Raw genomic sequence first — 115,343 nt, 5'->3', positions numbered from 1 at the left:
GCAAGTTCTTGATATGACGACCGCTATCGTCTTCAGCGAGGACTACGCCGACCCTGACGCAGAGGTTGTTGCACACGAAGCCACGACAGCCTGGCGAGGTGAAAGCGCGCCCATGGCCCAAGAAGGGGTCTACGCGTTTGCCACTACTATAGCAAAGGACGCCTCGCGACCGCACGGACAGCAGTTTCACTATGCATCGATCAACACAGATGTTCTCGGTTGGCTAATTGAAAGAGCCTCCGGGCAGCGCTTTGCGGACTACATGAGTGCCGCGATCTGGTCTCAACTTGGAGCTGACCATGATGGGCAAATCACGGTCGACTACAAGGGTGCTGCTGCCGCGAACGGCGGCTTTGTTCTCACTCTGCGTGACCTTGCGAGGTTCTCGCAAATGGTATTGGACGACGGTTTCTACAATGGTCGCCAGATCGTACCGTCTGGGTGGATTGACGATATCCGCTTCAATGGCAACAACGCAGCTTGGCAACCGACAAGCTACTCGAGTATTTGGCCCGACGGCTTCTACAGAAATCAGTGGTATGTAACCAAGGACGACCACGGTTCGTTCTTCGCTGTGGGGGTTAACGGCCAGCACATATGGATTAATCCCACGACACGGTCAGCAATTGTTAAGTTCTCATCGCTTCCGGTTAGCGCGGACAAAGAAAACATCGCTCTCGGCTGGGCCGCTATGGACGCTATTGCACGCTCGTTCGAGAAGTAGCCGTGTAAACTGCTTTTGCCTTCTTCTCGACATAAGCAAGATGACATTTCGAAAGCCCGCTTCGGGCTCTAAGCGGTCATACAAGTGTTTTGAGAGGAACGTCTGCTTTCAGAAAGAATACGCTTTAATCACGCATTTTAACTGCGTTCGACAACAGCGGTTGCGTCCTCCCGCAACCAAAAATACTACATGATTGCAACGTAATAGCGCCCCAAGGGGCGCTATTACGTTTGGGTCATGAATGCATGGTGCTACGGCGGTGCTACGCCATACAGCAAACAACAGTATCGTCAGTGACGCCGAATCTTTCCCCAGTAAAGAAACCAAAAAGCGCGGCAAAGGTCATTTCATCCCGAATGGCCCTCTTTTCCTTTTGGGGGTTCGCCCCAACTGCGATGCCGCCTTTGGCATTTGCTGCCGCCTTCCGGACTTGTTCCACGGTCATGTCGGGAAATTTGCCCAGCGACAGCCGTTCGGGTCTCGCTTCGATCCGTTTGCAGAGATAAAAGCTTTTCGATCCTGCGCCCGTTACAGCCAGTATGTGACCTGCTTCGCGTTTGTCGTAATATGAGTCCCGCGATCCCTTATTGGCAGATCGAGCTTTCAGAAGGGCGGCTTTGATGAAGTTCAAGCGGTGTCTGGTCACGGAGTATCCCCGAGTTATCTTGGTGCTACCGAAAGTCGGCGGTGCTACATTGTAGAGCAATTTTGGAAAATGTAGCGAGTTTACTAGGTAAGAAAATTATGAGGTAACATATTGAAAGACAGCAAAGAAATACCTTCAGCAACTACATCTATAAAGAGTCCACGAGGCTCACAACCTGAAGGTCGTAGGTTCAAGTCCCACGCCGGAAGCGAATTTTAATATTATTAATCAAATGCTTACGCACTGCATTACGGCGGTGTTTCTATTTGTGCTCTCATCATTGGAAACACTGTGGAAGCAAACCCACCGGCGTACTGCATTCGGTCTGCCTAGATGCCGGTCACCCTACATTCATCAGTGTCCACCCTTAGCGTCCTTTGCCCCCAAATAGGGTCCAAAATGGCGAAATTTTTTATGGCGCAGTTTCGAACACTCACCCACGCTCGCGGCACAGGACATCCTTTTTTTCGGCCAAACCAAGCCAAGCCTTGTCAGGTCATGACGGTTTCAATAGGAAAATTAGGAACCGCGTCAAATTATTGAGCATTTTATGTTGATCTGTCCTGTCCTTCTTTGCGGGGGCTCCGGTACGCGCCTCTGGCCCTTGTCTCGAAAGAGCTACCCGAAGCAATTCGTTCCATTGGTCGGAGAAGAGACCCTGTTTCAGGCATCTGCCCGCCGGTTGTCAGGGGCAAACGCGGAATTGGATTTTGAACCGCCGGTGGTTCTGACCAACTCGGACTTTCGGTTCATCGTCGCGGAACAACTGCAGGCTATCGGAATTGACCCCGGCACGATCATGATTGAGCCTGAGGGCCGCAACACAGCGCCAGCGGTTCTTGCGGCGGCGGTGCATGCTTATGCCAAGAACGAGGCTGCTGTATTGCTGGTTGCCCCTTCCGATCACGTGGTTCCGGATGCAGCTGAATTTCAGGCCGCCGTTGCACGGGGTTTGGAGGCGGTTGCGCAGGGCAAACTGGTGACGTTTGGCATAACCCCGACACATGCGGAAACAGCGTACGGATACCTTGAACTGGCCGCTGGTTCGGGCGGTGACGATGCGCCTGTTCCGTTGAAGAAATTTGTCGAAAAGCCAGACCTCGCCCGTGCGACCGAAATGCTGGAGGCCGGGAATTACAAATGGAACGCAGGGATTTTCCTGTTCCGGGCGTCGGACATCATTGCGGCCTTCCAGGCGCACGCCCCCGATATGATCGAGCCGGTCAAGGCAGCGGTAGAAAAAGCCAAGCAGGATCTGGGGTTCCTGCGTCTCGACCCTGAAAGCTGGGCGCAGGCCGAAGACATTTCGATCGATTATGCCGTGATGGAAAAGGCAACGAACTTGTCGGTTGTGCCCTTCGGCGCCGCATGGTCGGACTTGGGCGGCTGGGACGCCGTATGGCGCGAAAGCGGCCCGGACGCGCAAGGTGTGGTGACCAGTGGGGGGGCAACGGCGATTGATTGCCAGAACACCCTTTTGCGGTCGGACAGCGAACAGCTGGAAATCGTGGGTATCGGGCTGGATAACATCATCGCTGTGGCGATGAACGATGCGGTTCTGGTTGCCGATGCATCGCGGGCGCAAGATGTCAAAAAAGCGGTTAGCGCGCTAAAGGAAAAAGGCGCGCCACAGGCGACGGCGTTCCCTAAGGATCACCGCCCGTGGGGATGGTTCGAAAGCCTGGTGGTCGGAGAGCGATTTCAGGTCAAGCGTATCTATGTGCACCCTGGTGCATCGTTGAGCCTGCAAAGCCATTTCCATCGTTCCGAACATTGGATTGTTGTCGAGGGGACGGCCCGCGTGACAATCGATGATCGTGAGCAATTGGTGACCGAGAACCAATCTGTCTATATCCCTCTTGGGGCAATGCACCGGATGGAAAACCCGGGAACGGTCCCGATGGTCCTGATCGAGGTGCAAACCGGCACGTATTTGGGCGAGGATGATATCGTGCGTTACGAAGATAAATACGCGCGCGGGCAGGGGGCCAAGGGCTGAACTGTGCACCGGGTTCTGTGTGACATTGGTTTGAAAACGCGGCAGGGATTGCAGCCTTGCAAACCTAACTTACCAAGCAAAGCTGATCGTCGGTTTTTGATCCTGTCAAACCGATCAATAAGGTCATTGCCCAGAAGTGCAGAACAAGTGAAAACCGTTTAGTCCGCGCCAAACAAGTCTCGGGTGAACACCTTGTCCGCGACATCTTCAAGTTCCGGGCTATGCCGGTTGGCAACGATCAAGTCGGCTTCGGATTTAAAGGTTTCGAGATCCTGCACGACACGAGAGCGGAAAAACTCATCTTCCTCCAACGTTGGTTCATAAACAATGACCTCGACGCCTTTGGCTTTCAGCCGCTTCATGATGCCTTGAATGGAAGACTGACGAAAATTGTCGCTGCCGACTTTCATGACCAGCCGGTGGATCCCAACGACGCGTGGGCCTTTCATCAGGATTCGATCGGACAAAAAGTCCTTGCGCGTCCGGTTCGCGTCCACGATGGCACGAATAAGGTTTTGCGGAACATGGCTGTAATTGGCCAAAAGCTGTTTGGTATCTTTTGGCAGGCAATACCCCCCATACCCGAAGGACGGATTGTTGTAGTGATCGCCAATTCGGGGATCCAGCGAGACCCCCTCGATGATCTGGCGTGTGTTCATACCGCCAGCCATGGCATAGCTGTCCAGTTCGTTGAAAAAGGCCACTCGCATGGCGAGGTAGGTGTTGGAAAACAGCTTGATCGCTTCGGCTTCATCCGGATCGGTGAACAGGACGTTCACGTCTTTGGTCAGGGCACCCTCAAGCAAAAGCTCGGCAAATACCCTCGCCCGGTCCGAACGTTCGCCAACGATTACGCGGGACGGGTGCAGGTTGTCATAAAGCGCGCGCCCTTCACGCAGGAACTCCGGCGAGAAGATGAAGTTGTCGCTGCCCAGATCGGAGCGCAGCGATTGAATAAACCCCACTGGAATCGTCGATTTGATGATGACGGTGGCCTTGGGGTTAATCGCATTCACCTGCCGGGCGACAGATTCGACACTGGATGTATCGAAGTAGTTGGATTTGGCATCATAATTTGTCGGGGTTGCAACAACGACGAATTCGGCATCTTCGAAGGCCGGTTCCGTAGTTGCCCTGAGCGACAGCGTTCGGTTGGCAAGAAAGTCTTCAAGCTCAGCATCGACGATGGGGCATTGGCCGGAATTGACCATTTGGACCCGCTCTTCAGAAATGTCGATTGCCGTGACATCGTGGTTTTGTGCCATTAGCACCGCGTTGGACAATCCCACATATCCAAGACCTACAACTGCAATCTTCATACCTTTGCCCTCATATTCGCAAGCCGGTGACTACTTCACCTGCTGTATTGCTTGCCGATTGTAAATGCGCATGTGTGCTTCGCACAAAGCATTGCGGTCGAGAAAAACAAAACACCCGCAAGAACTCTGGGCATCGGGCATAGGACATATCAGCCAACGATTCTTACCGGCGGCAATTGCCGGAGTTCCAGGTTTTCTTGTCACCCCCGCGGGCGGCTTGTTAGTCTGTTCCTATTCTGAATAGGAGGGGTTTTATGCTTTTTATTACCAACAGATTTCCGACCCAGAGTATTCGCACCCGCAAAGGACGCCGTTTTACCTTTGATCTGGACAATAACGCACCTTCAAATTCGGTGTTTTACTGTGAAAAAGGCGAGGATGAACACCACACCGAAATTACCAGCAAAGAGCTCTTGCGGCGGGTGCGCGACAGCGATTGCCGTCAGATCCTGTTATACTTGCACGGGTTCAACAACCTGCCCGACGATGTGTTTCAAACAACGGCCGAGCTTCAGCGTCTGTGCGATCAGGCCAAACCCGGTGAAGTGATGGTGTTGCCTCTGATCTGGCCCAGCGACGCCAAGCAGGGGATCGTTCAGAAATACTGGGATGACCAGAAATCCGCGGACCAAAGCGGCTTTTCCTTTGCGCGGGTGCTGGAGCGTTTCCTGGAATGGCGCAACAGTGAGGATAACGAGCCCGAATCTGCCCCCTGCCTGAAACGGATCAACCTGCTGGCGCATTCGATGGGCAATCGGGTTTTGCGCCAGACGTTGATGGAATGGGATCGGTATGATCTGGCGTCGGGCGTGCCGCTGTTGTTTCGCAACACGTTCATGGTTGCCGCAGATGTCGTCAATGAAACCGTGCATGAACATGAGCCCGGTGTGCTGGTCAGCCATGCGTCGCGGAATGTGGTTGTTTATTTCGCATCCGACGATCTCGCGCTGCGGGCCAGCAAGGCAGCAAACCTCAAGAACAAAGTGGCGTCTCGCCGTTTGGGTCATACGGGGCCAGAGAATATCGATCGAACGCCGCATAACATATTTCAGGTCGACTGTGACGATATCAATACGGCCTATGACACCCCCACCGGCCACAAGTATTTTGGTCCGGTTTCGCCGGGCGGCGAGGCAGGCCTGGTGTTCCGGCATATTTTTCAATGCGTCCAATCCGGGCGCGTTTTCCCGGATGATCCGCATCAGCGCTCGGTCATTCTGCGCTGAATCGGGTGTTCGCGATATGTCGGCTTTTCAAATTTGATCGGAAATCCAAATAGTTCACAATCTGGTGTTGCAACCTTCAGAATGATCTGGATGATCAGCACTACCAAGACCGACAAAACCGGTCTGCCGTTCCACGGAACGGTACTAACGAAAAAACGGGGAGATTATAATGATCCTGAAGAACTTGATGATCGCTGCCAGTGCGACCGCATTGATGGCGGGTGCCGCATCGGCGGAAACGCTGCGATGGGCACGTGCTGGTGACGCGCTGACGCTGGATCCGCACTCGCAAAACGAAGGCCCGTCACACACAATACGGCACCAGATGTACGAGCCGCTGATCATTCGCGACGTAACAGGCGCGTTTGAACCTGCGCTGGCGACCGAGTGGGGGCCCAAGGCGGATGACCCGAATGTTTGGGTCTTCAAACTGCGCGAAGGCGTGAAATTCCATGATGGCGCGGATTTCAACGCCGAAGACGTGGTGTTCAGCTTTGAGCGGGCCAAGCAGCCTAATTCGGACATGAAAGAGCTGATCGGCTCGATCACCGAAGTGCGCGCGGTTGACGACTACACCGTCGAGATCGTCACAGACGGTCCGAACCCGATCCTGCCGTCGAACCTGACCAACCTGTTCCTTCTGGACAAGGGCTGGGCCGAGGCGAATAACACGGTCAATGTGCAGGACTTCGAAGGCGGCGAGATCACCTATGCCACCACCAATGCCAACGGTACGGGACCTTATGTTCTTCAAAGCCGCGAGCCCGACGTCAAGACAGTTATGGTGCGCAACGACAACTATTGGGGCATCGACCAGTTCCCCATGGAAGTGACCGAGATTGTCTATACCCCCATCCAGAACGCTGCGACCCGCGTTGCGGCGATGCTGTCGGGTGAGGTGAACTTCCTGCAGGATATGCCGGTGCAAGACATTGACCGCGTCAATGGCGCCGATGGCCTGATGGTCAAGCAAGCCCCGCAGAACCGTGTGATCTTCTTTGGTATGAACCAGGGTGCGGACGATCTCGAAGCAGACAACGTAGACGGCAAGAACCCTCTGGCCGATGTGCGGGTGCGTCAGGCGATGTCGATGGCGATCAACCGTGATGCGATCAAGCAGGTCGTGATGCGCGGCCAATCGCAGCCTGCGGGCATGATCGCACCGCCTTTCGTGAACGGCTGGACCGAAGCGATGGACGGCGAATCCGCCACTAATCTGGAAAAAGCCAAGGAACTGATGGCAGAGGCAGGTTATGCCGATGGCTTCTCGCTCCGGTTGGACTGCCCGAATGATCGATACATCAACGATGAAGGGATCTGTCAGGCGGCCGTTGGGATGCTGGGCCAGATCGGCGTGACCGTGAATCTGGACGCAAAGCCCAAGGCGCAGCACTTCCCGCTGATCACCGATGGCAAGACAGATTTCTACATGCTGGGTTGGGGTGTTCCGACATATGACTCGGAATACATCTTCAACTTCCTTGTCCACGGTCGCGAAGACGACATCGGCACATGGAACGGAACCGGCTATCAGGACGACGCGCTGGACACAAAGATCAAGTCGCTCGCCTCGAACACCGACCTTGATGCCCGGAACGCCGATATCGCCGATATCTGGCGTGTGGTGCAGGATGAGGCGCTTTACATCCCCATTCATCACCAGGTTCTGAACTGGGGTATGGCTGACGGTGTCGGCATCGAAGTGGATGCCGAAGACCAGCCCAAGGTCAAATACTTCACTATCAAATAAGTCAAAACCTTTGACGATCAGACAGGGCGCGATTTTCGCGCCCTGTTTTTTGTTGCGATCTGGGATTTCCTTGCGCATGCGGCAAAAACCAAGAAAACTCGACCACAGAAACAGGGAGACATAACAATGACCCTCAGGAACAGCGCCATTGGCATTGCGATGCTGGCTGCCACCAGTGTTCAGGCTGCAGATTTCAAATGGGCCTCGACCACCGACCCGCAAACCATGGACCCGCACGCGGTCAACTCGGCCCCGGTTCTGGGATTTCTCAATAACGTCTACGAAGGGCTGGTTCGGCGCGACAAGGACATGAGCGTTCAGCCTGCCCTGGCCGTCAGCTGGGAACCGATTGGCGAAGGCGACGGCTGGCGCTTCAAGCTGCGCGAGGGCGTGACCTTTCACGACGGCAGTACCTTTGACGCGCAGGACGTTTTGTTCAGCTATCAACGCGCCTCGGGCGAGGCCGCGGATACGCGCAGCTGGTTTGCGCCCATCAGTGAAGTCATCGTCGTTGACGACTATACCGTAGACTTCATGACGACCGCGCCGAACCCGTTGTTTCCATCCTCGATTGCCAACTGGATGATAATGGATCAGGGCTGGACCGAAGCCAATGATGCCGCCGTTCCGGACAAAGAGGCCGGAAATTATGCGACGATCAACGCCAATGGCACAGGGGCCTTCAAGGTCACCGAGCGTGAACCTGGCCTGAAAACCGTACTGGAACCCCACGAAGGTTGGTGGGGGGACGTTGAACACAACATCACCCGCGCCGAATTTAACCCGATCCAGAACCCCGCAACCGCCGTTGCCGCGCTGTTGTCGGGTGATGTGGATATGATCAACCCGGTGCCAATCCAGGACGTCGCGCGCCTGCAAGAAGACAGTGATGTCGAAGTCATCAAGGGGATCGAGGCCCGCGTAATCATGCTGGGCTTTGATCATGAAGCCGAGACGCTGAAATACACAGACGATGAAGGCAAGCCCAACCCGTTCCGCGATCCACGCGTGCGCAAGGCGGTGGCACAGGCCGTGAATGTCGATGCCATTCTGGCCACCATCATGCGCGGCAATGCCGAAGCGGCCTCGCAATTGGTGAGCCCAGCCATGAGCGGCTATTCTGCGGCCCATGCCGAACGTCCCGCATTTGACGTTGAGGGTGCCAAGGCTCTGCTGGCCGAGGCAGGATACGCGGATGGATTCTCATTTGGACTGAAATGCCCCAATGACCGCTATCTGAACGACGAAGCGGTGTGTCAAGCCGTAGTCAGCATGCTGGCCAAGATCGGGATCACGGCCGAGCTGGAAGCGATGCCCGTGCGCAACTACTGGCCCGAGCTGCGCGAGGATAACTATGACATGTATCTGCTGGGTTGGAGCCCCGGAACGTTTGACGCGGAACACCCAGTCCGGTTCCTAGTCGCGACGCCAAACGAAGAGAAAAAGCTGGGCAGCTGGAATTTCGGCGGCTTCTCGAACGCGCGCGTGGATGAACTGCTGCCTGCCATCCAATCTGAGCTGGATGAGACTAAGCGTCAGGCCATGCTGGACGAAGTGGCTAAGATCATTCAGGACGAACAGGTCTATGTGCCCATGTATGTGCAGCCACTGGTCTGGGGCACGCGCAGCAATGTCGAGCTGACACAGCGCCCCGACAACTTCTTTTTGCTGCGCTGGGTGACCGTAAACTGAAGACGTTTTAGCATTGGATTGGCGAGAGCCGGTTCGGCACCGCCAATCCGCATCGTACCCTGCTCAAAGCCGATGACGCAGGAAATAAGGATCGCTCTGATACCATCCCGTTAGCGATACCTTGACCATTTAGCCGACCCGTGCATAGAGAAGCGGATCAATGGGGAAAGTGAATGTTCGCATATATCGTCCGAAGGATGCTCCAATCCGTGATCGTACTGCTGGTCGTGGGTCTGGTCGCATTTTCTATGTTCCGGTTTGTCGGCGATCCGATCGACAACATGCTGGGTCAGGAACGTACACAAGCCGATATCGACCGGCTGCGGGCTGAACTGGGGCTGGATCAGCCGTTTCCGGTTCAGTACTACAAGTTTCTGAAAAATGCCGTTCAAGGCAATTTCGGTGTGTCTTATCGTCAGGGACGTCCTGTCTCGACCATCATAGCCGAGCGCGCGCCGGCCACACTGGAACTGGCTTTTGTTTCCGGCTTTCTGGCAATCACCATGGGGATTGCGCTGGGCGTGTTCACAGCCATTCGACGACAAGGGATTGCTGCGAATGTCATCATGACCGTTTCCCTGATCGGGGTGTCCCTACCGACTTTCCTGATCGGGATCTTATTGATCTACATTTTCTCGGTTGAATTAGACCTCTTACCCAGCTTCGGGAGGGGCGAGACCGTTATGATTGGCAACTGGTCCACCGGCTTCTTGACGACTTCTGGCCTCAAGGCGCTGATCCTGCCCGCGATTACGCTGGGTCTGTATCAGATGACGCTGATCATGCGCCTGGTCCGGTCGGAAATGCTTGAGGTGTTGCGCGCCGATTATGTCCGGTTTGCACGCGCTCGCGGTTTGTCGGACCGGGTGATCAACTTCCGCCACGCGCTAAAGAACACTATGGTTCCCGTGATCACGATCACCGGTCTGCAGCTGGGCTCGATCATCGCGTTCGCCATCATCACCGAGACGGTGTTCCAGTGGCCTGGCGTTGGCCTGCTGTTCATCAACGCGATCCAGTTTGTCGATATCCCTGTCATGGCCGCTTATCTGATGTTGATTTCGGTCATGTTCGTTTCGATCAACCTGATCGTCGATCTTCTTTATTATGCCATTGACCCGCGCCTGCGTGTCGACGCGAGGGCCACATGACCGATACCATCGAAACCCCGACCGCCCCCACCAAATCGCGATTTGCCAAGTTCTGGGACAGCGATTTTGCGTGGTCCTTCCGGCATTCTCCGGTTGCCTTGATCGCCTCACTGGTGGTGCTGATCCTTTTGCTGGCCGCCGTTTTTGCCCCGGTCATCGCACCTTATAATCCGTTTGATCCGGCATCGCTGAACCTGATGAACGGCTTTACGCCGCCGGGCACGCCCAATGCCTTTACGCAGGAAACCTTCTTTTTGGGGACCGACGATCAGGGACGCGACGTATTCTCGACCATTCTATATGGCATGCGCATCTCATTGTTTGTCGGCGTGTCAGCTGTGATGCTGGCGCTGATCATAGGTGTCATCCTTGGGCTGGTTGCAGCGTATTTTGGCGGTTGGGTCGAGACGCTCATCATGCGGATTGCCGATGTGCAGCTGACCTTCCCGGCCATTCTGGTTGCGATGCTCATCTTTGGTATCGCCAAGGGCGTCACGCCTCCCGAATACCGCAACGAAATGGCGATTTATGTTCTGATCATCGCAATTGCCCTGTCTGATTGGGTGCAATTTGCGCGGGTCGTACGCGGCGCTGCGCTGGTGGAAAAGAACAAGGAATACGTACAGGCCGCCCGTCTGATCGGGCGCGGGCCAATTCCGATCATGTTCCGCCATATACTGCCCAATGTCCTCAGCCCGGTTCTGGTGATCGCCACGATCTCGCTGGCGCTTGCGATTATCGCCGAGGCAACGCTCAGCTTTCTGGGTGTCGGTGCGCCACCGACCCAACCGTCGCTGGGAACACTGATCCGTATCGGACAGGGCTTCCTGTTCTCGGGTGAGTGGTGGATCCTGTTCTTCCCGGCCTGCACCCTTCTGGCGCTGGCCTTGTCTGTCAACCTGCTGGGCGACTGGCTGCGCGACGCGCTGAACCCCAAGCTGCGGTGATTACATGAGCCTTCTGACGATCAACGACCTGACGGTCGAATTCCCGACGCGCCGCCAACTGTTCACCGCCGTGGACCACGTGGACCTGTCCGTTGAACCGGGCGAAATCCACGGTCTGGTGGGCGAATCCGGTGCGGGCAAATCCACAATCGGAGCGGCCATCATGGGTCTGCTGGACCGGCCCGGCCGGATTGCCAGTGGCACCATCAAGCTGAGCGGTGACCAGATCAGCGGTCTGGATGCTGTCGCAATGCGCGGCCTGCGTGGCAAGAAAATCTCGATGATCTTCCAGGATCCTCTGACCTCGCTGAACCCGTTGTTTACCGTGCGCGAACAGCTGACCGAGACGATCCAGGCCCATCTGGGCGGAACGGATGCCGAGGCGAACCAGCGTGCCCGTGATCTGATCGACCGGGTGGGCATTCCTGACCCGGACACGCGGTTGGACCAATATCCGCACCAGTTCTCGGGCGGGATGCGGCAGCGCGTGGTCATCGCATTAGCGCTTTGTACAGAGCCGGACGTGATTATCGCGGATGAACCGACGACGGCGTTGGACGTGTCCGTTCAGGCGCAGATCCTAGACCTGATCAAAGAGCTGGCGCTGGAACGGCAGGTTGGCGTTATCCTGATCACTCACGACATGGGCGTGATCGCGGATACCACGGACAAGGTGACGGTCATGTATGCGGGCAAGGTGGTGGAAACCGGCCCGACGTCTCAGGTCATGGGTCAGCCCGCGCACGAATACACCAAGTCGCTGATCGCCGCTGTGCCGCGCCCGACTCTGAAACTGCACCGTTTCCCGCAGATCAGCTATGGCGGGCGTGAGACCCGTTTTGCCATCGACGATATGGCGCGGCATTGGCCCAAGGTGGACAATGACACCAGCAAACCGATGTTCGAGATTCGCAATCTGACCAAGAAGTTCCTGCAGCGCAAAGGCTTGCTGCCGTGGGACCGCACTTATTTCACCGCCGTTGACGACGTAAGCTTCGACATTCGTGCGGGTGAGGTATTCGGGGTCGTGGGTGAATCCGGTTCGGGCAAGTCCACCATCGCGCGGATGATCGCGGGACTGTACCCGGTTGATGGCGGTACGATCACCTTTGACGGTCAGGTGGTCAGTGATCTGACCAACAGGGCCGCTTTGGATGCGTATCGCAAGAACATCCAAATGATTTTCCAGGACCCGTATTCGTCGCTGAACCCCCGGATGCGGGTAGACGATATCGTGGCCGAACCGATCCGCCATCACAAGCTGATGGAAGGGTCCGACATCAAGCGCCGCGTAGACGAACTGTTGGATCAGGTCGGGCTGGGCCATGAGGCCGGGCTGAAATTCCCGCACGAATTCTCAGGCGGTCAACGGCAGCGTATCTCGATTGCCCGCGCGCTGGCGACGCAGCCGCGGTTCCTGATCTGTGACGAACCGACCAGCGCCTTGGATGTGTCCATTCAGGCGCAAATCCTGAACATCCTGAAGGATTTGCAGGAGCATCTGGGTCTGACGCTGCTGTTTATCAGCCACGACCTGCCGGTGGTGCGGCAAATGTGCGACCGAGTGGCCGTGATGAAGCAAGGCAAGGTGGTTGAACTTCAAGAAACCAGCGAACTCTTCGCCAACCCGCAGACCGAATATGCAAGCGAGTTGCTGCGGTTGATGCCGAAACTGGACGATCTGTCGACGGACGGGCTAGAGGCCGAGACCTAACTCCAAAGACCCAATTGCCCGTCACGCGGGCAATTGGGTGTGCATATACATTAAAATATTCAAACTTTGCAGACTCATCCGGGTTTGTTGTGCTACGTCTGTCTTTGGAGTTGGGGGCTTCAGAGGGGCGACATGTCTCAGGACCTTAGGGACTGGCTAAGCGCACTTGGACTATCTGACTACGCGCAAGCCTTTTTGGATAACAAAATTGATTTTGGAATTTTACCCGATTTAACGGGTGAAGACCTGATCGAAATCGGAGTCACTGCTGTCGGCGACCGTCGGCGGCTTTTGCGCGCGATTGCCGAGCTTGACACGTTCGAAACCGCACCGCCATTCCAGCCTGAGGAATCGCTGGAGCCTGCGAAGCGACAGGTGACGGTCATGTTCGCCGATCTGACCGGATTTACCCGGTTGACCAGCGAACTGGATGCCGAAGACATGCACGCGCTGCTCAACGCGTTTTTCACCAGAGTGGACAAAGTCGTCGAAAAATACGGTGGCCGGATCGACAAGCATATTGGCGATGCGGTCATGGCCGTGTTCGGCGCGCCGATCTCGCACACGAATGATACCGAACGGGCCGCACGGGCAGCGCTGGAAATTCACACGGTTCTGCCCGGCCTGAATCCTCCGCTGACCTGCCATATCGGGATTGCATCAGGGCAGGTCATTGCCAGTACGACAGGCAGTCAGGCGCATACGGAATACACCGTGACCGGTGATGGTGTGAACCTGGCCTCGCGCATCACCGACATGGCAGCGCCGGGGGAAACTCTGGTTTCGCATGACATTCAGCGTGCGTTAGGGCCGCTTTTTGTTGGTGAGACGATGGGCGAAAAGGCGATCAAAGGCCTTGGTGATCCGGTTGAGCTGTGGCGGCTGGACCGGATGGCGCGCAACATCCGGTCGCGCCGGCATCGCTTTGTGGGCCGCGAACGAGAGCTGTCCCTGTTTTCGGCAACGTTCGATCGATGCCAGCGGCACGGTAAGGGTGAAGTCCATATCGTACTGGGCGAGCCCGGTATCGGCAAAACCCACCTGTCCGAACAGGTGGCTGAGCTGGCCGACAGCCTGTCCTATTCCATCCACAATGGCGTGGTTATGGATTTCGGTGCGCGCGAGGGGCATTCAGCCATCCAATCCGTGACACGCAGTATTCTGGGGCTGGAGCCGACGGATGATACGGAAACCTGTGCATCTGTCGCGAAGGACGCAATTAGCAAGGGTTGGGTGACAGCGGCGAATGCCGCGCATCTGAATGCGCTGCTGGAGCTGGAACAAGACCCCGGTCTGGCCGAGGTCTATGCGGTGATGGACAATGCAACCCGTCTGCGGGGGCGGCGTCAGGTCATCGACGACCTGATTTCGGCCCGCAGCCAGGAAACGCCTTTGTTGATCCATATCGAGGATATCCACTGGGCTTCACCGGAGATCCTGACCGCTTGTGCCCATATCGCGGCGATGACGCGCAATCTGCCCTGCGTGTTGCTGATGACCAGCCGCGTGGAAGGCGATCCGATTGACCGCGAATGGCAACTTGCGACGGATGGTGCCCTGATATCCAAGCTGGAACTGGCACCCATGGGGGACGAACAGGCCCGGCAACTGGTCGAAGAGTTCACCGGGATCGATCCGGAATTGTTAGACGCCTGCGTGAAACGCGCCGGGGGAAATCCGCTGTTTCTTGAGCAGTTATTGCGCAATATCGATGTGCTGAAACAGGAATCTGTTCCCGGCAGCATTCAGGGCATTGTTCAGTCCCGTCTGGATTCGCTGGACCGGACCAGCCGGACGTCGATTCAGGCGGCATCCGTACTGGGGCAGAGATTTTCGCCCGAGGTTTTGAATTTCCTACTGAGCGAAGGGCATCTGGATACCTCGACCCTGATCCGCTCGGCCCTGATCCGCGAGGCTGAGGCCGATCTGATGTTTGCCCACGCGCTGATCCGCGACGGGTCCTATGCAACTTTGGTGAAATCCGAACGCGCGCGCCTGCATCGTCAGGCCGCGAGTTGGTTTGAGGACCGTGACGCCACCCTGCGGGCACAGCATCTGGATCGCGCGGGTGCAACCCATGCGGCCCAGGCTTATCTGGAAGCCGCGGACAAGCTGATACAGGTCTTTCAGTTCGACGATGCCAGCCCGTTGATCGAACGGGCGCTGGAACTGCCAGCACCCGCAGGGGTTCGCTTTGATCTGTTCTGCGCCCGGGGTGAGACGCACCGGTTGCAGGGCCTGTCCAATGATGCCCTGCGTGAATTCAAAGAGGCCGCAGAACTGGCCGAGACGGATGAACAAATCTGCCGCGCGCAAATCGGCTTGGCGCAGGCAGCGCGGCAGGCCAGCCTGTATCAGGAAGCACTGGAAAGTCTGGACATTGCCGAGGCGGCTGCGGAACGCTGCGGGTCTGACCGCGACATTGCTCAGATCAACTATGTGCGCGGCAATGTATACTTCCCGCTGGGGCAGGTGACAAAGGCGCTTGAGAGTAACGAAAAGGCTCTAACACTGGCCAGAAAGCTTGAATCCGCGCGACTTGAGGTTGGTGCGCTCAGTGGATTTGGCGATGCCAATTTCATGAATGCCACGATGCAGACCGCAACGGGGTTCTACACGCAGGCAGTCGAACGGGCGCGGGAAAAGGGTTTGGTCCGTGATTTGGCCGCAAACCTGCACAATCTGAGCGTCGCGCGCAGCTATACCGGCGATGTGGCACAAGGAAAGCTGGATGCGCAGGAAGCCATCGAGGTGTCACAGAAGTATTTCGCCTTTGTTCCGGAATGCGTGGCGCAGACCTGTTTGGGTGTCGCGCACACCTTTTTGGGGGAAATAGATCAGGCGCTGGACGTCTTTACCCTGTCTGCCGAGATCGCGAACCGCGTTGGCGCGAAACGCCTTGAGGCGCAGGCGCTGGAACACCTTGCCCGCACGCAGGTCTATGCCGGGCAACTGGAGCAGGCGCGCGAAACCGGTCGCCGCGCGGTCGACATTGCCCTGGAACACGGTCGGAATTTTGTCGGACCAAAAGCGCTGTCAGCTTTGGCCATGGCTGAAGAGGACCCAACAGCGCAGGATGAAAACCTCAAGCTTGGCGAGAAGATCATTGCCGAAGGCTGTGTTGGCCATAGCCACCTGCATTTCTATACGGACGCCGCTGCCGTCATGCTGGCGCGCAAGCAGTGGGACGAAGCCACGCGGTACGCAGATGCCTTGGCCGATTTCACTGCGGATGAGCCCTTGCCGATGGTCGATCTGTCGATCTTGCAGGCTCGAACACTGGCTGAATGCGGGGGTTGGGGCATTCCTTTGACGGCACATGAAGGGTTCGATGAGTTGAAGGCGCGGTTTCAGAACCTGGGCATCAAACAATCGCTGGTCGGGCCGCTGGACTAATCAGGTGAGGGGCTGAATGAGCATAGAAAAGAAAGTCTGGCTGATCTCGGGTTTTGTTACGCTAGGTCTGGCCCTTGTACTGTTCAAACTCTGGATTGAACTGAACCATTTCGACGAGGACCCGACGCAACTGCCAGATCAGGCATCGGTCGACGCTTATCTGCAAGACCTTCCCAATTTGCCAGGCTACCAGGTCAAAACTGGCATATTTATCAAATCCTTCAGTTTTACCGGTGCCAGTGATGTGCATGTCAGCGGCTATATCTGGCAGCATTATGAGGACGGTGTGCATGACGCCATCAAGCCAGCCGAAGGCGAAGTGGGGTTCATCCTGCCGGAGGCTGCCGAGGCAGCGAGCGGCCTTATTGAAGAGGCCTACAGGATAGATCAGGGTGGGTCCGAGTTGATCGGCTGGTACTTTGAACAAACCTTGCGCCAGGCCTTTGACTATACCAGTTATCCGTTTGACCACAAAACCGTCTGGGTCCGTTTCTGGCCGAGTGAGTTTGACGTCAATGTGGCTCTAATCCCGGACTTTTCGGCCTATCCGGCCACGGGGCCGAACGATATCTTTGGCATCGACAACCGGATCGTCATGGGAACGTGGGAGCGTGAAAACACCTATTTCGACTATCGCCTGTCCGATCTGGATACGACCCTGGGCATCGGCAAGAACGAATATCAGACCAACCTGCCTGAGCTGCATTATAACTTCGTCATCAAACGGAACTTTGCGAATGCCTTTATCGTTCACATGATCCCCCTGATTGTTGTGACGATGCTGCTGTTCGGGGCTGTCATGACAGTCACGCGACGCCCCAATCTGGTGGAGCGGCACGATTTCAGTACGTCCAGCGTTATCGGCACCTGCTCAGTCCTGTTTTTCGTGATCCTGCTGGCGCATGTACAATTGCGTGAAGGGTTCGCCGGATCGCCCGTGATCTACATGGAATCGTTCTTTTTCCTGATGTATTTCCTGCTGCTGGCAGTGTCGGTAAACACCTACTTCTTTGCAGCCGAGGCCGTGCCGTCCCTGTGGTTCATCCACTATAAAGACAACCTGATTCCCAAGGCCTGTTTCTGGCCCTTTGTCCTGTCGTGCATGGTGATCATCACGGCCTATAACCTCAGCCTCAAGGACAGCCCTAAGGATGAGGTCGGGATACAGGTTCAAAACTAGGCGGGCGGCTGCCACCCGGGTTTTAATGTGCCTGTGGCCATGTCCAGCGTGTATTCCCCGACAACCCCGGCTGCGCCTTTCTCCAACTGATCCAGATACTTGGTGGGCTGCGCGATCACATAGGCATATGCTGGTTTCATTACGCCCTCGATCAGCACATTGATCCTCTTACGAACGTAGACGTTCTCGGGTGATCCGGGTCCGTGAAAACCTTCAAGCTTGTCGAGCTCTTTCATACCGGACGAAGTCACCCGATACACCTCTCCACGTATTGGCTTGCCACAGCCTTTCTGGTCGACCAGCGTGGCCATCCGATGCAGGTAACCACAGTTCGGATTATCGCAATGCGGCTCATGCGGCACGATCAGGGGCATTCGCTGTCGGGTTATGGCCTCGCCGACGAAATCATCCAGCACATCTGCGTGAGCTTCGTGGTTTGGGAAGCCTTTCTTCAACGAGCCATAGGTGAAGTAGAGATAGGTACGTTCACGGTCATCTACGACATCGTCTTCGCTCTCTTCCTCGATCTCCGCAAGCGTGTGGCTGTTGGCCCAGTCATCCAGCATGGCAAGCACTTTATTCGAGATTTTGGCTTCATTGACGTCCTCGGCGTTTTTGGGGCTTTGTAGGAAGTGGATGCAGGAACTTGCGTCAATGCCATCTGCGGCCAACAGAGTTTTGACCATATCAACCGAGTTGTTCATCACCGCCACGTGCAAGCTGGTAAACCCATGGTCGTTGGTCGCATTCACGTTGATGCCGCGCCGTATCAGCTCTTGCGCGGCCTCAATGTCAGGTTTGCCCAAGCCTTTTCCGTTTTCATGCAACTCACCTTCGCCGCCAGCTGCGTAATGCAACAGCGTATCGCCATTGTGCTCATCCACGATGTCGATCCCGGCCATCCCGTTTTCAATCGCGTCGAAAACACGGTGCCATTGCGCGAACTCATCCGAAGCTGCGGCCTCTTGCGCCCATTTGCAGATGTTGTGTTCCTGATCGGCCAGTTCCTCGAACGCTTCGTCCAGAACTTCCATGATCTGGTCCGGGGTGGCCATCATACCGATCCCCATCATGCCGTTCGACAGCCGCCCTTTGCGGGGACCGACCAGATCAACACCCAGATCGCGCAGCTTTTCGACATTCCTTTGGGTAGTGACATTGTTCCACATGTTGGTGTTACACGCCGGGCAAAGGATCGCCGGTTTGTTCCGGTACTGCCAGGCAACAAAGACCGAGGTCAGAAGGTTGTCGGCAATCCCATTAGCGATCTTGCCCATTGTATTGCAGGTCACGGGCGCCACGATCACGCAATCGGCCCAATCACACAACGCAAGATGCGAGGCGCGCAGCGGCATGCCAAACTTGGTGTAGCGGAAGTTCCATTCGTCGTCGTCGCGGTAATAGTCGTTGTGAGAGATATAGTCCTCGACCTTCTCGGGCTCATACCCCCTTTCAATCTCGACATCCGCTTCAATCTCAATATCGCGAAAGAACCTTTCAGCGGACACTGAAGGGATCAGTTTCACGTTGTGGCCAGCGGCGGTAATTTTCTTCACCAGTTGCGGCACCTTGTCTGCGGCAGAAGATCCGCAGGCACACAGCAATACGTTGCGTTTCTCGCTGGGGGCATCGGTCAGCCCACCCTTGGGATAGCCAAAGATGTTCTTGTCCAGGCTGGGAGATTCATTGCGCAGCAGAACCGGCAATCCGGCCTTCTTGATGTCCTTTTGAAATTGACCATTAAGGATTCTGTCTACGATGTCCTTGCGCGTGCCCTGAAACACATTCTGGAAAAACAGATATGGAACCGTTTCCTTGCCGGTTCTTGCGATCAGTTGCCGGCGCATTTTCATGACATTTGCCCCGTGCCCCTCGACATCAACCAGCTTAATGTCGGTGATGCCGATATTGGCCAGAATACTGCGCAGCATGTAGGACCAGGGGTCTTCATCCGCATAAAACAGAACAAGCGGGTTTTTTTCGGTGATATGGTCCACATCGGACGGATCTTTGGGGGCTTCACGTTCTTCGATTACCAGCAACGCAGGTTTCGTTATGTCCCGAAGGCCGCGGAACAAATGCCCGCGTGGCGCTTGCCACACTTGAGAGGTCGCGGGGCTCATGTCCACAACCGTCACCATATCGGTGGCCTCTTTATATGCTATACACAGGCACCAGAACTCCTCCAACAGGGCCGTTTCGCGGAACGCATTCTTCGGGGGGCGAATGACCTCAGACCCCAGTACCTTGTTGAAATCGATATTGATCATCAGGTGACGACCTTTGTCATCGTTCAGGCTTAGCAATTGGTGGCGGAACCAGTCTTCCGGAGATTTGATGCTTTTGTCCGAACGATTAACATAGCTGCGGAAAGTGCTGCCCAGATGCACGTCCGGTTCCTGGCTGAGGTACCGTTGTGCCATCGCGTGCATTTGCCGGGCTGTCGACACGCGGCTAAGTGCTTCGGCCAGATCGGTCTGCGTTGCCCTCAGCAGTTTATCCTCGTCAACCTGTTCATCCCCTAGGATAGACAGGCTTTCGGCAAGAACGCCCATCGAGTTCATGTTCGGGCTGGCCCGTCGGAACAGGTTGCGTCGCTTCTTGGGGTCCTTGGCCAGGTATTCCGTACTGTCAACATAGTTGCAGTCCTGCTTCAGGGTTTGCAGGTATGTTTTGACAGCGTCACGCGCCGAAAATCGCAGCATCCCCCGTGATCGCATAGAAGTTCCGTCGCGGTCTGTCATCCCGGCCCACAGCCGATCGATGGTCGTCACCCAAAGCTTGCCGTACTTTTCCGGGTGAACGTCCATCATATGAACGAGGCCGGTGCTGGGGTTGCACTTTGCGATAATGGCAAAATGGCCGCCCGGCATGTTTTCCTTGCCATGTGCGACACCGACTTGAAAGTTCGCCACAAGGATATCGTTTTTTCCACCCAGCCGATTGGATTCGTCTATTGCCTCAAGCAACAGATCCACGGATGTCGTGGCCTCATCCATGAAATAGGCCTGCACCTGAATGACATCGCGCAGGTCCTGGGTATGGATGAATGTGCAGGCGACATCGAAAAGCTCGCCCAGCGATATTCCGTCGTTTACGACAAACGAGGTCGGCAAGCCGCATTCGCGAAAGATGTCGTTGACTTCGTAACTGAATCCAAGTGCCGACATGCTAAGGGCTGCCGCAGTCACGCTGCAGCAATTGATCGGCTGTTGATAGTTCTTCAGATGCACACTGACCAGATCACCAAACAGCGTATCTTCACAGGCATCTTTGATCTTTTTCGGGATTGCCTTCCATTGGTGTTTGGGCAGATAGGCCAACCGGGTGCCCGGAGTGGCCAGCGCCTGAAGACTGACGGGAATGTCCTCGATTTCGAGATGTTCTTCGTAAAAATAGTCCCCGGTGTCTGCGGTCGCCAGAACCGCTTTGTCCTGCCGGAGCTGAACCATGCCGCCAAGGACCACAAACATACCCTCAGAGGGCAGGACCGTTTCTTCGGATACTTCGTAGAATTCGAATTTCGAATGAATGACCGATGAATCCTTGGATGGCAGGACCTCATCTATCAATTTCAAATGGTCTTGGGATGGGTTGAATGATTGAGAGCTTTCAATTGGATCTTTAGGCACGTCTTGTCCCCCCTGAACTTCGCCGTGAAAATTGTCAAAGACCCAACGCAGAAGCTTGTTTTTGGGTCAGGCACCCATCGGTCATACAGAATAAAAACCGGCCTGACGTAATTTCCCGCGCTGGGCGGACCGATTGAACACATTGATATGCGCGAACAAAAGGGTCCAATTGAGCGCACTGTATAATATCTGAATATAAAAATCACTGGCGTTGTTGATTGGGCCAATTGCGTTGCAGCCATAGGGTGATCATGTCGTTCATCGCGCCGCCGAGTGCGGAAGCTCGCACAGGTGGTGCGACGAATTGACAAAATTATTGTCAATATGACAAGCATGACCGCGATTTCGTCAAGATTGCCCCTGCGTTTCGGACAGAAGCGGCCTCATACTTTTAAAAACGAAAAAGGAGGCGCGTTTTGAGCTGGAACATTTGTGTCATCGGAGCAGGCAAGATCGGTCAGATGATCGCGACCTTGCTGAAATCATCGGCCAACTACTCGGTCACAGTGGCCGACCGGGATTTGGCTGCGTTATCAGCGTTGAACAAGCAGGGCATTTCGACTCGGCAAATTGATGTGAGCGACGAAGTGCAACTGACCGAAGGTCTGGGTGGGTTCGATGCCGTAGTCTCGGCGGCCCCATTCTTTCTGACGCCGAAAATTGCCAAGGCGGCCAAGGCCGCTGGTGCACACTATTTTGACCTGACCGAAGACGTCGCCGCGACCAATGCGGTGCGTGACTTTGCACAAGGCAGTGATACGGCGTTCATGCCGCAATGTGGTTTGGCACCGGGTTTTGTCGGTATCGCGGGGGCATCGCTGGCGGCGGAATTCGATGAAATCGACAGCCTGCATATGCGGGTGGGGGCGCTGCCGCTCTATCCAACCAACGCGTTGAAATACAATCTGACCTGGTCCACCGACGGGTTGATCAACGAATACTGCAACCCTTGCGATGCCATCGTGAATGGTGAACGGGTCAAGACCGCTCCGCTGGAGGATTATGAGCTGATTGGCCATGACGGGGTGGAGTACGAATGCTTCAACACCTCTGGCGGATTGGGCACCTTGCCCGAAACACTGGACGGCAAGGCGCGTGCGGTGTCCTACCGATCAATCCGGTACCCGGGCCATTGCGATATCCTGAAATTGCTTCTGAAGGACCTTGGCCTGGAACATCGCCGCGACCTGTTGAAGGATATTTTTGAGACCGCGCTGCCGCGCACCGATCAGGATGTGGTTTTGGTCTATTGCACCGCAAAGGGCATGATCGACGGCGCGCTGCGCGAGAAATCCCTGATCAACAAAAGCTTTGCCCGCACGATCAACGGGCAGGTCTGGAGTGCCATTCAGGTCACCACCGCCGCAGGCGTTCTGGGCGTGGTTGATCTGATGCGGACCGGCGTGTTGCCTGCGAATGGCTTTGTCCGGCAGGAACAGGTGAACCTGTCCGACTTCCTGAACACCGAATTTGGCCGGATCTATCGCGCCGGTGATGTAACCGAACAGAACAAGGCGGCCTGAGATATGAAAGACATCGTAATGACAGCCCAAACAACCCTCGCCAATCTGGATCTGACCGAGGCCGAACTGACCGGCGGCACGCTCAAAGTGACGTCTCCGATTGATGGCAGCGTGTTGGCCGACGTGCATGAAACACCCGTTGCCGACATGGATGCCATATTTGCCCGTTCTAAAACGGCGTTCAAAGAATGGCGGACAGTACCGGCCCCGCGCCGGGGTGAGCTGATCCGCCTGTTGGGAGAGGAACTGCGCGCCGCCAAGGACGATTTGGGTGCTCTGGTCAGTTGGGAGGCTGGCAAGATCACGTCTGAAGGTCTGGGCGAAGTGCAGGAGATGATCGACATCTGCGACTTTGCGGTTGGTCTTTCGCGTCAATTGTATGGTCTGACCATTGCGTCGGAACGCCCGGGTCACCGGATGATGGAGACTTGGCATCCGGCAGGTCCGGTCGGAGTGATCTCGGCCTTCAACTTCCCGGTTGCGGTGTGGTCGTGGAATGCGGCGCTGGCGCTGGTTTGTGGTGACCCGGTGATCTGGAAACCGTCCGAGAAATCTCCGCTGACCGCGATGGCGTGCCAGAAAATCTTTGAACGCGCGCTGGTCCGGTTTGGCGATGCGCCGGACAACCTGCTGCAAACCCTGATCGGTGGTGCGGCGCTGGGCGAGGCCTTAGTCGCAAGCGAAGATGTGCCGGTTATCTCAGCCACGGGCTCCACGCGCATGGGCCGTGCGGTTGCGCCCATCGTGGCGCAACGCTTTGGCAAGTGCATTCTGGAACTGGGCGGCAACAACGCGATGATCGTTGGTCCTTCGGCCGATCTGGAAATGGCTGTCCGTGCGGTTGTGTTCTCGGCTGTAGGTACGGCCGGTCAGCGCTGCACCACGCTGCGTCGTCTGATCGTACACAACTCGATCCGCGAAGAGTTGGTGGGCCGTTTGAAAAAAGCCTATGCGGGATTGCCCATCGGCAACCCACTGGTCGAAGGCACGCTGATAGGCCCGTTGGTAGACGAAGCCTCGGGCACGGCCATGACCGCTGCGCTTGGGGCCGCCAAGGCCGAAGGTGGCACCGTGCACGGTGGTCGTCGCGTGACCGAGGGTGTACCTGCTGGTGTCTATATGGAGCCTGCCATTGTCGAAATGCCAGGCCAAACGGCGGTTGTGAAAACCGAAACCTTTGCGCCGATCCTGTATGTCATGGGTTATGACGATTTTGATGATGCGATTGAGCTGCAGAATGACGTTCCGCAAGGCCTGTCCTCTTGCGTGTTCACCCTGAATATGCGCGAGGCCGAGCAGTTCCTGACTGCGGCCGGGTCGGATTGCGGGATCGCCAACGTCAATATCGGCCCATCCGGTGCCGAGATCGGCGGAGCCTTCGGCGGTGAGAAGGAAACCGGCGGTGGGCGCGAAAGCGGCTCGGACGCGTGGAAAGCCTATATGCGTCGTCAGACGAATACGGTGAACTACTCGGCTGAGCTGCCCTTGGCGCAGGGCGTCAAATTCGACATCTGAACCAATTATCCAGCGGCGCCTTAAAGCACCGCTGGACGTTCCAGATTAATCGGCAAAAAGATAATCAAGGCTCATGATAGCTTGAGCCTTGTCCCGCGACACGCCCAGAAACTCTGCAATCGCGGTCTCATTCTCAATATTTGAGTTGGTCTCGCGGATACGCAGGTATCCGTCAAACTCTGCCTCGCGGATCAATTCGGATTCGTGCACCAGTGAACTGCGCAGCGCCGGGATCAGACGGGCCACGGATTCCCGAGGACTGCTTTCTCCGGCCAACCCCACCCGGCGGGCGTGGCCAATCAGATAATCGTCGGAATACTCGCACTCGATTTCCAGAACATGGCTGCGAGCCTGAACCGAGCAGAAATCCTGAATGATATCCAAATCTGCGGGATCCACGCACAAGACCAGCTTGTTGGAATCAAAGCTCTCAAACAGCATGCGGGCCACCGCGCGCCTGTGCCGCGTGCGCTTGGCCAGAGACGATTCAATGCCACCCAGATCAGGCAAAGAAGTGTCTTCTTCGTTGAACAGGTATTCCACGCACGGAATGTCGGTTTCCGAGACGATCTGGTCCACCAACCGCTTGGCGACATGCCATTTCTTGCTCACGATCAGAAACACTTCGCGCTCGGGACCCAAGGAATTGCCTGCCTCCCAGAACCGCTGCGCATAGCGCCGTCCCACCCGGCCGCGCCCGGTCAGAAAGCTGTACAGGTTGCGCCCCTCGTCCGAGATGTGAAACGTCATCCCTTCGGTTGCGTACATCTGACCCAGCCTGTCCTTCAGCTCATGGGCTTCGGGGCTGATCTTGCGGGCGAACAGGTAATCTTGCGACAGCAGCAAGTCATAGTGATCGTTGTAGAACGTCACCGGCATGCCATAATCCGAGAACATCAGAAATGTGGGCGTGCGGTTGTCGATCTCAGTCTTGGGAATCAGATGGCGCACCAGAGTCTGAAAAAAGGTCTCGTCCGGAATCCAGGTGGTCGAGAAAAACCGTTTTACATCCGGGCGCTTTTGCAGAAAATCCAGGATCATTTCGATGGTCCTGCGGCGCAGGCACCACCATTGGCTGCCGATCATTATCTGAACGTCTGACGGAATCTCGCGCGTCAGACCAAACCGTTTTTGCAGATTGTACGACCCGTAAAACAGCTTGGCCTGTGTGCGTTCGTTGAAATAGTGCCGATAGATCAGCCGGTCCTCAACCATGCCGGTCTTGATCCAGTTGCTTTCCAGGAAATCATGGCTTTCGACGAAATCAACGTCGTTCTGGTTCAGAAAGTCGTGGATGTACTCAGCCGATTTGATCGGCATGCAGTCACCCGACACCATGTAGAAATGAGTGGCGCGGGGAAACGCATCCACAGCGGCCTGCAGGGCATTCAGCGTGGCCTGAACCAGTGACCACGCCCCCCAGCCGCATTTGATGCGCTTGCTGGCAAAGGTGACATTGGGGTTGTCTTTCAAAGCCTCGCGAATGCGTTCGTAAGCGGCCGCACTGGCCCGCGCGTCAAAGTGGATCGCCATGCAATCCCCGGCTGCGGTCAGTTGCTCGGCCTGCGCGATGATTGCGTCAGGGTCTTTGTGACAAAGCAATATGTAGGCAATTCTTGCCATATTGGCCTATTGTTTTCCGTTTCTGCCCGTTTCCAACCGTGATACTGAGGATGAGCGATTGAATAAATAGAATATTTTTGGTTTTTGGTTTCAAATGCTGGCGCGTCAATTTTGAGACCAGATCAGCAAAGGAGGCACAGCAGATGGGTTTTCCCGGTACATGGATGACCGAAAGCGAAAGCATGGTTTACCGTGTGGTGCCGAAATGCGCCTGTTCGACCATTGGTCAGATCATGTTTTATTCGGATCACGGGCAGTTTTTTGACGGTGATATCCATGACGCGAAGGACGGGATGCACAAATGGGCCTTCGGTCCAAGTCAGGATCAGATCTCGGGAAATGTGCGGGATCACAAATCCCTGGCCTTTACGTGCGTGCGCAACCCCTACACCCGAATTCTAAGCTCGTTCTTTGACAAGATCTGCGGCATTCAACGCAACGGTAAGCGGTATCGGGGCAATCTGGTGCCGACCTTGATCTACAACTACGGGATCGAGGTTGGCGGTGATGACGGTAAGGGTGAGTTCGATCAGATCGCCAGTTTCCGCCGATTTTTGCTGTTTGCACGTGATACGATCCGCTGGCGGCGTCCGATGGACCCTGACATTCACTGGTCGGCCATGTCCGGCCATGTCTCGACCTTCATCGTGAATGGTGGGCAGTACGATCAGATTTTCTGGACTGAGCAGTTCAATGAAGGAATGCAAAGTGTCCTTGATCGGGTAGAGACACCGCACGCCGTGAATTTGTCCGAAATCCCGCGGTTCAATGAATCCGAAGGCCACGGGCCGAAACGCGCGCATCCGGTCGAGGACTACTTTGACGACCTGTCGATGCACCTGGTTTACGAAATCTACAAACACGATTTCGAGCTGTTCAAATACGATTTTGAGAACCCGGGCAACAAGATGCCAATCGGTGAGATTGATCTGGACGAAGTTCACGCCAAACTGGGCGACTAGGCGAACGAGTCAGCGATCGATCAGGCACCCTTTCAGGCCGGTCGGGTATAGCGCTGGGCCGCCGGTATCCAGAGCATCCAGACTAAACCATCCTGTTGTCCAGCTCAGGCCGTTGTCTTCGGTGAATGAAATCGGCGCGTCAGGCCAGTTCAAAAGCTCGGGGCACTGAATCTCGGCCACAAAGATGATCTCATGCCCCTGATGCCCTTCATGCTGGTACAGGTTCTCGATCACTAGCGGTTGCCCTCTGACTTCAACCGTCACATCGAGTTCTTCCCGGAACTCACGTTTCAGCGCGTCATGCCATGTTTCGCCGAATTCGACCGATCCGCCCAACGGGCGAACACCCTTGATGTGGCCGTCGTCATTTGGGACTTCGGCAGCAAGAAGGCGGTCCCCCCGCCAATGTAAGCCGATGGCTTTGACACGGATACCGTTGTGCGGGCGCCAGATTGTCATGCTTCTCACCGATTGTGCTATGGATATCGTTGAATACAAAAGAAAAAGGTCTCGCTAGTTCGTTTAGCGAGACCTTTGAATTTATTGAAGTATCAGCTGTTTGGAAACCGCTAAGTTAGACTTGGCGCACGGCGCCTTTTGCGGCACTTGTCGCCAGCTTGGCATAGGCTTTGAGCGCGGTGGATACCTTGCGCTTGCGCGGTGCGGCGGGCACCCATCCCTTTTCGTCCTGCTCTTCACGGCGGGCAGCCAGTTCTTCGTCGGACACGGCCAGATGAATGGTCCGGTTGGGGATGTCGATCTCGATCTTGTCGCCCTGCTTGACCAGCCCGATTTCGCCACCCTCGGCGGCCTCAGGTGAAACGTGGCCGATCGACAGGCCCGACGTGCCGCCCGAAAAACGCCCATCGGTCAGCAAGGCGCAGGCTTTGCCCAGACCTTTGGATTTCAGATAGGATGTTGGATACAGCATTTCCTGCATCCCCGGACCGCCGCGCGGGCCTTCATAGCGGATCACCACTACGTCGCCCTCTTTGACCTTGCCGGTCAGGATGTCGTTCACGGCCTGATCCTGGCTTTCGCAGACATAGGCAGAGCCGGTGAACGTCAGGCTGTTGGGATCAACGCCCGCCGTTTTCACGATACAGCCTTCGCGCGCGATGTTGCCGAACAGGACCGCCAGACCGCCATCCTGACTGAACGCGTGTTCCTTGGATCGGATTACACCGCCTTCGCGGTCGGTATCCAGTTCCTTGTACCGGTTCGACTGGCTGAATGCCTGCGTCGTGCGCACACCGCCGGGCGCGGCCTTGAACAGGTCCTGCGCTGCGGGGTTGTTGGCGACCTTGATGTCCCAATTGGCAATCGCTTCGCCCATGGTCGCCGAATGCACGGTGCTGCAATCTTCGTGCAGCAGCCCGGCGCGGCTTAGCTCGCCAAGGATCGAGAAGATGCCACCGGCGCGGTGCACGTCCTCCATATGAACATTCTCAGTGTTGGGCGCGACCTTGCACAGACACGGCACCTGACGGCTCAGGCGGTCCATGTCGGTCATGGTGAAATGCACTTCACCCTCATGGGCGATGGCTAGCAGGTGCAACACTGTGTTGGTCGAACCGCCCATGGCGATATCCAGGCTCATCGCGTTTTCAAAGGCGTCGAACGTGGCGATTTCACGGGGCAGGAAACCTTTTTCGTCCAGATCATAGTGCCGTTTGGTGATCTCAACGATCCGACGCCCGGCCTCGAGAAACAGCTCTTTGCGGTCCGCATGCGTGGCCAGAGTCGAGCCGTTGCCTGGCAGCGCCAGTCCCAGAGCCTCTGCCAGACAGTTCATCGAGTTTGCGGTGAACATACCGGAACATGACCCACAAGTTGGGCAGGCGTTCTCTTCGATGTGCTGGACCTGTTCGTCGGTGAACCTGTCGTCGGCGGCGGCGACCATTGCGTCAACCAGGTCGATCTTCTTGGCGTCCAGATCGGCGATGTCGATCTTGCCGGCCTCCATCGGTCCGCCCGAGACAAAGATCGCCGGGATGTTCAGGCGCATCGCGGCCATCAGCATGCCGGGGGTGATCTTGTCGCAGTTCGAAATACAGACCATCGCATCAGCGCAGTGGGCGTTGACCATGTATTCGACCGAATCCGCGATCACTTCGCGCGAAGGCAGGGAATACAGCATGCCGTCATGACCCATGGCGATACCGTCATCCACAGCGATTGTGTTGAACTCTTTCGCAACACCTCCAGCGGCTTCAACCTCGCGCGCGACCATCTGGCCCAGATCTTTCAGGTGCACGTGGCCCGGCACGAACTGGGTGAAAGAGTTGACGATAGCGATGATCGGTTTGCCGAAATCGTCGTCACCCATTCCTGTGGCGCGCCACAGGCCGCGGGCACCGGCCATATTACGGCCGTGGGTAGAGGTTCTGGATCGGTACATTGGCATGATGCTGTTTCCCTTTTGCCCCGGTTGCGATATTCGGGTTTCGTACGTTATAGCGCACGTACCACATGTGCGCTATAACGCACAAGAGGATTCGAGAGACGATCAAGATGGCACCGGACGAAATTACGCTAAAACTACGCGATGTGCGGGCGGCCTCGGGGCTGAGCCTGTCCAAAGTGGCCGAGATGACGGGTGTCAGCAAAGCCATGCTGGGCCAGATCGAACGTGGCGAATCCAGCCCGACCATCGCAACGCTGTGGAAAATCGCAAAAGGGTTTCAGTTGCCGCTGAGTGCATTGATTGGAACGGCGGCCCTGCGGGACACCGCCATGCCGGACGTGTTCCACACCGTGACCTTTCCCGGCAGCATCGAGGTTAAGATCGTCTTTCCCTTCGATCCCGCGCTGGGCGCCGAAACGTTTCACGTCGACCTTGCCCCAAACCAAAGCCACGAATCCGCAGCCCATGCGGCAGGGGTGACCGAAGAAGTGTTTGTGCTGAACGGATCACTTGAGATTCTGCGCGACGGGGATTGGGTGCCGCTGCAGGCCGGGCAGGGCCTGCGCTTTGCAGCCGATCTGCCGCATGGCTACCGGGCCGGGACGAATGGCGCTGCGTTTTTGAACATGCATCACTATGCGCAACCAGCCGAGGTCACCTGAGGAAGCTCGCTCGCTGAAAAGGTTGGGCGAAATAAATCAAATATGTGACCCAAGGTACAAAGCTATGACTTTATGTCGAGGTGGCACACAGCGCGGGTCGCGCTGTGTGCAGGTTCTTTTGCACGAACCGATCAGTTCGACGCGGATTGCAGCTTAGAGCTGTACTCGGACAGCGAGCTGGAAACGATATCGTACCACTCGCCCGACTGCCGCATTTCGTTCAGGCCATTGTTCAGCATCGAGATATACTGCAGCCCGTATGGGTTGGATTTATGGGCCAGCAGGCGAATGGTGGACAGATGGGTGAAGTTCTCATTCTGAACCACCTCGTTCTCCATACCCAAGGCCGCAATTGCACCATTGGCTTGCTGGATGGCCATCCCGGTGGCGTCCGCCGTTCCGTTCATGACCGCCTCGATGCACTCTTCCGGGGTGCGGGGGCGAACAAGCGTGATTTTGGGTTCGACCAGGCCGGCCTCTTCCAGGTCATTGGTAAAGAACCCGTCCATACGACAGAATACGGCCCCTTCCAGCTCTTCGATGGAGGCTGCGCCGGCATATTTGCTGTCGGGCAGTGTGAAGTACCCAACGACCGATTCATACAATGGCTGTGATGCGTAGAACCCGTTACAGCGATAAAGGCTGTCTTCGCCCATGGCATCGGGGTTTTTTGCGCAATCTGGCACAACCCAGGCAACGGCGATGTCATACGCTCCGGCGGGCAGAAGTGTATAAAGATGCGAGTTGAAATCGTTCACCCAACCCTGGTTGTACTCGCGCTTGTTGCCAGCACGATGCAGGGCTGTTGTCGACAACCGCATCAAAAAGCCGCCACCCGAAAGACCTTCGTCCGTATAAGGCGCCCAATCGTTACCGGCCAAAAGACGAATCGGTGGTTCATAAACGTTTCTGGCTTTGATCTTCGCGGCCTTTTCTTCCTCCCGCTCGACAACTTCGTTGAACTGCGATGCGGCGGTCAAGCGGCCGTCGGCGCATGGCAAATTCAGAACAGTACCAGGCGTCAGGTTGTTCGGATTTCCGGCAATGACGTTTCTGTTCGCGTTGAAGATGATTTGGTAGTCCCGAGAGCCATATGCCGTTTCGGAAATAGTCGCCAGCGTATCACCTGCTTCTACTGTATACGATTTGCACGCGACCTGCGCCGCAGCGCCTATCGGTGAGATCAAGGCAGCCAGACCCAGGGCCACTAGGCCAAACTTAATTCCAGGGGTATTCATTTTGTTCTCCTGTCGAATGAGTGCTTTAACGTGCTCCAGGGTCCGGGTTGTTTGGTTTACTACCCTGGCGGTGGTATTTTTTCTATCACTTACAAAATGTTAGGAAAGGTGTTTCGCGCTGCTTAAAATTTTTCAGACCGCGGGGGAATGCATCTATTATTTTTCCAATTTGCCCGTTTCCCTTGGCTCCAGCACCGATGTTGTATTGGCTGTTTCACGGCCTGAACATGGGAGCTTTCACAGATACTCCGGGGTACAATGACGTAGGGAAAACCGGCCATTTTACGGCGGAAAGTGCGTTTTTTTGAGTTCAACCCTTGGCGGAGTGAAAAAATCATACAGACGCAAGTCCACAAAGCAGGACGGCGCTCTTACACCCATGACCATTTCTGGTGGTTACAACTCAAAATGTGCACATGGGCAAACCGTGTGCGGAAGTTAAACTGATATACGGGTGCGCTTGGGCCTGTTGGTTTTGCTCAAATTGACCCCAAACGCCCGGAACCGCAGGTTCCAAGGCGTGTGTTAGCGTCATCATCCCATCCAGTCTTGAACCCGCATGCGCGCGCGTATAGGGAAAAACCAAACGCGTTTAGGGGAGGCTTTTATGCGGGACGATCCGAAAACCCTCGTTTCTACCGAATGGCTTGCTGCCCATCTCAAGGACCCGGATCTGCGGGTTCTGGATGGGTCATGGTATCTGCCACAGCAAGGGCGCGACGCAAAGGCCGAATACGATGCCGCTCATATCCCCGGCGCACGGTTTTTTGATATCGATGACATTTCGGACCACCGCTCGGACCTCCCACATATGGCACCTCCGGTCGAAAAGTTCATGTCCCGCCTGAGGGCGATGGGTGTTGGGGATGGCCATCAGGTTGTTGTGTACGATGGGGCCGGTCTGATGTCCGCGGCCCGTGTCTGGTGGTTGTTCCGACTGATGGGGCAGGAAAACATCGCCGTTCTGGATGGCGGTCTGCCCAAGTGGCAAGCCGAAGGGCATGAGATCGAAGACCTGCCGCCGGTTATTCGCGACCGCCACATGACCGTTCGGGTCCAGAACCATCTGGTCCGCGATGTCACGCAGGTATCTGCCGCCGCCAAGCTGGCCGATCATGAGATCATCGACGCACGCTCTGCGGACCGCTTTGCCGGAACCGGGACAGAACCGCGCGAAGGTCTGCGCCCAGGCCGTATTCCAGGGTCGCGCAATGTGCCCTTCGGCACGTTGCTGAACAAGAACGGCACGATGAAATCACCCGACGAATGCCGCGCCATCTTCGAGGCCGCTGGCGTCGACCTATCCAAACCGGCGATCACCTCGTGCGGGTCTGGCGTGACGGCTGCGATCCTCAGCCTTGCGCTTGAGCGCATCGGCAAGAAAGACCACTCGCTTTATGACGGCTCCTGGGCTGAATGGGGTGCCTTCCCGACCCTGCCCGTCGCAACCGGAGAGAACTGATGTTCGAAAACCTCAAACCGCAGCCTGCCGACAAGATTCTGGCGCTGATGCAGGCGTATCGCGAAGACCCGCGCGATCAAAAGATCGACCTGGGAGTTGGAGTTTACAAAAATGCCGAGGGCGTGACCCCGGTGATGCGTGCGGTGAAAGCGGCCGAAAAGCGCATCCTGGAAGAGCAAGAGAGCAAGGCCTACACCGGATTGGCGGGCGACCCGGCTTATGCCGATGCGATGATTGGCCTGATCCTGGGCACCTCGGTTCCACGCGGCAACATCGCTGCCGTGGCGACGCCCGGCGGAACCGGTGCCTGCCGTCAGGCGTTTGAGATGATCCGCATGGCCAACCCATCGGCCCGCGTGTTCGTGTCTAACCCCACTTGGCCGAACCACTTGTCGATCCTGAACTACCTGGGGATGGAGACGGTCCAATACCGGTATTTCGACGGTGAAACCCGTGGCGTCGATTTCGACGGTATGATCGAGGACCTGAAGACTGCGAAAGCAGGTGATGTGGTTCTGCTGCATGGCTGCTGCCACAACCCGACCGGTGCCAACCTGAACATTGTGCAGTGGCAGGAGGTCGTGAACCTGATCAACGAGCGCGGTCTCGTTGCCATGATCGACATCGCCTATCAGGGCTTTGGCGACGGGCTGGAGGAGGACGCGCAGGCAGTTCGTCTGGTAGCCTCGTCCGTCAAGCGCTGCCTGATTGCGGCGTCGTGTTCAAAGAACTTCGGTGTCTACCGCGAGCGCACAGGTCTGCTGATGGCAATCAGCGATGACCCGACGCAAACGGCTCTGAACCAGTCCACTCTGGCGTTCCTGAACCGCCAGAACTACTCCTTCCCGCCGGATCACGGCGCGCGCGTGGTGACAACAATTCTGAACGACGACGCCCTACGCGCCGATTGGGAAGCAGAACTGGAAGAGATCCGCCTGTCCATGCTGGGCTTGCGCCAGCAGCTGGCCGACGAATTGCAGCGCCTGAGCGGTTCGGATCGCTTCGGTTTTGTCGCTCAGCATCGCGGCATGTTCTCGCGCCTTGGGGCAGCTCCGGAACTGGTCGAGAAGCTGCGCGCCGATCATGGCATCTATATGGTTGGAGACAGCCGCCTGAATGTCGCCGGACTGAACGCGACAACCGTACCGATATTGGCCAAAGCGATCGTCGACGTCGGCGTGTAAACTATGAACTGGTTGCGCCCGGCCTGTCCGGGCGCGGTGTTTCGACAAATTCCATGTCTCCGTCCGCGGCGGCAAACGGTTCTCCGCTAGAGGTTAACACCGCTCGATCCTTCATTGCTCGGAAATCGAAAATCGCGTTCAGAACGACGTCTGAGCGGCCCTGATACTCGTAGGGCCGGTAGATGCAGATACCCATCTGCTCATCCAGTCGTTTATATGTGTATTGGGACTCACCAACTAGCTTGCTCTCGGAAGTCACATAGCACGTTGTCTCTGTTTCGTAGCTGACTGTATGGGTGGACAGATTTTTGAAATCACCAAGTTCAGAGTGATGAACGCCAGTCCATTTCAGGCTGGTGCCAACAAGTGTTTCGGGTGCCTCGGCCATATCAGTATCTCCTTGAGCGGCTGGGATCAGAGTAACCGAGGACGACGCTCAAACAAAACAACCCCGGCATTGCGCCGGGGTTGTCAATCTTTGTGGCTTAGGCCTTAGCCCTTGGAGAATTCCGGATAAGCTTCCATACCAAGTTCCGCCATATCCAGACCGTTGATCTCGTCCTCTTCGCTGACGCGGATGCCAACCGTGGCCTTCAGGATTGTCCAAAGGATTGCGGCTCCGACAAATGTGAACACGCCATAAGCTACGATACCGGTCAGTTGGGTGATCAGGTTTGCCTCGCCGTAGAAGATAACGGCGATGGTGCCCCAGATGCCTGCGAACAGGTGAACCGGGATGGCACCGACAACGTCGTCGATCTTGAACTTGTCCAGCATCGGAACCGCAAAGACAACGATGATGCCGCCAACTGCGCCGATCCACAGCGCTCCGAACAGGGTCGGGGCAAGCGGTTCTGCGGTGATCGAGACCAGACCGGCCAGCGCGCCGTTCAGCACCATGGTCAGGTCAGGTTTCTTGTACAACACCTGCGTCATGATCAGGGCTGCGATAGCACCAGATGCGGCGGCCATGTTTGTGTTGGCAAAGATGCGCGACACGTCGGATACGTCGCCCACGCTGCCCATTGCCAGTTGCGAGCCGCCGTTGAAGCCGAACCAGCCCAGCCACAGGATGAACGTTCCCAGAGTTGCCAGCGCCAGGTTGGAACCGGGCATCGGGTGGACTTTGCCGTCCTTGTATTTGCCAATGCGGGGGCCAAGGATCAGGCAGCCCGCCAGAGCGGCCCATCCACCGACCGAATGAACAACGGTGGAACCGGCGAAGTCGGAAAAGCCCATGGCATCCAGCCAGCCGCCGCCCCATTTCCAGGACCCCGAGATCGGGTAGAGGATACCGGTCAGTACGATGACAAAGATCAGGAAGGGCCAAAGCTTGATCCGTTCGGCCACGGCACCGGACACGATGGACGCGGTTGCCGCCACAAAGACCAGCTGGAAGAAGAAGTCCGAACCGATCGACGCGTAGTCTAACGCCGCGTCTTCGGGCGCAACACCCACGGCATCAAGCACAGTCGGACCGCCGAGGGCAAAGAAACCATTGAAGTCGCCCGGGTACATCGTGTTGAAGCCGACCAGCCAGTACATGATCGCGGCAATCGAAAACAGTGCGATGTTCTTGATCATCTGCATGGCCACGTTCTTGGACCGCACCAGACCGCCTTCGAGCATGGCAAAGCCCGCGGCCATGAAGAACACCAGGAAGCCGGCCATCAGGAACAGTAGGGTGGTAAAGATATACTGGGTGTGTTGCGCGGCTTCGCCAGGGGTGGCCTCCTGCGCAAGGCCCATTTGCGGCAACGCGACGATCGCGGCGGCAGGGATGAGAGATTTCATCAGGTTCATTGTCAGTCCTCGAATGCTTTGGAGTGGCGGCGCTTACAGCGCCTCTTCGTTGGTTTCCCCGGTCCGCACGCGCAGCGCCTGCTCGACATCAAGGACGAAAATCTTGCCGTCACCGATCTTGCCGGTCTTGGCGGTTTTAGTGATGGTTTCGAGGATCTGGTCGGCCATCGTGGCCGGCACCACGATTTCCAGTTTGATCTTGGGCACGAAATTCACCGCATATTCGGCCCCACGATAGATTTCGGTGTGGCCCGATTGCGAGCCGAAGCCCTTGATCTCGGTCACCATCATGCCGCGCACGCCGGCCTCGGTCAGTGCCTCGCGCACCTCCTCCAGCTTGAACGGCTTGATTGTCGCAATGATCAGTTTCACGTCTGTCCCCTCTTCCTGTCCGGCGGAACCGGTTTGTTTGCACCTGCAGAAAGAGAGCGTGACTGACCGCTGTTAGAAACGGTTAGGGAGGGTGAACGCAGGGGAAAAGAGGAGTGAGGTGCACAATTTTTGCACAAAAAAACGTTTTTGCCCAAAAAGTGGGCGAACTATTGAGGCCGGTTAGCGGAATTTCATACCTCTACTTCGCGCCAGTGGCAGGGTATGGTGCCTCAAAATGATAACCGGGCAGAGTTTGAGCATGACTGAGTCCAGGCGTCGCAAGACATCGCTTGTTGCAGACAAAAGATACCCTTTAAAGAGGCGCAAACCCGCTGCAACAAAGCGGACGACAAAGCCCGTCGGCAAAAAGGCGACGGCGCGTAAAACGTCGACTCGCAAAACCACCCGAAAGAAAACCCGCAAGACGTCCGGTGGCGGCGGCGGCTTCTTTCGACGCATGTTCCGTTGGATCTGGCGGTTGATTTGGGGTGTGACCTGGCGTGTGGGCGCGGTGGCTGCCATGCTGTTGGCTTTGGCGGTTGGGGTTGTCTACTCCTCTCTGCCTGACGTCGATGCCTTGCTAGACGGTCGCGCGCGCGGGTCGGTGACCCTGTTGGATCGGGACGGCAAAGTCTTTGCTTGGCGTGGGGACCAATTTGGTGGGGTGATCACCGCCGATACCGTCTCGCCGCATCTGAAGAACGCGGTCGTTGCGACCGAGGACAAGCGGTTCTATCGCCATTTCGGCGTCAGCCCGCGCGGTGTCGCAAGCGCTGTGCGCATCAACCTGAGCGAAGGGCGCGGACCGCTGTCGGGCCATGGTGGGTCGACCATCACGCAGCAGACGGCCAAGCTGTTGTGCCTGGGTGTGCCTTATGAGCCCAGTGATTGGGAATCCGAGGCTGCATATGAATCCGATTGCCGTCAGGGCTCGCTTTGGCGCAAGGCCAAAGAGGCGGTCTATGCGATGGCGATGGAGGTCAAGTATTCCAAGGACGAGATTCTGACCATCTACCTGAACCGGGCATTCCTTGGCGCGGGTGCGCGTGGGTTCGAGGCGGCAAGCCAACGTTATTTCGGGATCTCGGCAGCTGAGGTCAGCCCGTCGCAAGCTGCGATGCTCGCAGGGCTGCTGGTGGCACCGACGCGCTATGCTCCTACGAATAATCTGCAACGTTCGCAGGATCGGGCGCGGCTGGTGGTTGGCCTGATGGAGGCACAGGGATATCTGACCTCGGCCCAAGCCAGCAGTGCGCGCAGCAATCCTGCGCAACTGTCCGAAGCCGCTGCTGCGCGGGCGGGGGGCTATTTCGCCGATTGGGTGATGGCCAGCGGGCCCGAGTTCTTTACACGCAACACGACCGAAGATGTGGTGATCCGGACCACACTGGATCAGCGTATCCAGAAATCGGCCGAAGAGGCGTTGCAGTTCATTTTCCAGGAAAAGGTCCGCGAGGGATCAAAGGCGCAGGCCGCGATCGTGGTGATGTCGGCGGACGGGGCCGTCCGTGGCATGGTTGGCGGGCGAAAGACCCGCGTATCCGGTGCATTCAACCGCGCCACGCAGGCGTTGCGGCAAACGGGGTCTTCATTCAAACCCTTCGTTTATGCCACCGCGCTTGAGCTGGGATATTCGCCATTGGATACGGTCGTGGATGAACCCTACTGCGTGAATATTCCGGGGTCCGGTCAGTGGTGCCCCAAGAACTACACCAACAAGTTCTATGGGCGCGTCACGCTGGCGGACGCGTTAAAGAACTCGCTGAACATCCCAGCGGTGAAAGTGGCTGAGATTGCCGGGTTGGACAATGTCCGTACCGTGGCAAGCGAGTTTGGCATCGATAGCGATCTGGCGCAGGGCCCCGCATTGGCGCTGGGCGCGTCGGAAAGCACGCTGATCGAGATGACGGGGGCCTATGCGGGTATCCTGAACGGCGGCTCGGCGGTGGAACCCTATGGGCTGACCGAATTGAAGCTGTTGGGCGATCAAACCCCGGTCATGGTTACGACAACAGGCATTGGTGAGCGGGTCATCAACGATAAAGCCGCCAAGCAACTGACTTGGATGATGGAGCGTGTCGTGTCCGAAGGCACCGGTGCCCGCGCTCAGTTGCCCGGATGGCAGGTCGCGGGAAAGACGGGGACGACTCAGGCCGCCCGCGATGCTTGGTTTATCGGTTTTACGGCAGACTACGTCACGGGCATCTGGATGGGCTATGACGACAACACCCCATTATCTGGTGTGACCGGAGGCGGGTTGCCGGCTGAAATCTGGAAAGAAACCATGCTGCGCGTGACCGAAGGCATGACACCGACGCCATTGCCGATGTTGGTCCCGGACCCACCAGTCAGAACAGCGCAACCGCAGCAGCAGCGCCGGAAGAACCAAACCGGGTTGGACCGGGCCATCAACAACCTGCTGAACAACATTTTTGGTGGAAATTAAAAAAGGCGGTGCGCTGTGCACCGCCTTTTTAATTGAATGCGGGTCTGATCAGAGGCTGTCGTCAAGAGCACCCAAAATGGCGTCGCCCATTTCCGTGGTCGAAACCGGTGTGACACCTTCATCGGCTAGCAGATCGCCGGTGCGAACACCGTCGGCCAGCACTTTCTCGATCGCGGCTTCAAGACGATCTGCTTCTTCAAGCTGATCAAAGCTGTAGCGCAGGGCCATGGCAAAGCTGAGGATACAGGCGATCGGGTTTGCCTTGCCTTGACCGGTGATATCCGGGGCCGAACCATGGACGGGTTCGTACATCGCTTTGGGGCGGCCATTCGCCATCGGAGCACCCAGCGAGGCCGACGGCAGCATTCCCAGCGAGCCGGTCAGCATCGCGGCACAGTCCGACAGGATGTCGCCAAACAGGTTATCGGTCAGGATGACGTCGAACTGCTTGGGCGCACGCACCAGCTGCATCGCGCCATTGTCGGCATACATATGGCTCAGCTCGACCTCGGGGTAATCCTTGGCCACACGGTTCACAACTTCGCGCCACAGGATGCCCGATTCCATTACGTTGGCCTTCTCCATCGAGCAGACCTTTTTGTTCCGGCGCATTGCCAGTTCAAAGGCTGAGCGCGCGGCGCGCTCGATCTCAGATTCGGTATAGCGCTGGGTGTTGATGCCAACACGCTCATTGCCTTCCTCGAAGATGCCGCGCGGCTCGCCGAAATAGACGCCCGAGGTCAACTCGCGCACGATCATGATATCGAGGCCGGCAACGATGTCTTTCTTCAGCGACGAGAAATCAGCCAACGCGTCAAAGCACTGTGCAGGACGCAGGTTGGAATACAGGTCCATTTCCTTGCGCAGGCGCAGCAGGCCGCGCTCGGGCTTGAGGCTGAAATCCAGATCGTCGTATTTCGGGCCGCCAACAGCACCCAGCAGAACCGCGTCAACCTCTTGCGCTTTGGCCATCGTTTCGTCCGACAGGGGCTTGCCATGCGCGTCATAAGCGGCACCACCGACCAGATCCTCGCTCACGTCGAATTCCAGGCCGCGTTTCGCACCGAACCAGTCGATGACTCTGCGCACTTCGGCCATGACTTCGGGGCCAATTCCGTCTCCGGGCAGGATGAGGAGCGAGGGGTTGGACATGAAGGATCTCCTTGCGTTTTACAGCACAGGCCCTAGCGTCTGCGCGGCATCGGGTCAATGAGACGATCCCGCCTGACGGCAAGGAAAATACAGGTTTGTTTCCGTTAGCGTCTGAAAACTGCGTCAGGTCTGCTTTGCAGGCCAGATCATGGCGCAAAGGGCCGTATTAGCGAGGCAGTATCAGGTCGACCCAGATTAACCGGTGACGGCTGGCGCTTTCGGCAGTTTTGCGTTCTTCGGTGTCTGCGGCGGGCCAGTGCACCCCGGAGTCCGCAACCTGCCAATAGATTGATGGCAGAACGTAGTCGACCCGCATCGGACCAACCATTTTCCAAACCACCGTTGTCAAATCGCCTAAGGGGTCTTCGGGTGAAGGGTCCTGAAGGCGGGGGTCGTTCAAAAACTCTCGGATCGCCTCTTTGCGTCCATCACCTCGCGCTGGGTCCAGATTGGCGTCACCCGCGATGACAAACAGCCGATCGGGTTTGCGCCCGACTTCCCCATCCATGACTGCGGACCAAAGGCGGATCTCGTCCTTGTTCCTCAATCCATTGCGATCCTCTGGCCCGTCAAACACCGGGGGCGCGGCGTGGAAGGTTATCAAATCCAACTGCCCCGCCGGAGTTTCAATGGGCACAATCCAATGCGCCACGGATGAGAGGCGCTGAACGTTCTGCGCCTGTTCTGACGGGTAGGGGCCTGCGTCATGTCGAGGCAGTTCAGCGCCGGGCAGTTCAAGCCATAGCAGGTTGGACAGGTCCTGAACCTGATCCGAAGCGATGGGATAACGGGACATCACGGCCAGCCCACCTTGTCCAGTGAAGCGACCCCAACCTTGCGCGTCACCTGGGCCGTGGGTTCGACCATCTCCGTCCAGATCAAGATCCGTTTCCAGGCCGGAATTTGGTTGGGCTGCGAAAGTGTAAGAATAGTCCAATCCGGCCTCGCGCAACTGGTTTTCCAGCGCCGCCAGCGCCAGCCCCTCGAAATCCCAGTCGATCCCCTGCAACGCAATGATATCGGGGCGGGTTGCCGCCAAAACTGCAACAACCGCCATCACCTGACCGTCACCGCGGCGAATATCCCGCAACAGTAACCCCGGGCCATCGCGGCTGAGTTCTGTGTTGTAGGTGGCAATACGGATCGTCTCTGCCTGCGCCACAACGGGCAACAGCAGCAGGATCAGGATGCGGATCATGCGGTTTGGGTGGACTCGGCAGTGGAATAGGCGCGCCGTTTTTCGACGATCAGATTGGCAATGCGCAGGGTCGCCATGCCACGCATGATCATGCTGGCCGGTAGGAAGGCCCAGGCGCTGAGCGTCCAGATCAGGGTCTGAGGATTGCTCAGAGAGATCGGATCGGCATAGTCAGTCAACAATTTGATCAGGGCCGGGATCAGGAACGGCAGCAGAATGCCGATGCAAATGTTCAGCCGTCCGTCGCGCTGCAGGCGGGTGACCACGTCACCGCCTTTGGTCGGGTCGAACAGCGGAAGATTGGTCCAGACATTGAAGGCGCCGTTTCCGGTCGGCCAACCGCGCACTTTTATCGCGTAGGCAAAGCTGGCGATCGTAACCAAAGCAGCGACATACGCGACGCTGGCAGAAATACGGACAAGTTCGATCAGGGGCGCACTTGCATCAGTCGGCAGCATCAGGATGATCAGCCGTACTGGCGAATAGGGAAAGTCGACCACATTCGCGACACCCACGCCGAAGGAATAGAAGGTCGTCGTCAGGCCGGTCGGCGTATACGCATTTTTGCAGATCAACGTCAGGAAGGTGACCATCGACATCAGTCCGACAAAGCGCAAACGGTTCACAGGCGGTGCATCGCGGAATTCGATAAAGCTGGGAAAGGCAGAGTTGTATTCAGCGAACGTCAGGAAAAACGCGAGAATGGCGAGAAAGACGACTATCTCGGTCCCATTCGTAGACGTTACAGGCAGGTACAACGCAGGTGTCAGCACCATTAGTGCGACCAATAATCCCCGAATCGCCGCCCCTGTTGTGCGCGCAATCACTATCCAAACCCTTTCAAAACGGATTGACCGTTTCTTTTTCTTTGACGGCTTCGTCCCATCTTGCATCCGGCGTATTTATTGCCGGAGACCTCCATTATCGCCAACATTGACGATCAGCGACAATCCGCTCAAGCCAAGGTGCAGAAAACATGTGATTTTGGGCAAAATGATGGCAAAACTGGTGCCCCTTTGCATCATTCTTGTCGCAAATTCGACGTGTAGTGGGGAGCTACAGCTACATGTTGTGGTTGCTTAGATCCCAACCCCAAGAACGCGAAAGGGGTCGCCCAGGCGACCCCGATAGGTTGAGTATCCACAGATTCGTTCTTGGAATCACACCCAGGGGCGGGCCTGGCTTGCGTGATCCTCGAATTTGTCGATGTGGTGATCTTTCTCCATCGTCAGACCGATATCGTCCAAACCATTCAGCAGGCAATGCTTGCGATGTGGGTCGACGCTGAACTCGATCACAACGCCATCCGAGGTGGTGATCTGCTGATCCTCCAGATGCACGGTCATGCGGGCGTTTTCGCCTTTATGCGCATCTTCCATCAGGATCGCGTGGTGTGCTTCTTCGACCACGATGGGCAGGATGCCGTTCTTGAAGCAGTTGTTAAAGAAGATGTCGGCAAAGCTGGTCGAGATCACAACCTTGATGCCGAAATCCTTGATCGCCCAGGGCGCGTGTTCGCGCGACGAGCCGCAGCCGAAATTGTCACCGGCAACCAGAATCTCTGTCTGACGATAGGCGGGTTTGTTCAGCACGAAGTCTTCGTTTTCGCCACCATGTTGATGGTAGCGCATCTCATCAAACAGCACGACACCAAGGCCGGACCGTTTGATGGTTTTCAGATGCACTTTCGGAATGATCATATCGGTATCGATATTGATCAGCGGCATTGGGGCGGCCACCCCGTGGACTTTGTCAAACTTTTCCATGTCTACACTCCTGCGAGAGAGGGCCGCGCCCGTGTCCCGCGTTTAAGCTTGTTTCGCTTCTGTTGTTGCGTCGTTGGGTGCGTTCCGGATGAAGAACGCCATAAAGACCAGGCCGAACCCGTTGAACAGCATCTCAATGCCCAGGAAGATACCTAGAATGCTCAGCAGCACCTGAGGATCGCTTCCCACATATGTCCAGATGATGCCCGCGAGGACGATCGACAAGATGCCCGAGATCATCGTGGGCCAGAAAAACTGTGTTCCTTTCATCTGGAACGACAGAATGACCCGCGCGATGCCGCCTGCCATGAACAGGATCAGCATCACGGTTGCCAGTGTCAGGGTTCCCTGCAGCGGGTGATCCAGAAAGGACCAGCCCAGAAACAGCATCACCGCACCCATGATGAGTGACAGAATTTTGTTGCCGGTGCCTTCAACCGTAAAGCCGCCAAAAACTTGCAGCGCGCCCGAGATCAGTAGCAACACACCGGTTACCACTGTCACGGCGACAGACGCCACAACTGGCGCGCCCAGTACAAAGATACCGAACGCTATGGACAGAAGCCCCAGCAGGAGCCATTTGACCCAGTCACTCATGTTTTCAATCCCTCAAATATCTAGATGTGATGGGACCTTACATCAATTCACGCACGTCTGTCAGCCGTCCTGTGATTGCCGCAGCGGCAGCCATTGCAGGGCTCAGCAAATGGGTACGTCCGCCCCGGCCCTGACGGCCTTCGAAGTTGCGGTTTGAGGTCGCTGCACAACGCTCGCCCGGCTGCAGCTGGTCAGGGTTCATCGCCAGACACATTGAACATCCGGCCAGACGCCATTCGAAACCGGCATCCTTGAAAATCTCGGCCAGACCTTCTTCTTCGGCCTGCGCCCGAACCAGGCCCGAACCTGGCACGACCATGGCACGCATGCCGTCCTTGACCTTTTTGCCCTTCAGGATCTCGGCCGCGGCGCGCAGGTCTTCGATGCGGCCATTTGTGCAGGATCCGATAAACACCGTGTCGATCTCGACGTCGCTCAGCTTTTGACCGGCTTCGAGACCCATGTACTCGATCGAGCGGCGGGCTGCGTCGACCTTGCCACCTTCAAAATCTTCGGGGTTCGGTACAGTTGCGGTGATCGGCAGAACGTCCTCGGGGCTGGTGCCCCAGGTCACGACAGGTGCGATATCTTCGCCGCGCAGGGTGATGACCTTGTCGAAATGCGCGTCATCGTCGGTAAACAGCGTTTTCCACCATGTCAGTGCTGCTTCCCACTGGGCTCCTTTCGGCGCGTGGGGACGGCCTTTGACATATTCATAGGTGGTCTCGTCCGGCGCGATCAGGCCGGCGCGGGCGCCGCCTTCGATCGCCATGTTGCAAACTGTCATGCGACCTTCCATCGACAGATCGCGGATCGCTTCGCCGCAATATTCGATGACATAGCCGGTGCCGCCGGCTGTGCCGGTCTCACCAATGACAGCCAGCGTAATATCCTTGGCGGTCACACCCGGCTGAAGTTTGCCGGTGATTTCCACCTTCATGTTCTTGGATTTCTTCTGGATCAGGGTTTGCGTGGCCAGAACATGTTCAACCTCGGACGTGCCGATGCCGTGGGCCAATGCACCAAACGCACCGTGGGTGGCCGTGTGGCTGTCACCACAAACAACGGTCATGCCGGGCAGGGTCCAGCCCTGTTCGGGGCCGACGATGTGCACGATGCCCTGACGAACGTCATTCACCGGGTAATAGTGAATACCAAAATCCTTGGCGTTCTTATCCAGTGCTTCGACCTGAATGCGCGACTCGGGGTTTTCGATCCCGTTTACGCGATCCGCTGTAGTCGGAACGTTGTGATCCGGCACGGCGATGGTCTTTTCCGGTGCGCGCACCGGACGACCCGCCATGCGAAGCCCTTCAAAGGCTTGCGGGCTGGTGACTTCGTGCACCAGATGGCGGTCGATATAAAGCAGGCAGGTGCCATCATCGGCTTCGTGCGCGACATGGTCATCCCAGATCTTGTCATAGAGTGTTTTGGGGGACATCGGTCCTCTCCCGTATTTAATGAGAAATAGCTGGCGAGTGGCTGGGCGCCGCTTATAGGCGGGCCAGAACCGTGCGGGCGGCCCCAAAGAACCGTTCACGCAGGCGCGTGCGGTCTTGCAGTGTCGGAGCAGGGGCCAAATAGACTCTCATGGGCCTCAGATATATCGCGTGTGCCCGTCAATCAAGGTTCAATCCGGCCTCGGGCTTGCATCACCCCGAGTTGCTGTCCAAGTTGCGGGTCAGGAGACCTGTATGAACCAAGACCTGATCCCCAGCTCGCTGTCGGAACTCTATGAAAACATGGTCGCGGGGTTTTCCGTGCAGTTCGGCAAACTTGTCGATCTGATCGTCACGCCGGGTTGGCGGCGGCACCAGTTGATCATCATCCTCGCCCTGTGGGCTTTGGCATATGTGCTCAAACTGGTGACGCAAAACCGGTGGGAAGCCTGGGCACGTGCCCGCACCGGCTGGCCCAAATGGCGGCTGCGCACTCTGGTTCAGCTGATGCAGCGCCTAACACTGGTCTATTTCGTTTTGTTGTCCTGGACGCTGTACCTGTTCATGCAGAATGTGACCTGGCCGTCGCACAGTTACATTATCGGCGTGATCGCGACATTGGCCGCCGCTTGGCTGGCGATCGCTCTGGTGGCGCGACTTGTCCGCAACCGTACGCTGCGGCGGATCTTCAAATGGGCAATGTGGGTCTATGCAACACTGGTTGCGCTGAACTTGACGGATGATGTGGCCGAGTTTCTGGACGGCGTGGCGATTTCCATCGGTGATCTGCACATCTCGGCCCTAGGGATTCTCAAGGCCGCTTTGCTGATCGGCGTGCTGCTGACGTTGGCCCGCATCGGGACCCGCACGGCCGAGCGGGGATTGCAGAGGAACGACGACATCACGCCTTCGATGCAGGTTCTGTTGGCCAAAGGCATTCAAGTTCTGCTGTACGGAGCTGTCTTTATGGCGGCCATCCGCACGCTTGGGTTTGATCTGACTGGCATCGCGCTGTTGTCAGGCGCGATCGGCGTGGGCATCGGTTTTGGTCTTCAAAAAGTTGTGTCGAACCTGATTTCCGGGATCATCATCCTGATGGACCGCTCGATCAAACCGGGCGACGTGATCTCGTTGGGTGACACATTCGGATGGATCAACGCGCTGGGCGCGCGGTATGTATCGGTGGTCACGCGGGATGGGCGTGAATACCTGATCCCGAACGAAGACTTGATCACCAATCAGGTGGTGAACTGGTCGCATTCGGACCGTTATGTGCGTCTGGATCTGGACTTTGGCACCAGTTACGACGACGACCCGCATCAGGTGCGCGCAACCGCGATCCGGGCAGTTAAATCGGTGAAACGTGTTCTCAGCGGCGGTTCACGTGAGCCGGTCTGCCATATAACCGGGTTCGGCGACAGCAGCGTGGACTATGTGCTGCGGTTCTGGATCAGCGATCCGACCAAGGGGCTTACCAATATCAGGGGCAATGTTTACCTCGCCCTTTGGGACGCTTTCAAGGCCGAGGGGATATCGATTCCTTTCCCCCAGCGCGAGGTCCGGCTGCTGCCCGACGGCGCAGACTCGCAACAGATCGCCAAAGAGTGAGCACCCGTGCGGCCGCAAAAGCGCCCGTTCATTGAAATGTTGCATTCCCCTTGTTACCTTATTAGTACCCCTGCGCCGGGGTTTGGCGGCGCGCAACAAAGGAGGACTATGTCCTGTCTCTACATACACAGGCGGGTTTGCCCGCCGATGATGGGGCCAATGTAATGGCCCACTCTCAGTCAATCAGCGACAAGCTGCTTGAACGTATCCTTTCCTCACTTTCCGATGACAAGGCCGAAGATGTCGTGCAGATCAACCTGCAAGGCAAGTCGTCTGTCGCGGATCACATGGTCATTGCGTCCGGGCGTTCGACACGTCAGGTCTCGGCCATGGCGGAAAAGCTGACGGATCGCATCAAGCAGGAATTCGGTTTCACCTCGAAGGTCGAAGGCAAGGATGCCGGCGACTGGGTGCTGATCGATACGGGCGACGTGATCGTCCATATCTTCCGCCCCGAAGTGCGTGAATTCTATCAGCTGGAAAAGATGTGGCTGCCTCAGGGCGGCAGCGCCTCAGCCAACTGAGGCGCCATCCCGGCCTGCATTAACAGGCCGGAGGCGAGAGAAATATGCGTATAAGCATTTTTGCGGTCGGGCGATTGCGTGCCGGATCGGAGAAGACCCTGCTTGACGATTATCTGACCCGATTTGACCGGACCGGCCGCGCGCTGGGCCTTGGTCCTGCGCGCGTTGTTGAGGTCGAAGACAAGAAAAACGCAGGCATGGGCGCCGAGGCCGCGTTGCTGCGCAAGGCCCTGCCCAAGGGCGCGGTGATCTGCACGTTGGATGAACGCGGGCGGGTGATGTCCTCGCCTGATTTTGCCAAGAAACTGGGTGGCTGGCGCGATGCCGGGCGGCAGGATCTGGCATTGATCATTGGCGGTGCGGACGGAATAGACCCTGATCTGCGGGCCGAGGCCGATTTTTCCATCTCATTCGGGTCGATGGTCTGGCCGCATATGCTGGTCCGTGTGATGCTGGCCGAGCAACTTTACCGGGCCGCGACCATCCTGTCGGGCGGTCCCTATCACCGGGTTTGACATGGCGCAGCTTCTGATTGTCTACCATTCGCGCACTGGCGGAGCCCGTCAAATGGCCCAAGCCGCCGCGGCTGGAGCGCGGGACGAAGCAGAAACGGTTCTGAAAACTGCAGATCAGGCGACCCCTGAGGATTTGCTGGCCGCGGATGGGTTTATCTTCTGCGCGCCCGAGAATCTGGCCGCGATTTCAGGTTTGATGAAAGAGTTCTTTGATCGCTGCTACTATCCTGTGCTGGGCAAGATCGAAGGACGGCCCTATGCCCAGATGATCTGTGCCGGGTCTGATGGCGAGAATGCGGCCCGCCAAACTGCGCGGATCGCCACTGGTTGGCGCTTGAAAGAGGTTCAGTTGCCGCTAATCATCTGTACCCATGCGCAAACGCCCGAGGCTATTCTGGCCGAAAAGACCATCCCGCAAAACCAACTGGATGAGTGCCGTGATATTGGGGCTGCGTTGGGTGCGGGTCTGGCGCTGGGTGTGTTCTGAAGATCAGTTCAGTGTGACCAACGTCGTCTCGTCACCCCAGCCATCGACACTGCACCGCGCCTGAATCTGAACCTGAGACACGCCATCTGGAATCGCCACCCCGGATAGTGAGCGTGTAAAAGGCTGCTCATTCTCATGCGGGTGATGCAATACGCGCATACCCAGTTCATTGCCGTCCATGTCCAGAACACGCCAGCCATCGGCATAGTGATCCCACCCGGTATCGGGATGTCGGATCGTCACGTCGAATCGCCACGTGTCGCCGCTTTGGCTGGCCGCCACGTTTTCAATCATAGAAGGGTCGGCAAGCGCTGGGCTGGCGAGAAAAAGGCTGAGAATCAAATACCGCATGAGGCGATCCTAGGCTGTGTCCGTCGTCTTCGCGATCACGAATCCGTGTCGCGCGGTTGGGACAGCAGGACCAGCCGGGAATGCGACGCAAACTCGCGCCGGTATAGAACGCCAAATGTGATCGCCGTGCCCAACAACAGCGCCACGGGGCCAAGTATCCAGGCAACGGATGCCAGGGCAAAATAAGTCACGCGCAAACCGCGGTTAAAGCTGCGCGCCGCGGTGACGCAGATCTCGGCTGCCTGTGCTGCGCGCGGATAGGCTTGTGGGTCCGATGGTTCATTGGGCACCGAGGCCATCAGAACCGCGCAATAGCCAAACAACCGGTGCGCCCAGACATATTTCAGGAATGCATTGGCCAGAAGCAGAATGATGATCAGGATTTTGATCTCCCACACCATGGCCGGTGCGCTGCCGATGGCCAGATCATTGGCGACGCCGGCAAGACTTTCGGTATTGCCCAGCAGGGCCAATCCGCCCCCGATGGCGATCATCGTGGTCGAGGCAAAGAACGTACTGCCCTGCCGCATCGCCGCGACCACCTGCGCGTCGAACATTCGGGGCTGTCGAGTGACCATTTCCCGCATCCACTCTCGACGATAGTCATCCATCATCATCGTGACAGAGCTCTTGGTAGGGGAGGGATTTTCGATCCGCCACCCGATCCAGAGCCAAGCAATCAGCAGCACGGCAATTGCCGCATAGTCCAGCGGTGAAAAAAGTTGTGCCCGATCAATCCACGTCATGCGGCGACCTTAGGGCCAGACATGAGAACTTGCCAGATGGAGAAATTGGTAATATTATTTTACCAAATGGAGGATCAGCCATGGAAATGCCAACGCCAAATCCTGACGTTCTGCGCCGCAAGGCCGTGGTTCTTCAACGTTTGTTGCAAGTTTTGCCCGAAGAGGCGGTTATTCACGAGCCGTCCGAGACACGTGCTTATGAATGCGACGCACTGACGGCGTATAGGTGCCCTCCGATGCTGGCGGTGCTGCCGTCGACCACGCAAGAGGTCTCGGACGTTCTACGCATTTGCAACGAGGAAGGCGTTCCAGTGGTTCCGCGCGGGTCGGGCACTTCCTTGGCAGGTGGCGCGTTGCCAACAGCGGATTGCGTCATCCTTGGAGTCGCCCGGATGAACGAGGTGCTGGAGGTCGACTATGACAACCGCTTCATTCGCGTTCAATCGGGCCGCACGAACCTGAGCGTGACCGGTGCGGTCGAGGAAGACGACTTCTTCTATGCGCCAGATCCGTCCTCACAGCTCGCCTGCGCCATTGCTGGGAACATCGCCATGAACTCAGGCGGGGCGCATTGTCTAAAATACGGTGTGACCACCAACAACCTGTTGGGCGTAAAGATGGTGCTGATGGATGGCAGCGTGGTCGAGATTGGCGGCGCACATCTGGACTCTGGCGGCTTGGACCTGTTGGGAGTCGTCTGCGGGTCTGAAGGGCAGTTGGGCGTCGTGACCGAAGCTACGCTTCGTATCCTGCGCAAACCTGAAGGTGCCCGGCCTGTATTAATGGGTTTTGATGATAACGAAGTTGCCGGGCAATGCGTCTCGAACATTATCAAGTCGGGCATCCTGCCGGTTGCGATCGAATTCATGGACACACTGTGCATCCAAGCCTGTGAAAATTTCGCCCATGCCGGTTACCCCGACTGCACCGCTTTGCTGATTGTCGAGGTCGAAGGGTCCGAGGCCGAGATGGACTCTCAGTTGTCAAAGATCATCGAAATCGCCAAGCGCCACAATCCGGTCGAACTGCGCGAAAGCCAGTCGGCCGAAGAAAGCGCGAAAATCTGGCTGGGGCGCAAGTCGGCCTTTGGTGCGATGGGGCAGTTGAACGACTACATGTGTCTGGACGGCACGATCCCGGTGTCGTCCTTGCCGGAAGTGCTGCGCCGGATTGGTGAAATGAGCGAAGAATACGGCTTGCCGGTCGGCAACGTGTTTCATGCAGGCGATGGCAACATGCACCCGTTGATCCTGTTCGATGCCAACAAACCCGGTGATCTTGAGAAATGCGAGGCGTTCGGAGCTGATATCCTGAAGCTTTGCGTAGACGTGGGTGGTTGCCTTACAGGTGAGCACGGGGTTGGGATCGAAAAGCGCGATCTGATGTCCCACCAATACGCGCCTGCGGATCTTGAGGCGCAAATGGCCGTAAAGGACGTGTTCGATCCAAAGTGGTTGCTAAACCCCGCCAAGGTGTTCCCATTGCAGGCGTCTGAATCTCGACGCATCGCGCGGATCGCTGCTGAATAACGGCTCTAACAAAGAAGAATTGCCATGAAACCAAAGACAGAAGCCGAACTGGCCGAGATGGTGTCCGGGTTAGATGAACCAGTGCGAATTACCGGGGGCGGTACGCGTGGCGTCGCGGGGCCGGACATGGCGATTCAAACCAGCGGGCTGACCGGGATCACGCTGTATGAACCCGGCGCGCTGACGCTGGTGGCGAAGGCCGGCACGACGGTTGGAGAGATCGAGGCCGCGTTAGATGCAGAAGGTCAGCAATTGGCCTTTGAGCCGATGGATCACCGCGGACTGCTGGGAACCAGTGGAACACCGACTATAGGCGGCGTTGTTTCGGCCAACATATCAGGGCCCCGGCGGGTACAGGCAGGGGCATGCCGCGATTTTCTGTTGGGCGTGCGCTATGTCGATGGCATGGGGCAGGTCGTCAAGAATGGCGGCCGGGTCATGAAGAACGTCACCGGCTATGATCTGGTCAAGCTGATGGCGGGATCCTGGGGCACTCTGGGTGTTTTGACCGAAGTGTCGTTGAAGGTACTGCCCAAGCCCGAAGTCTCGGCAACGCTGTCTGTTCAGGTACCCGATGTGACCACCGCAATTGCAGCGCTGTCCGCCGCATTGAAATCCCCTTTTGAAGTCAGCGGAGCGGCGTACGACCCGGACATGGGGTGCGCCTTACTGCGCCTCGAAGGATTTGCGGGTTCGGTGACATACCGGTCGGATCAACTGAAATCCCTACTGTCTGGTTTCGGCGAGGTTGCCGAACTTGACCAGCCCGACACATTGTGGGTCGACCTGCGTGATTCAGCCGGTTTCCACGAACAAAGCGGTGATGTCTGGCGCATTACGGTCAAACCCTCGGATGCGCCGGACATCGTTGCGCGCATCCGGGCAGAGCGGACGTTGTTTGATTGGGGCGGCGGGTTGATCTGGGCCTTGGTGCCGGTTGGTACTGATCTGCGGGCGCAATTAGGCGCGTTTGACGGTCACGCAAACATCGTGCGGGCAGGGTCCGAAACACTGGCCGAATTGGGGCGTTTTCAACCGGAGGCGCTCGGAATTGCGGCTCTAACCAATGGTATTCGTCAAAGATTCGACCCCCGCGGTTTGTTTAATCCGGGGTTGATGGGGTAAGCCGATGCAGACGACATTCACCGAAAAGCAGTTGCAAGATCCCGCGATCCAAAGATCAAATGAAATCCTGCGAAACTGCGTCCATTGTGGGTTTTGTACAGCCACATGCCCAACCTATCAGGTGCTGGGGGACGAATTGGATAGTCCACGGGGGCGCATCTACCTGATCAAGGACATGCTTGAAAACGAGCGTGTGCCGGATGAGAAAACGGTCAAACATATCGACCGCTGCCTGTCATGCCTGGCCTGTATGACCACGTGTCCATCGGGCGTGCACTACATGCATCTGGTCGATCACGCGCGGGAATACATCGAAGAGAACTATAAACGCCCCTTCTCGGATCGTGCATTGCGTTGGGTGCTGGCACAGATTCTGCCTTATCCGATGCGGTTCCGCTGGGCTTTGATCGGGGCGAAGCTGGGGCGGCCATTCCGCTTTCTGATGCCCGACGCCCGGTTGCGCGCCATGCTAGACATGGCACCCAAACATATCCCGCCCGTTAGTCGCAATGACGACCCGCAGAGATTTCCGGCTAAAGGACCGCAGCGCAAGCGTGTTGCACTGCTGACGGGTTGTGCGCAAAAAGCTTTAAATACTGACATTAACGACGCAACTATTCGACTTTTGACAAGGATGGGATGCGAGGTCGTCGTGGCCGAAGGCGCAGGGTGCTGCGGCGCGCTGACCCATCATATGGGCAAGACCCGCGAAAGTTATGAGGCCGCTAAAGCCAATATCAGGGCCTGGAACGCAGAAATGAACGGCGATGGGCTGGACGCCATCGTCATCAACACCTCGGGCTGCGGTACGACGGTCAAGGATTATGGCCATCTGTTTCGAAATGATCCCATGGCCGAAGACGCGGCGCGGGTGTCGTCGATTGCAATGGATATCAGCGAACTGCTGATCCAGCTGGAGTTGCCACAGGGCGAAAACAAGGGCCTGACCGTTGCATATCATGCAGCCTGTTCTTTGCAGCACGGTCAAAAGATCAAAACGCACCCCAAAAACCTGCTGAAACAGGCTGGTTTCCCCGTGTTAGAGCCGGCAGATAGCCACCTGTGCTGCGGCAGCGCGGGGACTTACAACCTGATGCAGCCAGAGATTTCGGGCAAGCTGAAGCACCGCAAGATCAAAACGCTGGAAGCCAAAAAGCCGGACGTGATCGCTGCGGGCAATATCGGATGTATGATGCAGATCGGCTCTGGCACGGACACTCCCGTTCTGCATACGGTCGAGCTTTTGGACTGGGCAACCGGCGGGCCGGTGCCGCGGGCATTGCGTGAACCAGCCAAACCTGAGGTTCCGGTCCTTAGATAAACCATGCTGATGCAACTGCGCACCACTCGCCACGTTAAACGGGCGCGGGCGTCATCGCCCTATTTTTGCCGCACCGGAGACGTAGGAAAATACGTCAACAGCAAAGCCGGAGTGCCGTTTGCGAAACTGGATCACAGCATTGGCGCTGGCTTTGACGCCGTTATCCGCCGCAGCCCAGGATACCGGGTTGAAAAGCCTGGACACCACCGATGCGGGACGCGCGTGGATGGCAGTCGGGCGCCTGGACATCAGGGACGGCGCCGGGTTTTGCACCGGGACGCTGATTTCTCCGACACAGGTTTTAACGGCCGCTCATTGTCTGTTCGATAAGGTGACCGGTCAGCGGGTTGACCTCGCAGAGGTCGAGTTTCTGGCCGCCTGGCGTCTTGGGCGTGCATCGGCCTATCGGGCCGCACGTCGCGCTGTTGTTCACCCGGACTACGAATACAGCACCGAGGCATCGGCCTCGCGGCTGTACAATGACATCGCGCTGATCGAGCTGTGGCAACCGATCCGCAATACGAGCGTAATTCCGTTCGAGACCGGAGACCGTCCGGCCCGAGGTGCCGAAGTGGGGGTCGTGTCCTACGCGCAGGATCGGGCCGAGGCTCCCTCGTTGCAAGAAGTGTGCTCGGTCATGACGCGCACATCCAACGTTTTGGTGTTGTCCTGTGACGTCGAGTTCGGGTCGTCGGGCGCACCGGTCTTTTCCTTTGAAGGGGACCGGCCGCGCATCGTTTCGGTCGTCGCAGCCAAGGCCGAATTCAACGGGCAGCGCGTGGCCGTCGGCACCGCGGTCGAAGATTCATTGGAGCTGCTGCAGGCAGAATTGTCGGCTGGCCGCGGATTTGGCGTATCTTCCTCCCAAGGAGGGACACGCCGCAATATTGGAGCAAGGTTCATAAAACCATGAGTCGCTTTTTTCTGAATTTTCTTTTGTTTCTTTCAATTTCCGCTTCTGCAACTTACGCCCAGACCGCCAAGCGTAAACTGACGGACCGCGATGACCTTTTCGGATGGGAGGCGGTTGGACGTCTGGACGTAGGCGATCAGGGGTTTTGCACCGGCACCCTGATTGCGCAGGATCTGGTTTTGACTGCTGCGCACTGTGCGGTGGACAAGGCCAGCGGCAAACCCTACGAGCCGGGAAAGGTGACGTTTCGCGCCGGTTTGAGCCATGGTGAGGCGCTGGCAGATCGCAAAGTCATGCAGATTGCCGTGAACCCGGAATATGTCAGCAATGCCCCGTTGTCACCGGATACTGTCCGCGCTGACGTTGCGCTGATGCGTTTGGAACAGCCTATCCCCTATTCAATCGCCAATCCGTTTGCGTTGCATAAGGGGCGCGTTGCCGGAACCGAGGTCAGCCTGGCCTCCTACGGGCGCGGCCGGTCCGAGGCGATCACGCGGGAAAGATCCTGCCGTATCCTGGGTCGCCAGCAAGGGTTGATTACCTTCAACTGCGACATCACTTTTGGCTCGTCCGGTTCGGCATTGCTGGCCAGAAATGGCCCGCGCTGGCAGATCCTGTCAGTTGTCTCAGCGATCGGAACCTACGGGGGTCGTGTGGCCGGATACGGGATGGAACTGTCTGGAATCGTTGCCGAACTCAAGGCGGACTTACGGCGCGATGCCCCGCGTCCACAGGCAACGATCCGCCGGTTGCAGGTCGGGTCCGGCAAGTCGAATTCCGGCGCGAAATTCATCAGCTCGGGCGGGGGTTGAACTCGGTCAAACTGCTACCCATGTGAACTGTATCGGGTCGCCACGAATGGGGCCCGTATCAACCAGATGCCCGTCCGAACGGAGGGCAGAACACAGATCGCTCTGATATGAGGATATGACACATGCGTAGTTTTGATTTTGCACCCCTGCACCGTGCCACCGTTGGTTTCGACCAGATCGCCGACATGATGGATCGCGTGCTGACCAATGATGTGGCTCAGCCGAGCTACCCGCCTTACAACATCGAAAAGACCGATGCCGACACTTATCGCATCTCGGTTGCAGTCGCCGGTTTTTCGGAAAATGACCTGTCGGTCGAGATGAAAGAAAACGCCCTGATCGTTGCTGGCAAGAAAGCCGCCGAGGACAAAGAGCGCAGCTATCTGCACCGTGGCATTGCCACCCGCGCCTTCGAACGCCGCTTTGCTTTGGCTGATCACGTGCGTGTCATCGGCGCGAGCCATGAAAACGGCATGCTGAACATCGACCTGAAGCGCGAAGTGCCCGAGGCATTGAAACCGCGCCGGATTGAGATTTCTTCGGCCAATGCCATTGAAAAGGACGTGGTAGACGCCAAAGCCGTGAACTAAGGCGACCGCTATACGCCGCGATAATCGTTCCTCTCTGGATTATCGCACCATACGCCCCGCGTTCCTCCAGACGCGGGGCGTTGTTTTTTGTTGTACCGGGATGTCCGCTATGCGGACAAAACGGACCTTTAAAGGAAGCCTTCTATAAGAAATTTGAGGTTATGCAGGACACGATCGCTCGCGCATTGCGCAACATGTGCTGCCAATGGGGTAGAAGCTTCAGGGAATAATCGATATCGAAGTCGACCAGCGGTGACTCCATGTAATGCCGACAGCCCGGATACGGGACTGAACCGGGCTTTTTGCACGTTATCACGTCGGTGATTTGACCGTTGGAGTTGCGGGAAATATACAACTCTGTATCGCTATAGGCGCTGGTTTCTGGATCTCGGAACGGCGGCGCATCAGACACCAGCGTTTCCAGCCCAAGTATCGACTCGACTGCATAAAGCTCGGGCACATCAGTGGCTGTGTACCCACGAACGAGGGTGGCATGATGTACTGCAAGATCATCCATCGGGATGTAGTCGGTCAACAACATGCCGACATAGGGCCCCTCCTGACGTTTTGGCAGGAACTCAGGTGGCCAGGGCGTGAAGCTCTCGCCGTGAACCCGCAAAACCTGGCCTTCCCGCGTCGTGTTGTCCCGTAACTTTAGTCGAGGATCGAAATAACCGCGTGGAATGCTAAGACGAACTCTCTCTTCTCCCGGTTCAAATTCAAGGAATAGTGTTAGGTCTTCCGACCGATCCAAAGGGCAAATGAACGGTGAAGATTCGAAACTGGGTGGGTCGTAGATTCCAGCGGTTGATCGGGACGTGGCGGGTACCAAAGCGAGTATGCCGACGACTATCGAGGTGGTTCGGAGGATTACATTCCGCATCCACTCAAAGTAGAAAACCCATACTAAAGATTCAAGCAAAGCGTTTCACGTTGCTCTGATAAACCTATGTCGTAGAAGGGCTCAAATCTGACGTCTGAAGTTAAATGACCCCGCACAATTTCGTGCGGGGTCCTTCTGTGTTTTTCCTGTTGAGTTTAGTTCCCACCAGTCACCGACCCGATCGACCAGAACATCGTCTCACCCGAGGCATCGTCGACGCCGTCATTGTCGGTCATCACAAACGCCTCGCCCGAGGGCAGAATGGCCAGACCTTCGATCTTGTCCAGAACGTAACCACCGGTCGAGGTCAGGTCGGGCAGCAGGTCGCGGACTTCTTGCTTGCTAACCACGGGCAGGGGGCCGCCCAGTTGGGCCGGGGTCATGTCAGAAAGCGGTATGCGGTAGACCTTTTTGGTCACCGCGCGGTGGTCATGCTGATTGTCGCGCTCGATGACATAGACATGGTCACCAAAGGCCACGATTTCCGACAGACCGACCCATCCTTTTTCCGGGTCCGCTTTGGGATAGTGCACCGCGCCCCATTCTTTGGTCTCAAGGTTGTAGGCCACCAGTTTCACGTGGTTTTCAGGGTCGTCCTTCCATTCGCGCTGAACGGCCATCCACAGGGTTTTGCCAACGCGGGTGATGCCTTCAAACCCAAAGCGCTTTTCGACCGCCATGAGCTCAAGTGGCAGGCCGATCTCGCCTTTGCGATCCTTGATCAGGCCATCAGCGGACACGTGGTAAATCGCATGCGGGATAACACGGTCGGTGCGGCCTTCGGAGGCGACGTAGAACCCGCCTTTACCGTCCAGCGTGATGCCTTCCAGGTCTAGTTTCTGCGCCGGGTTGCCGTCTTGACGGTGGATGCGGATCACATCCACAATGCGGGCCGGTTTCTGGCTGGGGTCGATCTTGAAAATCGAAGGCTGGAAGCCGTAGAAGCTGTCGTTCACCGCATAGATCATGCCGTCCTCATCTGCCACCAGACCGGACAGCGCGCCCCAGCCGATCAGCTCATCTGTGCCTGCGGACGTCAGATGCGGATAGCTGGCCGGGGCGTCCTGATATTCGTAGATCATCACGTGCGCACGCGGGCCACCGTCTTCGATCAGGTCCTTTTCATTGGCCGAGATCAGCAGGTTGCGTTCCGGGATTGCAACATAACCTTCGGGGCCAACACCTGAGGGCAGCAGCTGTTTCAGAACCGGGTTGGCCGGATCGGTGGCGTCATAAACACCCACGACCGAGGCGCGTTCGGCGCCCACAAAGATCATCGGCGTACCGCCAAAGGTGGCGGCGGTCACGCTTTCCGGCTCTACGCCCTTGGCGTCCGAGCGTTTGTCGGGATAGTGACCGATCTGAATGATGGCCTTCTCGAAGTCGGTGCCGTTCTCGTAAACAACGGTGCCGTCCTTGTGGAAGATCGTCCAGCCGCGCGAACCGCCCTGATAGTCGCCTTCGTTGGCGGTGGCGAAATGGGTGTCGTCGATCCATTTCACCGCATCAGGCTCACGCAAACGGCCCGGCTGGCTTTCGGTGAAGATCAGCGCACCGCGTTCGTCGGTGGCATCGATGCCTTCCAGATCGACCGCGCCTGCGGAGAAATGGCTGACCACGTCGCCATCCTTGTCGACGACCGCGATGTGGTTGTTCTCCTGCAAGGTTACTACTGTTTCACCCAGATCATTGATGTCCACGAATTCCGGTTCTGGGTCAGTAGGCGCAACCTCCGACAGCCCGGTCAGCGAGGCCATCTTCATGCCTGCGCAATCCAGAGCACCTTCAATCAACGGCACCAGCGCCAACGAACCAGCTGGCAGCTGCGGGATGAAGCCATCGTTCAGGTCTTCGTCGCGCTCGTTCTCGATCGCCACGGCGACAAAGCTGCCATCGGGAGCAATGGCGACGCTGTCGGGCTGACCGCCCAGGTCACAGGCACCGGTTTCGGCTTTGCCCGCAATGTCGACCGAGATCAGCTTGCCCGATGGGGCGGTATAGCTTTCCGAAGTGTTCACGCCCACAAAAGCCGTCGTGCCAACAATCCCAACCGACGTCGGCTCTCCACCCACCTCCATCGCACCCAGAGGCGTCGGGTTCGCAGGGTCGGTGATGTCGACCATGCCAATCATGCCCAGTGGGCTGTCGGTATAGATCAGCGTCATGCCGTCCGCTGTCGCCGCGATGATCTCGGGCGAGGTTTCGCGGGTGGTATCCGCCCCCTCGGCCATGTTTTTGACGACGGGGAAAGACGCAATTCGGTTGAAATTCATTTCTGCCGCTGCCTGACCGGCGGTCAGGGCAAGGGCAGATGTCAGGCAGACACAGCGCAATGACATCGGGTGGTATCCTCTCTCACTTGGATGAGAGGGGGATGAACGCGGGTCATTGCAGGGATGTGACGGTTTGTTTGCAGTTTTGTGACAAACGTAATGGCCCCGGCGCGGTACACCGGGGCCTTTTCAGATCAGACCGACAGGCAGACGTACTTCATCTCAAGATAGTCTTCCATGCCGTGATGGCTGCCTTCGCGGCCCAGGCCGGACTGTTTGACGCCGCCAAACGGGCCAAGCTCGGTCGAGATGATACCGGTGTTCACACCAACGATGCCGTATTCCAGAGCCTCGGCCACTTTGTAGACCCGGCTGAGGTCTTTGGCGTAGAAATAAGAGGCCAGACCAAAGATCGTATCGTTGGCCATTGCGATCACATCGTCTTCGTCTTCGAACTTAAACAGCGGGGCCAGCGGGCCAAAGGTCTCGTCCTGTGCGACCATCATGTCCTGCGTCACGCCGGTCACGATGGTGGGCTGGAAGAAGGTGCCGCCCAGATCGTGCGGCAGACCGCCGGTCAGAACCGCGCCGCCCTTGTCGGTGACGTCTTTGATGTGCTCTTCGACCTTGACCACTGCTTCGGCGTTGATCAGCGGGCCGGTTGTTGTGCCCTCAGCCAGACCATCACCGATTTTCAGCGCCTCGACAGCGGCTTTCAGTTTGGTCGCGAATTCATCGTACACGCCCGCCTGCACATAGATGCGGTTGGCGCAGACGCAGGTCTGGCCGTTGTTGCGGAACTTGCACATCATCGCGCCTTCGACAGCCGCATCCAGATCGGCATCGTCAAACACGATGAATGGCGCGTTGCCGCCCAGTTCCATCGAGCATTTCATGACCTGATCGGCCGCCTGTTTCAGCAGGATGCGACCCACTTCGGTCGAGCCGGTGAAGGTCAGTTTGCGCACGCCGGGGTTTTCGCAGAACTCCTTGCCAATCTCGCTGGCGCTGGAGGACGGCAATACGTTGAACACACCAGCCGGGATGCCAGCCTGTTCGGCCAGAACGCCCATGACCAATGCGGACAGCGGTGTTTCCTTGGCTGGACGTGCGACGAATGCACAGCCTGCCGCCAGCGCCGGAGCCGCCTTGCGGGTGATCATCGCATTGGGGAAGTTCCACGGCGTGATCGAGGCCGCAACACCGATCGGCTGTTTCAGCACCATGATCCGCTTGTCGCGCTGATGGCCCGGGATCGTCTCGCCATAAACGCGCTTGGCCTCTTCGCCGAAGAACTCGATGAACGACGCGCCATAGCCGATCTCGCCAACGGCCTCGGCCAGCGGCTTGCCTTGCTCGGCGGTCAGGATCTTGCCCAGATCTTCGGCGTTTTCCATCATCAGGTCGTACCAGCGACGCAGAATCACGGCGCGTTCCTTGCCGGTCAGCTTGGCCCATTCCTTTTGCGCGGCCTCAGCTTGTGCGATCGCGCCGGCGACCTGCGCACGGCTCAGGTCTGCGACTTCGGCTACGACGTCGCCGCGCGCCGGGTTGGTCACGGCAAAAGTGCCATTGTCCCCGTCGACCCACTGACCGCCGATATAGGCTTTGGTTACAAGCAGATCGGGGTTCTTCAGGATTGATTTCAGGTCGGTTGTCGCGTCCAGCATGGGTCAGCCTCCGGCAATAAAAATTTGTTAGCACTCAAACATGTGCCTCCCGGATTGTCTATGGCCACCCGTGGGGTCAGATCAATCCAGTTTTCGTATGGTAAACGTGACGTTTTTTGCCTACCGGGGCGCATTCATGCGATCTGAGGCCAAAGTGTCAACCCGCCTATCTTTTTTTGGCGGAGTTTGCCAAAGTTCGACAGGATTGGATGCCCAAGGGGATGTAAATGATCGTAACATCTCCTATCTTGTTGGGTGCATAATTAAAAAAAGGAATAGGACAGATGTCGAACCAGCAGTTTGATGCGTTGATTGAGGAAACGCAGCAAAAAGTGCGCGAAAGCCAGTCTCAGATCGAAGGGCTGACATCCCGGATTGAAGCCGCGCGTTCTAAGATCGGCTCTGCCGAGGCCGACATCGACATCGAAAACGCCACGCTTGAGGACGTGCACGCCCATACCGAGGTGATGAACGCAAATATCGCCGAGCTGATTATGGGTCTGGACGACGTCACCAGCGCCTTTTCCAAGGATTTCGACGAGATGCGCTCGAAGTCCGGGTGGGAGACGTTTGTCGGCATTTTCTCGAAAGGAAAATCCGAGTCGATGCGGCAGGAACGCATGCGCACCGCCAATATCGACGACAAGCTGCAGGACCTGATCGCCAAATCCGACGTAATCGTTCAATTGCTGCAAGGGCAGCTATCCGTGTTGGAAGAACAGCGGGTGAAGGTCGAGGAAAACCTGACCGGCACGCTGGACGACCGCGAGGCTACCGTGGCCGAGTTGGAGGCGCTGCGGGCCGAGATTCAGGATATGGATCCGACGATCATAACTCTGGAAAACAAGATCAGTGTCGAACAGGACGCAGCCGCGCGGACCCAGTTGGAAACCGAACTGGCCGAGCTGAACAAGCAATACAATGCCAAGGTTCAGGAAGAGCAGGTAAAGCTGGCCAAGTCACAAACGCTGGAACGCTACATCGAAAAGGGCAAGACCTGGGTCGACTCCCTACAGAACCAGGCCGCGACGCAGATGGTGCTGATCAACAAGCTGCAAACAGACACGCAACAACGCGTGGTACTGTATGACGCCCTGACCAAATCGCTGAAAACCGCGCAGCAGCAGGACGTGGCCCACCGCATCAACGAGATCGGCGTGCAGACGGACCAAGAGGCGCAAACGGCGATGGCCGCCATCGGCACCGCGACCAACCAGAAAATGGCCGACATGCTCGAGGCGCATGAGGACCACATGGTTTTTGCCCGCGACGTTCTGGAAAAAAAGGCCAAGGCTGACGAACGCTTTGCCCGCCGGTTCGCCTCGATTGTCGAGAAGCATGATAAGAATTTGTATGGTGGGTAAAAAAGAGTGGTTGCGGCGAATGCCATTTTTCTTAGAGCAAGACAAAGACAAGACTTGGGTAGAACGGAACGGTGAGCTTGTTTGGGGTGCAATTGGCCTCGTTTTCCTCATCTATTTTCTGACGATGATGGCGAATGGGTTTTACCTTTTGAGTGGCGTTGGTGTTCTCGGTGCTTTGTGGTCGGGCTATCGACTGGGAATGTTTCGCAGATCGCAAGGAATTAACAGTGTGCCAACTAATGTCCAAAGCGACGGCAGTCAGTCACCTGGCCCGGACCTAGGTGGTTTTGGTGGCGGTGATGCATGACTGACCCCACTAAAGACCATGTGGGACTAACCGACACCTTCTCCTCGCGCCGCTATTTTCGAAAATTCGAGGTGATCACCGTTCACTTGTTGCGCGTGGCCGCGACGATGGAGGCTGAGGGCGCGATCTCGAAACAAGAGGTGCGGATCGTGTCGCGTTACCTTTCGGGGCTGCTCTACACCTTCCGGGCGCTATCCATGAAATACCTGCTGGTCGGGCGCGATACGGGCCGGTTCTTTGGCAGCCTCGCCATGGACAAGCGTGACAGCGGATTTCCTGTGGCGGCCGAGTTGCTGACTATGGCCAATGACGCGCAACAGGCGCCGGTGCATCTGGCGAATATGCCCTCGGAAGATGATCTGAAAACCGACATGGTGCGGACGATCATCGGCGATCAGGAAATCCCCACCAAGCTGCAATTCGCTCTGTCTCAAAGGCTCTATTACGAAGAATTTCTGAAGGGTCAGCTGTTCTGGGCCCGCAACGATCCCGAATGCCACTGGATCGGAAATGAGGGCGAGCGGCGCAAGTTCATGATCCATTGGGCAGTCTATGACAGCCAGATCAACCTGCCGGTCATCTACCTGATGCAGTTGGAGGACAGCGGCAAAACCGCCCTGCCTAAAGACCAGCGCCGCTGGCCTGAAGTGCAGGCGCATCTGATGGCGCAAAGCTTAGGCGGTCTGAAATTGGTGACCATTGCCAAAGGCTTCGATCAGGATTTCGACGACCTGCACCCCAAACACCTGCGCCGCATCCACGTGGGTCCGATGTATTCCTCAGCCTATACCGAGCAAACCGGCCCGTTGCGGCAAGTTCTTGAGGACGCACAGGCACCGCAAGGTCAGGACTGGGCACTGGCCTGGACCACCGAAGAGCTGGAAAGCGAAGAGGTGATCGAAGAGCGCGCTGGGTGGTTTTCCACAGTCGAGCGCGAGGTTTTTGCGCTGGACCCGTTCGGCGGGCAGGGGGCCGAAACCGGGGCCACACGCACTCAGCGATCAATCATTCTGCCCCAGCGCCCGTTTCAGGTGCTGGCTGAACGCAACCCACCGGGATTTGGGGATGTGCGCAAATTCGTGGTCAGCAAGAGCGGGCAGGTGCTGCGCTATTAGTTTGGCCTCCGGCGGGAGTATTTTTGAAAAGATGAAGCAAGGGCGGTTTTGAAATGAGTTTGACGTCAGATCAAATGGAATTGCGCGAGGATGACATTCGCAAACATTATCCGGCCGCGACCGCTTTGCTGAACGGGTTCGAACACGCGCCGCGGATTGGAAAAGCGGTGGAGACGTCGACGGAACGGTCGCCGGGGGTGTCGACCGGACGTAGGTTCCGGTCCACCACGCCGGGTTTGGTGACGCGGCGCACAGTGCGGACAGATGGGGTGCATCTGGTCGAGCGGATCGAGGCATCGGATGATGGTGACATGCTGGTCTCGCCGCCTCAGGCGACTACACAGCAGGCGATCCGGCGCGCCATTGCCATCGCCTTGGCTGTGGCTGAGACCTATGCGGAGCAGACCTCGCTGGCTGATCTGAAACGCGCGAACCTTGCGGGCGATTTGCCCGCCGCGCGCAAGACCGAATTCTCGGAACTGCTGACGGCGGAGGCTCTGATCACCTCGCACACGTTTGGCAATGCGCTGGCATACTTGATGTCCTCGCATCTGGGTGAAACCACCGTTGATATTGGTGAGATCGAAGAGGTTCTGACCGACAACGGCCAACTCGCCCTGCACGGCGCGCTGTGGGAGCTGGACCAGACCCTCGCCAAACACGCCACCGACGATGCCCACCTGATTGCCGCCACCAGCGCCTATGCCGAGCAACTGATGGAAAAGGCCGCGCTGCGCGCGCAGTCAGCAGGCCATCTGGCCCCGTTCCAGAACGCCGCATGGCACATCGAGGCTGATGATCTGACGATCCGGGGGTTCGAACCGGCCTCCAAGGCCAAATCCACCACCCTGACCATGATGTTCAAGAAACCGAACGAGGTGGTCGGCAACCATATCGCCAAATATCAGGCGATGAAGCTGGCCAAGATGGTCATGGCCTATGACTTCGACCGCCGCCTGAACCCGTTCGCGGAACTCGGCGGGTTCATCTTTACCTTTATGGGGGATGGCAAACCGGGCACCGGCAAGACCACCCTGATCCAGATGATGGCCGGGCTGATCAACGACTATTGCCAGAACGCGGGCTATCCGTTCCGCTATCAAAACCTGAGCACCGATAATATCGACAGCTATCAAGGCAAATCTGGCCAGAACGCCAAGGCTTTCATCAACACGATCATCGACCCCTCGGTCATCGGCTTCGGCACCATCGACGATATCGATCAACTGGCGGGCAAACGCGGCGACCGGCAATCCTCGGCCGGGCAGTTGGAAATCACCGCCGTGCTGATGGAGAGCTTTGCAGGTGCCAACACCGTCGTGCGCGGCAACTGCACCTTTGGTATGTTCTCGAACTACCCCGAGAATGTGGACGACGCTCTGCGCCAGCGGGCCGGCGCTCGGTTCCTGGTGGATGGTCCGCAAACGCGCGAGGATTACATCGACATCCTGCACCTGCTGATGGGCCGCAACCACGACATTCCGCTGGGCGAACACGAGGCTTATGCCGCGCAGGAAATCAAAAAGGCTGTCGCTGCCAGTTTCGAAAGTCATTCCCGCCCGCACGAAGAGGCTCTGCTGCAGGTCTATGACCGGGTCTCCGGCGAAATCGGCCAGATGGATACGATTGCCAAGATGGGCACCTATCTCAAGGCAATCCAGCAGGCGGATGAGCGCTTTACCGGTCGCGCAATCAAGAACATCACCGACGCGGTCAAGGTCCGTGCAATGGATTTCGAACTGCCCGACGAATGGATGGAAAGCCCCGACCTGTTCCTGTTCCGCGACTACGACTCTAAGAAGGCCATGATCGAAGACCTGCGCCAGCCGATCACGGTTGAGATGGTGATGCAAGAGATCAACCGCTACGCCGACAGCGAATTCCGCTATGCCGACAAGAGCGACGAGGTCGCCATCGAGAACGCGGTGCGCGAGATGGGCCGGATGGAAGAGGCCAAGCGACGGTATTTGGAGGGGAAGGGTTGAATAGTAAGACAACCCAACGTTTCTGGCGAAGCGCTAACCCAGTCATGTGGGGAGTTATCGCAACCATGCTCGTGCTCCTGCTGGGTTTGTTTGTGTTTCTTCAACCAGTTTGCCAACCGAATTTTTGGGCTGGTCAAACCTGCAGCAACGGAAAATGGGCCAGCTTTCTTAATGCTTCGCCGAACGAAGTAGGAGACACTCTTGCAGGCTTTGCGGGAGCACTGGCCTTCGTTTGGTTGATCACAACTGTCTGGTTGCAGTCGCAGGAACTATCTGAACAAAGACAGGAATTGGCTGAGCAAAGGATTGCCACCCAGAAAATGGCAAAAGCTCAGATCGATCAATTCAATTTGATCTCCAGTCAACAAGAGGACGTCAATCAGAAGGCAGTGCTGTTAGGCGTTCAGCGTCGCCTTGAGGCATTAGATGATACAACGGTTACTTACACAGCTTGTCCGCTGGATGCTCCTCAATCCCAAGTTTCAGGAAGAATTGTACCGCGAGGGAAAGATCAAGAGATAAGAGAGTTTTATTTAGGGCTAAACACTTGCCTTGAAAAAGCGGTCCGACGTTTCAGAGAAGGTCGCGTGGACTTGCCGCAAAGTAAGAGAAACGGTTTTGGTGGCGAAAGAAATGACTTGTATGAAGCGTATAATTACTTGGACGGCTTGATAGAATACTATGACAAGCTCTCACTTGCTGGTAAAATGTACAGGAGTGATCTGAAAGTAGATCGCACCTCAAACTTGTTGAGAGAAGTCATCCGTCGGATTGATGATGGGAGTCGTGACCAAGCATGATCCGCCTCATCAAAAAAGGCCTGATGTTCGGCAACCTCGTCCACATCTCCAGCCCGGCTCTGGTCGAGCGGTATAACCGCGCGTTGCAGCATCTGGCGGGCAAGACCACGGCGCTGACGGATTTCCATGTCGATATCTCGGGCTATTCGCCGGAGGTGGGGATTGAGCTGGAGGATGAACTCTACCTCAACCCCAACGGGGTCAACCGACAGTTCATCCTGTTGACGACCGAGCAGAAACGCGCGCCACTGCTGAACGTCAAATTCTCGACCTCGCGCGACATCCTGCGCGAATTCATCGAGATGAACGAGGCGCAACTGTTTGCCCTAACCGCCACCGATGCGGTGGCCGGAGAGCTGGTGAACTCGGTCATCAGACTCACCACACCCCGCGATCTGCTGAACCTGCGCAAGATCGAGGTCGAGGCCGACACCGCAGGGGGCACTCTGCGCAAGGCACAGCAACTGGCGGGCATGGTCGAGCAGTTCAAAACCGAAGAGGACGCCTGGTTCGACGATGTGCTGATCGCCAAGATGATCGAGACCGCCAAGGAAACAGGCGACGTGACCCGCAACCCGGTTCGTTTGCGCCATACCGCGTTTGAGCAGCGCAATTTCTGGACGGCGCACTTCGACGGGCTCTACCTGTTCCCGGATCTGGATCACCCGGCGGTGATCTGTATGGGCGACAGACCCGACGATATGCCGATCAAATACGTTTTTGACCCATCTCAGCGGAACCAGATCGCCAAGTTCCTCGGGCTTAACGGCTTGGTCGAAACGATCATCGAGGCGCGCGGTGTCAATTCCGCCGCAATCTTGCAGCAAAAGATGGATTTTCTGACCGTAGACGCCGCAGCCGATGCAGGCGTTGACCTGACAGGGTTGGATCGCGGTGACATGCGACGGCTGGCGCGAAACCATTCGGATCGTCTGCCCGAGGCTTATCACGGTCTGGCACAACTGCTGCGCTGGGCGAAGGATGGCGGACCGTGGCCGCGCATCACCTCGGATCATCCGGCCTATTTCTATACGCTGCGGGCGACCAACACACCGAACCGCGATCTGGTGAACATGTTGTTGGCGGAACTGGCCCCGTTGGACCCACGTCAGGTGTTCATTTGCCATAAGGAACTGTTCTACCGCACCTATGCGACTTGGCCCGAGGCCAAAAAAGCCTATGTTGCCGACTTCCTTGCGCGCGAGTATCAGGTGGATAAGGCTGGCGCTCGGGCCGCACTATTCGGCCACGAACCGGATATGAGCGGTAATGACCGGAACAGCGAAGACATCATCGCACGCGTCGGCCCCTGGGGCGCAGTAGGGAGAAGTTAAATGTTCGTCGCACTGCGTTTTTTGATCCCGTTGCTGGTCGTTCTAACGGTCATTTATGTTGGCGTATCAATCTATTCCCGCTGGATACGGCGCAGTAAGCTGATCGCTCATTGGGAGAAAAAGGGTCTGACCGGCGACCGCGATGCATTTGTCCAGCGCGGGCTAAAAAAATACGACGGATCGTTTCGACGCAAACTGATCCTTGGGATTTACGTGGTGCCGCTGGGCCTGATCGCAATCCTGATTTATGTTACGAATTTCATGTGAGGGTTTCGCTGATGCGTTACGTCAAATGGGCTATCATCATCCTGTTTTGGGGCACGATTGCGGCGGTGTTGAATTACACCCTTCCGCAGCACGATGTGGTTCGGATTTCGGATACCTATGAAAAACGGATCGACCCCGGTGAGAACAGCATCTTCTGGTCGGTTCATGACGTCGGCAGTGATGCGACAACGCCAAACCGCGATGTGTTTTTCATTCAGACCCGCAAGACCAACGGCAAGGTCATGGTGTATCGGAACGAAGACACGGGCTGGGGCTGGCCACCTTATTTTAAACTAAACTCGTCGAACCTGCAGGCCGAGGCCGCAGACTTGAAATCAACAAACGAAGCGCCTCGCTGGGTGGTTGTTCGCCACTACGGTTGGCGAAGTGAGTTCCTGTCGATTTTCCCGAATGCAGTGAAGACTTGGTCAGTAGACAGCCAAGACGTTAGGATTATTCCCTGGTTCAATATCATTTTCCTGACCGTATTCTTCGCGATAGTTTGGGCCCTTTGGGTCCGCTGGCGCCGGTTTCGCGAGGCGCGGGTTGATCCCGTGATCGAGAATATGGAAGATGGCCTTTATGCCGCCGGCGACGCCATAGAAGAGCAGGGCAGCAGGTTCCGAAAGTGGCTGAACAGTTGGAAATCCAAATAAGTTTTGGAGGGGCCGTTTGGCCCCTCCGCCAGTCTTGGCAGTGACCCGCTGATCGGAGTTCCTCAGCGGACGATAAATTCGGCGTGCAACGCTCCGGCGGCTTTGATCGTCTTCAGAATGTCGATCATGTCCCGGGGCGACACCCCAAGCGCGTTCAGACCTGCCACGACTTCGGACAGGGTTGCCGCTTCGGGTATTTCAGCCAACCCGGTGCCTTCCTCTTCTTCTATTCCGGCGATTGTTCTGGGCACCACAACGGTCTCGCCGCGCGCGAAGGGGTTGGGTTGATCCGCAATCGGCGCCTCTTCGACTGTGAGCGTAAGGTTGCCCTGCGAGACCGCCACGCGGGATATCCGCACTTCCTGCCCCATCACAATCGTGCCCGAACGCTGATCGACCACGACGCGGGCCTTGCTTTCGGGTTCGACCAGAATGTTCTCGATCCGCCCAAGCGCGTGGGCGGTCGAAATTGTCTGCGTTGCCGCGATGTTCAGCTCAACCGTCCCGGAATCGCGCATGATGGCCACCGCGCTGTTGAACTCGGTATTGATGGCAAGCTCGATCCTGCCTGCCGTAGTAAAATCAGGCTCTCGCAAAGCAAGGCGCATCTGGGTAAGAGCCGAAAGTTCGAAATCGATTTCACGTTCTACCCTTGCTCCGGAGGGGATCACACCGGAAGTAGGAACGCCCTGCACAACTGAGGCGGCCTCTCCCTCAGCCGACACGCCGCCTGCCAAAACGGTGCCTTGCGCAACAGCGTAAATCTGCCCGTCAGCAGCGTTCAATGGCGTCATGATCAGCGTACCGCCCAGTAGACTTTTGGAATCTCCGATGGCAGAGCCCGTCACGTCGATCTGCCCCCCAACGCGCGAAAAAGGCGGCAGGCTTGCAGTCACCAGAACAGCGGCCACGTTTTTGGGGCGGAAGTCCTCGCCGTTGACGTTGACGCCCAACCTTTCGAGAATGTTGGACATGATCTCTTCGGTAAAGGGCGAATTCCTGAGCCCGTCACCGGTTCCATTCAGCCCCACAACCAGACCGTAACCGACCAGATCGTTTCCGCGGACTCCGTCGAAGTCCACCAGATCTTTCAGTCGGATCGCGCCGGCGGAGGCCAGGCAGGATAAGTCCAAAGCCTGAGGCGACATATGTGCGCATATTGGCAATTCGTGCGTCCAGCCCGGTGCCGGGGTTGAGAACCATGCTGACAAGATCAGGGGCGAACTCCAGGTGAACGTCGTCCAGATCCAGAATGTCCCCGATGGCTTGGGAAACCGGGGTTTCATCCTCGGATGAAGGTGCCCGTTCTGCGTCTGCTTCGGCCTTTTGTTTGCGGTGCACCGAGTATGCCGCATACCCCAGAACACCCGCGCCAAGGATGAAGGGCAGAAAAGGCAGGCCGGGCACCAGCGCAAACAAGACCATCAGCATGGCCACTGTGCCCAATGCGGCCGGATGCCGACCCAATTGCGAAAAGATCGCGCTGTCGGTTGCACCCTGAGTACCACCCCGCGCCAGCAATAACGCCGAGGCGATCGAGATGATCACAGCGGGGATTTGCGAAACCAACCCGTCGCCGACAGTCAGAATGGCATAGGTCTCAAACGCGGCAGAGATGGGCATTCCCTGCACGATTACGCCCATAATCAGGCCCATCACAAGGTTCAGAAGCGTGATCAACAGCCCCGCAACCGCATCCCCCTTGACGAACTTCGAGGCCCCGTCGAGGGAGCCGAAGAACGTCGTTTCCTGTTGCTCACGTTCGCGGCGCTCTTTCGCTTGCTGATGGTCAATAGCTCCGGCGGACATGTCGCTGTCGATGGCCAGCTGTTTGCCGGGCATTCCGTCCAGAGCAAATCGCGCGCCGACTTCGGCCATGCGGGCCGCGCCCTTGGTGATGACCATAAAGTTCACGATCAGCAGTACACCAAAGACGACGAGGCCCAGAAAGATGCTGCCGCCCATAACAAAATTCGCAAACCCTTCAATCACGTCTCCGGCAGCACTGGGGCCGGTATGGCCCTGACCGATGATCAGCTTGGTCGAGGACACGTTCAGCGACAGCCGCAGCATCAGCGAGGCGAGCAGGATGGTTGGGAAGGACGAAAAATCCAACGGGCGTTCGATGAACAGCGTCAAGGTGAAGATCAGGATCGCCAATGCAAATGAGGCGGACAGGCCGACGTCCAGAACCCATGCGGGCATCGGCAGGATCATCATCACGATGACCGTCATCAACGCCAGCGCCAGCAGCACGGTCGGAGAGAAAAGCGAACGGGCGTCGATCTTGGGCACACAGAGCTCCTAGTTGAATTGGATGAAAGCGGTCGCGGCGCCGGCCACCGGCACCAGCGATCCCATAGCGCCAGTGTTGTTAGGTTCTACTCGAGGTGGAATTAATGGATCGGCAGCCCCGGAAAACGGATCGCGCGTCGCAGATGCGATTGGAGTTTGCTGACCCAACTGAGCCAGAACGGTTTGAAAACGCGTCACGTAGGCGTTTGCCAAAGCGGATGTGCGCGAGTGATAGGCCCCGGCGGCAGCGTTCCACGAGCCCAGCTCAGCATACAGCTCTTTCAGAAACCGCGCGGCATATGTTGCGTTTTTATCGGGATCGAACATGGCGTCGATCGAGCGGAACGCCTTGCCGTGCCAGCGGTAGTTGATCTGGAAGCACCCGATATCAAAGCTGCGTTTGCCTGCTTTGAAGATGTCGAACACATATGATTTTGTCTCGAACTCTGAGGTGAACCAAATGCCCTTCCCTTCGACATTGATCGTCCAGGGCCAGGGTTGCAGCGCCCCGTCAGCTGTGCGGCCTGTCTCAACCCGGGCGATTGCACGCATGACATCTAGTGGCACTCCTTCGGACCGGGCGGCGCGCTGGGCGGCGTTGTCGCAGATGCGGGCTGTTTGGGTGTTGGGCATGGCAAAACCCTGCGGCGCAACCAACAGCGCCGCCAAGGTCAGTCCTAAGATCATTCGATATGGCATTCTGCCGGTCCGGGATTCTGATCAGTCCGGGCCAAGCTAGCTGTGTCAGGGTTTACAGAGGGTTATCGGACGCTCAGTTTCGATCGATCCGGCGGCCGAACACGACACTGGTGTTGGTTCGCAAAACTCCAGGGATCTTTGCTAATTCGTCGACCAGAATGTCCAGATCCTCGATCCTAGGGGCTTCGGCGGACAGCAGTAGGTCGAATTCCCCATTGATCGACAGGCAGAGTTTGACCTCGGGATAGGCTTCCAGCCGCTTGATAATACGTTTGGTCTCTTTTTGCTGAACCTCAAGCAAGACAACGACCTGAACGCGCGGGGCGTCTTCGGGGGCGCTCAGCACCACCGAATACCCGGCAATCACGCCGCGTTCTTCCATCCGTTGAATGCGTTCATGCACGGTGGTCCGGGCCACACCCAGTTTCGCCGCGATCTTGGTCGTAGATTCGCGGGCGTTGTGCTGCAGGGCTGTGATGATGCGGCGGTCAAGCTGATCCATAGGGCCAAGGTGTAGTGCAAATACCTTGGGATGCTCAAGGTTTGTCAGCGTGTTCGCCCGACGTCATTTTCAGCTTGGAGCGCGGCCAGATCAGAAGCGTAATACCAAGCCCCGCAAGGGCTGCAATAGTCATCCAGATCAATGTCTGTTCGGTCCCTTTGGTGGTCATTAGCCACCCGGCCGGCGGGTACAGCACCAGCCAGCAGGCATGGGACAGGGTGAACTGCGCGGCGAAAACAGCTGGTCGGTCTTCCGGGCGGGCCGTGCGTGTCAGCAGGCGGCCGGACGGTGTCAGAGTGGCAGAATAGCCAAAGCCAGCACCCGCCCATAACACCGCGAGCCCCCACAAAGTCATCTGGGTCGAGGCGAACAACCCCGCTGCAACGGCCATCGTAAGCGTCCCGAATGCTGCACCAGCCAGCATAACGCTGCGATCCTCGTAGTTGTTCAGAAGAGACGGTAGGACAAAGGCCGCCAGCATCGATCCGAACCCGTACCCTGCCAGTGCAATAGCCACAGCACTTTCCGACAGCCCAAGATCGGCGCGCACGATTACGACAGTGTTGACGATGACCATCGCGCTGAGTGACGCGGCAGTCCAGGTCAGCGCTAGCAAGCCGCGCAACCGTGTCGTACCAAGGTATAGGCGGATGCCACGGGTCGTCCGGTCGTAAATCCCCCTCCGTTTCGTCGGTTTGGGCGAAGGCAGGGCGACCGACACGACAAGGATTGCCGAGGCAACGAACCCAAAACTTGTGCCCCAGAACAGGCTGTCAAAGCTAATGATCAACAACAGCGCTGCAGCCAGAGCGGGACTGAGCAGACTTTCGAGGTCATAGGCCAGCCGAGACAGCGACAGAGCTTTGGTGTAGTCTTGTTCATCCGTCAGAACATCCGGAATCGTCGCCTGAAAGGCTGGGGTGAAACCAGCAGAGGCCGATTGCAGCAGGAAGATCAGCACATAGATCTGCCAGATCTCGGTCACGAACGGCAGACAAAGCGCAACGGCGGCACGCACAAGATCTAGCACCACCAACATTTTGCGTCGGTCCAGCCGTTCTGCAAACGCAGCGGCGAGCGGGGCGACAACCACGTAGGCCACCATCTTGATGGTCAGGGCGGTTCCCAGAACCATACCCGCCGCGTCACCGGCCAGATCAAAGGCGAGCAACCCCAAGGCAACCGTCGCCAGCCCGGTTCCCATCAACGCAACCACCTGAGCCGCCAGTAAATGCCGATAGACGCGGTTCTTCAGGACGCTCAGCATCGGTCAGAGGTACTTTGTGATGGTTTTGAAGTCTTCCACGTCCGGGTCTTTGGTTGCGGTCGTTGGTGACAGGCAGTGATCAATATGATCGTGGATCAAGGCCCGTTTGGCGTTGGTAATCGCCTTTTCAACCGCAAAAAGTTGCTGTGCGATGTCGGTGCAGGGCTCTTGATCTTCGAGCATGGATATTACCCGGGCCAAATGCCCGTGTGCCCGTTTCAGACGCGCGTGGATCTGCGGGTGCGACTCGTGTTTGTGCTGCGTCATGCAATAACCCTATCCTCCCCATAGGGATATGGCCAACGCAACCTGCGGGTCCCTGCCGCACCGTCATGGATGGCGTTGAGTTTAGGGACCAAACCTCCTATCTCGGGGACGATACCGGACAAAGGACAAGCCCCGTGGCAAACCATCTTTACAAAAACGACCTGCCGGACGGGTTGGATATGGGCCCTGTTGTGGCCATAGACTGCGAGACCATGGGGCTGAACCCGCATCGGGACCGGCTGTGCGTGATCCAGATGTCAGGCGGCGACGGTAACAGCCACATCGTTCAGGTGGAGAAGGGACAGACCGAGGCCCCGAACCTGTGTGCGATGCTGGAAAACCCTGACGTGCTAAAGCTTTTCCACTTTGGCCGTTTCGACATTGCTGCGATGTACCACGCATTTGGCGCGTTGGCCGCTCCGGTCTATTGTACCAAAATCGCCAGTCGGCTGGTGCGCACCTACACTGACAGGCACGGGCTGAAGAACCTGTGCCAAGAGCTGATCGGCGTCGATATCTCGAAACAGCAGCAGATGAGCGACTGGGGCGCTGAGACCCTGACCAACGCGCAGCTGGATTATGCGGCTTCTGATGTTCTGTACCTGCATCAGCTGCGCGAGGCGTTGGACGGACGCCTGGCCCGCGAAGGCCGCACCGAAATGGCGCAGGCCTGTTTTGACTTCCTGCCGATGCGTGCGAAACTGGACCTCGCCGGCTGGCCCGAAACGGATATTTTTGCGCACTCATGACCGATACCGAAGCATTCCTGAGAACCGCACGTCAGGTCATCACCGACGAGGCCCGCGCGCTGGACGTGCTGGCCGAAAGCCTGAATGAAGATTTTGCCGAAGCCGTGCAGATGATCCTGCAGGCTCCGGGCCGCATCATCATCAGCGGTATCGGCAAATCTGGTCACATCGGCCACAAGATTGCCGCCACACTGGCCAGCACCGGCACGCCCGCCTATTTCGTGCACCCGGCCGAGGCCAGCCATGGCGATCTGGGCATGGTGTCGAAAGGCGATGTGGTTCTGGCCATCTCAAACTCGGGCGAAGCGCCGGAACTGGTCAATCTGCTGGCCTTTACCCGCCGCTTTGGCATTCCCTTGATCGGATTGTCCAGCAAGCCGGAAAGCACGCTAATGACGCGGGCGGATGTGCATTTGCTGATCCCGTCGCTGGGCGAAGCTTGCGGTTTTGGCATGGTGCCCTCGATTTCAACCACGTTGACGTTGGCGATGGGCGACGCCTTGGCCATTGCGTTGATGAAGTACCGTGATTTCAAGCCTGAGGACTTCCGCGCCTTCCACCCTGGCGGCAAGCTGGGGGCGCAGCTTTCCACCGTGCGGGATTTGATGCACGCCGATCTGCCAGTTGTGTCTGAGGGCACTCCCATGAGCGAGGCGCTGTTGGTCATGAGCCAGAAAAGCTTTGGCGTTGTCGGCGTGACGGATGAGGCGGGCCGCCTGATTGGCATCGTGACTGACGGTGACTTGCGCCGGAACATGGACGGCCTTCTGGACAAGACCACCAAAGAGGTCATGACCACCAATCCGCTGACCATTTCCCCGAACGCAATGGCGGAAGAGGCAGTGGCGATCATGAACGATCGCAAGATCACTTCGCTGTTCGTGGTCGACCCCGAGACACAAGGCCCGGCAGAGGGGCTATTGCATATCCACGACTGCCTGCGCGTCGGATTGGGCTAGGCGGAGGGTAACGCGTTGGACGGACACTCACGCAGGGTACAGTTCTTCAAGGTGGTGCTGCCTCTGGTGGCCATTGCTATGCTGTCGACTGTGTTCCTGCTGTCGCGCAGCATCGAAACTAATGTATCCGTGCCCTTCAACCAGCAGGATATCGATGAACGTTTGGCGGATCAGGTGGTGATGCAGCCCAATTATCAAGGAACGACCCGCAAAGGTGAAGACGTTCAGATCGAGGCAAGCCGGGCAACGCAGGGTACTGAGGGCGAAGCGCCAACAGCGGCCGAGTTTCGGGGTCGCTTTGGCCTGCTGAATGGCGGCGTGATCACTTTGGACTCCAACACTGGCATGATCCGTCCGGACAAGAATACAGCTACCTTTGTCGGGGATGTGGTTATAACAACAACGGACGGCATCGTCGTCACGACCGATCTGTTGAACACCGCGCTGGACGAAATTCAGGGCGACACGCCCGGTCAGGTCGACGGAACCGGTATTATTGGTGATTTTACTGCGGGCAGAATGACATTTGGGACTGAAAAAAAAGATGGACCGGTCCATATTATTTTTACAGATGGCGTGAAGTTGGTGTATGAGCCTCAAAAAGCAGAAAGATAACCTGTGTTCTATTTTCGATTAGCCCTTGTAAGCGCTGCTCTGGTAACTGGTGCGATCTCTGCGACAGCGCAGGAAACTCAGGTTGCTTTTGGTTCGGCTAATGCCGACCCAAGCCTGCCGGTCGAGGTGACCTCGGAAAAGCTGAACGTAAATCAGGAAGACGGCTCGGCCGAGTTTCTGGGGAACGTGATCGTAATTCAGGGTGAAATGCGCCTGACCGCGGAACGCGTGCTAGTCATTTATAACGAAGACCGTTCAGGTATCGAACGGATGGAAGCGACCGAAGACGTGATTCTGGTCAGTCCTCCGGATGCGGCCGAAGGCGACTGGGCGGAATACACCATCGATTCAGGTGAGATCGTCATGAAGGGCAACGTTCTGCTGTTGCAGGGGCCAAGCACGATCAGCGGCGACCAGATGAACGCCAACCTGACCACCGGCAAAGCGACGATGACCGGCAACGTGAAGACCATCCTGCAGCAGGGAGCCAACTGATGGCTCAGCCAAACCTGACGGTGGCCGAAGGTGCCTCTGGCCTGAAAATCGAAAAACTTCGCAAGTCTTACCGAAAAAAGACAGTGATCCGCGACGTTTCCATGACCTTGGGCCGATCCGAGGTCGTGGCGCTGTTGGGTCCGAACGGGTCAGGCAAGACCACCACATTCTACTCGGTCGCGGGCCTTGTGTTTCCTGAGGCCGGCACTGTTACGATTGACGGTCAGGTTGTCACAACGCTGCCTATGTATCGCCGCGCGCGTCTTGGGATCGGATATCTGCCGCAAGAGATGTCAATCTTCCGTGGCATGAGTGTCGAAGACAACATTGCCGCCGTTCTGGATATCACCGTCAACCACGCCCACCGCCGAAAAGAGCGGCTGGAAGAGCTGTTGTCCGATTTCTCGATCGAACACCTGCGCAGGGCACCTGCGCTGGCCCTGTCGGGCGGTGAACGCCGCAGGGTCGAGATCGCGCGTTGTTTGGCGGCAGATCCGAAATATCTGTTGTTGGATGAACCCTTTGCGGGGGTCGACCCGATCAGCGTCGGGGATATTCGCCATCTGGTTGCGGACCTGAAAAAGCGTGGAATCGGCGTGTTGATCACCGATCACAACGTGCGCGAAACACTAGAGATCGTGGATCGTGCGTACATCCTGCATGACGGTCAGGTCCTGATGTCCGGCACACCCGACGAAGTGGTTGAAAACGAAAACGTGCGCCGGGTTTACCTGGGCGAAAACTTCCGTATTTCATGAGCTTGCGCAGATTTTCGCCGGGCGCATGGCGGAAATCACGTATATACACGCCTGTTTTGATTGACTCTCCCGCCGTCTCTTGCCTCAATTGGACTATGGCATTTCTTCGGTTTCCGACTGGATCACGACGTTCCTTCCTGGAAGGGGGGCCGGTGCGGTTACCGCAGGATTTGCCGAAGTCCCCCACCCGATAAAAACAAGCGCGTCGCATTACGTGACGTCAGAAATGGGTGTGAATTGTGAAGGAGATCACATGCGTTACCAAATCAGCGGAAAACAGATCGACATCGGTGCGGCCCTGCAGACTCATGTGCAGACCGAACTGGGCGAGGTCGTGGGCAAATATGCCCAACGTCCGACAGATGCCAACGTCGTCTTTTCCCGTTCAGCGCATGAATATGTATGCGAAACCACAGTGCATCTTTCCACTGGTCTGACCGCTCAGGCCAAGGCACACGCAACCGAGATTTACGCGGCGTTTGAGGGATGCTGCGACAAGATGGAAACGCAACTGCGCCGTTATAAGCGCCGACTGAAAGACCACCACAAGGATCGGTCCGAGCCTGTTGAACTCTTCGGAGCGTCGTCTTATATCCTCGCCTCTGACGAATCGGAGACGGCTGACGAGCCCGATACTCTGCAGCCCATGATCGTGGCCGAGATGGAAACCAAGATCCCATCGCTGAGTGTTGGAGAGGCGGTCATGCAGATGGAACTTGCCGGTGCGCCGGTGCTTGTGTTCCGAAACGAAAACAAGGACGGATTGAATGTCGTGTACCGTCGCGAAGACGGTAACATCGGCTGGATTGATCCGTAACAGGCAAGACTAGCAAGGCACGCCCCTGCAATTGCAGGGGCCCCGCCATGGAGCGTGATGATGGAGCTTTCGAGCATATTAAAGCCCGAAGCAGTACGTGTGTTGTCCGCCGCTTCTAGCAAGAAGCGGTTGTTTCAGGAAATTGGCGATGTTGCCGCCGGAACTTTGCATCTGGATGCGCAGACTGTCGTCGATTGCTTGCTGGAGCGCGAAAGCCTTGGACCGACCGGTGTTGGACACGGCGTCGCGTTGCCGCACGCTCGGCTGACAGATCTGGACTCTGTCTCGGGTGTGTTTGTTATGCTCGAAAAACCGATTGATTTTGGATCGGTCGACCGGCAGCCGGTGGACATCGCTTTTGCACTGTTTGCGCCGGAAGAGGCGGGTGTCGACCACCTTAAGGCGCTTGCACTGGTGTCCCGTACACTGCGCGACACGTCAGTTTGTACAAAGCTGCGGGCCAACCCTGATCCGGTCAAGCTTTACGCGATTCTGACCGAAGCGCAGTCCATGCAGGCCGCCTGACCTTGCAGAAATAAAAAAAGCCGCCGAAAGCTGGGAGCTTTTTTTCTTTGAGGCGGCTTTTGCTTACCCGCCTGCTCCCATTTCCAGTGTCCACCAGATTTTCCCGCCACCTTCCTGATGCCAGGAAAAGCCCATTTGTGAGGCTTTGGGGTCCATGATCACGGCTCGGGGGCCAGGTTCCTGCATCCAGGCGGCCAAAGTTTCGGTTTCGGTCTCATAGGTTTCCGAGATCGCCTCACCCAGGAAAGTCCCGTAATAACCGGCGCGTTGCGCGCGATCTATGGGCGACGATCCGTCCGAACCGAAGTGCCATGGGCGGTTCTGGCGCGCCATATCTTTGGAGTGGGTCGCGGCCGCAGCATTCAGCTGCGAGTTCAGCTGCACCGCCTGCAAACCCTGAGCCTGGCGCAAGGCATTTACCGAATCCAGCATACGGAACTGGAGCTTTTCGGGGTTGCCGCGAATCTTGTAGACCGATGGCAGTGGGCGGCCGTCTGATCCGTAAGTTGGGGTGCCGCTTGGGGTACATGCAGCCAGCGCAACAAAGCAAAGAAACAGAAATGTGATAATACGCGTCATGATCGACCTGATTATTGTGTCGACATACGGCATAGCGCGCCATGCAGCCTTCGGCAAACCTGCAATGGCTGATTCTTGCATGTTTCTGCCGGTTTGATTTGCGATTGACGCATTCTGGCAATAAAATACGTGAAAATTTCAGGTCATCTTTCGCAAAGGACCGTTCACTATGGTCAAGAAACCCATTCTCTCATCAAGCCGCCGAGGATTTCTGGCCGGTGCTTCGGCCCTGCTGGCATCGCCAGCGATTGCCCAGTACATTCCAGGTGACCCACTGCGCCCCGCACCCGAGGCCGAGCCAGACGTGCGTCGCAATGTCTCGGGGTTCCGCGCCTTGGATTGGCAGCCTTATTTCTCGAATACGAGAAATGGGGCCATTCTGGTCGATACGGTGTCCCGAGCGCTGCATTATTGGTCAGATGATCAATCTGTATACAAACTCTACCCCTCATCGGTTCCGCTGACCGAAGAATTGACCCGCCGGGGCCGCACCAGCGTCATCCGCAAAGTTGAAGGTCCCAGCTGGTCGCCGACACCTTCTATGAAGAAACGAAATCCCGAATGGCCGGACCATATTCCACCGGGCCCTGACAACCCATTGGGAACACATGCTTTATACCTGAGTTGGAAATACTACCGGATTCACGGAACGCATGACACGCGCAAAATTGGTCGCCGGTCGTCGAACGGATGCATCGGCCTGTTCAACGAAGATATCGCTGAGCTGTTCTCGATGGCGAAGGTCGGCACGCAAGTGTTGCTTATTTGACGACATTTTCGCGCACGAACCCGCTTGTGGCCCAAGTTGCAATTGCATTCCAGCCATATAGCTGATTAGAAAAAAACCACGAGGTAAGTCTTAGGTGTGCGGATCCGATAGATGGAGCCGTGCAAACTCTGGAGGTTAATATGAAAAAACTCGTTCTCGCCGCTGCATTGACTGCTGCTGCTTCGACCGCTTATGCCGGTAACCTGGAAGAGCCGGTTGTTGAAGCACCGGTTGTTGTAGAGGAAACTCAGGGTTCGTCGCAGGGTATCATCCTGCCGCTGGTCCTGCTGGTCGTAGTTGCCGCAGCTGTTGCAGCAAGCTAATTTGACGAGCTAAATCTAGAGAAAAGGCGGTGGAGCGATCTACCGCCTTTTTTCATGTCTGTATGGTGGGTGTTGGTTAGTCGAGCCAGCCCTTCAGATTATCTTCGATTACCTTGCCCAGTGCGCCAATGTGCGAATCATCGTCATTGAGGCAGGGGATATAGGTAAAGGTTTGACCGCCGGCCTCTTCAAAGCTTTCCTTGATCTCTTCGTTGATTTCTTCCAGCGTCTCGATGCAATCGGCGGAAAACGCCGGTGCGATTACCGCGATGTTCTTCTTTCCCTGCCGGGCCAACTCTGCCACGTGCTCGACGGTATAGGGTTTCAGCCATTCCTCGGGACCGAATCGCGATTGGAAGGTTGAGACCAGCTGATCGTCCGACCAGCCCAGCCGTTCCTTCAGCAATCGGCTCGTTTTCGCGCATTGGCAATGATACGGGTCGCCCTGCTGCAAATAGCGCTCTGGCATGCCGTGATAGGAACAGACCAAGACATCCGGTTTGGTCTCCAGCGCGGAATAGGCTTTTTCCACTGACCCGGCCAAAGCGTCGATATAAGCAGGCTCGTCGAAATAGGCTGGAACGGTGCGAGATGCAGGTTGCCAGGCTTCGTCCATCAGCGCGCGGAAGAACTGATCATTGGCTGTTGCAGTCGTTGCGCCAGCATATTGCGGGTAAAGCGGGAAGAACAGGATGCGGTCACAGCCTGCGGCAACCATCTCACTCACTTTGGATTTGGTCGAAGGGTTACCATAGCGCATGCAGAAATCGACCATCACCTGATCGCCGTACCGTTCCTGCATCGCGTCGCGAAGCTTGGCTGTCTGGTCCTTGGTGATCGTCATTAGCGGGCTTTCGCCCTTGTCGTGGTTCCAGATCGACTTGTAGGCCTCACCCGAGCTGAACGGGCGCTTGGACAGGATGATGCCTTGCAGAATCGGCTGCCACTTCCACTTGGGATAGTCGATTACGCGCTGGTCCGACAAAAACTCATTCAGATACCGGCGCATCGGCCAATAGCTGTAGTCATCCGGCGTACCGAGATTGGCCAGCAGAATGCCGACGCGGCCCATTTTGACCTTTGGATGGTCTGCGGCGGCATGATCGGGGCGAGTGGCGTCAAACATCTGATGCTTCCTGAGATTTCTCTGTACTGGACTGAGATAACCGGAAAAGCCCGGTCGTCAATTGGACAGTTTACCTTCTTTTGTGCCCAGCGCATCCGCAAGCCGGGCTTTGGCTGATCCGGGGCGCAATGGTTTCTGTTGGCTGTCATCGGGCGACCAGCCGGTCAGGCAGATCAATTCATAGGTGGCGGCCAACCGCCCCCCGGGCGTTGAGAAGTTGTCGGCATAGACCTGCTGTGCGCGCGTAAAAACCTGTCGCTTGGTGGGTTGTTTCATGCGCCCGGACAGGCTGTTGGTCTCACCCATGGCACGCAGGTCATGCATCAGGTGCTGCATGTCGCGGTATTCCGCCGTCAGGCGCGCGGTGTCGGCGACCGGTAGCGCAAACCCCGCCCGTTGCAGCAACACGCCAAGATCGCGCAGCTCGGCCATCGGGACGATACGGGGGCTGAGGCCTCCGGTTACTTCGATTTCGGCCTGTCCCAATGCGGCTCGCAATTCGTGCAGGGTTTCGCCGCCCAGACACACGACCAACAGCAAACCGTCGGGGCGCAGAGCACGGCGACATTGGATCAGTTGCCCTACAGGATCATTGGCCCAATGCAGCGCCATGGCGTGGATGACCAAATCATGCGCGTCGGGGGTCAGGGCCAGAACCTCATCATCCTCAACGATCTGCGCCTCGGGCAACGTGTTCTGCCAGATATGTGCAAATGGCGTCACGATCGCCGGGGCCGTAAAGGTTTTGTTAACCATGGAGAGTCGATCCTGCACTTCGTCTACAGCGGCACGGTGCAGGAACAGGGCCTCATCCTTTGCGCGAGCGCGGTGCCGGGCAAGGACCTGGCGATCAAACAAAGAGGGTGTATTGGACACAGGCAGTTTCATAGGGCGCAATTATCGCATGTGGCACGGGATTCAAACCGCTGTCGCGCTGATCTATCCGCCGCGCTGTCTGGGATGCGGGGACCTGACCGAATCGGATTTCGGCCTGTGCGGGTCCTGCTGGCGCGAGACGCCCTTTATCGGTGGAGTTGTTTGCGAAAGCTGCGGGGTGCCATTACCGGGGGTTGCAGACGGTCACCGGATTGAGTGCGACGATTGCTTGGCTGTGCCGCGCCCCTGGCAAGATGGGCGTTCGGCCCTTTTGTACGATGGCAAAGCGCGGTCGCTGGTGCTGGCCTTGAAACATGGTGACAGGCCCGAACTGGCGCGCCCCGCCGCACGCTGGCTGGCGAGGGCCGGGCAAGAGATGTTCCGGGAAGGCATGCTGCTTGCACCGGTGCCTTTGCACTGGTCCCGGTTGTTGAAACGCCGGTACAACCAGTCCGCCCTACTGGCGCAGCACCTTGGGAAAGAGGCAGGGCTGGAGGTGTGCCCGGACCTTTTGCTTCGCCACCGAAAGACGCCTGTTCTGGATGGCAAAACAGCGGCAGAGCGGGCTGAAATCCTTAAAAGCTCGATCATCGCCCATCCAAAGCGACAAGACCGCTTGCGAGGCCGCGATATTCTGCTGGTGGATGATGTGATGACGTCCGGCGCAACACTGGCGGCTTGCGCGCGTGTCTGCCTTGCATCCGGAGCAAATCATATTTCCGTGTTGACCCTAGCGCGCGTTGCCAAGGATGCCTAATTCGCCCAAGATTATGCGAAACGCGAAGGTACGGAATATGAAACCGGTAGAAATCTACACCTCGCCGCTCTGCGGCTTTTGTCACGCGGCCAAACGCTTGCTGAAACAGAAAGGCGTCGAATTCAAGGAAGTTGACGTGCTGATGCATCCCAAGCGCAAGCCCGAGATGATCCAGCGCGCCGGCGGCAAAAGAACTGTGCCACAGATCTTTATTGGTGCGCAGCACGTGGGCGGCTGTGACGAGCTGTATGAGCTGGAGCGTCAGGGTAAGCTGGATCGCCTGCTCGCGGCCTGATGAAGACCGCGCTGCTGCAAATCACCTCGTCGGATGATCCGGGCGAAAATCTGGGCAGGGTGCGCGCCATGATGGCCGAGACTGCGGCACAAGGCGCGCGGTTCATCCTGACGCCCGAGGTGACGAATTGCGTGTCCACCAGCACCACGCGGCAGCGCGAAGTCCTGCAGCACGAAGAAGATGACCAATCGCTGGCCAGCCTGCGGGATAAGGCCGCTGCGCTGGGTGTCTGGCTGCTGATCGGGTCTTTGGCGATCAAAACCCATGATTCAGACGGTCGGTTTGCCAACCGGTCCTTCATGATCGACCCGCAGGGGCAGATCGTGGCGCGGTACGACAAGATACACATGTTCGACGTGCAGGTCACCGAAACCGAGACCTTCAGCGAATCCAAAAATTACCGCCCCGGCGACAAGGCGGTGATTGCCGACACCGATTTTGGCAAGCTTGGCATGACCGTCTGCTATGACGTCCGGTTTCCGGCGCTCTATGCGGCGTTGGCGCAGGCAGGTGCGCGAATCCTGACGGTTCCGGCCGCGTTTTCGCCGGTCACGGGTGCGGCCCATTGGGAATCGTTGCTGCGCGCCCGGGCGATTGAAACCGGCTGTTGGGTTCTGGCCCCTGCACAAACTGGCGAGCACCCTAAAACCCGCGGCAAGACGCGCTATACCTATGGCCACAGCATGGTTGTCGCCCCTTGGGGCGAGGTCGTCATCGACGCAGGGACCGATCCGGGCATTCACATTTTCGATATGCATGATAGTTCTGTGTCTGAGGCGCGCCGTCGCGTGCCCTCGTTGACTCACGTCCGTCGCTTTGACGGACCCTGATCCAGAACCGGACCATGACTGACGAACACAATGCCCTTGCGGTCACGCTGTTCAGCGAAATCCTGACCGCCGACCAGCTGTTGCGTAATCGGCTTAGCCGGGTGCTGCCCAAGGGTATGGAGATTTCGCATTTCTCGGTGCTCAACCATCTTGTCTTTGTCGGGGATGAGCGTAGCCCGGCACAATTGGCCGATACGTTCCACGTCACGCGTGGTGCGATGACCAACACCTTGGCCAAGCTGGAATGGGCCGGATACATCCACATCCGCCCCGACTGGGACGACGCCCGCCGCAAGATGGTGGCGATCAGCCCCGCCGGTCGCAGGGCGCGGGATCAGGCGATCACATCAATCGCCCCGCTGATCAACCGCGTGGTCGGAGAACTGGGACTGGAGCGCGTGCGCAGCACGTTGCCCGTATTGCGGGATTTGCGGTTGCAGCTGGAGTAGGGGCTACTTCTTGAGCTGATCACTGGTCAGCTGATTTACGCAGGAAATTGAAAATTCTGACTAACGACCAGCGAGCAGGAAGCTAAGTGATGCCTTGGATATTGGATGTTAAATCCGGGAATATTCGTTTGGTTTTAGACGGGGGATACCCCAACGGTCACAATCCCATCGATTCTCACGGTGTATCGGGTTTTGGCGCCGATATACCGCCGGAATTGGTCCCATTCCGGCTCGATATTATCAAAGCTCCTGAGCCTTTGCCAGAATTCGCCAGCTATCTGTACAACGACATTTATGTGGGTGAGACCGCGCGTCGGTTAATCGAGGAACTGGAGCCATCCGTGCATCAATTCTATGAGACGATTGTCACTAGAAGCGGCAATCCGGTGACCGACAGGTCCTACTTTCGATTTCAAACCAGGAAGGAAAACGTTCTTGATGGTGCGCTTGTCGTAGAGGAATCGGATGTGTCTTTGCGTATCAAAAAGCGCAAACTTGACGATGGGAGTGTAGTAGAACGCAAAGTTTTATTACCTAAGGTTCGACCACCTCGCATGACGTGGCGTAAGAGCGTTGTACAAGGTCGCCATCTTTGGGCTGAAAAGCGTCTTCGTAACTTTTTGATCGCTTCAGACGAGTTGTATGCCGCGTTCAAATCCGCTGGAGTGACTGGCTTTAACGCGCAGGAATGTCGCTTTTTTTGAGCTGTCGTAGCAGGGGTGCTTGGACTCACACCACATCCTACGCTCACCCCGGTTTCACACTCGCCGTCACATAATTCACGCTCAAATCCCGGTCCGAGATCGACCAGCTCCACAGAATCGGGTTGAAGACAAACCCCTTCCGGTCCACCGGCTCTAGCCCGGCTTGGCGCAGCAAGTCGAACAGCTCATCGGGGGTGATGAACTTATTCCACTCATGGGTGCCGCGCGGCAGCCAGCGCATGACTACCTCGGCCCCGAAAATGGCCATTGCATAAGATTTCGGGTTGCGGTTGATAGTCGAGCAGAGCAGCAACCCGCCGGGTTTCAGCAAGTCTTGCGAAGCGGTCAGAAAGCCAAGGGGGTCGGCTACGTGCTCTACCACCTCCATGTTCAGCACTACGTCGAACTGTTCACCTGCGGCGGCCATGTCCTCGGCGGTGGTGTGGCGGTAGTCGATGTCCAGCCCGGATTGTTCCGCATGGATGCGCGCGACGGGCAGGTTGCCTTCGGCGGCATCCGCTCCGACCACTTCGGCCCCAAGGCGGGCCATCGGTTCGCTTAGTAGCCCGCCGCCGCAGCCGATATCCAGCAAACGCAGGCCCTCGAACGGCTTTGGCGACTTCAAATCGCGATCGAATTCGCCCGCGATCTGCTGTGTGATATAATCCAGCCGACAGGGGTTGAGCATGTGCAGTGGTTTGAATTTTCCATGCGGATCCCACCATTCTGCGGCCATCGCTTCGAATTTTGCGATCTCGGAAGGGTCAACCGTGTTCGGATGCGCTTGCATTCCTGTCTCCGTATGCTCTTTTACGCTTAAGGACTATATAGGGCCATAATGGACAAGTACCCGGACCAAAAGCGCGCAGTTCAATATCTGTACCCGCCGATCGATCCTTTCGATCAGCGTATGGTCGATGTGGGCGACGGGCACCGTATCTATATGGAACAATGCGGCAATCCCAACGGCATTCCGGTGGTGATTCTGCACGGAGGCCCGGGCGGTGGCTGCAGCCCCGCGATGCGGCGCTATTTTGATCCGGACGTTTACCGGGTGATTCTGTTTGATCAGCGCGGATGCGGACGGTCACGCCCGCATGCCTCGGTCACGGACAACACCACTTGGCATCTGGTGGACGATATCGAACGTCTGCGAACCCTGCTGGATATCGATGACTGGATTGTCTTTGGCGGCAGCTGGGGGGCGACGCTTGCGCTGGTCTATGCGCAGTCCCACCCGGATCGGGTCAATCGCCTGGTGCTGCGCGGTGTGTTCCTGGCGACGCAGGCCGAGTTGGATTGGTTTTACGGCGGCGGCGCGGGCAAGTTCTGGCCCGAGCAATGGGCGAAGTTCACCGCTCTGCTATCCGACAATGAGCTGAGTGACACCATAGGTGCATTTAACAAGCGCCTGTTCTCGGGGGATCGCGCGACCGAGGTCCTGTATGCTCGGGCGTGGTCCAGTTGGGAAAATGCGCTGGCCTCAATTCATTCACATGGCGCAACCGGGGAAAGCCCCGGCGAATACGCGCGGGCCTTTGCGCGGCTTGAGAATCACTATTTCATCAACCGCGCGTTCCTGGAACGCGACGGGCAGATTCTGGACCAGATGGACAGAATCGCGCATATCCCCGGCCATATCGTGCAGGGGCGGTATGACATGATCTGTCCGCCTCAGGCCGCGTGGAACCTTGCCCAGCTGTGGCCCAATGCCGAGCTGAAGATGGTGCGCCAAGCCGGGCATGCGCTGTCCGAACCCGGAATTAGCGCTGAATTGGTTCGCATCATGGACCGAGTGGCGGAGGGTGCGTTATGACTCGCATCGACCGTCGTGCTTTGTTTGCTTCCGGTGCTGCTGCCGCTCTGCTCGCGGCGACGGGCGCTTCGCTGGCGGATACGCCCAAGGTGGGTGGTACGCTGCGCCTGGCCGTGCCGCGCGATGACAGTTTGGAGCAGGTTGCCCGCGGGGCTGTGTTCGACACCCTGACCGAGGTTGCACCCGACGGCACCCTGCGCGGAGAGCTTGCGACCGGTTGGCAGACTGATTCCCAAGCCCGCATCTGGAGTTTTGATCTGCGCGAGAACGCTCGTTTTCACGATGGCGCAGCCCTTGACGTAAAGGATGTGATGGCTGTTTTGGGCGATGTCGGGCAGGTCGACGCCTTGTCAGATAATCGCGTGCGTCTGGAATTGGCTCAGGCCAACCCGGGTCTGCCCTTCCTTTTGGCCGACAGCAGGTTCGTTATTACGCGCAACGGGCAAGGTGTCACGCCTTTGCAGGCCGCGGTTGGCACCGGATGCTATCGTGTTGAACGGGCGGAAGACGATCGCCACTTCCTTGGGCGCCGTGTTTCCGGCCATTACAAGGATGGATCGGCCGGCTGGGCTGAAACCCTGGAGGTTATCGTGATTCCCGACGCTCGCGTGCGTACCGAAGCGCTGCGGGACGGCTTTGTGGATATCGCGGCGCTGCCACAGGGCGAAGGGTTCAGCCCTCACCGCGGATTGCGCTTTTTCCCAAGTGAATCCGATATGGCGCTGGCTGTTGCAGGGCATGTCGGCATGCCCCGTCAGATCGGAACGGATCGCCCCCTGGATGATGGCCGCGTTGCCGAGCGTTGGTGGTTGATTTAAACGCCGAAAATTCGCCTGACTTCTACTTTGTGCAAAATTTTGCTATTGTAAGCGCTGTATTAGCTTAATTGTTTCGAAAATGGGAGAATTCCCATGAGGGTTGAAGGTTTAAAGAATATATCAATAACCATTTTGTCCGTAGCATTGGCGGTTGTTGCGGTGTTTGCCCTGAAATCAGGTAAAGACGTTACCGTAAAAGTCAGCAAAAACGGGACGATAGAGCTGGATGCCCGCGAAGGGCAGTCGCTGACTCAGTTGCTGGACAAGGGTTTTGAGGCAGTTGAATTGACGTCGGAAGACGATGCTGCGACCAAGGCACGAAAGAAGTCCGAAATGCGGGCGCTCACGCGCACATTACAGTCACATGGATACTATGCGCTGGACGATTCGGCCCTGGCACACAGGATCCGCGGTCTGGATAAAGACCATATTCTGTCCGCCCAGTTGCGGGATGTGCTTTATGATCTGGAGGGTCCCTTCAAGTTACCCGGAACCTTGCGCGGTGCCGACTCTCGGTTGTGGCAAGCGATTGCCGATTTGTATGACGGGATAAAAGCCGAGCCGCATGACGACAGTCAGTTGTTTGCGACTCTTTACACAAATTTTATTGAACAGGATACCGTATTCAGCCCGTACAAGCACCAGATAACGGCCGAGGGTGTCTTGCTGCACGACACGGATGAATCCGACAAGCCAATGGTGTTCACCTGTCCCGACAGTTTACTGAAACAGGGGATTACCGTTCTGGTAAAACCGACGGGTGGTTCTTCCAACAACATGCGTCAGTTCACGGTACAACAGGACGCGGTTTTCCATGCCTGCTCCGCGGTGACACCCTTGGAGTTCCTGTCCGGATCAAAAGTGAAGTTGGGGTTGAATCGCGCAGCCTTCGATCTGCTCTTTCCACCACTGTTTGCGGACGCCGAGCAGTTTTATGGCAGCGGCACATTGTCGGTGATCATTTACCCGCGCAACACGCAGCCTGCGCGTTTTGCGTCATCGGCGAAATAGGAGTTTTTGATGAAGATGATTGTTGTTCTTTGCGTTCTCATCTCGCTTGTGACAGTCACTTTATCCGGCAGTGCAGCGGCATAGTACAGGCAATGTTTATTTGACGGTGAAGTCTACGAGGACGGGGATCGCGTTGGTCCTTATATCTGTATGGATGGCGAATGGGTTCTCGCAGAATGACATTGTGGTATCTGATGGGGGTGTTGTGGGCTTGCAATCTTGCATGTGGGCAGCTATATGGCCGTTAACAGCGGCGTGTCGGGCTTCGGTCCGGGGCTCCACCGGAAAAGATCGACGGGCCGCGCGCCCGTTTTTTTGTGCCCGACTGACAGGGTAGAGTACCAGATGACAAATGACCTGATAGCCAAAGCAGCCATCGACCGGCGACTGGCCGAGATCATCACTCCCGTGATCGAGGATCTGGGGTATGAACTTGTGCGTATTCGCCTGATGAGCGGCAAACAAACCACGCTGCAGATCATGGCTGACAAGCCTGATGGCGGTATCGAAGTGGATGATTGCGCCGAGATTTCGAACGCGGTCAGCGCCACGTTGGATGTCGAGGATCCGATTCTTGACGCCTATGCGCTGGAAGTGTCCAGCCCCGGCATCGACCGCCCCCTGACCCGTCTCAAGGATTTTGAGGCGTTCGAAGGGTATGAGGCCAAGATCGAAACCGCCGAACTGATCGACGGGCGCCGCCGTTTCAAGGGTGAGCTGGCCGGGATCGAAGGAGATGAGGTCCTGATCAATCTCACCGAGGGGGACGAGACGATCACCATCGGTCTGCAATTCGACTGGCTAAGCGATGCCAAGCTGGTCCTGACCGACGACCTGATCAAGGAAATGCTGCGCCAGCGCAAAGACGCCGGTGCCCTGAACGAAAACGCTTTCGACGAGATTGAGACCGAAGGGTCCGAAGAGGAGACGAACTGATGGCAATCACCTCAGCCAACCAGCTGGAGCTGCTGCAGACCGCCGAGGCCGTGGCCCGCGAAAAGATGATCGACCCCGGTCTGGTTGTTGAAGCGATGGAAGAATCGCTCGCCCGTGCTGCCAAGAGCCGTTACGGCGCCGAAATGGACATCCGCGTTTCCATCGATCGCAAGACCGGCAAAGCGACATTCACCCGCGTACGCACCGTGGTCGAGGATGAAGAGCTGGAAAACTACCAAGCCGAGATGACCGTCGAGCAGGCCAAACAGTATATGGAAACGCCTTCGGTTGGTGATGTCTTCGTTGAAGAAGTGCCGCCGGTTGAAATGGGCCGTATCGCGGCACAATCCGCAAAGCAGGTGATTCTGCAGAAGGTTCGCGAAGCCGAGCGCGACCGTCAGTACGAAGATTTCAAGGATCGGGCAGGCACCATCATCAACGGTGCGGTCAAGCGCGAAGAATTTGGCAACGTCATCGTCGATCTGGGCGGTGCCGAGGCCGTTCTGCGCCGCAATGACAAGATCGGTCGCGAAAGCTATCGTCCGAATGACCGTGTGCGTGCCTATATCAAGGAAGTGCGCCGCGAAGTTCGTGGCCACCAGATCTTCCTGTCGCGCACCGCGCCGGAATTCATGGCCGAGCTGTTCAAGATGGAAGTGCCGGAAATCTATGACGGCATTATCGAGGTCAAGGCCGTGGCCCGTGACCCCGGTTCGCGCGCCAAGATTGCCGTGATTTCCTATGACGGTTCGATTGATCCCGTTGGTGCCTGCGTTGGTATGCGCGGCAGCCGCGTGCAGGCCGTTGTGAACGAGCTGCAAGGCGAAAAAATCGACATCATTCCGTGGAACGAAGATCAACCGACCTTCCTGGTGAACGCGCTGCAGCCTGCTGAGGTTTCCAAGGTGGTTCTGGACGAAGAAGCCGGCAAAATCGAGGTTGTGGTTCCCGAGGAACAGCTTTCGCTGGCCATCGGTCGCCGCGGTCAGAACGTGCGTCTGGCCAGCCAGCTGACCAATCTGGATATCGACATCATGACCGAGGCCGAAGAATCGGCGCGTCGTCAGAAAGAATTCGAAGCCCGCACCCAGCTGTTCATGGACAGCCTGGATCTGGACGAGTTCTTTGCACAGTTGCTGGTGTCCGAAGGCTTCACCAACCTCGAAGAGGTAGCCTATGTGGAGATCGAAGAACTGCTGGTGATCGACGGCGTTGACGAAGGCACCGCGCAAGAGCTGCAAACACGGGCGCGCGAACACCTGGAAGCACAGGCCAAGGCAGCGTTGGAAAGCGCCCGCGCGTTGGGTGTCGAAGACAGTCTTATTGAATTCGAAGGCCTGACACCCCAGATGGTTGAAGCGCTGGCAAAGGACGATGTGAAGAACCTCGAAGACTTCGCCACCTGCGCTGACTGGGAACTGGCCGGTGGTTGGACCACGGTCGACGGCCAGCGAATCAAAGATGACGGTGTTCTGGAACCTTTCGGTGTAACGCTGGATGAGGCGCAGGATCTGGTCATGACAGCTCGGATCATGCTGGGCTGGGTCGATCCTGCTGAGTTGGAGCAGGCCGAAGAAGAAGTTACCGAAGAGGAGGCCGAGGCCTGATCTCAGGCTTCGGGTGGCGCAAATGGGTCGCGGTGGCGTCCATAAGGATCGGTCCGAAGGACCTGAACGCAAGTGCATCGCTACGGGCGAAGTTCAACCTAAATATGGGTTGATCCGCTTTGTGACGGGGCCGGATGGTCAGGTCTTTCCGGATGTCGCGGCAAAACTGCCGGGACGTGGTGTCTATGTCGCGGCGGATCGCAGCGCGCTGGACAAGGCCGTGGGTAAAAAGCTGTTTGCACGTGGATTCAAGGCGCAAGTCAGCGTGCCTAACGATCTCGCGGATGAAGTTGAGCGTCAGATTGCGCGCCGTGTGATCGAGTTGGTGAGCCTTGCGCGCAAATCCGGTGATGCGATCGCCGGTTACGAAAAGGTCAAGACGTGGCTGGACCGGGAAGAGGCCCAGGTACTGATACAAGCCTCTGATGGATCGGGGCGCGGCAAGTCGAAACTGAGCACGCCGCACTTCGGAACATACATCGGCTGGCTGACGGCGGACGAGCTGGGACAGGCATTTGGGCGCCAAACCGTGATTCATGCGGCGCTCGCCTCTGGCGGACTCGCCAAACGTGTTGTAGAGGAAGCGCAGCGCCTGCGTGGCTTGCGCGAAACGGATGACGGCGGCAGGGGCCGCGCGGAAGGGTAAGAAGCTTTATGAGCGATAATGACGGCAAAAAGACATTGGGTCTTCGTGGCGGGGCACGCCCCGGAAATGTGAAACAAAGTTTCAGCCACGGACGTACCAAGAATGTCGTGGTGGAGACCAAACGCAAGCGCGTGGTGGTTCCCAAGCCGGGTGCCGGCAAGCCGGGTGGCGGAGCAACGCCCTCGGGTGATCCGTCGCGCCGCCCTGCCGGGATTTCCGATGCGGAGATGGCCCGCCGGATGAAGGCGCTGCAGGCCGCCAAGGCCCGTGAGGTGGAAGAGGCCGCCGCCCGCGAGGCAGCTGAAAAAGCGCGTGAAGAAGAACGCGCTCGTCGTCGTGCGGAGCAAGAGGCTAAGGAACGCGAACAGCGTGAGGCCGAAGAACGTGCACGTGCCAAGGCCGAAGAAGAAGATCGCAAGCGCAAAGAGGCTGAAATAGCGGCCCAACGCGCTGCTGCTCCGGCTGCACCGGCAGAGCCCAAGGCGGCTGCTCCGCGCAGCCCGGCGAACAAGCCAGCACCGGCTGCAACGCCGCGGAAAAACGATCGCGAGCGTGAACAGCGCGGCAATCGTGGCAAAGGCCGTGATGACAACCGCCGGTCCGGCAAGCTGACACTGGGTCAGGCCACGGGCGGCGAAGGCAATCGTCACCGCTCTATGGCGGCGATGAAGCGCAAGCAGGAGCGGGCGCGCCAGAAAGCCATGGGTGGTACGGTCGAGCGCGAAAAGGTAATCCGCGACGTACAGCTGCCCGAGGCGATCACGGTGTCAGAGCTGGCCAACCGTATGGCCGAGCGTGTGGCAGACGTTGTCAAATCGCTGATGAACATGGGCATGATGGTCACGCAGAACCAGACCATTGATGCCGATACAGCCGAGCTGATCATCGAAGAATTCGGTCACAAAGTGACCCGTGTCTCTGATTCGGATGTCGAGGACGTCATCAAAGAGGTCGAAGACGACGACAAAGATCTGAAATCGCGCCCACCGGTCATCACCATCATGGGTCACGTTGACCACGGCAAAACCTCGCTGCTGGATGCGATCCGCGATGCTCGGGTTGTGGCGGGCGAAGCGGGTGGCATCACCCAGCACATCGGTGCCTATCAGGTGACAACCGATAGCGGCACCACGCTGTCCTTCCTGGATACGCCGGGCCACGCGGCCTTTACCTCGATGCGCTCGCGCGGTGCTCAGGTCACGGATATCGTGGTTCTGGTTGTTGCCGCCGATGACGCGGTGATGCCGCAGACGGTCGAAGCGATCAACCACGCGAAAGCGGCCGGAGTGCCGATGATCGTGGCGATCAACAAGGTCGACAAGCCGGGCGCGAACCCGGACAAAGTGCGCACCGATCTGCTGCAGCACGAAGTCATCGTCGAGAAAATGTCGGGTGAAGTTCAGGACGTCGAAGTTTCTGCCATCACCGGTCAGGGTCTGGATGAGCTGCTGGAAGCCATCGCGCTGCAATCCGAGATTTTGGAGCTGAAAGCCAACCCGAATCGCGCCGCCCAGGGTGCCGTGATCGAGGCGCAGCTGGACGTGGGTCGCGGCCCCGTCGCCACTGTTCTGGTTCAGAACGGCACGCTGCGTCAGGGCGATATCTTCGTCGTAGGTGAGCAATACGGTAAAGTCCGTGCGCTGATCAACGACAAGGGTGAACGCGTCAAGGAAGCTGGCCCTTCGGTTCCTGTCGAGGTTCTGGGTCTGAACGGCACGCCTGAAGCGGGCGACGTTCTGAACGTGACCGAGACCGAAGCGCAGGCCCGAGAGATCGCGGAATACCGCGAACAGGCCGCCAAGGACAAACGCGCTGCCGCCGGCGCCGCAACGACCCTTGAGCAGTTGATGCAGAAGGCCAAGGAAGACGAGAACGTCAACGAACTGCCAATTCTGATGAAAGCAGACGTTCAGGGCTCGGCTGAGGCCATCGTTCAGGCGATGGAGAAGATCGGCAACGACGAGGTGCGCGTGCGCGTGCTGCACTCGGGTGTAGGTGCGATTACCGAAACCGATGTCGGCCTGGCCGAAGCATCCGGTGCGCCGATCCTGGGCTTCAACGTGCGTGCCAATGCGTCGGCGCGGAACACTGCGAACCAGAAGGGCGTGGAAATCCGCTACTACTCGGTGATCTACGATCTGGTCGATGACGTGAAAGCTGCCGCATCGGGCCTGCTGAGCGCCGAGATCCGCGAAAAGTTCATCGGTTATGCCGAGATCCGCGAAGTCTTCAAGGTTACCGGCGTCGGCAAGGTTGCTGGCTGTCTGGTCACCGAAGGTGTGGCGCGTCGTTCCGCGGGCGTCCGCCTGCTGCGCGACAACGTGGTGATCCACGAAGGCACGCTGAAAACGCTGAAGCGCTTCAAGGACGAAGTGGCCGAGGTTCAGTCAGGTCAGGAATGCGGGATGGCGTTCGAGAACTACGACGATATCCGTGCAGGCGACGTGATCGAAATCTTCGAGCGTGAAGAGGTCACCCGCACGCTGGATTGATCCGGTTCGGAATGAGAGTTTGGAAACAGCGGCTCAATTGGGCCGCTGTTTTGTTTTTGTGAATGGTTGCGAACCTTCGATTGTACGTATGAGATTTTCGGAATCCACTCGGTACGGTGCTTTTAATAATCCTGTCCTAATTATGAGGTGAGTCTGACTTCAAGGTCGGCTGTGCGGACAAAACGGGCCTTGGCCTTGTCTATCTTCGGATCAATAGAGGGTGTCTATCAGGGTGTAAATTCGTTCTTCATTTTGCTGAAACAAGCACAATGCTGCGTCTCTTGTGCTCACGAAATCCATACTTGAAGTAAACAGTTGTTCACAATCTGCGTTGCGGCTTGCGATCCACTGACGCTGGTTCGACCGCAAGTCTTTCTTTTCGAGGTTGTTCTTCCTAGCAATTGCCCTATCGTATACGCGCCCGAGGATGCTGTCGCTCTGCATAAGTTCTTTATCGATGCAGAAGAGCTGTTCCACTTTGGTTGTCGCCTTCGCGCAGTTGAAACTAGGGCCGAATGGCAGCAGTCGAACGTCTGGTCCCATCGTATTGATAATACCGTCTACGCAAGCTTTGCGTTCCCCGTGAATTGGCTTGGGGTCATCAACACGACGGTAAAAGCCAAAGCAACGAGCCGAGATTTCTGTCATCCACTTCATTTCCCCCGGCCCATAGAGATCGGAAAACATTTCGAGTGTACCAAAGGGAAATCCGTTTGAGACTGCGAATTCTGCAATAGCTTCATTGCACAAATTGTGGCGAACACCAGATGCAGAACACGAATGAATTCCCAACATAGAACCCTTCGTCAAGATTGAATAATCTCCGGCGGGAAAGAGGATCATAGCACAAGATGACGCGCATTCTTGATGTGCGATGACCCCAAATGAATTTGCTGTGATGCGTTTCGCCAGTTCAACAGCAGCGGCGACATTTCCGCCTGGGCTAGTCACTAACAGTGCACGAAAATTTGGTGGATGTGCACTTATCGCGTCCTCGAAGCGAGCCGCATCGCCGGTTTCGATAGCACCTCTACCGACAACCAGCGTGACCTTGTCATTGATGGGAGATGGCTCCACTTTGAATGACATAGACAATGCCGATAGGGGTAAGCAAATCAGACTGAGTGTGGAAAACGCCAAATAGCGAAAAATCGACCGCGTAATTCGCGAATAGGCGATAAAGAAGTTCATCTCTGCTTTGCTCTGAGTTTCTGTCGGTCAAGCATGACCAAAAAGTTGCCTTTCAAGCAATACGGTTTGTACTTCGGTTCTGACAATGTCTCCTTTGGGCTCGAACCGGGCGTTCGAAGCTTGGCTACAAAGGTAAGGTTTGTAATGGTTGTGTTAATTTCCGGGGAAAATATCAAATCAGTTGATTTTCAATGCCTTTGACTACCGATTTGCCGGCAAAAACGTTCCTCGATGCATGATGATATCGAAGTGCTGCATGCCCTTTAGCAAATCGAAACTAACCGAATGCCCGCCTTTGCGCAGGGCTTCTGCATAATCGCGACTTTGGCGGATGAATTCCGGCGTGTCCCGTTCCGCCACTGTCACGTAATAGCGTGGGCCGGGGGGTGGCAGGTGCAGGATCGGGGACAGATCATGTACCTCGACCGGGGTCAGCTGCAGCGGGTCGTTTACCGAGGTTAGGCTGATCGGTTCCAGATCATAGATGCCGCTGATCAGGATAACATAGCGCACGCGCAATCCCGCGCGGGCCAACGCATCAGCGGAGGTCGCCATGACCATGGCCACCAGATGCGCGCCAGCACTGTGTCCCGAAAGGGTGATCCGCGATGGATCAAAGCCCAAATTGAACGCGTTTTCTGCCAGCCAAAGCAAGGCGTCGTGGCATTCGTTGACCATCTGATCCAGCCGCGCATCCGGGGCCAGCGTGTAGTTCAACGTGGCAAAGGATTGCTCGGCCTCGATCAGTGCGGGGGCCATCATCGCTGATTCGCGCTGGCTGAGTGCTTGCCAATAGCCACCGTGGACAAAGATATACAGCGGCGCGCCTGCTCCTTTCGCGGGAAAGAAATCCAGCACTTGCGCTGGCGAATCGCCATAGGCAAGGTTTTCCCGTACCTCCATCCTTGTCCGGTGCTGCGCGCTGAGTGCGGTGTAGCTGTCTAGATAAGGTGTCAGATCGCCACCGATCATCGAACTTGGGGAGTATTCACGCTCCAGTTCGTCCTGTGAGAACCCTCGATACAGCATCGCCTAATCCTGCCCCGCATACATCAATTCGGTGCGCACATCGTAGAGGTCGTGGAAGAAGCGTAAATCCAGGGCCTTGCGCAGAAAGGACACGCCGCTGGACCCACCTGTGCCGGGTTGGTTGCCGATGACACGTTCCACAGCCGTGACATGGTCAAACCGCCAGCGCTGAAACAGGGATTCGACGTCCATGAGCTTTTCGGCCAATGCGTATAGGTCCCAATACTTGTCCGTATCGCGGAACACCTGCCCCCAAATCTTCACCACGCGGTTGTCGCCGGAATAAGGCTGCGCATAGTCCCGGTTCAACAAGTCATCCGGCACATCGAAACCCTGACGGGACAACATATGCAGCACCTCGTCATACAAGGACGGTTTCGTCAGTGCGGCGTCTAGCATCGCCATCACTTCGGGATCATGTGCGTGAACCTTCAGGGTCGAGGCATCCTTGTTGCCCAAAATGAACTCAATTTGACGATAGCCGTAACTTTGAAAGCCCGAAGAACTACCAAGCGCCTCGCGGAAGGTCATGTAGTCGGCCGGCGTCATGGTCAGCAACGTCTCCCAAGCCGAGATCAGCTGGCGCTGAATCGCCTTGACCCGGTCGAGGTTCTTCATCGCAGGGCCGAATTCGTCCTGTTGCAGGAACCGGCGCACCTCGACCAGTTGGTGATGCATCAGTTTCAGCCACAGCTCGCTGACCTGATGGATGATGATGAACAGCATTTCATCCGGCTGCGCAGGGTCCTGAAACGTTTTTTGCAGGTTCAACAGGGTCTTGAGCTGCAGGAAGTCGCCATAGCTCTTGCGATGGGTTTCCGCGAAATCGGTGACCAGAGTGTCCTCGATTCCTCGTTCCAGATACCGGTCCTTGTCGCCCATGTGCTCCTCCAAACGCCCGAGTTCACCCCTGTTTAGGGTCTGACCCCGCGCAATTCCAGAGCGTTAAGTCCAGTCCAGAACAACTTTGCCGGACTGACCTGATTTCATCGCGTCAAAACCTGCGGCGAAATCGTCGACCTTCATCTGGTGCGTGATGACCCGGCTGACGTCCAGACCGTTCTGCAACATGGCGATCATCTTGTACCATGTTTCGAACATTTCACGCCCATAAACACCTTTGATGGTGATGGCCTTGAAGACGATACGGCTCCAATCCACCGGGGATTTTCCGGGGGGAATACCCAGCAAGGCGATTTTGCCGCCCATCACCAGTGCCTCGACCATCTGGTCCAGTGCGGCTTGCGAACCGGACATCTCCAAGCCAACGTCAAACCCCTGCTGCATACCAAGCTCGGTTATGACGTCTTGCAGGTCTTCCTTGCTGACATCCACGGACCGCAGGGTAGGCACGACGTGTTCAGCCAGCTTTAGACGATCCGGGTTGATATCGGTTATCACCACATGCCGTGCGCCTGCATGCCGGGCGACGCCGGCTGCCATGATACCGATAGGGCCTGCGCCCGTGATCAGAACGTCTTCGCCCAGCAGGTCGAAGCTGAGCGCAGTATGAACGGCGTTGCCCAAAGGATCGAGAATGGCTCCGATTTCGTCAGGTACGTCTTCAGGCAAGGGCACCACGTTGAAGGCAGGAAGTTTCAGGTATTGGGCAAAAGCCCCCTGTTCGTTTACACCGATGCCCCGTGTACCAGGATCCAGATGGAACTTGCCCGCTCGGCTTTGGCGACTGTCGGTGGTGATCAGATGCCCTTCGCCAGAACAGCGCTGGCCAATCTCAAGCCCCGTTACATTGCGCCCTATCTCAACAATCTCGCCCGCGAATTCATGGCCCGTGATCATCGGGATCGGCACCGTGGCTGCAGCCCAGTCATCCCAGTTCCAGATATGAATATCCGTTCCGCAGATGCCGGTCTTGTTGATGCGGATCAGAACCTCGTCCGCGTCGATTTCGGGCACCGGGGCCTGCACCATCCACAGACCTTCCTCGGGTTTGGATTTCTCCAAAGCCTTCATTGTGTTGGGGCGCATCAGATCACTCCCAATTCTTTTCCGACCTTGCCAAAGGCGATCAGCGCACGGTCCAATTCGTCCCTTGTTAGAGCCGCATTCATCTGTGTTCTGATCCGTGCCTGACCACGTGGGACCACTGGGAAAAAGAAGCCCGAGACATAGACGCCTTCGTCGAACAGGCGCGACGCCATATCTTGCGCCAGTTGCGCCTCGCCCAACATGACTGGGATGATGGGGTGTTCGCCGGGCAGGAGGTCAAAGCCCAGATTTTCCAATCCTGCACGCCAGTACTTCGCGTTGCCGAACAGTTGCGCGCGCAGCATGTCGCCCTCTTCGACCAAGCGGATTGCTTCCAATCCGGCGGCGACGATGGAGGGTGGCAGCGAGTTTGAGAACAGGTAAGGCCGCGCCCGCTGCCGCAGCAGGTCGATCACTGGCTGCGGCCCGGCGATGTAACCGCCGATAGCTCCCCCAAGTGCCTTGCCCAAGGTTCCCGTCAGAATGTCCACGTCGACACCGAAGTGATCCGGAGTGCCCGCTCCGTTTGGCCCCATGAAGCCGGTGGCGTGGCAGTCATCCACCATGACGATGGCATCGTATTTGTCCGCCAGCTCGCGGATTTTCGGCAGGTTGGCCAAATAGCCATCCATTGAGAACACGCCATCGGTCGCGATCATGATGTGCCGCGCACCATCCTCGCGCGCCTGTTTCAACCAAGCCTCAAGATCGTTCATGTCATTGTTCATGTACCGATAGCGCTTAGCTTTGCACAACCGCACACCGTCGATGATCGAGGCGTGGTTCAGACTGTCCGAGATGATGGCGTCTTCAGGCCCTAACAAAGGCTCAAACAACCCTCCATTCGCGTCGAAGCAGGCGGCGAACAGGATGGAATCGTCCTTGTTCAGGAACTTGGCCAGCTTCTGTTCCAACTCACAGTGAATGTCCTGCGTACCGCAGATGAAGCGGACCGAAGCCATGCCGAACCCCTTGGGTTCCATCGCGCCTTTGGCGGCCTCAATCAAAGCAGGATGATCGGCCAGACCCAGATAATTGTTGGCGCACAGGTTGATGACCTTCCGATCGCCCACCGTAATCTCACCGCCCTGAGGCGAAGTGATCATTCGTTCGCGCTTGTAAAGACCTTCTGCTTCGATCTGCGTGAGGGTGTCCGTGATGTGGGACAGGAATGCATCTGCCATGGCGATCTCCTTGCTCTGAGTCGCGTATCTAACATAACGGATGCGTTTCCCAAATAGGGGAATGGCAAAATTACGGAAAAAAATCCGTGAAGGCGGAATTTCGCTGGAATTAGGCGTTTTTGACGATCAGGAAAACGCGCGCTGGCCCATTGGCGATGATTGTATGAGCGATGTCTGCCGAATAGCGCGCCGTATCTCCCTGTTTCAGGTCGCTGATGGCAGATCCCGAAGTCACACGAACCGCGCCTTCCAGCACGGTCAACTGCTCGCGCGCGCCGCGGGCATGAGGTTGGCTGTTCAGAGCGCCGTCTTCGTCGAACTGAATGTCATAGACTTCGTGCCCGCCGGCCTCTTCGGGTGGCGACAAAATGCGGATACGGCAATTCTGTCCCATATTGTCGATGCTGGGCACCTCGGATTTCCGGAGAACTTCGATCTGGTCTGTGTTGTTCGCGTCTTCGAGTAAACCCGCGAAATCCACCTGCAGCGCACGCGTCAGGTTCCAAAGGGTCGAGATTGTCGGGCTGCTTTCGCCCCTCTCGATCTGGCTGACCATGGATCTGGATACGCCGCTGAGGTTTGCCACGGCTTCAAGTGACAGGCCCTTGGCGCGGCGCGCCTCTTTCAGGCGTGCGGGCAGGCGTGTTAGGATATCATCTGGGTTTTCCGTCATGACGGAATCTCATGCGCGTTTGTCCGTCACATGTCAATTCTGCTTGTGACGGTACGTTCCATGGGACAGCCTGATGCCGCAGATGCATAGTGCTGTTAAATTCCGGAGGAGTAGAGACATGAAAGACATCGTGATTCTTGATGGTGCCCGCACCGCGATTGGTACTTTTGGCGGGGCGCTGGCATCAACTTCGCCGATTGATCTTGCGACCGTGGTGACGGAAGCGGCGATGGAACGATCTGGGGTCGAGCCGACCCAGATCGGCAGCGTTGTTTTTGGCCACGTGATCAACACCGAGCCACGTGATATGTACCTGTCGCGCGCCGCTGCAAAAAAAGCGGGCATTCCGAACGAAACACCTGCGATGAATGTGAACCGCCTGTGCGGGTCGGGGGCGCAAGCGATTGTGTCCGCTGTGCAGTCTCTGATGTTGGGTGATGCAGAATTTGCCGTGGCCGGAGGTGCCGAAAGCATGTCGCGCAGTCCCTACATCGTTCCGCAGGCGCGCTGGGGTGCGAAGATGGGAGATGTCAAATCTCTGGACATGATGTTGGGCGCACTCAACTGTCCTTTTGGAACCGGGCATATGGGTGTGACGGCCGAAAATGTGGCGGATGAGCATCAAGTCACCCGCGAGCAGATGGACGAATTTGCGCTGACCAGCCAGGCGCGGGCTGCTGCTGCGATTGGGGCTGGCTATTTTGAAAGTCAGATCGCGCCGGTTCAGGTCAAAGTCAAACGCGACATGGTCGATTTCATGGTCGACGAACACCCCAAGCAAACCTCGGCAGAGGCGCTGGCAGGACTGCGCCCGGCGTTCAAGAAGGACGGTCGGGTGACGGCCGGGAACGCGTCCGGCATCAACGACGGTGCCGCCGCGATGGTTCTGGCTACGGCTGAAGCAGCTGAGAAAGCGGGTCTGAAGCCCAAGGCGCGCATTCTTGGATATGGTCACGCTGGTGTCCGTCCCGAGGTTATGGGGATCGGACCGGTTCCGGCTGTACAGAACCTGTTGGCGCGTACGGGCCTGTCGATTGAGGATTTTGATGTGATCGAAAGCAACGAGGCCTTCGCGTCGCAAGCCTTGGCCGTAAACAAAGAACTGGGGCTGGATGCCGCCAAGGTGAATCCGAACGGGGGGGCAATTGCTTTGGGGCACCCGGTGGGCGCTACAGGCGCGATCATCACCCTTAAGGCGTTGTATGAGCTGGAACGCATCGGGGGATCAAAGGGCTTGGTCACGATGTGCATTGGTGGCGGCCAGGGTATCGCCATTGCCTTCGAGCGAATCTAATCCGGATCGGGTAGGGGGGCTGTCTGCCCCCCCCATCACGCTTGCGGGATTTCCCCCGAGGATATTTTTGGCCAGGTGAAGCTGGCGGATTTGCCTTAGGTGAAGGCTGTCAGGAGCAGGACAATTGCGGCGCCAGCAGCGGCGCCGATGGCTGCCGGAAGAATGGCCGCCGATAGGCCTCTGTTTTGAGTGTCGTCCTTATGCGTCTGCGCGATCAGCGCATTTTCCACCAAAGCGGGCAGGCGCGGGCCAAAGCGGGCCAGTACCATGGCGGTTTTGCCAAAATCCCGTAGTGCTGCGCGGGGGCCGATGGATTGCTTGATGTAATCTTCGACAACCGGGCGGGCGACTTCCCAGATGTTGATGCGCGAGTCCAGCGACCGCGCCACGCCTTCGACGACCACCATTGTCCGTTGCAGCAGGATCAGTTCCGTGCGGGTTTCCATGCCGAACCGTTCTGTCACCTCGAACAGGTAATTCAGTAGGCGTCCCATCGAAATATGAGTGGCATCCATGCCAAAGATAGGCTCGCCGACCGCGCGCAAGGCGCGGGCAAACTCGTCGACGTCCCTGTCGGCAGGAACATAGCCAGCTTCGAAATGCACTTCGGCCACGCGTTTGTAGTCGCGGCGAATAAAGCCAAAGAGGATCTCGGCATAAACCCGGCGGGTATATTCGTCGATATGACCCATGATGCCATAGTCGTAGGCAATGATGTCCCCATTGGCCGCGACCTTCAGGTTGCCCTGATGCATGTCAGCGTGGAAAAAACCGTCTCGAAGTGCGTGCAGCAGGAACAAGCGCAGCACGCGTTCCGCCAGATCGCCACGGTCGTGCCCGGCGGCGTCCAGCGCGGCATTGTCGCCCAGTGGAACTCCGTCGGCCCAGCTGAGCGTCATCACGCGGCGGGCTGACAGGGACCAGACGACAGGGGGCAGCCAGAAACCTGCGTCGTTCTTGGTGTTGGCCGCATATTCCGACGCGGCAGCGCTTTCCAGCCGCAGGTCGAGCTCGCCGCGTACGACGCCGTCGAAATGTTCGATCACCTCCATCGGGCGCAGGCGGCGCGCACCGGGGGCGAATAGCTGCACGATGCGTGCGGCGAAATAAAATGCGTCTACATCCTTGCGGAAGGCGCGTTCAATGTTTGGGCGCAGAACTTTGACCGCTACGTCTTCGCCGGTGCTGACCAGCTTGGCCTTGTGGACCTGAGCAATGGATGCAGCAGCGATGGGTTCGCTGAATTCGCTGAAGATTTCAGAAACTGGCTGACCCAGTTCTTTTTCCACTTCGGCCATAGCTTCGGAGCGGGAAAACGGGGGAAGCTTGTCCTGCAGCACGCGCAATTGTTCGGCCAACTCATCCCCGACCACATCGGGACGGGTCGACAATACCTGACCAAACTTGATGTATGCCGGTCCAAGCGCCGTCAGCGCCCTTGTCGCGGGGGGCATGTCAGGATCGCCTTTGTAACCCAGCCATTGGAACGGTTTTCCCAAAGCATGCGCCAGAAACCGCAGTGCGCGCGGAGCCTCGAACGCGTCCAGCACAACGTTCATGGCGCCTGTGCGCTCAAGAGTGGCGCCTGTGCGGATCAGGCGAATGATGTTGTGTGGTCCGCGCATCAGATTTTCCAGCCGGAATGCAGCGCGGCGATGCCCATGCTCAGGTTGCGGTACTTGGCATTTTCAAATCCGGCCGCGCGGACCATGCCCAGAAACGTTTCCTGATCCGGGAAATTGCGGATCGATTCGACCAAGTATTGATAGCTGTCGTAGTCATTGGCGATGAGTTTCCCCATACGCGGGATGACGTTGAAGCTGTAAAGATCGTAGAGCTTTTGCAGCCCGTCATTAGGCAATTGACTGAATTCCAGCACCATCAGTCGGCCGCCGGGTTTCAACACACGGAATGCTTCGTTCAGGGCCTCCTGCGGGCGGGTCACGTTCCGGATGCCAAACGAGATGGTGTAGACGTCGAATGTGTTGTCGTCGAAGGGCAGAGCCATCGCGTCGCCGACCACCCAGTTCAGGCTGTCGGCCATCTGGTCGGCCTCGGCGCGCTGTCGGCCTTCGACCAACATCGGTTCGGTCAGGTCCAGCACGGTAGCATGGCCATAGCCCGCGCGTTTCAAAAAGCGGAACGAGATATCTCCGGTGCCACCTGCGACATCCAGCAGGCGCTGGCCTGGGCGCGGCGCAAGCCAGTCCATCATCGCGTCTTTCCAGACCCGGTGAATGCCCATCGACATGACATCGTTCATCACGTCATATTTCGAGGCGACCGAGTTAAACACGCCCTGTACACGCCCGGCCTTTTCAGCCTCACGTACGGTTTCGAACCCAAAATGAGTGGTCTTGTCGCTGTTGTCGGACATTAGCCTTGCCGTTTTTCGAATTTCGCCTCTGTTATAGGGCTCTGGAACCGGGGCACAATGCGGCCCTTTGGAATAGGAGCCGTGTAATGCCGGAATTGCCCGAGGTCGAGACAGTAAGACGCGGCCTGAGCCCAGCGATGGAAGGCGTGGTGATCGACCGGGCAGATGTGAATCGCCCCGATCTGCGCTGGCCTTTCCCTGAACGGATGGCCGAGCGGTTGACCGGGCAGACGGTTCAAAAATTGCGTCGTCGGTCAAAATACATTCTTGCCGATCTCAGCAGTGGTGAAACCTTGTTGATCCATTTGGGCATGTCAGGCCGGATGACCGTATCCGGCGATCCGCTTGGGCAATTCGTGCATGAACATCCGATAACCCAAAAACATGACCATGTGGTCTTTTACATGGCGAATGGCGCACGTGTCACGTTCAACGATCCGCGCCGGTTTGGTGCGATGGACCTATTGCAGACAGCAACTGCGGACGATCACAAGCTGCTGTCTGTCCTCGGGCCTGAACCTTTGGGTAATGATTTTCACGAACAACATCTGATCGATGCGTTTCGGGGAAAGAACACTCCGATCAAATCGGCGCTGCTGGATCAGGGAATCGTTGCCGGCCTGGGCAATATCTACGTGTGCGAGGCGCTATTTCGAGCCGGAGTGTCGCCACGTCGCAAAGCCGGCCAAATTTCTGCGACCCGAGTCGCAGCACTTGTTCCGATCATCAGGAAGGTATTGCAGGACGCCATCGAAGCAGGTGGATCTTCCCTACGCGATTTCCGCCAAGCCGATGGAGAACTTGGATATTTTCAGCACAGCTTTGACGTCTATGGCCGTGAGGGAGAACCCTGCAGGACTGACGGTTGTGGGGCTCCAATCAAAAGAATCACCCAGTCCGGTCGCTCATCCTTCTACTGTGCGCAATGCCAAAGATAGCTTGATCCAGCGAATGCGCGTGGTAAGGAATCGTACCTGAACGGAACAACCGGAAGCTTTCACCTCATGGCTTTTGAGACGATCATCGTCGAAATCGAAGACCACGTCGCCCTTATCAAGCTCGACAGGCCCGATGCGCTGAACGCGCTGAACTCACAACTGGCGCAGGAATTGTGCTCGGCATTGGAAGATGCGGATAGCAACGACAAAGTGCGCTGCATCGTCATCACCGGGTCGGACAAGGCGTTCGCTGCGGGCGCGGACATCAAGGAAATGTCCGAGATGAGCTTTGTGGACGTCTACAGCTCGAACCTGTTTGGTGCTCTGAACGACCGCGTGTGCGCGATCCGCAAGCCCATCATCGCTGCCGTAGCCGGATATGCGTTGGGCGGCGGGTGCGAACTTGCGATGTTGTGCGATTTCATCATCGCAGCGGACACTGCCAAATTTGGCCAACCTGAGATCAATCTTGGCGTCATTGCCGGGCTTGGGGGCAGCCAGCGTCTGACGCGGTTTGTCGGCAAGTCCAAATCCATGGACATGAACCTGACCGGCCGTTTCATGGACGCAGAAGAAGCTGAACGCGCTGGCCTTGTCAGCCGCGTCGTTCCCGCCAAGAAGCTGATGGATGAGGCGATGGGCGCAGCCCAGAAGATTGCCGAAAAATCCCAACTGTCCGCTATGGCAGCCAAGGAGTCGGTAAACCGCAGCTATGAGCTGCCGCTGAGCGAAGGCATGCTGTTCGAACGCCGCGTGTTCCATTCAATGTTCGCGACCGAAGATCAGAAAGAAGGCATGGCCGCGTTCCTGGAAAAACGCGCCGCGCAATTCCGCGACAAGTAAGCGGTGCCCTGATCAAATCGAAACCGGCGGGCCTTTGCCCGCCTTTTTCATACCGGCTATGCGCATCAAAAGAATCGGCTTGGCAAACACGGCCAACTTGGGTAGTAACCGCCACCATACATGCGCGTGCGGCCCGCTTGGCCCGACTCACACTCGTGATTTCTGATCCGGTGCGGATTTTCCGTGGCGCGCAACCCTAGACAACGTACCGAACCAAAGGTCAGAGACACACATGGCTAATTCGCCCCAAGCAAAAAAACGCGCTCGTCAGAACGAGAGCCGTTTCGCAATCAACAAAGCACGTCGTTCGCGCATCCGCACCTACCTCCGTAAGGTAGAAGAAGCGATCGCATCCGGTGACAAGGATGCTGCAACCGCAGCACTGCGCGCAGCTCAGCCTGAACTGATGCGCGGCGTCACAAAAGGCGTTTTCCACAAGAACACCGCGTCGCGTAAAATGTCGCGTCTGTCGGCTCGTGTAAAAGCGCTGGGCTAAGGCTTGGGTTGACCTGGGGTCAACCAAACAAGGTGAAATGATGGAAAATGCGCCGCGTCCTGCGGCGCTTTTTTTTTGCTGTTGCCGGAAAGCCGCGCCTTCACAAACCCGAGAGATTCTTTCGGCGAAAGATACGAGTCAATATCAGAGTTTCGTTGCCGGATGCATTGGCCTCTTGCTACCACTGTTACAGCGATTCACTCGCTTGGGGGGACAGGCTGTTCTAACGACCAAACTGACGGGCATCAGGACGGTCAGGAACGAATGTTGGCAACTGGTTTGCTAATCTGCTGCGGTCCTTGGGTAACCAGGGAACCAAGCCCTGTCGAATATGAGATTGCGTTGCGCAACCCTGTTTTCAGGGCGTTCCGGGTATGGAGCGCCGGCAGATTGGGGTGTGCAGACTTTCTAAAACACACCCGCCAAACTTCTGCGGTTTGGTGTTGGTATCCCTTTGCGTGTGAAAGCTTAATCCGGGCAACCGGAAAATAGCAATAAGGCCGACAGGCCAATAAAGAATGGGATGCGTGAGGCGCTTAATGACACAAGAGAAATGGGGACTACTACGTAACAAGTTGCTCAAGGCCATCGGAAAAAACAACTACACGACCTGGATCGAACCTCTTGAATTCCAAGAGCTGCAGGACGGCGTAGCGGTGTTTTCCGTGCCGACAAACTTCATGGGCAACTATGTCAGTCAGAACTTTGCGGATCTCATATTGTATGAGATGAACACCGCAGGGGAAACGGTTCAACGACTGGCCTTTCGCGTCGCTGCCAACTCACCGGCGCGCCCTAAGGCAGAGGCCGAATCCGAGCCGACAATTGTGCGGGATGCACCTGTTGCGCCGCAGATGGAAGCCGCGAATGGCGCATTTGAGTCCTTGCAGGCTGCGCCGCTGGATTCCCGCTTTACCTTCGACAGTTTTGTTGTCGGTAAACCCAACGAACTGGCCCATGCCGCGGCGCGTCGTGTGTCCGAAGGTGGTCCTGTGACCTTCAACCCGCTGGTTCTTTACGGTGGTGTTGGTCTGGGTAAGACGCACCTGATGCACGCTATTGCATGGGAGCTGAAAACAAAGCACCCCGAGTTGAACGTGCTCTATTTGTCGGCGGAACAGTTCATGTACCGCTTTGTGCAGGCCTTGCGCGAACGCCGAATGATGGACTTCAAACATCTGTTCCGGTCGGTTGACGTGTTGATGGTGGACGATGTGCAGTTCATCGCCGGCAAAGATTCGACGCAGGAAGAGTTCTTCCACACCTTCAATGCTCTGGTGGACCAGAACAAACAGATCATCATCTCGGCCGACCGCGCCCCGGGTGAGATCAAGGATCTTGAGGATCGGGTGAAGTCCCGTCTGCAATGTGGTTTGGTGGTCGATCTGCACCCAACCGACTATGAACTGCGCCTGGGCATCCTGCAAAACAAGGTGCAGCAGTACAGCAGCACATATCCCGACCTGACAATTGCCGATGGTGTCCTGGAATTCCTGGCGCACCGGATCTCGACTAATGTTCGCGTGCTGGAAGGTGCTCTGACCCGTCTGTTCGCTTTTGCCTCGTTGGTGGGACGCGAGATCGACCTGGAGCTGACGCAGGACTGTCTGGCAGATGTGCTGCGCGCATCCGAGCGCAAGATCACTGTCGAAGAGATTCAGCGCAAGGTTTCGGACTATTACAACATCCGCCTGTCCGACATCATTGGACCTAAACGCCTGCGGTCTTATGCCCGCCCGCGTCAGGTTGCGATGTATCTGTGCAAGCGACTGACCAGTCGGTCCCTGCCGGAAATCGGGCGCCGGTTCGGAGGACGTGACCACACGACTGTCATGCACGGCGTAAAACGCATCGAAGAGCTGAAAACCACAGACGGCCAGATTGCCGAAGATGTGGAAATGCTGCGGCGCGCGCTGGAAGCTTGAGCTCCTACTCATATCACTTGAGAAACGCCCCGGACCCTCACGCCCGGGGCGTTTTCTTGTGCGCTATTTTCCACGGTTGGAAATGAACTGTGCTTGCTGGGCCACGCGGCCCTTGACGCTTTGGGCAATCCGGCCGAGAAATCCATAAAAAATCCTTGTGCCTCAGGGCGGAACCGCTAACGTGCCAGTCCCGCCCATTTCGGCACGCAAGTCAGAGGAATTAAGGGTATGAAGATCAGCATCGAACGCGGCACCCTTCTCAAGGCCGTTTCCCAGGCCCAATCTGTTGTCGAACGCCGCAACACCATTCCCATACTTGCCAACGTTTTGATCGAAGCTGAGGGCGATCAGGCCATGTTCCGGGCGACCGACTTGGATATTGAAGTTGTCGACAAAGCGCCCGCACAGGTCGAAAAGGCCGGGGCCACAACTGTCGCCGCAACGACGTTGCATGAGATCGTGCGCAAACTACCCGATGGTGCGTTAGTGACATTGACCGCCGACAGCGCCGCAGGGCGTCTGACGGTTGAAGCCGGCCGGTCGAATTTCTCATTGGCGACGCTGCCAAAGGAAGACTTCCCTGTGATGGCGTCTTCGGAATACCAGTCGAACTTTACCGCCTCGGCAGCCCTGCTGCGCCGGTTGTTCGATAAGTCGAAATTCGCCATTTCGACCGAAGAGACGCGTTATTATCTGAACGGCGTCTATATGCATGTGGCCGACGGGTCCGAAGGCGGCAAGGTGCTGCGCTGTGTGGCCACCGATGGCCACCGCCTTGCGCGCATCGACGCGGATCTGCCCGATGGCGCTGCAGACATGCCCGGTGTGATTGTGCCGCGCAAAACCGTAGGCGAACTGCGGAAGCTGCTGGACGACGATGAGATGGATATCGCCGTGTCGGTCAGTGAAACGAAGGTGCGCTTTGCAACCCCGGACATCACGCTGACCTCAAAAGTGATTGACGGGACCTTCCCGGATTACACACGTGTGATTCCTCAGGGCAATACGCGCCAGCTGGAAGTCGATGCTGCTGAGTTTGCAAAGGCCGTGGACCGGGTTGCAACCGTGTCCTCTGAGCGGTCTCGTGCGGTAAAGCTTCAGCTGGATACCGATAAACTGGTACTTTCCGTCAACGCCCCGGATAGCGGCGCGGCCGAGGAAGAACTGGCCGTGGCCTATGGCGACGAGCGGCTGGAGATCGGATTCAACGCCAAGTACCTGCTGGAAATCGCCTCTCAAGTAGATCGTGAGAACGCTGTGTTCCTGTTCAATTCAGCGGCTGATCCGACCCTGATGCGCGAAGGCAATGATCTGAGCGCGGTATACGTCGTCATGCCGATGCGCGTCTGATCGCACGGACGTGCGATGCCTCCGGCGGAAGAGATTATGAAAAGATGAAGGGAGGGGTCATGGGTTTGGCCCTGACCGAGCTTACCGTCTCGCATTTTCGGTCCCACAAGCTAGCGCGACTGTCGTTGGATGGTCGGCCTGTTGCGATTCACGGACCGAACGGGGCGGGCAAGACCAACATCCTGGAGGCGGTGTCCCTGTTTTCCCCCGGTCGCGGAATGCGGCGGGCCAGCGCGGCCGAGATGACCCGACGCCCTGAGGCGCTGGGTTGGAAACTGTCCGGGTTGCTGCAGGCGCAGGGGCGACAATACGAGATTGAAACCTGGTCCGAGGGCGGTGTCGCCCGGCAGGTCCGCATTGATGGCAAGGCGTCCAGCCAGATTGATCTGGGCAAGCTGGCGCGGATTGTCTGGTTGATCCCGTCGATGGACCGGATTTGGATTGAGGGGGCCGAAGGACGTCGGCGTTTTCTGGACCGGATCGCGCTGAGTTTCGACCCGGCCCATGCTGAGGCGTCTTTGACTTACGAAAAATCCATGCGCGAACGGAACCGTCTGCTGAAAGAGCAGGTGCGCGATGCGCATTGGTATGCAGCACTTGAAGCGCAGATGGCCGAGATGGGGTATCGTATCCACGCGGCGCGGCTTTCGGCGCTTGATCATCTGCGCGCGGCGCAGGATCAGGCGGAAACTGCGTTTCCATCTGCGGAATTGGAGCTGGTACAGACCGAAGGTGCGATGCCGGAAACGGAAGCGGAACTGCGCGAAGCACTAAGTGAAAGCCGGTTCCGCGATCTGGCGGCTGGACGTACGCTGGTCGGACCGCATCGGTCGGACGTGTACGGGGTGTTCGCTGCCAAGGGCGTTCCGGCCAAGGATTGTTCGACCGGTGAGCAGAAGGCCTTGTTGGTCTCATTGATCCTGTCGAACGCGCGGGCCTTGGCGAGTATGATCGGCGCGCCCCCGATCGTGTTGTTGGACGAGGTGGCGGCGCATCTGGACGCGGACCGGCGCGCGGCGCTGTATGATGAGATTTATGCGCTGGGTGCTCAGGCCTGGATGACGGGCACCGGGCCTGAGCTGTTTGCGGAACTGGGCGACCGGGCCCAAACGTTGATCGTGAGTGATGGCTTTGAGGGCTCGATCGTGTCCGCTTAGGCCGGCTCGCCGACTTTACGTTCCCACAGGAAGCCGCGCATGACTTCGTCGACCGGGGTTTTTGCCATGTGGTTCACGTAGTTCGACATGGTTTTTTGCGCCAGGCCGAGAACCACATCCAAAACAGCGCGGTGAGAGTAGCCCGCATCAAAGAATGCCTGCAGCTGTGCTTCGGTCGGGTTGCCGCGGGTTTCCATCATTTGCAGGGTGAAGGTGCGCAGTGCTTCAAGCTTGGCCGAAGGTAGCGGGGTTTCATTGCGCAGGGCTTCGGTGATTTCGTCCGAAACCTTCATCATCTTGGCGATGCCGGTATGAGCGGGCACGCAATAGTGGCATTCGTTTTCCACATTGATGGTCTGCCAGACGACGGTTTTCTCATCATTGTCGAAATCGGTCTGCATGAACAGGCCGTGCAGCACCTGATAGCCTTCCAGATGCTGGGGACTTTCGGCCATGACCTTGTGCAGGCCGGGAAGGCGGCCAAAAGCGGCTTGCGATTTTTCCAGTAGCGGTTTGGACCCTTCGGGGGCGGATTCGAGATCATGTGACGGGAAATTGGCCATGTCGGAACTCCTTTTCTGGCGCGTTCAGGCAGAAATAGTCTTTCTTGAGTGATCACTCAAGTATATATTTGAGCAATCGTTCAAGAATTGGTGAAGGTGATGCCTCGCAAACCCGAATATGACCGTGATGACCTGATTGCCCGGGCCAGGGATGTTTTCTGGCGTCAGGGTTGGGCTGGTACATCCCTGAAAGACCTTGAGCGCGAGTTGAAGTTGAAACCCGGCAGTTTCTATGCGGCATTTGGGTCCAAGGACGCGCTTTATGGGCTGGCGTTGGACCGCTACGCGCAAGAGGGTGCCGCGCGGCTGAGGGCATTGGCTGACCGGGTAGGTCCGCTCGAGGCTTTAAAGGCGCAGCCGCGTTTGGTTATTGAGGCAAGCGGAGCGCCCGCGAAGGCTTGTATGTTGGCCAAGACCTACGCTGAATTGCAGGCCAAGGATCACGAGCTCGCCGGTCGGGCGGGTGTTCTCATGTCCGAGATGAAGGCCTGCTTTGCAGAGCTGTTCCGTCAGGCGCAAGAGGCCGGGGATATCGCCCTAAACCACGATCCGAACCGACTGGCGACGCGCTATCAATCTGACCTTTTGGGGCTGCGTTTGTCGGCCGAGCGCAGTGATGTCGACGCCCATGAAATCGCAGCGGACATAGCGGCCGATATCGACCGTTTGTAGGGATTCGGCAGTCAGCTGCCGAAAGAAACTAAATCACGCAAGACCGACACAAAATGTTGGGGTAGCGCGTGACAATCCCCCCCAGAAAACGTATAAGTTACCAAAATAATATAGGTACTGACGGCATGTCCGAAGACGCACAGGCACCACAGGAATACGGTGCAGATTCCATCAAAGTTCTCAAAGGGTTAGAGGCAGTTCGAAAGCGCCCTGGTATGTATATCGGGGATACGGACGATGGCTCGGGTCTGCACCATATGGTGTATGAGGTCGTTGACAACGGGATTGACGAAGCGCTGGCCGGTCACGCGGACCATGTAACCGTCAAAATCCACGCGGATTCCAGCGTCTCGGTCAGCGATAATGGTCGCGGAATTCCCGTCGATATTCACCCCGAAGAAGGTGTGTCCGCAGCAGAAGTGATCATGACCCAGCTGCATGCTGGCGGCAAGTTCGACAGCAATTCCTACAAGGTGTCCGGCGGTCTGCACGGCGTGGGCGTTTCGGTGGTGAACGCACTGTCCAACTGGCTGGAATTGCGTGTCTGGCGCAATGGTAAGGAGCACGTTGCGCGGTTCGAAGGTGGTGAGACGGTCGAGCATCTGAAAGTTGTCGCTGAGTGCGGTGATCGGACCGGAACCGAAGTGCGGTTTCTGGCGTCGTTGGATACGTTCTCAAACCTGGAATATTCATTCGAGACGCTGGAAAAGCGTCTGCGCGAACTGGCCTTCCTGAACTCGGGTGTACGGATCATTCTGATTGATGAACGCCCGGCAGAACGGTTAGAGACCGAGCTGTTTTACGAAGGCGGCGTCAAAGAATTTGTCAAATACCTGGACCGCTCCAAGACCTCCGCAATGCCCGAACCGATCTATATCAAGGGTGAGCGCGACGATATCGGTGTCGAAATCGCCATGTGGTGGAATGACAGCTATCACGAGACAGTCCTGCCCTTCACCAACAACATCCCACAGCGCGATGGCGGAACCCATATTGCCGGTTTCCGCGGTGCGCTGACCCGGACCATCAACAATTACGCCCAGACCAGCGGGATCGCGAAAAAGGAAAAGGTCAGCTTTACCGGCGACGATGCGCGCGAGGGTCTGACCTGTGTGCTGTCGGTCAAAGTCCCCGACCCTAAATTCTCGTCCCAGACCAAGGACAAGCTGGTGTCATCCGAAGTGCGCCCTGCAGTCGAAGGTCTGATGAACGAAAAGCTGGCTGAATGGTTCGAAGAAAATCCGAACGTGGCCAAGATTATCGTTGGCAAAATTATCGAGGCTGCTCTGGCCCGTGAAGCCGCCCGCAAGGCGCGCGAGCTGACGCGCCGCAAAACGGCGATGGATGTTAATTTTCTGGCCGGTAAGCTCAAGGATTGTTCGGAAAAGGATCCGACCAAAACCGAAGTCTTTCTGGTTGAGGGTGATTCCGCAGGCGGATCAGCGCAAACGGGCCGCGATCGGCAAACTCAGGCGATCTTGCCTCTCAAGGGTAAAATCCTGAACGTCGAACGTGCACGGTTTGACCGGATGTTGTCATCTCAGGAAATCGGCAACCTCGTCATGGCGTTGGGCACCGGGATCGGGCGAGATGAGTTCAATATCGAAAAACTGCGCTATCATAAAATCGTCATTATGACCGATGCGGACGTCGACGGTGCGCATATCCGGACATTGCTGTTGACGTTCTTCTACCGGCAGATGCCTGAGCTGATTGAGGGCGGTTATCTCTACATCGCTCAACCGCCGCTTTACAAAGTGGCGCGCGGAAAATCCGAAGTGTACCTGAAGGATCAGGCGGCGATGGATGAATACCTGGTCAACCAAGGTGTCGAAGGGGCCGTGCTGAAGCTCGGTTCTGGCGAAGAGATTTTAGGTCAGGATCTGACGCGCATTGTCGACGAAGCGCGTCAGTTGAAGCGCGTTTTGGACGCCTTCCCAACCCATTATCCACGCCACATCCTGGAACAGGCCGCTGTTGCAGGCGCCTTTGTGCCAGGCGCGGTCGATGCGGATTTGCAGGGCGTTGCAGACAAGGTCGCTGCGCGTCTCGACCTGATCGCGCTGGAATACGAACGCGGCTGGCAAGGCCGGATCACGCAGGATCACGGCATCCGCCTGGCGCGCATTCTTCGCGGTGTCGAAGAGGTGCGTACTCTGGACGGCCCGATGCTGCGTTCGGGTGAGGCGCGTAAGACCGGCAGCTTTACCCAAAGTCTGCAAGAGATCTACAACACCCCGGCAACGCTGGTCCGTCGCGACCGGTCACAGGCAATTCACGGCCCGCTGGATCTGTTGCGCGCCATTCTGGAAGAGGGTGAAAAGGGCTTGTCGCTGCAACGCTACAAAGGTCTGGGTGAGATGAACCCGGATCAGCTCTGGGAAACAACGCTGGACCCGGACGCACGTACGCTTTTGCAGGTGCGGGTGGACGACATGGTTGAAGCGGATGACCTATTCACCAAACTGATGGGCGACGTGGTGGAGCCTCGCCGCGAGTTTATCCAGCAAAATGCGCTGAGCGTGGAGAACCTGGATTTCTAGGCGTTTGTAGGTGCGCCCATAGCTTTGCATTTCGCCCAAAGATTTGCATTTTTGGCCCAAAACTCTGGGCGTATTAACCTTCAACTTTCTTAGTTCGAGGTTCCATATCTTCGGGTCTCATTCTTTGCTTGTTTAGCGCCATCGACGTATTGCCGGGGAAGGTTTTCGGATGGCCGCTTCCAGCCCAAAGCAGACATTCATTGCAGGGCTTTGCAAATTCCAAGAGCGGACGAAGCAGACTTTATCGTGGTGCCACTCAATCTTAGGGACAAAGCCGAGTAGAAATGCGCCCTACTTGGAATTGGCATCTCAATTGCGAGGTGAGCCTCCCCAACTGAACTGGTCCACCGTTATGCTTAGGAAACGGAGGACCACGAATGGCAAACAAGAGACCGAAGCCCGAAGAGATTGTCTCGAAGTTACGGCAGGTTGAAGTTCTGATGGGGCAAGGCATGTCCCGACTTGATGCGATTGAGCAGCCTCATCTGACTGGTCCAAGTTGATTGTTAGTGCATGATCGGCCTGTGATCCATCGGGATGATGGTTTCGGGCGCTGGCGGGCGATAGCCCAGAGCACTGTGGGGGCGTTTTGTGTTGTAGTGTCTCCTCCATTGTTCGATCAGGATTTGTGCTTCGCGCAAACTGTAGAAGATCTCACCGTTGAGCAACTCGTCCCTGAACCTGCCATTGAAACTTTCACAGTATCCGTTCTCCCACGGGCTCCCAGGTTCAATGTAAGCCGTCTGGGCGCCAACTGCGGTGATCCAGTCTCGGACGGCCTGGGCGATGAATTCTGGCCCATTGTCTGAACGTATGAAGCGGGGTGCACCCCGCAGTATGAACAGATCCGTCAGGGCATCGATCACATCGACCGAGTTCAGCTTGCGCTTCACTCTAATCGCTAGGCACTCCCGGCTGTGCTCATCAAGGATGTTCAGCGTCCGAAAAGCTTTGCCATCGTCAGTTCGACAATGAACGAAGTCATAGCTCCATACATGATTGCGATACTCCGGCCTCAGCCGAACGCACGATCCGTCATTCAACCAGAGCCGCCCCTTCTTCGGTTGTTTCATTGGCACTTTCAGCCCCTCTCGCCGCCAGAGCCGTTCAACCCGCCCATCGCTGACAGACCATCCAGCCTCTCTCAGCAGCGCAGCGATCCTGCGATAGCCATATCGGCCATATTGACGGGTCAGCTCGATCATGTCGGCGACCGGCCTGTCCTCGTCCGCGCGGC

106 protein-coding genes and 2 pseudogenes (1 of these 108 running past the window's edge) are annotated in these 115,343 nt (G+C 57.2%); 66 read left to right on the top strand and 42 right to left on the bottom strand.

Features of this window, described 5'->3' with window-relative positions; translation table 11 throughout:
- Positions 1 to 724: the 3' portion of a serine hydrolase gene (locus tag DHN12_RS19640; protein WP_108861697.1), read on the top strand. The gene continues 560 nt to the left of window position 1, outside the view; 724 of the gene's 1,284 nt are visible here — the last part of the coding sequence; its start codon lies off the left edge, out of view; the stop codon is at positions 722 to 724.
- Between the two features lie 262 nt (positions 725 to 986).
- On the opposite strand, the gene DHN12_RS19635 is transcribed toward DHN12_RS19640, so the two are convergent.
- Complete coding sequence (locus tag DHN12_RS19635; protein WP_108861696.1) at positions 987 to 1,370, bottom strand: Arm DNA-binding domain-containing protein; 384 nt, start codon at positions 1,368 to 1,370, stop codon at positions 987 to 989.
- A 550-nt stretch (positions 1,371 to 1,920) separates the two neighbouring features.
- On the opposite strand from DHN12_RS19635, the gene DHN12_RS19630 reads away from it, so the two are divergent.
- Positions 1,921 to 3,369 (top strand): mannose-1-phosphate guanylyltransferase/mannose-6-phosphate isomerase, encoded by a 1,449-nt coding sequence (locus DHN12_RS19630; RefSeq protein ID WP_108861695.1) that lies wholly within the window; start codon positions 1,921 to 1,923, stop codon positions 3,367 to 3,369.
- A gap of 158 nt (positions 3,370 to 3,527) precedes the next feature.
- Here DHN12_RS19630 and DHN12_RS19625 read toward each other — a convergent pair whose 3' ends face one another.
- Entirely contained in the window at positions 3,528 to 4,688 is a 1,161-nt protein-coding gene (locus DHN12_RS19625; protein WP_108861694.1) for a nucleotide sugar dehydrogenase, read from the bottom strand.
- A gap of 254 nt (positions 4,689 to 4,942) precedes the next feature.
- On the opposite strand from DHN12_RS19625, the gene DHN12_RS19620 reads away from it, so the two are divergent.
- The 8 genes from DHN12_RS19620 to DHN12_RS19585 all read left to right on the top strand — a co-directional run bounded on the left by DHN12_RS19620 (position 4,943) and on the right by DHN12_RS19585 (position 17,744).
- Positions 4,943 to 5,914, top strand: a complete 972-nt coding sequence (locus tag DHN12_RS19620; RefSeq protein WP_108861693.1) for an alpha/beta hydrolase — start codon at positions 4,943 to 4,945, stop codon at positions 5,912 to 5,914.
- Between the two features lie 169 nt (positions 5,915 to 6,083).
- On the top strand, positions 6,084 to 7,664 hold the full coding sequence (locus tag DHN12_RS19615; RefSeq protein WP_234416705.1) for an ABC transporter substrate-binding protein: 1,581 nt from the start codon (positions 6,084 to 6,086) through the stop codon (positions 7,662 to 7,664).
- A gap of 126 nt (positions 7,665 to 7,790) precedes the next feature.
- Entirely contained in the window at positions 7,791 to 9,356 is a 1,566-nt protein-coding gene (locus tag DHN12_RS19610) for an ABC transporter substrate-binding protein (protein ID WP_108861692.1), read from the top strand.
- A gap of 173 nt (positions 9,357 to 9,529) precedes the next feature.
- The gene (locus DHN12_RS19605; RefSeq protein WP_058273052.1) at positions 9,530 to 10,507 is read left to right on the top strand and encodes an ABC transporter permease; all 978 of its coding nucleotides are present in this window, start codon (positions 9,530 to 9,532) and stop codon (positions 10,505 to 10,507) included.
- Positions 10,504 to 11,454, top strand: a complete 951-nt coding sequence (locus DHN12_RS19600) for an ABC transporter permease (protein ID WP_058273051.1) — start codon at positions 10,504 to 10,506, stop codon at positions 11,452 to 11,454. Before DHN12_RS19605 ends, DHN12_RS19600 begins: the two co-directional genes overlap by 4 nt.
- 4 nt (positions 11,455 to 11,458) lie before the next feature.
- Positions 11,459 to 13,168, top strand: coding sequence for an ABC transporter ATP-binding protein (locus DHN12_RS19595; protein WP_108861691.1), 1,710 nt, complete (start codon positions 11,459 to 11,461; stop codon positions 13,166 to 13,168).
- A gap of 132 nt (positions 13,169 to 13,300) precedes the next feature.
- The gene (locus tag DHN12_RS19590; RefSeq protein ID WP_108861690.1) at positions 13,301 to 16,564 is read left to right on the top strand and encodes an adenylate/guanylate cyclase domain-containing protein; all 3,264 of its coding nucleotides are present in this window, start codon (positions 13,301 to 13,303) and stop codon (positions 16,562 to 16,564) included.
- 16 nt (positions 16,565 to 16,580) lie between these two features.
- Positions 16,581 to 17,744 carry a hypothetical protein gene (locus tag DHN12_RS19585; protein ID WP_108861689.1) on the top strand — a complete coding sequence of 388 codons (1,164 nt, stop codon included), beginning with the start codon at positions 16,581 to 16,583 and terminating at the stop codon, positions 17,742 to 17,744.
- Here DHN12_RS19585 and DHN12_RS19580 read toward each other — a convergent pair.
- On the bottom strand, positions 17,741 to 21,322 hold the full coding sequence (locus tag DHN12_RS19580) for a flavoprotein (RefSeq protein ID WP_108861688.1): 3,582 nt from the start codon (positions 21,320 to 21,322) through the stop codon (positions 17,741 to 17,743). The two genes, DHN12_RS19585 and DHN12_RS19580, sit on opposite strands and share 4 nt — an antisense overlap.
- A 470-nt stretch (positions 21,323 to 21,792) precedes the next feature.
- Between DHN12_RS19580 and DHN12_RS19575 the strand changes: the two genes are divergently transcribed.
- Together DHN12_RS19575 and DHN12_RS19570 are read left to right on the top strand one after the other, a co-directional pair.
- On the top strand, positions 21,793 to 22,899 hold the full coding sequence (locus DHN12_RS19575) for a saccharopine dehydrogenase family protein (RefSeq protein ID WP_108861687.1): 1,107 nt from the start codon (positions 21,793 to 21,795) through the stop codon (positions 22,897 to 22,899).
- A 3-nt stretch (positions 22,900 to 22,902) separates the two neighbouring features.
- Positions 22,903 to 24,414 (top strand): aldehyde dehydrogenase family protein, encoded by a 1,512-nt coding sequence (locus tag DHN12_RS19570; RefSeq protein ID WP_108861686.1) that lies wholly within the window; start codon positions 22,903 to 22,905, stop codon positions 24,412 to 24,414.
- A gap of 45 nt (positions 24,415 to 24,459) precedes the next feature.
- Here DHN12_RS19570 and DHN12_RS19565 read toward each other — a convergent pair whose 3' ends face one another.
- Positions 24,460 to 26,037, bottom strand: a complete 1,578-nt coding sequence (locus tag DHN12_RS19565; RefSeq protein WP_108861685.1) for a DUF5928 domain-containing protein — start codon at positions 26,035 to 26,037, stop codon at positions 24,460 to 24,462.
- A 143-nt stretch (positions 26,038 to 26,180) separates the two neighbouring features.
- On the opposite strand from DHN12_RS19565, the gene DHN12_RS19560 reads away from it, so the two are divergent.
- The gene (locus tag DHN12_RS19560; protein ID WP_108861708.1) at positions 26,181 to 26,999 is read left to right on the top strand and encodes a sulfotransferase family protein; all 819 of its coding nucleotides are present in this window, start codon (positions 26,181 to 26,183) and stop codon (positions 26,997 to 26,999) included.
- Positions 27,000 to 27,008: 9 nt separating this feature from the next.
- On the opposite strand, the gene DHN12_RS19555 is transcribed toward DHN12_RS19560, so the two are convergent.
- The gene (locus tag DHN12_RS19555; protein WP_108861684.1) at positions 27,009 to 27,458 is read right to left on the bottom strand and encodes an NUDIX hydrolase; all 450 of its coding nucleotides are present in this window, start codon (positions 27,456 to 27,458) and stop codon (positions 27,009 to 27,011) included.
- A gap of 115 nt (positions 27,459 to 27,573) precedes the next feature.
- Positions 27,574 to 29,406: a dihydroxy-acid dehydratase gene (ilvD, locus tag DHN12_RS19550; RefSeq protein WP_108861683.1), complete on the bottom strand. Its 1,833-nt coding sequence runs from the start codon at positions 29,404 to 29,406 to the stop codon at positions 27,574 to 27,576.
- Positions 29,407 to 29,513: 107 nt separating this feature from the next.
- On the opposite strand from ilvD, the gene DHN12_RS19545 reads away from it, so the two are divergent.
- Positions 29,514 to 30,068, top strand: a complete 555-nt coding sequence (locus tag DHN12_RS19545) for a helix-turn-helix domain-containing protein (RefSeq protein WP_108861682.1) — start codon at positions 29,514 to 29,516, stop codon at positions 30,066 to 30,068.
- 131 nt (positions 30,069 to 30,199) lie between these two features.
- Here DHN12_RS19545 and DHN12_RS19540 read toward each other — a convergent pair whose 3' ends face one another.
- Positions 30,200 to 31,306, bottom strand: coding sequence for a transporter substrate-binding domain-containing protein (locus DHN12_RS19540; RefSeq protein WP_108861681.1), 1,107 nt, complete (start codon positions 31,304 to 31,306; stop codon positions 30,200 to 30,202).
- Between the two features lie 607 nt (positions 31,307 to 31,913).
- Here DHN12_RS19540 and sseA point away from each other — a divergent pair.
- Positions 31,914 to 32,768: a 3-mercaptopyruvate sulfurtransferase gene (sseA, locus tag DHN12_RS19535; protein ID WP_108861680.1), complete on the top strand. Its 855-nt coding sequence runs from the start codon at positions 31,914 to 31,916 to the stop codon at positions 32,766 to 32,768.
- Entirely contained in the window at positions 32,768 to 33,952 is a 1,185-nt protein-coding gene (locus DHN12_RS19530; RefSeq protein WP_108861679.1) for an amino acid aminotransferase, read from the top strand. Before sseA ends, DHN12_RS19530 begins: the two co-directional genes overlap by 1 nt.
- 1 nt (position 33,953) lies before the next feature.
- On the opposite strand, the gene DHN12_RS19525 is transcribed toward DHN12_RS19530, so the two are convergent.
- The 3 genes from DHN12_RS19525 to DHN12_RS19515 form a co-directional block, all read right to left on the bottom strand.
- Positions 33,954 to 34,340, bottom strand: coding sequence for a hypothetical protein (locus tag DHN12_RS19525; RefSeq protein WP_199913552.1), 387 nt, complete (start codon positions 34,338 to 34,340; stop codon positions 33,954 to 33,956).
- Positions 34,341 to 34,444: 104 nt separating this feature from the next.
- Positions 34,445 to 35,755, bottom strand: coding sequence for an ammonium transporter (locus DHN12_RS19520; protein WP_108861678.1), 1,311 nt, complete (start codon positions 35,753 to 35,755; stop codon positions 34,445 to 34,447).
- Positions 35,756 to 35,788: 33 nt separating this feature from the next.
- Positions 35,789 to 36,127, bottom strand: a complete 339-nt coding sequence (locus DHN12_RS19515) for a P-II family nitrogen regulator (protein WP_108861677.1) — start codon at positions 36,125 to 36,127, stop codon at positions 35,789 to 35,791.
- A 259-nt stretch (positions 36,128 to 36,386) separates the two neighbouring features.
- On the opposite strand from DHN12_RS19515, the gene DHN12_RS19510 reads away from it, so the two are divergent.
- Complete coding sequence (locus DHN12_RS19510; protein WP_108861676.1) at positions 36,387 to 38,573, top strand: transglycosylase domain-containing protein; 2,187 nt, start codon at positions 36,387 to 36,389, stop codon at positions 38,571 to 38,573.
- A 48-nt stretch (positions 38,574 to 38,621) separates the two neighbouring features.
- Here DHN12_RS19510 and leuB read toward each other — a convergent pair whose 3' ends face one another.
- From leuB to DHN12_RS19475, 7 genes are all read right to left on the bottom strand, one after another.
- Complete coding sequence (gene leuB, locus DHN12_RS19505) at positions 38,622 to 39,725, bottom strand: 3-isopropylmalate dehydrogenase (RefSeq protein WP_108861675.1); 1,104 nt, start codon at positions 39,723 to 39,725, stop codon at positions 38,622 to 38,624.
- Between the two features lie 166 nt (positions 39,726 to 39,891).
- Entirely contained in the window at positions 39,892 to 40,923 is a 1,032-nt protein-coding gene (locus DHN12_RS19500; RefSeq protein WP_108861674.1) for an endonuclease/exonuclease/phosphatase family protein, read from the bottom strand.
- On the bottom strand, positions 40,920 to 41,750 hold the full coding sequence (locus DHN12_RS19495) for a hypothetical protein (RefSeq protein ID WP_108861706.1): 831 nt from the start codon (positions 41,748 to 41,750) through the stop codon (positions 40,920 to 40,922). Before DHN12_RS19495 ends, DHN12_RS19500 begins: the two co-directional genes overlap by 4 nt.
- A gap of 333 nt (positions 41,751 to 42,083) precedes the next feature.
- Positions 42,084 to 42,689: a 3-isopropylmalate dehydratase small subunit gene (leuD, locus tag DHN12_RS19490; RefSeq protein WP_108861673.1), complete on the bottom strand. Its 606-nt coding sequence runs from the start codon at positions 42,687 to 42,689 to the stop codon at positions 42,084 to 42,086.
- 42 nt (positions 42,690 to 42,731) lie between these two features.
- On the bottom strand, positions 42,732 to 43,286 hold the full coding sequence (locus tag DHN12_RS19485; protein WP_108861672.1) for an HdeD family acid-resistance protein: 555 nt from the start codon (positions 43,284 to 43,286) through the stop codon (positions 42,732 to 42,734).
- Between the two features lie 37 nt (positions 43,287 to 43,323).
- Positions 43,324 to 44,727 carry a 3-isopropylmalate dehydratase large subunit gene (leuC, locus tag DHN12_RS19480; protein ID WP_108861671.1) on the bottom strand — a complete coding sequence of 468 codons (1,404 nt, stop codon included), beginning with the start codon at positions 44,725 to 44,727 and terminating at the stop codon, positions 43,324 to 43,326.
- 52 nt (positions 44,728 to 44,779) lie between these two features.
- Positions 44,780 to 44,878, bottom strand: a complete 99-nt coding sequence (locus DHN12_RS19475; protein WP_108861670.1) for an isopropylmalate isomerase — start codon at positions 44,876 to 44,878, stop codon at positions 44,780 to 44,782.
- A gap of 102 nt (positions 44,879 to 44,980) precedes the next feature.
- Between DHN12_RS19475 and DHN12_RS19470 the strand changes: the two genes are divergently transcribed.
- The 4 genes from DHN12_RS19470 (at position 44,981) to DHN12_RS19455 (ending at position 47,859) form a co-directional block, all read left to right on the top strand.
- Positions 44,981 to 46,333 carry a mechanosensitive ion channel family protein gene (locus tag DHN12_RS19470; protein ID WP_108861669.1) on the top strand — a complete coding sequence of 451 codons (1,353 nt, stop codon included), beginning with the start codon at positions 44,981 to 44,983 and terminating at the stop codon, positions 46,331 to 46,333.
- Between the two features lie 164 nt (positions 46,334 to 46,497).
- On the top strand, positions 46,498 to 46,857 hold the full coding sequence (gene rsfS, locus DHN12_RS19465; protein WP_058276550.1) for a ribosome silencing factor: 360 nt from the start codon (positions 46,498 to 46,500) through the stop codon (positions 46,855 to 46,857).
- Between the two features lie 44 nt (positions 46,858 to 46,901).
- A complete protein-coding gene (gene rlmH / locus DHN12_RS19460) occupies positions 46,902 to 47,372 on the top strand; it encodes a 23S rRNA (pseudouridine(1915)-N(3))-methyltransferase RlmH (RefSeq protein WP_108861668.1) in 471 nt (156 codons plus the stop codon).
- Between the two features lies 1 nt (position 47,373).
- The gene (locus tag DHN12_RS19455) at positions 47,374 to 47,859 is read left to right on the top strand and encodes a flavodoxin family protein (protein ID WP_108861667.1); all 486 of its coding nucleotides are present in this window, start codon (positions 47,374 to 47,376) and stop codon (positions 47,857 to 47,859) included.
- A gap of 3 nt (positions 47,860 to 47,862) precedes the next feature.
- On the opposite strand, the gene DHN12_RS19450 is transcribed toward DHN12_RS19455, so the two are convergent.
- Entirely contained in the window at positions 47,863 to 48,210 is a 348-nt protein-coding gene (locus DHN12_RS19450) for a hypothetical protein (RefSeq protein ID WP_108861666.1), read from the bottom strand.
- A gap of 35 nt (positions 48,211 to 48,245) precedes the next feature.
- Entirely contained in the window at positions 48,246 to 48,956 is a 711-nt protein-coding gene (locus DHN12_RS19445; protein WP_108861665.1) for a DUF599 domain-containing protein, read from the bottom strand.
- 80 nt (positions 48,957 to 49,036) lie between these two features.
- On the opposite strand from DHN12_RS19445, the gene DHN12_RS19440 reads away from it, so the two are divergent.
- From DHN12_RS19440 to DHN12_RS19415, 6 genes are all read left to right on the top strand, one after another.
- Positions 49,037 to 50,485, top strand: a complete 1,449-nt coding sequence (locus DHN12_RS19440) for an FAD-linked oxidase C-terminal domain-containing protein (RefSeq protein ID WP_108861664.1) — start codon at positions 49,037 to 49,039, stop codon at positions 50,483 to 50,485.
- Positions 50,486 to 50,509: 24 nt separating this feature from the next.
- The gene (locus tag DHN12_RS19435) at positions 50,510 to 51,610 is read left to right on the top strand and encodes an FAD-binding protein (protein ID WP_108861663.1); all 1,101 of its coding nucleotides are present in this window, start codon (positions 50,510 to 50,512) and stop codon (positions 51,608 to 51,610) included.
- A gap of 4 nt (positions 51,611 to 51,614) precedes the next feature.
- Positions 51,615 to 52,931 (top strand): glycolate oxidase subunit GlcF, encoded by a 1,317-nt coding sequence (gene glcF, locus DHN12_RS19430; RefSeq protein ID WP_108861662.1) that lies wholly within the window; start codon positions 51,615 to 51,617, stop codon positions 52,929 to 52,931.
- A 118-nt stretch (positions 52,932 to 53,049) separates the two neighbouring features.
- The gene (locus tag DHN12_RS19425; protein WP_108861661.1) at positions 53,050 to 53,844 is read left to right on the top strand and encodes a serine protease; all 795 of its coding nucleotides are present in this window, start codon (positions 53,050 to 53,052) and stop codon (positions 53,842 to 53,844) included.
- Complete coding sequence (locus DHN12_RS19420) at positions 53,841 to 54,656, top strand: serine protease (RefSeq protein WP_108861660.1); 816 nt, start codon at positions 53,841 to 53,843, stop codon at positions 54,654 to 54,656. The genes DHN12_RS19425 and DHN12_RS19420 overlap by 4 nt, the downstream gene beginning before the upstream one ends.
- 122 nt (positions 54,657 to 54,778) lie before the next feature.
- On the top strand, positions 54,779 to 55,246 hold the full coding sequence (locus DHN12_RS19415; protein ID WP_058276541.1) for an Hsp20 family protein: 468 nt from the start codon (positions 54,779 to 54,781) through the stop codon (positions 55,244 to 55,246).
- Positions 55,247 to 55,388: 142 nt separating this feature from the next.
- Here DHN12_RS19415 and DHN12_RS24495 read toward each other — a convergent pair whose 3' ends face one another.
- The 3 genes from DHN12_RS24495 to DHN12_RS19400 all read right to left on the bottom strand — a co-directional run bounded on the left by DHN12_RS24495 (position 55,389) and on the right by DHN12_RS19400 (position 60,072).
- On the bottom strand, positions 55,389 to 56,129 hold the full coding sequence (locus DHN12_RS24495; RefSeq protein ID WP_159090084.1) for a hypothetical protein: 741 nt from the start codon (positions 56,127 to 56,129) through the stop codon (positions 55,389 to 55,391).
- A gap of 155 nt (positions 56,130 to 56,284) precedes the next feature.
- Positions 56,285 to 58,468 (bottom strand): esterase-like activity of phytase family protein, encoded by a 2,184-nt coding sequence (locus DHN12_RS19405; protein ID WP_108861658.1) that lies wholly within the window; start codon positions 58,466 to 58,468, stop codon positions 56,285 to 56,287.
- A gap of 128 nt (positions 58,469 to 58,596) precedes the next feature.
- Positions 58,597 to 60,072: an NAD-dependent succinate-semialdehyde dehydrogenase gene (locus DHN12_RS19400; RefSeq protein WP_108861657.1), complete on the bottom strand. Its 1,476-nt coding sequence runs from the start codon at positions 60,070 to 60,072 to the stop codon at positions 58,597 to 58,599.
- A gap of 284 nt (positions 60,073 to 60,356) precedes the next feature.
- Here DHN12_RS19400 and DHN12_RS19395 point away from each other — a divergent pair, with 284 nt between their 5' ends.
- Genes DHN12_RS19395 through DHN12_RS19360 form a run of 8 tightly spaced genes read left to right on the top strand, consistent with a single transcriptional unit; the run spans position 60,357 to position 67,900 of the window.
- A complete protein-coding gene (locus DHN12_RS19395) occupies positions 60,357 to 61,436 on the top strand; it encodes a hypothetical protein (protein WP_058276579.1) in 1,080 nt (359 codons plus the stop codon).
- Positions 61,426 to 61,743, top strand: coding sequence for a hypothetical protein (locus DHN12_RS19390; protein WP_108861656.1), 318 nt, complete (start codon positions 61,426 to 61,428; stop codon positions 61,741 to 61,743). The genes DHN12_RS19395 and DHN12_RS19390 overlap by 11 nt, the downstream gene beginning before the upstream one ends.
- Positions 61,740 to 62,858 carry a hypothetical protein gene (locus DHN12_RS19385; RefSeq protein ID WP_108861655.1) on the top strand — a complete coding sequence of 373 codons (1,119 nt, stop codon included), beginning with the start codon at positions 61,740 to 61,742 and terminating at the stop codon, positions 62,856 to 62,858. The genes DHN12_RS19390 and DHN12_RS19385 overlap by 4 nt, the downstream gene beginning before the upstream one ends.
- 53 nt (positions 62,859 to 62,911) lie before the next feature.
- Complete coding sequence (locus DHN12_RS19380) at positions 62,912 to 64,843, top strand: ATP-binding protein (RefSeq protein WP_108861654.1); 1,932 nt, start codon at positions 62,912 to 62,914, stop codon at positions 64,841 to 64,843.
- Between the two features lie 44 nt (positions 64,844 to 64,887).
- On the top strand, positions 64,888 to 65,643 hold the full coding sequence (locus DHN12_RS19375) for a hypothetical protein (protein ID WP_108861653.1): 756 nt from the start codon (positions 64,888 to 64,890) through the stop codon (positions 65,641 to 65,643).
- A complete protein-coding gene (locus DHN12_RS19370) occupies positions 65,640 to 66,977 on the top strand; it encodes a DUF6638 family protein (RefSeq protein ID WP_108861652.1) in 1,338 nt (445 codons plus the stop codon). Before DHN12_RS19375 ends, DHN12_RS19370 begins: the two co-directional genes overlap by 4 nt.
- Positions 66,978 to 67,244 (top strand): hypothetical protein, encoded by a 267-nt coding sequence (locus tag DHN12_RS19365; protein ID WP_108861651.1) that lies wholly within the window; start codon positions 66,978 to 66,980, stop codon positions 67,242 to 67,244.
- 11 nt (positions 67,245 to 67,255) lie between these two features.
- Positions 67,256 to 67,900 (top strand): DUF1523 family protein, encoded by a 645-nt coding sequence (locus tag DHN12_RS19360; RefSeq protein ID WP_108861650.1) that lies wholly within the window; start codon positions 67,256 to 67,258, stop codon positions 67,898 to 67,900.
- Positions 67,901 to 67,962: 62 nt separating this feature from the next.
- On the opposite strand, the gene DHN12_RS19355 is transcribed toward DHN12_RS19360, so the two are convergent.
- From DHN12_RS19355 to DHN12_RS19330, 6 genes and pseudogenes are all read right to left on the bottom strand, one after another.
- Positions 67,963 to 69,048, bottom strand: coding sequence for a flagellar basal body P-ring protein FlgI (locus DHN12_RS19355; protein WP_108861649.1), 1,086 nt, complete (start codon positions 69,046 to 69,048; stop codon positions 67,963 to 67,965).
- A pseudogene (locus DHN12_RS19350) lies at positions 68,978 to 70,195 on the bottom strand (FHIPEP family type III secretion protein); the annotation flags it as partial. The gene DHN12_RS19355 and the pseudogene DHN12_RS19350, both read right to left, overlap by 71 nt.
- A 9-nt stretch (positions 70,196 to 70,204) precedes the next feature.
- Positions 70,205 to 70,882 (bottom strand): lytic transglycosylase domain-containing protein, encoded by a 678-nt coding sequence (locus DHN12_RS19345; RefSeq protein WP_234416704.1) that lies wholly within the window; start codon positions 70,880 to 70,882, stop codon positions 70,205 to 70,207.
- Between the two features lie 85 nt (positions 70,883 to 70,967).
- On the bottom strand, positions 70,968 to 71,396 hold the full coding sequence (locus DHN12_RS19340) for an Lrp/AsnC family transcriptional regulator (RefSeq protein WP_108861647.1): 429 nt from the start codon (positions 71,394 to 71,396) through the stop codon (positions 70,968 to 70,970).
- 34 nt (positions 71,397 to 71,430) lie between these two features.
- The gene (locus DHN12_RS19335) at positions 71,431 to 72,663 is read right to left on the bottom strand and encodes an MFS transporter (RefSeq protein ID WP_108861646.1); all 1,233 of its coding nucleotides are present in this window, start codon (positions 72,661 to 72,663) and stop codon (positions 71,431 to 71,433) included.
- Between the two features lie 3 nt (positions 72,664 to 72,666).
- Positions 72,667 to 72,930 carry a metal-sensing transcriptional repressor gene (locus DHN12_RS19330; protein ID WP_108861645.1) on the bottom strand — a complete coding sequence of 88 codons (264 nt, stop codon included), beginning with the start codon at positions 72,928 to 72,930 and terminating at the stop codon, positions 72,667 to 72,669.
- A gap of 134 nt (positions 72,931 to 73,064) precedes the next feature.
- On the opposite strand from DHN12_RS19330, the gene DHN12_RS19325 reads away from it, so the two are divergent.
- The 7 genes from DHN12_RS19325 to DHN12_RS19295 all read left to right on the top strand — a co-directional run bounded on the left by DHN12_RS19325 (position 73,065) and on the right by DHN12_RS19295 (position 77,848).
- The gene (locus tag DHN12_RS19325) at positions 73,065 to 73,679 is read left to right on the top strand and encodes a ribonuclease D (protein ID WP_108861705.1); all 615 of its coding nucleotides are present in this window, start codon (positions 73,065 to 73,067) and stop codon (positions 73,677 to 73,679) included.
- Positions 73,676 to 74,638, top strand: a complete 963-nt coding sequence (locus tag DHN12_RS19320) for an SIS domain-containing protein (RefSeq protein ID WP_108861644.1) — start codon at positions 73,676 to 73,678, stop codon at positions 74,636 to 74,638. The genes DHN12_RS19325 and DHN12_RS19320 overlap by 4 nt, the downstream gene beginning before the upstream one ends.
- Positions 74,639 to 74,653: 15 nt before the next feature.
- Complete coding sequence (gene lptC / locus DHN12_RS19315) at positions 74,654 to 75,253, top strand: LPS export ABC transporter periplasmic protein LptC (RefSeq protein ID WP_108861643.1); 600 nt, start codon at positions 74,654 to 74,656, stop codon at positions 75,251 to 75,253.
- Between the two features lie 3 nt (positions 75,254 to 75,256).
- Positions 75,257 to 75,748 carry an LptA/OstA family protein gene (locus DHN12_RS19310; RefSeq protein ID WP_058272997.1) on the top strand — a complete coding sequence of 164 codons (492 nt, stop codon included), beginning with the start codon at positions 75,257 to 75,259 and terminating at the stop codon, positions 75,746 to 75,748.
- A complete protein-coding gene (gene lptB / locus DHN12_RS19305; protein WP_058272996.1) occupies positions 75,748 to 76,506 on the top strand; it encodes an LPS export ABC transporter ATP-binding protein in 759 nt (252 codons plus the stop codon). Before DHN12_RS19310 ends, lptB begins: the two co-directional genes overlap by 1 nt.
- Positions 76,507 to 76,759: 253 nt before the next feature.
- Positions 76,760 to 77,323, top strand: a complete 564-nt coding sequence (hpf, locus tag DHN12_RS19300; protein WP_058273067.1) for a ribosome hibernation-promoting factor, HPF/YfiA family — start codon at positions 76,760 to 76,762, stop codon at positions 77,321 to 77,323.
- Positions 77,324 to 77,383: 60 nt separating this feature from the next.
- Positions 77,384 to 77,848, top strand: coding sequence for a PTS sugar transporter subunit IIA (locus DHN12_RS19295; RefSeq protein ID WP_058273066.1), 465 nt, complete (start codon positions 77,384 to 77,386; stop codon positions 77,846 to 77,848).
- A 63-nt stretch (positions 77,849 to 77,911) separates the two neighbouring features.
- Here the strand turns inward: DHN12_RS19295 and DHN12_RS19290 are convergent, their stop codons facing one another.
- A complete protein-coding gene (locus DHN12_RS19290) occupies positions 77,912 to 78,427 on the bottom strand; it encodes a CAP domain-containing protein (RefSeq protein WP_108861704.1) in 516 nt (171 codons plus the stop codon).
- A gap of 169 nt (positions 78,428 to 78,596) precedes the next feature.
- Between DHN12_RS19290 and DHN12_RS19285 the strand changes: the two genes are divergently transcribed.
- Complete coding sequence (locus DHN12_RS19285; protein WP_108861642.1) at positions 78,597 to 79,196, top strand: L,D-transpeptidase; 600 nt, start codon at positions 78,597 to 78,599, stop codon at positions 79,194 to 79,196.
- A gap of 140 nt (positions 79,197 to 79,336) precedes the next feature.
- Entirely contained in the window at positions 79,337 to 79,519 is a 183-nt protein-coding gene (locus DHN12_RS19280; RefSeq protein WP_108861641.1) for a hypothetical protein, read from the top strand.
- A 76-nt stretch (positions 79,520 to 79,595) separates the two neighbouring features.
- On the opposite strand, the gene hemH is transcribed toward DHN12_RS19280, so the two are convergent.
- Together hemH and DHN12_RS19270 are read right to left on the bottom strand one after the other, a co-directional pair.
- The gene (hemH, locus tag DHN12_RS19275; protein ID WP_108861640.1) at positions 79,596 to 80,645 is read right to left on the bottom strand and encodes a ferrochelatase; all 1,050 of its coding nucleotides are present in this window, start codon (positions 80,643 to 80,645) and stop codon (positions 79,596 to 79,598) included.
- Positions 80,646 to 80,702: 57 nt separating this feature from the next.
- Positions 80,703 to 81,533: a methyltransferase domain-containing protein gene (locus tag DHN12_RS19270; protein ID WP_108861639.1), complete on the bottom strand. Its 831-nt coding sequence runs from the start codon at positions 81,531 to 81,533 to the stop codon at positions 80,703 to 80,705.
- Between the two features lie 16 nt (positions 81,534 to 81,549).
- On the opposite strand from DHN12_RS19270, the gene DHN12_RS19265 reads away from it, so the two are divergent.
- The 5 genes from DHN12_RS19265 to DHN12_RS19245 all read left to right on the top strand — a co-directional run bounded on the left by DHN12_RS19265 (position 81,550) and on the right by DHN12_RS19245 (position 84,556).
- Positions 81,550 to 82,278 (top strand): ComF family protein, encoded by a 729-nt coding sequence (locus DHN12_RS19265; RefSeq protein ID WP_108861638.1) that lies wholly within the window; start codon positions 81,550 to 81,552, stop codon positions 82,276 to 82,278.
- 37 nt (positions 82,279 to 82,315) lie between these two features.
- A complete protein-coding gene (grxC, locus tag DHN12_RS19260; protein ID WP_108861637.1) occupies positions 82,316 to 82,573 on the top strand; it encodes a glutaredoxin 3 in 258 nt (85 codons plus the stop codon).
- Positions 82,573 to 83,403: a carbon-nitrogen hydrolase family protein gene (locus tag DHN12_RS19255; protein ID WP_108861636.1), complete on the top strand. Its 831-nt coding sequence runs from the start codon at positions 82,573 to 82,575 to the stop codon at positions 83,401 to 83,403. The genes grxC and DHN12_RS19255 overlap by 1 nt, the downstream gene beginning before the upstream one ends.
- A gap of 14 nt (positions 83,404 to 83,417) precedes the next feature.
- Complete coding sequence (locus DHN12_RS19250; protein WP_108861635.1) at positions 83,418 to 83,852, top strand: MarR family winged helix-turn-helix transcriptional regulator; 435 nt, start codon at positions 83,418 to 83,420, stop codon at positions 83,850 to 83,852.
- Positions 83,853 to 83,941: 89 nt separating this feature from the next.
- On the top strand, positions 83,942 to 84,556 hold the full coding sequence (locus DHN12_RS19245; protein ID WP_108861634.1) for an imm11 family protein: 615 nt from the start codon (positions 83,942 to 83,944) through the stop codon (positions 84,554 to 84,556).
- A 43-nt stretch (positions 84,557 to 84,599) separates the two neighbouring features.
- On the opposite strand, the gene ubiG is transcribed toward DHN12_RS19245, so the two are convergent.
- Positions 84,600 to 85,346 carry a bifunctional 2-polyprenyl-6-hydroxyphenol methylase/3-demethylubiquinol 3-O-methyltransferase UbiG gene (ubiG, locus tag DHN12_RS19240; protein WP_108861633.1) on the bottom strand — a complete coding sequence of 249 codons (747 nt, stop codon included), beginning with the start codon at positions 85,344 to 85,346 and terminating at the stop codon, positions 84,600 to 84,602.
- 48 nt (positions 85,347 to 85,394) lie between these two features.
- On the opposite strand from ubiG, the gene pip reads away from it, so the two are divergent.
- The 7 genes from pip to infB all read left to right on the top strand — a co-directional run bounded on the left by pip (position 85,395) and on the right by infB (position 93,882).
- The gene (gene pip, locus DHN12_RS19235) at positions 85,395 to 86,372 is read left to right on the top strand and encodes a prolyl aminopeptidase (RefSeq protein WP_108861632.1); all 978 of its coding nucleotides are present in this window, start codon (positions 85,395 to 85,397) and stop codon (positions 86,370 to 86,372) included.
- Positions 86,369 to 87,190 (top strand): ABC transporter substrate-binding protein, encoded by an 822-nt coding sequence (locus DHN12_RS19230; RefSeq protein WP_108861631.1) that lies wholly within the window; start codon positions 86,369 to 86,371, stop codon positions 87,188 to 87,190. Before pip ends, DHN12_RS19230 begins: the two co-directional genes overlap by 4 nt.
- A gap of 132 nt (positions 87,191 to 87,322) precedes the next feature.
- On the top strand, positions 87,323 to 88,201 hold the full coding sequence (locus DHN12_RS19225; RefSeq protein ID WP_159090082.1) for a hypothetical protein: 879 nt from the start codon (positions 87,323 to 87,325) through the stop codon (positions 88,199 to 88,201).
- 345 nt (positions 88,202 to 88,546) lie between these two features.
- On the top strand, positions 88,547 to 89,137 hold the full coding sequence (gene rimP / locus DHN12_RS19220; protein WP_058272983.1) for a ribosome maturation factor RimP: 591 nt from the start codon (positions 88,547 to 88,549) through the stop codon (positions 89,135 to 89,137).
- Positions 89,137 to 90,744 (top strand): transcription termination factor NusA, encoded by a 1,608-nt coding sequence (gene nusA, locus DHN12_RS19215; RefSeq protein WP_108861629.1) that lies wholly within the window; start codon positions 89,137 to 89,139, stop codon positions 90,742 to 90,744. Before rimP ends, nusA begins: the two co-directional genes overlap by 1 nt.
- Before the next feature lie 22 nt (positions 90,745 to 90,766).
- Positions 90,767 to 91,390, top strand: a complete 624-nt coding sequence (locus DHN12_RS19210) for an RNA-binding protein (protein WP_058272981.1) — start codon at positions 90,767 to 90,769, stop codon at positions 91,388 to 91,390.
- An 8-nt stretch (positions 91,391 to 91,398) separates the two neighbouring features.
- Positions 91,399 to 93,882 (top strand): translation initiation factor IF-2, encoded by a 2,484-nt coding sequence (gene infB / locus DHN12_RS19205; protein WP_058272980.1) that lies wholly within the window; start codon positions 91,399 to 91,401, stop codon positions 93,880 to 93,882.
- A gap of 210 nt (positions 93,883 to 94,092) precedes the next feature.
- Here the strand turns inward: infB and DHN12_RS19200 are convergent, their stop codons facing one another.
- The 6 genes from DHN12_RS19200 to DHN12_RS19175 all read right to left on the bottom strand — a co-directional run bounded on the left by DHN12_RS19200 (position 94,093) and on the right by DHN12_RS19175 (position 99,948).
- Positions 94,093 to 95,073, bottom strand: coding sequence for a lysozyme inhibitor LprI family protein (locus DHN12_RS19200; RefSeq protein WP_108861628.1), 981 nt, complete (start codon positions 95,071 to 95,073; stop codon positions 94,093 to 94,095).
- A 201-nt stretch (positions 95,074 to 95,274) separates the two neighbouring features.
- On the bottom strand, positions 95,275 to 96,102 hold the full coding sequence (locus DHN12_RS19195) for an alpha/beta hydrolase (protein ID WP_108861627.1): 828 nt from the start codon (positions 96,100 to 96,102) through the stop codon (positions 95,275 to 95,277).
- A 3-nt stretch (positions 96,103 to 96,105) separates the two neighbouring features.
- Complete coding sequence (locus tag DHN12_RS19190; RefSeq protein ID WP_108861626.1) at positions 96,106 to 96,984, bottom strand: tryptophan 2,3-dioxygenase; 879 nt, start codon at positions 96,982 to 96,984, stop codon at positions 96,106 to 96,108.
- 63 nt (positions 96,985 to 97,047) lie between these two features.
- Positions 97,048 to 98,076, bottom strand: a complete 1,029-nt coding sequence (gene tdh / locus DHN12_RS19185) for an L-threonine 3-dehydrogenase (RefSeq protein ID WP_108861703.1) — start codon at positions 98,074 to 98,076, stop codon at positions 97,048 to 97,050.
- A 14-nt stretch (positions 98,077 to 98,090) separates the two neighbouring features.
- On the bottom strand, positions 98,091 to 99,275 hold the full coding sequence (locus tag DHN12_RS19180; protein WP_108861625.1) for a glycine C-acetyltransferase: 1,185 nt from the start codon (positions 99,273 to 99,275) through the stop codon (positions 98,091 to 98,093).
- Positions 99,276 to 99,384: 109 nt separating this feature from the next.
- Complete coding sequence (locus DHN12_RS19175) at positions 99,385 to 99,948, bottom strand: helix-turn-helix domain-containing protein (RefSeq protein WP_108861624.1); 564 nt, start codon at positions 99,946 to 99,948, stop codon at positions 99,385 to 99,387.
- Positions 99,949 to 100,066: 118 nt separating this feature from the next.
- Here DHN12_RS19175 and DHN12_RS19170 point away from each other — a divergent pair, with 118 nt between their 5' ends.
- The gene (locus tag DHN12_RS19170; RefSeq protein ID WP_108861623.1) at positions 100,067 to 101,242 is read left to right on the top strand and encodes an acetyl-CoA C-acyltransferase family protein; all 1,176 of its coding nucleotides are present in this window, start codon (positions 100,067 to 100,069) and stop codon (positions 101,240 to 101,242) included.
- Between the two features lie 95 nt (positions 101,243 to 101,337).
- On the opposite strand, the gene ubiB is transcribed toward DHN12_RS19170, so the two are convergent.
- Positions 101,338 to 102,867: a 2-polyprenylphenol 6-hydroxylase gene (ubiB, locus tag DHN12_RS19165; RefSeq protein WP_108861622.1), complete on the bottom strand. Its 1,530-nt coding sequence runs from the start codon at positions 102,865 to 102,867 to the stop codon at positions 101,338 to 101,340.
- The gene (gene ubiE, locus DHN12_RS19160; protein WP_058272973.1) at positions 102,867 to 103,619 is read right to left on the bottom strand and encodes a bifunctional demethylmenaquinone methyltransferase/2-methoxy-6-polyprenyl-1,4-benzoquinol methylase UbiE; all 753 of its coding nucleotides are present in this window, start codon (positions 103,617 to 103,619) and stop codon (positions 102,867 to 102,869) included. Before ubiE ends, ubiB begins: the two co-directional genes overlap by 1 nt.
- 86 nt (positions 103,620 to 103,705) lie before the next feature.
- Here ubiE and mutM point away from each other — a divergent pair, with 86 nt between their 5' ends.
- The 6 genes from mutM to recF all read left to right on the top strand — a co-directional run bounded on the left by mutM (position 103,706) and on the right by recF (position 110,328).
- The gene (mutM, locus tag DHN12_RS19155; protein ID WP_108861621.1) at positions 103,706 to 104,557 is read left to right on the top strand and encodes a bifunctional DNA-formamidopyrimidine glycosylase/DNA-(apurinic or apyrimidinic site) lyase; all 852 of its coding nucleotides are present in this window, start codon (positions 103,706 to 103,708) and stop codon (positions 104,555 to 104,557) included.
- 66 nt (positions 104,558 to 104,623) lie between these two features.
- Positions 104,624 to 105,400, top strand: coding sequence for an enoyl-CoA hydratase (locus DHN12_RS19150; protein WP_058276503.1), 777 nt, complete (start codon positions 104,624 to 104,626; stop codon positions 105,398 to 105,400).
- A gap of 232 nt (positions 105,401 to 105,632) precedes the next feature.
- Entirely contained in the window at positions 105,633 to 105,896 is a 264-nt protein-coding gene (gene rpsT / locus DHN12_RS19145; protein WP_058272970.1) for a 30S ribosomal protein S20, read from the top strand.
- A gap of 539 nt (positions 105,897 to 106,435) precedes the next feature.
- The gene (dnaA, locus tag DHN12_RS19140; RefSeq protein ID WP_108861620.1) at positions 106,436 to 107,821 is read left to right on the top strand and encodes a chromosomal replication initiator protein DnaA; all 1,386 of its coding nucleotides are present in this window, start codon (positions 106,436 to 106,438) and stop codon (positions 107,819 to 107,821) included.
- A gap of 228 nt (positions 107,822 to 108,049) precedes the next feature.
- Positions 108,050 to 109,171 carry a DNA polymerase III subunit beta gene (dnaN, locus tag DHN12_RS19135; protein WP_058272968.1) on the top strand — a complete coding sequence of 374 codons (1,122 nt, stop codon included), beginning with the start codon at positions 108,050 to 108,052 and terminating at the stop codon, positions 109,169 to 109,171.
- Between the two features lie 59 nt (positions 109,172 to 109,230).
- Positions 109,231 to 110,328, top strand: coding sequence for a DNA replication/repair protein RecF (gene recF / locus DHN12_RS19130; RefSeq protein WP_199913550.1), 1,098 nt, complete (start codon positions 109,231 to 109,233; stop codon positions 110,326 to 110,328).
- Here recF and DHN12_RS19125 read toward each other — a convergent pair.
- Positions 110,325 to 110,891, bottom strand: coding sequence for a carboxymuconolactone decarboxylase family protein (locus DHN12_RS19125; protein WP_108861618.1), 567 nt, complete (start codon positions 110,889 to 110,891; stop codon positions 110,325 to 110,327). The genes recF and DHN12_RS19125 overlap by 4 nt on opposite strands.
- 99 nt (positions 110,892 to 110,990) lie before the next feature.
- On the opposite strand from DHN12_RS19125, the gene DHN12_RS19120 reads away from it, so the two are divergent.
- The 3 genes and pseudogenes from DHN12_RS19120 to DHN12_RS19110 all read left to right on the top strand — a co-directional run.
- Entirely contained in the window at positions 110,991 to 111,563 is a 573-nt protein-coding gene (locus DHN12_RS19120; protein WP_108861617.1) for a TetR/AcrR family transcriptional regulator, read from the top strand.
- Positions 111,564 to 111,688: 125 nt separating this feature from the next.
- On the top strand, positions 111,689 to 114,106 hold the full coding sequence (gene gyrB / locus DHN12_RS19115) for a DNA topoisomerase (ATP-hydrolyzing) subunit B (protein WP_058272964.1): 2,418 nt from the start codon (positions 111,689 to 111,691) through the stop codon (positions 114,104 to 114,106).
- A 377-nt stretch (positions 114,107 to 114,483) separates the two neighbouring features.
- Positions 114,484 to 114,597 (top strand): annotated as a pseudogene (locus tag DHN12_RS19110) (IS3 family transposase); the annotation flags it as partial.
- Between the two features lie 15 nt (positions 114,598 to 114,612).
- On the opposite strand, the gene DHN12_RS19105 reads toward DHN12_RS19110, so the two are convergent.
- A partial coding sequence (locus DHN12_RS19105; protein WP_108861616.1) for an IS3 family transposase occupies positions 114,613 to 115,343 on the bottom strand: 731 nt, incomplete at its 5' end.

The organism is Ruegeria sp. Alg231-54 (assembly GCF_900143525.1).
Classification (GTDB): Bacteria; Pseudomonadota; Alphaproteobacteria; order Rhodobacterales; family Rhodobacteraceae; genus Ruegeria.
This window is presented reverse-complemented; position numbering and strand designations above follow the sequence as displayed.

Coding starts and splice junctions, on each gene's coding strand:
- DHN12_RS19630 (WP_108861695.1), top strand. CDS start 1,921: ATGTTGATCTGTCCTGTCCTTCTTTGCGGGGGCTCCGGTACGCGCCTC.
- DHN12_RS19625 (WP_108861694.1), bottom strand. CDS start 4,688: ATGAAGATTGCAGTTGTAGGTCTTGGATATGTGGGATTGTCCAACGCG.
- DHN12_RS19620 (WP_108861693.1), top strand. CDS start 4,943: ATGCTTTTTATTACCAACAGATTTCCGACCCAGAGTATTCGCACCCGC.
- DHN12_RS19615 (WP_234416705.1), top strand. CDS start 6,084: ATGATCCTGAAGAACTTGATGATCGCTGCCAGTGCGACCGCATTGATG.
- DHN12_RS19610 (WP_108861692.1), top strand. CDS start 7,791: ATGACCCTCAGGAACAGCGCCATTGGCATTGCGATGCTGGCTGCCACC.
- DHN12_RS19605 (WP_058273052.1), top strand. CDS start 9,530: ATGTTCGCATATATCGTCCGAAGGATGCTCCAATCCGTGATCGTACTG.
- DHN12_RS19600 (WP_058273051.1), top strand. CDS start 10,504: ATGACCGATACCATCGAAACCCCGACCGCCCCCACCAAATCGCGATTT.
- DHN12_RS19595 (WP_108861691.1), top strand. CDS start 11,459: ATGAGCCTTCTGACGATCAACGACCTGACGGTCGAATTCCCGACGCGC.
- DHN12_RS19590 (WP_108861690.1), top strand. CDS start 13,301: ATGTCTCAGGACCTTAGGGACTGGCTAAGCGCACTTGGACTATCTGAC.
- DHN12_RS19585 (WP_108861689.1), top strand. CDS start 16,581: ATGAGCATAGAAAAGAAAGTCTGGCTGATCTCGGGTTTTGTTACGCTA.
- DHN12_RS19570 (WP_108861686.1), top strand. CDS start 22,903: ATGAAAGACATCGTAATGACAGCCCAAACAACCCTCGCCAATCTGGAT.
- DHN12_RS19565 (WP_108861685.1), bottom strand. CDS start 26,037: ATGGCAAGAATTGCCTACATATTGCTTTGTCACAAAGACCCTGACGCA.
- DHN12_RS19560 (WP_108861708.1), top strand. CDS start 26,181: ATGGGTTTTCCCGGTACATGGATGACCGAAAGCGAAAGCATGGTTTAC.
- DHN12_RS19555 (WP_108861684.1), bottom strand. CDS start 27,458: ATGACAATCTGGCGCCCGCACAACGGTATCCGTGTCAAAGCCATCGGC.
- ilvD (WP_108861683.1), bottom strand. CDS start 29,406: ATGCCAATGTACCGATCCAGAACCTCTACCCACGGCCGTAATATGGCC.
- DHN12_RS19545 (WP_108861682.1), top strand. CDS start 29,514: ATGGCACCGGACGAAATTACGCTAAAACTACGCGATGTGCGGGCGGCC.
- DHN12_RS19540 (WP_108861681.1), bottom strand. CDS start 31,306: ATGAATACCCCTGGAATTAAGTTTGGCCTAGTGGCCCTGGGTCTGGCT.
- sseA (WP_108861680.1), top strand. CDS start 31,914: ATGCGGGACGATCCGAAAACCCTCGTTTCTACCGAATGGCTTGCTGCC.
- DHN12_RS19530 (WP_108861679.1), top strand. CDS start 32,768: ATGTTCGAAAACCTCAAACCGCAGCCTGCCGACAAGATTCTGGCGCTG.
- DHN12_RS19525 (WP_199913552.1), bottom strand. CDS start 34,340: ATGGCCGAGGCACCCGAAACACTTGTTGGCACCAGCCTGAAATGGACT.
- DHN12_RS19520 (WP_108861678.1), bottom strand. CDS start 35,755: ATGAACCTGATGAAATCTCTCATCCCTGCCGCCGCGATCGTCGCGTTG.
- DHN12_RS19510 (WP_108861676.1), top strand. CDS start 36,387: ATGACTGAGTCCAGGCGTCGCAAGACATCGCTTGTTGCAGACAAAAGA.
- leuB (WP_108861675.1), bottom strand. CDS start 39,725: ATGTCCAACCCCTCGCTCCTCATCCTGCCCGGAGACGGAATTGGCCCC.
- DHN12_RS19500 (WP_108861674.1), bottom strand. CDS start 40,923: ATGATCCGCATCCTGATCCTGCTGCTGTTGCCCGTTGTGGCGCAGGCA.
- leuD (WP_108861673.1), bottom strand. CDS start 42,689: ATGGAAAAGTTTGACAAAGTCCACGGGGTGGCCGCCCCAATGCCGCTG.
- DHN12_RS19485 (WP_108861672.1), bottom strand. CDS start 43,286: ATGAGTGACTGGGTCAAATGGCTCCTGCTGGGGCTTCTGTCCATAGCG.
- leuC (WP_108861671.1), bottom strand. CDS start 44,727: ATGTCCCCCAAAACACTCTATGACAAGATCTGGGATGACCATGTCGCG.
- DHN12_RS19475 (WP_108861670.1), bottom strand. CDS start 44,878: ATGAGAGTCTATTTGGCCCCTGCTCCGACACTGCAAGACCGCACGCGC.
- DHN12_RS19470 (WP_108861669.1), top strand. CDS start 44,981: ATGAACCAAGACCTGATCCCCAGCTCGCTGTCGGAACTCTATGAAAAC.
- rsfS (WP_058276550.1), top strand. CDS start 46,498: ATGGCCCACTCTCAGTCAATCAGCGACAAGCTGCTTGAACGTATCCTT.
- rlmH (WP_108861668.1), top strand. CDS start 46,902: ATGCGTATAAGCATTTTTGCGGTCGGGCGATTGCGTGCCGGATCGGAG.
- DHN12_RS19455 (WP_108861667.1), top strand. CDS start 47,374: ATGGCGCAGCTTCTGATTGTCTACCATTCGCGCACTGGCGGAGCCCGT.
- DHN12_RS19450 (WP_108861666.1), bottom strand. CDS start 48,210: ATGCGGTATTTGATTCTCAGCCTTTTTCTCGCCAGCCCAGCGCTTGCC.
- DHN12_RS19445 (WP_108861665.1), bottom strand. CDS start 48,956: ATGACGTGGATTGATCGGGCACAACTTTTTTCACCGCTGGACTATGCG.
- DHN12_RS19440 (WP_108861664.1), top strand. CDS start 49,037: ATGGAAATGCCAACGCCAAATCCTGACGTTCTGCGCCGCAAGGCCGTG.
- DHN12_RS19435 (WP_108861663.1), top strand. CDS start 50,510: ATGAAACCAAAGACAGAAGCCGAACTGGCCGAGATGGTGTCCGGGTTA.
- glcF (WP_108861662.1), top strand. CDS start 51,615: ATGCAGACGACATTCACCGAAAAGCAGTTGCAAGATCCCGCGATCCAA.
- DHN12_RS19420 (WP_108861660.1), top strand. CDS start 53,841: ATGAGTCGCTTTTTTCTGAATTTTCTTTTGTTTCTTTCAATTTCCGCT.
- DHN12_RS19415 (WP_058276541.1), top strand. CDS start 54,779: ATGCGTAGTTTTGATTTTGCACCCCTGCACCGTGCCACCGTTGGTTTC.
- DHN12_RS24495 (WP_159090084.1), bottom strand. CDS start 56,129: ATGCGGAATGTAATCCTCCGAACCACCTCGATAGTCGTCGGCATACTC.
- DHN12_RS19405 (WP_108861658.1), bottom strand. CDS start 58,468: ATGTCATTGCGCTGTGTCTGCCTGACATCTGCCCTTGCCCTGACCGCC.
- DHN12_RS19400 (WP_108861657.1), bottom strand. CDS start 60,072: ATGCTGGACGCGACAACCGACCTGAAATCAATCCTGAAGAACCCCGAT.
- DHN12_RS19395 (WP_058276579.1), top strand. CDS start 60,357: ATGTCGAACCAGCAGTTTGATGCGTTGATTGAGGAAACGCAGCAAAAA.
- DHN12_RS19390 (WP_108861656.1), top strand. CDS start 61,426: ATGGTGGGTAAAAAAGAGTGGTTGCGGCGAATGCCATTTTTCTTAGAG.
- DHN12_RS19385 (WP_108861655.1), top strand. CDS start 61,740: ATGACTGACCCCACTAAAGACCATGTGGGACTAACCGACACCTTCTCC.
- DHN12_RS19380 (WP_108861654.1), top strand. CDS start 62,912: ATGAGTTTGACGTCAGATCAAATGGAATTGCGCGAGGATGACATTCGC.
- DHN12_RS19375 (WP_108861653.1), top strand. CDS start 64,888: ATGTGGGGAGTTATCGCAACCATGCTCGTGCTCCTGCTGGGTTTGTTT.
- DHN12_RS19370 (WP_108861652.1), top strand. CDS start 65,640: ATGATCCGCCTCATCAAAAAAGGCCTGATGTTCGGCAACCTCGTCCAC.
- DHN12_RS19365 (WP_108861651.1), top strand. CDS start 66,978: ATGTTCGTCGCACTGCGTTTTTTGATCCCGTTGCTGGTCGTTCTAACG.
- DHN12_RS19360 (WP_108861650.1), top strand. CDS start 67,256: ATGCGTTACGTCAAATGGGCTATCATCATCCTGTTTTGGGGCACGATT.
- DHN12_RS19355 (WP_108861649.1), bottom strand. CDS start 69,048: ATGTCGCCTCAGGCTTTGGACTTATCCTGCCTGGCCTCCGCCGGCGCG.
- DHN12_RS19345 (WP_234416704.1), bottom strand. CDS start 70,882: ATGATCTTAGGACTGACCTTGGCGGCGCTGTTGGTTGCGCCGCAGGGT.
- DHN12_RS19340 (WP_108861647.1), bottom strand. CDS start 71,396: ATGGATCAGCTTGACCGCCGCATCATCACAGCCCTGCAGCACAACGCC.
- DHN12_RS19335 (WP_108861646.1), bottom strand. CDS start 72,663: ATGCTGAGCGTCCTGAAGAACCGCGTCTATCGGCATTTACTGGCGGCT.
- DHN12_RS19330 (WP_108861645.1), bottom strand. CDS start 72,930: ATGACGCAGCACAAACACGAGTCGCACCCGCAGATCCACGCGCGTCTG.
- DHN12_RS19320 (WP_108861644.1), top strand. CDS start 73,676: ATGACCGATACCGAAGCATTCCTGAGAACCGCACGTCAGGTCATCACC.
- lptB (WP_058272996.1), top strand. CDS start 75,748: ATGGCTCAGCCAAACCTGACGGTGGCCGAAGGTGCCTCTGGCCTGAAA.
- hpf (WP_058273067.1), top strand. CDS start 76,760: ATGCGTTACCAAATCAGCGGAAAACAGATCGACATCGGTGCGGCCCTG.
- DHN12_RS19295 (WP_058273066.1), top strand. CDS start 77,384: ATGGAGCTTTCGAGCATATTAAAGCCCGAAGCAGTACGTGTGTTGTCC.
- DHN12_RS19290 (WP_108861704.1), bottom strand. CDS start 78,427: ATGACGCGTATTATCACATTTCTGTTTCTTTGCTTTGTTGCGCTGGCT.
- DHN12_RS19285 (WP_108861642.1), top strand. CDS start 78,597: ATGGTCAAGAAACCCATTCTCTCATCAAGCCGCCGAGGATTTCTGGCC.
- DHN12_RS19280 (WP_108861641.1), top strand. CDS start 79,337: ATGAAAAAACTCGTTCTCGCCGCTGCATTGACTGCTGCTGCTTCGACC.
- hemH (WP_108861640.1), bottom strand. CDS start 80,645: ATGTTTGACGCCACTCGCCCCGATCATGCCGCCGCAGACCATCCAAAG.
- DHN12_RS19270 (WP_108861639.1), bottom strand. CDS start 81,533: ATGAAACTGCCTGTGTCCAATACACCCTCTTTGTTTGATCGCCAGGTC.
- DHN12_RS19265 (WP_108861638.1), top strand. CDS start 81,550: ATGTGGCACGGGATTCAAACCGCTGTCGCGCTGATCTATCCGCCGCGC.
- grxC (WP_108861637.1), top strand. CDS start 82,316: ATGAAACCGGTAGAAATCTACACCTCGCCGCTCTGCGGCTTTTGTCAC.
- DHN12_RS19255 (WP_108861636.1), top strand. CDS start 82,573: ATGAAGACCGCGCTGCTGCAAATCACCTCGTCGGATGATCCGGGCGAA.
- DHN12_RS19250 (WP_108861635.1), top strand. CDS start 83,418: ATGACTGACGAACACAATGCCCTTGCGGTCACGCTGTTCAGCGAAATC.
- DHN12_RS19245 (WP_108861634.1), top strand. CDS start 83,942: ATGCCTTGGATATTGGATGTTAAATCCGGGAATATTCGTTTGGTTTTA.
- ubiG (WP_108861633.1), bottom strand. CDS start 85,346: ATGCAAGCGCATCCGAACACGGTTGACCCTTCCGAGATCGCAAAATTC.
- pip (WP_108861632.1), top strand. CDS start 85,395: ATGGACAAGTACCCGGACCAAAAGCGCGCAGTTCAATATCTGTACCCG.
- DHN12_RS19230 (WP_108861631.1), top strand. CDS start 86,369: ATGACTCGCATCGACCGTCGTGCTTTGTTTGCTTCCGGTGCTGCTGCC.
- rimP (WP_058272983.1), top strand. CDS start 88,547: ATGACAAATGACCTGATAGCCAAAGCAGCCATCGACCGGCGACTGGCC.
- nusA (WP_108861629.1), top strand. CDS start 89,137: ATGGCAATCACCTCAGCCAACCAGCTGGAGCTGCTGCAGACCGCCGAG.
- DHN12_RS19210 (WP_058272981.1), top strand. CDS start 90,767: ATGGGTCGCGGTGGCGTCCATAAGGATCGGTCCGAAGGACCTGAACGC.
- infB (WP_058272980.1), top strand. CDS start 91,399: ATGAGCGATAATGACGGCAAAAAGACATTGGGTCTTCGTGGCGGGGCA.
- DHN12_RS19200 (WP_108861628.1), bottom strand. CDS start 95,073: ATGAACTTCTTTATCGCCTATTCGCGAATTACGCGGTCGATTTTTCGC.
- DHN12_RS19195 (WP_108861627.1), bottom strand. CDS start 96,102: ATGCTGTATCGAGGGTTCTCACAGGACGAACTGGAGCGTGAATACTCC.
- DHN12_RS19190 (WP_108861626.1), bottom strand. CDS start 96,984: ATGGGCGACAAGGACCGGTATCTGGAACGAGGAATCGAGGACACTCTG.
- tdh (WP_108861703.1), bottom strand. CDS start 98,076: ATGAAGGCTTTGGAGAAATCCAAACCCGAGGAAGGTCTGTGGATGGTG.
- DHN12_RS19180 (WP_108861625.1), bottom strand. CDS start 99,275: ATGGCAGATGCATTCCTGTCCCACATCACGGACACCCTCACGCAGATC.
- DHN12_RS19175 (WP_108861624.1), bottom strand. CDS start 99,948: ATGACGGAAAACCCAGATGATATCCTAACACGCCTGCCCGCACGCCTG.
- DHN12_RS19170 (WP_108861623.1), top strand. CDS start 100,067: ATGAAAGACATCGTGATTCTTGATGGTGCCCGCACCGCGATTGGTACT.
- ubiB (WP_108861622.1), bottom strand. CDS start 102,867: ATGCGCGGACCACACAACATCATTCGCCTGATCCGCACAGGCGCCACT.
- ubiE (WP_058272973.1), bottom strand. CDS start 103,619: ATGTCCGACAACAGCGACAAGACCACTCATTTTGGGTTCGAAACCGTA.
- mutM (WP_108861621.1), top strand. CDS start 103,706: ATGCCGGAATTGCCCGAGGTCGAGACAGTAAGACGCGGCCTGAGCCCA.
- DHN12_RS19150 (WP_058276503.1), top strand. CDS start 104,624: ATGGCTTTTGAGACGATCATCGTCGAAATCGAAGACCACGTCGCCCTT.
- rpsT (WP_058272970.1), top strand. CDS start 105,633: ATGGCTAATTCGCCCCAAGCAAAAAAACGCGCTCGTCAGAACGAGAGC.
- dnaA (WP_108861620.1), top strand. CDS start 106,436: ATGACACAAGAGAAATGGGGACTACTACGTAACAAGTTGCTCAAGGCC.
- dnaN (WP_058272968.1), top strand. CDS start 108,050: ATGAAGATCAGCATCGAACGCGGCACCCTTCTCAAGGCCGTTTCCCAG.
- recF (WP_199913550.1), top strand. CDS start 109,231: ATGGGTTTGGCCCTGACCGAGCTTACCGTCTCGCATTTTCGGTCCCAC.
- DHN12_RS19125 (WP_108861618.1), bottom strand. CDS start 110,891: ATGGCCAATTTCCCGTCACATGATCTCGAATCCGCCCCCGAAGGGTCC.
- DHN12_RS19120 (WP_108861617.1), top strand. CDS start 110,991: ATGCCTCGCAAACCCGAATATGACCGTGATGACCTGATTGCCCGGGCC.
- gyrB (WP_058272964.1), top strand. CDS start 111,689: ATGTCCGAAGACGCACAGGCACCACAGGAATACGGTGCAGATTCCATC.